This is a genomic window from Parafrankia irregularis (assembly GCF_001536285.1).
Lineage (GTDB): Bacteria > Actinomycetota > Actinomycetes > Frankiales > Frankiaceae > Parafrankia > Parafrankia irregularis.
This window is the reverse complement of sequence record NZ_FAOZ01000012.1, coordinates 57672-173014: the sequence shown is the minus strand read 5'-3', so window position 1 is coordinate 173014 and position 115343 is coordinate 57672. Positions and strand designations below refer to the sequence as shown.

Sequence of the window (115343 nt, the reverse complement as noted above, 5' to 3'; positions counted from 1 at the left end):
GGTCGACGCCGCCGTTGCCGACGCCGTGGCGGCGTTCGGATCGGTCGACGGGCTGGTGCACGTGGTCGGCGGCCAGCGGCCCCGGCACTGGCAGCCGCTCGACGACTTCCCGGTCACCGATCTCGACGAGGTCATCGACCTGAACCTGCGCTCGGCGCTGCTGACCAGCCAGGCCGCCGCCCGGGCGATGACGGCCTCGGCGCGTGGTGGCAGCATCGTCCACATCGCCTCGGTCGCCGGTCTCGTCGCGGCCCCTTTCAGCCTCGCCTACGGCGTGGGCAAGGCAGGACTTCTCTCCCTCACCCGGACGGCGGCCGCGGAGTGGGGCCCGCGGGGCATCCGGGTCAACGCGGTTGGCACCGGCACCATCCGCACCCCGCACAGCCGAGGGAACGACGCGGCAGACGCCGCCCGGGACGCCGTGCTGCCGCTGCGCCGCCGCGGCACCGTGGAGGAACTTGCCGGCGCGGTGATGTTCCTGCTCAGCGACCTCGCCGGCTTCGTCACCGGACAGACCCTCGTGGTGGACGGCGGTTCCACCATCCGCCCGTCGTACCTGGGGCCGGACGACATCCCGGTCTTCATGGAGGACGGAGAGCTCCGCCAGCGGTTGCTCCAGCGTTGACGGCGCGGTCCGGCCGCGGGTGACGCGGCCGGACCGGTGACACCGCCGACCGGGCCCAGGGCGGCGAGACGCCCGGCCCGGCCACGGGTCAGAGGGCGGGCTCGCCCTTGAGCATGCCGCCGGCGTCGACACGGATGTTCATACCGGTGATGAACTTCGAGTCGTCGGAGACGAGGAAGAACACCAGGTCGCTGACATCCTCCGGTTCGATGTAGGGGATCGGCATCGCCTGCATCGCGGGGAAGGCGACTTCCGCGTCCTCCCGGGTGGGGTTCTCAAGATCCGGGCGGAAGGTGCGGTAGAGCCGGTCGTTCTGCAGCAGGGGGGTGTTCACGTTGGTCGGGTGCACCGCGTTCAGCCGGATGCTGTGCGGCGCGAGTTGCAGCGCCAGCGTCTCGGTGTAGCGGAACACGGTCTGCTTCGCCCAGGAGTACGCCACCCCGCCGGACCCGATCCCCTCGACCGTGCCCTTCATCATCCCGGCCGTCGAACCGGTCAGGACGATCGAGGCACCCGCGCCCAGATGCGGCAGGCTCACCGCCACCGTGTTCATCACGCCGATGAGGTCCACGTCGGTTCCGTCGATGAACCCGCTGCACAGCGTCAGATCGTCCCACGGGCAGATCCCCGCGTTCGCGAGCACGATGTCGAGACGGCCGAACCGGGCCAGTCCCTGGTCCAGTGCCTCCCGTAGCTGTGAGCGTTCACGGACGTCCGCCTTCACCGTCACGATCCCGCGGCCGAGTCCCTCCACGGCCCTGGCGGTCTGCGCGAGATCCTCCGGCGTCGCCAGTGGGTACGGCACGCTCGGGATCTGCTCGCAGATGTCCACCGCGATGATGTCGGCGCCCGCGGCCGCCAGCCTCAGGGCGTGGCTCCGGCCCTGTCCCCGCGCCGCACCGGTGATGAAGGCGACCCGTCCCTCAAGCTTGCCCATGGAAACCTTTCTGTTCTGTTGTGACCTGGCCGCCAGGCCCACTCGAGCTGCTGATCGTCAAGGGGTTGCTTTTCCCGTCAGCGTGTCGACGGGGGACGGCGTCGGACGGCCGGCGGGGCGCGGGACAAGCGTCAGCGACGGCACCACGCTGCTGGCGCCGAAGCCGAGGGTGGCGTCCGTGACGTCGACGAGGTGCTCGACATCGATGAAATGGCCCGTCAGGTAGCCGAGGCGCTGCCACTCGTTGACTGCCCGTCCGATGTGCTCCGGGTCGTTGCCGGTGAGCGAGCCGGTCGCCGAGTCTCCCTCGCCGCCCAGGCAGTCGCCGATTGTCAGGCGGGTGAAGCCGACCGAGGGATGCTCGACGTTCCAGGCCTCGATCATCTTGTCCAGCGCGGCCTTGCTCACCGCATAGCCGCCGATGAACGGCCACGGAGGCCCCGCCGAGGCGCTGATCGACGACAGGTACACCGCCGACCCGTGGGACTCGGTGAGATGCGGCAGCGCCGCCGCGGTGATCAGCGAGGCGCCGGTGACATTGGTGGCGAAGAGCCTGCCCCAGGCTGCCGCATCCATCTTCTCGATGGGCATGATGGTGATCAGGCCGGTGGAGTACACGAGGCCGTCGATGCCACCCATCGCGTCGGCGGCTCGCGTGATCGCCTCCCGGCAGGACGACTCCACGGTGACATCGCAGGCGATCGCGACGGCGCCGTCACCTGCCTCCTCGGCCGCCGCCTCGAGCCGGCTGAGCCGGCGGGCGAGCATGGCGACCCGGTGGCCCCGCTCCGCGAGACCGAGGGCGATGCAGCGGCCCAGGCCGCTGGAGGCGCCAAGCACGACAATCCGTTTCATGCGGCGCTCACGGCTGCCACAGCACGGTCCCGGACCGGCTGCTCGTGGGCCGAGCCCGCGGCTGCCCGGGCGGGCGCCAACCGTCGCAGGCGCCGACAGCGGAAGGTCATCGCGCCACCTCCGTACTCGGGAGCCCGACAGCCACGGCGGCCGCGATCCCGCTCCCGCCACTGTTCTAACGCATCGACCTCTAAATATCTAGATATTAAATTCGGCGGGGGTCGCCTGCTGTCGCGCGGGACGGCTGCCGTCCACGGCCCCGGCGAGACGCGGCCAGATGGTGCGGCACAGCTCCGCCGGGGTGCCCGGGCAGTCGTGGCGGAGCCAGTCGAGGACGAGGCCGAGCAGCGCGCCGGCGTACAGCGCGGCGGTCGGGTCGTAGGGGATGTCGGCCGGGTCGTCGGCATGGGTGCCGGTGCCGGGGTGGGTGAGGTTGACGTGCAGCGAGATGGCGAGTCGCCGGTGCAGATGGTTGATCACTCGGGCGCTGCCGTCGTCGCCGAGCAGGGCGTAGTAGAGGCCGGCCTGCTCCTTGATGTGCGTCAGCACTCGGATCAGGGCATCCCGCTCGTCGAGCTGCCGGAAAGGGATGCGGCTCGGCGCGATCACCGGCGAGCTGGAGATCAGTTCGTCGAACATCATGGTGCAGGCGCTTGCCGCGAGGTCGTGCACGTCAGCGTAGTGCTCGTAGAAGGTCGTGCGGTTGACGTCGGCCCGCCTCGTCAGGTCGGCGACCGAGATCTGGGCCAGATCACGCTCGGTGATCAGCTCCAGCAGCGCGCGTTCCAGTGCGGAGCGGGTCCGTCGGGTCCGACGGTCGAGGGGTTGCGGCATGGGCGGTCCTCCGCCATAGTTGCCAGACAGATGTCCTCTAACGGACGATAGTCCTTTCGTCGAGGCCGCGCGCGGCGAGCGGCTGATCGTGCCGGAACCGCTGATGGCGCCGGAAACCACGGTGCCGCTACTCGTGATCTCCTCTCGGGCTGCCGAGGCGGACGGCATCCCCATGCCCGGCCGCGATCCTCCCGAGCTGGTCGGTGCTCCGCGAAAATGCCACCAAACAAAAGGGGCAGCATGCCGGACCTCGATGTTTCGAAGGCCAACATCATTCCGTATGTTCACCTGGCGGACGCGTCCCTCCAGGACTACTCGACGCAGGACAGACAGTTCCCCGGTCTGCACAACGACCTTCTGTTCCTGTGGGCCATGGTCGACACGGAAAACGGTAAGCGCTACGAGCTGATCCGGATGCTCTCGTCGGGCGGGACGTTCGACTTCATCGTTCATGAATGCTCGACCGACCTGTGGGCCCATCCGACGACGGTCCGTTTCCCGTACGAGAGCGACCTGTACTGGGGACCCATCATCTGGGCCGACTCCAAGGCCGGTAGGGCCGCGATTCCCGTCAACTTCAGCGCGAAGCACAGCCTTTCGATCTCGCTCGGGCCGACGGCGTACCTGTGGAAGGAGGACGACGGCCTCGTCGACGTCGTCCTGACCCCGCTGCCGATGAACGTGACGGCCATCTACGTCCCCGGCCTGCCCGACGACGTCGGCTACACGAGCTCGGGGTGCACTGTGGCGGGCAGCATCGCCGGGTCGAGGATCACCGGCGGTTACGGCGGCCTCGACCGGATGTACTGTCTGCCCGGCCTGAGCGCCTGGGTGTCGAAGATCGCCAAGCTGGAGCACTACTGGTTCGTCTGGGGATCGATCCTCGAGGACGGGCGCTGGGAGACCGGCAACGCGATGCTCGGCGCGGGCGACTACGCGACCGCGACCTTCCGTCGTGAGGGTGAGCCACCGGTCATCGCGACCAACGGCGACGTCAGCTCGAAGGTCGTCTGGGAGACGAAGGGTGAGGTGAGCCAGCCGAGGCTGGCCAGCCTCGGCTTCGGCGGCCGCACCTTCAACTTCGAGGGAACGCACAACGCGGCGGCGGCCGCGGTTTCCCTGGGAATCGCCTGGCTGCACGGGACCATGCAGGAGGAAGGCGGCCCCAGACCGGTGCGGAGCTGGTCCACGATGGAGATCATCAAATCCCGTGCGACACCGCGCGAATAGCTCCCCGCGCCAGCGGCGGCGGTCCCCGGCGACCGCCGAAGGAAATCATCGGAAGGCGTCAGAGGAGGATAGTTGAACCTGACAACGGAACTGGCCGGAAAAGTCGCGGTCGTCACGGGCGGCGGGGCGGGCCTCGGTGCCGCCCTGGCCCGGGTGTTCGCGCAGCAGGGCGCCGCGGTGGCCACTCTGGACATCGACGGCGCGGCCGCCGAGCGGACCGCGAAGACCATCACCGAGGAACTCGGTGTTCCGACAAGCTCGGCACGCGTCGACGTCGGAGACGGCGAAAGCCTCGCTGCGGCGGCGTGGCACGTGCAGGAGACGCTCGGCGGGTGCGACGTGTTATGCGCGAATGTCGGCGTGCAGCAGTTCGGGGCGATCGACCGGCTGACCGACCAGGACTGGGAATGGGTTCTGAACGTCAACGTGCTGGGCACGATCCGCACGGTACGGGAGTTCCTCCCGCTCATCCGCGAGCGCGCCGGCTGGCGTCGGATCGTACTGACCGCCTCGTCCAGCGTGCTGACTCCGGCTGTGCGGATGGGTGCCTACCAGACGAGCAAGTTCGCCGTCACCGGGTTCGGGGAGACCCTGCGCGAGGAACTGGCCCCCGAAGGCATCGGCGTGACTCTCCTCTTCCCCGGCGGGATGGCCACCGGGCATCTGGAGAGCAGCGTTCAGGCACGGCCGGCGGCGCTCGGCACGACGAGCGTCGACATGGACGACCTCACCGCCATGCTCGCGCACCGGCCGGTGGGCGAGGCGGACGTCGTGACACCGGAGCACGCCATCCGCAACCTGCTCACCGACCTGAACAGCGACGAGCCGTACTCCGTCACGCACGGCTCGTTCCGCCCGTTCTACGTCGCTCGGCGCGACGCGATGGACGCCGCTCTGAACCGGATGGAGGCATCGTGACCGACCAGGAGCCGACCCTGCTGCGCCGGCTTCTCGACATCGAGGAGCTCAAGCGGCTCAAGGCGAGCTACTTCCGGAACCTCGACACGAAGAACTGGGACGGTTTCGCCGGGGTGTTCGCGTCCGAGGCCGTGCTGGAGGTTCCTGAGGCCGAGATGGTCGTCAACGGCCGGGAGGCCATCGTGAAGTCGGTCAGCGAGGCACTGGCCGGTGCCCGGACAGTTCACCACGGCCACATGCCGGAGCTTGAGCTCACCGGGGCGGACACCGCCCGCGGCACGTGGGCGATGTTCGACTACGTCGAATGGCCCGCACCCGAATCGGGTGGCCGGGTCGGCCTGCAGGGCTACGGGCACTATGTCGAGGAGTACGTTCGCGAGGGCGGCAGGTGGCGGATCAGCCGCTCGAGGCTGGAGCGCCTGCGGGTGGACTCGCTCGCCTCCGACGTGCCTGCCGTCGCCGGGTAGCGCCGTTCGCCGTCGGCGGTCGGCGGTCGGCGGTCGGCATGACTCCTTTCCATAAGTCTAGATGTATCCGTCGCCGACGTCGTTTGATCGGCTGGCGCGAAGATTGGCGCCGCGCGGGTGAAGATCGTCCGATCTGGTGGTGTGGTGTACGTGGGCTGTGTGCGGATGCGGGCAAGCGTCCACTTTGCTCGACATCACCCAAACATCTAGATAGATTCAGTCGCTGGAGGTGGCCCCGTCGTCGGCGGTGCGCTCGACCACCCGCTCGGAACTGCTCGCCCCGACCCACGCGAGCGGTCCTTCCGGTTGGAGGTCCGGTGTCCCGACCCCGGGGCGGGGTTGGGACACCGCAGACGTTCCCGCCCCAGGAGGGGATTTCGTGATGGACTCGACGCTCGTCGAACGCAAGGACGGCCTGGTCACGGTGACGTTCAACCGCCCGGAGCGGAAGAACGCGCTCGACGCGGCCAGCTGGGCGGCCCTGGACCAGGTACTCACGGAGGTCGCCGGCAACCCCGAGGACCGTGCCCTGCTCCTCACGGGAGCGGGTGGCAACTTCTCGTCCGGCGCCGACCTGACCGGCAGCGGTAGTGGTGGTAGTTCGAGCGGGCTCACGGGCCGCGGCCGCCAGGCCATCCTGCACGAGATGCGACATGTCGGCGAGCTCATCAACCGGCTGCACCGGCTGCCGAAGCCGACGATCGCCGCGGTCGACGGGGTGGTCGTCGGGGTGTCGATGGGCCTCGCGCTCGCCTGCGACCTCATCGTCGCCAGCGACCGGGCGCGGTTCAGCTCCGTCTTCGTCCGGCGTGGCCTCGCCCTCGACGGCGGGACGTCCTGGAGCCTGCCGCGCCAGGTCGGCCTGCGCCGGGCGAAGCAGCTCGCCTTCCTCGGGGACTGGCTCGGCGCCGAGCAGGCCCTGGACTGGGGGCTCGTCAACGAGGTCGTGCCGGCCGAGGAGCTGGCCAAGACCGCGGCGGCTCTCGGTCAGCGGCTCGCGGCCGGCCCGACCACCGCGATCAGCCTGATCAAGCGGATGCTGGACGCCAGCGAGTCGCTCACCTTCGAGCAGGCGGTCGAGGAGGAGGCCCGGGCGCAGCACATCACCTACACCACCAAGGACATGCGAGAGGGCATCCAGGCGTTCATCGAGCGCCGCGAGCCGAAGTTCACCGGCGAATGAGCGTTCGGCTGCTGGCGGCGGCGACGGCCGAGCAGGGGATGCTCGTCGACACCACCGTCCGTTTCATCGAGGACACGCTGCCGCTGACCGGTGTCCGCGCGCTCGCCGAGAGCACCGAGCCGGTGGGTGCGGCCTACATCGCCGACGCGGCCTCCCTCGGCTGGTTCGGGATGCTGGTCGACGAGCGCCACGGTGGTGGCAGCGCGTCCGGTATCGGGCTTGTCGACGCGGCCGCCGTGGCCGCCGAGCGTGGCGCCACGCTTCAACCGGGTCCCTTCGTCGGGACGAACGTCGTCGCCCACGCACTGTCCGTCGCGGCGAGCCCGACCGGTGACCTGGTGTCAGCGGGTCAGATGTCAGCGGGCCCGGTGTCTGCGGACACTGTTTCCGGGGAGGCCGGGCCGCACACCGATCTGCTGGCGCGCCTCGTCGCCGGGCAGGCCGTCGCGACCTGGGTGGCAGGTGCGGTGGGCGGCCTGACGCCAGGAGCCGGCGAGGTCACCATCCGGTCTGCCACCGACGCGCCCGGCGGTGGCTCCGCTCTTGACGGCTACGTCCTGGATGGCGAGGTCCGCCACGTCCCCGACGCCCTCGGCTGCGACGTGCTGCTGGTCACCGGCAACGGCACGGACGGCCTGACGCAGGTCATCGTCGACACCACCGCACCGGGTGTCGAGATCCGCGCGCTGTCCGGCCTCGACATCACCCGGCGAACCTGCTCCGTTCGCCTGAGCGGTGTCCACGTTCCCGCCGGCGCGCTGGTCGGGACGCCCGGAACGGCCACCGAGGATCTGTTCGCCCGGCAGACACAGGTGGCCGCCGTGCTCGCCGCCGCCGAGTCGGTCGGCGCGATGCACCGGGACTTCGAACTGGCCGTCGAGTACGCCCGGGCCCGGATCGCCTTCGGCCGCCCGATCGGCTCGTTTCAGGCGATCAAGCACCTGCTCGCGGACACCAGCCTGTCGCTGGAGATGGCCAAGGGCCTGGTGACCGCCGCCGCCGAGGCACTCGGCGGGGGTGCGCCCGACGGCGCCGAACTCGCCCACGCCGCCAAGGCGTTCGTCGCGGAGCACGGCATCACCCTCACGCACGCGTGCTTCCAGGTCTTCGGCGGGATCGGCTACACCTGGGAGCACGACCACCACCTGTTCATGCGCCGGTTGGCGGCCGACGCGGTGACCTACGGATGCGCGCAGTGGCACCGGGCGCGGCTGGCCGAGCGGATCGGAGGAGTCGGCTGATGGGGGACACCGCCGTGAAGGGCACGGGGCAGACCGAGGTGCCGGCCGAGGCCTCGACCGAAACGCTCGAAACATCTGAAACGCTGACCCTCGACGAGTACCGGGCCAGGGCCCGGGTCTGGATCCGGGAGAACCTCAGGCCCGTTCCCGCCGCGGGGCCGGCCCCGGTGGGCATGCGCACGACGGAGACACCTCCGGAGGTCATCGCCGCCGGCCGCGCGCTGCAGCGAAAGCTGTTCGACGCGGGGTACGCCGGCATCACCTGGCCGCGGGAATACGGCGGCCAGGGGCTGGGCGGGGAATACGAGCGGGCCTTCCTGGAGGAGGCGCGCGGCTACCAGATGCCGAATCTCGGCATCGCCGGGGGCACGACGTTCGGTGTGTGCGCGATGACGATGCTCGCGCACGCGTCACCGGATTTCCTGCGGCGTCACATTCCGCGGATCCTCACCGCCGAGGAGCTGTTCGTGCAGTTCTTCTCGGAGCCGGAGGCGGGATCCGATCTCGCCGGCGTCCGGTCGCGGGCGGTCCGGGAGGGCGGTCGCTGGATCCTGAACGGCGCGAAGATCTGGAGCAGCGGCGCCTACTACGCCGACTGGGGCATGTGCCTGGCCCGCACCGACTGGGACGTCCCCAAGCATCGTGGCCTGACCTGGTTCGCGGTGCCGATCGGCGCCAAAGGCGTGACGGTCCGGCGGATCCGGCAGATCACCGGCGACGCCGAGTTCTGCGAGGAGTTCTTCGACAATGTCGAGCTGACCGACGACGACGTGATCGGCGACGTCAACGACGGCTGGACGGTCGCGCAGACCATGCTGATGTTCGAACGGGGCGGCGGGCTGAGCCACGGTGGCCCGGTACGCAAGGTCCCCCAGGGCATCGCGCCGGATCTGGTCGAGCTCGCCCGGTCCGTCGGCCGGATCGACGACCCGCAGGCCCGGGACCTGATCGTGCGGGCGCACGTCGACGATGTTGCCCGCCGTGCGCTGATGGCCCGGCTCGGCGGCCTCATGCGGGCCGAACCGGGCCGGGCCGCCCACCTGGCGTCGTACGCCAAGCTGGCCTCCGGTGTCCACGACCCCGTCCGGGCGAACCTCGCGATGGCGATCGGCGGCCCGGACGCGGTGGCCTGGGAGGAGAACGACGAGGCCGCCGGGCGCACCGCGATCGGCTTCCTCAACAGCCGCTTCATGTCGATCGCCGGCGGGACGAACGAGGTGCAGCGCAACGGCATAGGTGAGCGGGTGCTCGGTCTGCCCCGGGAGCCCTCGTTCGACAGCGGCAAGCCCTTCCGGGAGGTGCTGCGCGACGCCCGGAACTGGTCCGGCCGTGCTGGCTGAGCCGCGCGCCGGCCGCTCCCGCGACCGGCCGCTCCCGCGACCGGCCGCACCGACCTGACCCGCCCCGCACCGACCTGACATGCCCGGCCCGGCGACGGAATTTCCGGCATTCCCCGCAGGCGCGGAATGGGTATCGCTCACCGAGCGGAAACCGAGCGACGGCCTTAGGGTCCGTGGACAGGGGGAGGGAGAACCGAGGTCCACGTTCTCCGACTGTGTTCTCCGGTTGCCTTTCGCCGGGGATTTCCGCGCCGCGGATGACGGTCAGACGGGCCTGCGATCTCGGGAGCGCCCCGTAGTCGTCGGTGCGGTCGTTGGGGAGCGATGTGTCAGGTCCAGTCCGGCCCAGAAGGCGACCTCACGGTGCCGCGGTGAACGCGGTCCGCGGGGTTCTTTTCGTTGTCTCGCTGCTCGTGCCCACCACTGTCTCGGTATGCGCGGCCGACGCCGCCGCCGGTCGGCCGTTCGGTAACGACCGGGTTGTCGTCGCCAGCGGAACCGTTGGATTCACACTCGTCGTCGGTGGCGGTCCCGGCGGCGGCGACCACACCGGCGGGTACGGGGTCGGTGGTGGCGGATCCGGCGGTGCGGGTTGGGGTGAGACCGGCGGCTCCGGCTCCGGCAACCATGGTCCGCGACCAGCCGGTCCCACCGTGATCGGCGGCGTCGGCGCGGCGGCCGGGTCAGTGGGTCCCGGCGGCGCGGCGGGCCCGGTCGGCGCGGCTGGTACGGAGGACAAGGCGGGTGCGGAGGACAAGGCTGGTGCGGAGGACAGGGGCGGCGCGCCGGCCGAACCGACGGGTCGGCTGCCGTTCACCGGCACGGTCCCGCTCCTGCTGGTGGCGGTGGGCGCGCTGCTGGCCGGCGGTCTCGGGATCATCTTGATCTCTTCGGCGGTGCCGAGGCCGGTCACACCTGCGGCCCGCCGCCGTGGTGGCGGCGCGCGGCTCCGAAGGCGCCCGCGACGGCGGTGATCCCTTCGGATTGTTGGGTAGCCGGGTTCGAAGAGCGGGAATCGCCCGCCGGCTGGCGGGCGATTCCCGCCGTCTCGCATCTTTCGTGATCGCGCGCAGCAGGCCAGCATCAGGGATGTCGGCCGAGCTGGAACCTGCGGGAGCGAGAATGGCTGTGAGCGATGTGGATACCGGTGACGTGCGGGTCGGTCCACCACCGCCTTTCGACGTCGAGCTGGCGGCGGCCCTCGAGATGTTCGGGGCGCTTCTGCCGCAGCCGATGACGCTGGAAGTGATCCGGGAGCTTCGCGAGCGGATGGCGGGCATCGTCGTCTCGGATGAGCAGCTCGCCCGCGGCGGCGCGTTCACCGTGGAGACGGTCTCGTTACCGGTCGGGCTGGGCGGTCCGGGTGGGTTCGAGCTGCCGCTGGTCGTGTGCCGGCCGACGTCGACCAAAACCCCGGCGGCGGCCGTCTACTTCATGCACGGCGGCGGGATGGTCATCGGTGACGCGCGCACCGGTGTCTCCGAGGCGCTTGAGTGGGCCGAGGAGCTGGGCCTGGTGGTCGTTTCGCCGGACTACCGGCTCGCGCCGGAGAACCCGCATCCGACCCCTGTCGACGACTGTTACGCCGGCCTGCTCTGGACGGCGGACCGGCTGGCCGAGTTCGGTGTCGCCCCGGGCCGAACCATCGTGGCGGGCACCAGCGCGGGCGGCGGCCTGGCCGCGGCCGTGGCACTGATGGCCCGCGACCGCGGTGGCCCGGCCCTGGCCGGGCAGATGCTGCTGTGCCCGATGCTCGACGACCGCAACGACACCCCGTCGGCCTGGCAGATGGCCGGGCGTGGTGTCTGGGACCGCGCGTCGAACGAGACCGGCTGGACGGCACTGCTCGGCGATCAGCGCGGTGGCCCCGACGTCTCGCCGTACGCCGCCCCGGCCCGTGCCGGTGACCTCTCCGGCCTGCCTCCGGCCTTCATCGACGTCGGCTCGGCGGAGACCTTCCGGGACGAGGACGTGACCTACGCCAGCCGGATCTGGCAGGCGGGCGGCGCGGCCGAGCTGCATGTGTGGCCCGGCGGCTTCCACGGCTTCGACCTGATGGCACCGCAGGCTCCGGTCTCGCAGGCCGCGAAGGCCGCCCGGACGAACTGGCTTCGCCGCCTTCTCGCGCCGTAGCGGTCGCGGCCCTCCCGGTCGGCACGGCACTATTGCCCGGTGAAGGATGCCCGGTGAAGGAGCTCGCCGGCCGGCTCTCGGCGCTGGACCCCGACGCCGGCGCGGCCTTACGGGCCGTCATCTACTTCGACCGGCTCGTCGAGGGCCGGGCCGGGCTCGAGGCCATCGTGCGGGGTGCGGCGCTGCTGACCGGTGCGCCGGCCCGTCTCGTCGACGTCGGACGGGGCGTGCACGTCGAGGTCGACGTCGAGGGGCGCCGCCGGGCCGCCGCCACCGCGGCCGACGACACCTGGCCGGCAGTCGCGGTGGTGCCGGGAGGGCCGCCGACGCTGTGGCTGGAAAGACCAGGCCCCGTCGGCCCGCTGGACGCGGTCGTGCTCGAGCGGGCGGCGGCCGCCTGCCGAGCGTGTTTCGACCGGACGAGCGCCCGGCCGTCGGTGACCGCCGACGACGGGACCACCCGGGCCTCGATCGAGGTTCTCCTGGACGCGGCGGCGTCGCCACGGACTCGGCGGACGGTGGCCACCCAGCTCGGCCTCGACCCGGCGGGCCTGGCCCGCGCGCTCGCGCTGTCGGACGGCACCGCGCTGGTGGAGGCTGTGCCGGCGAGGCCCTGCCGGGAATCCGTCCCCGCCCGGGAACCCGTCGCCGCCGGCCAGCAGGTCGTCCCCGCGCAGGTCGCGGATCGGCGGACGGGCGTCGGACCAGCCGTGCCGGTGCTGGAGCTCCCGTCGTCCTGGCAGGCCGCCCGCACGGCGCTGCGTTTCACTGCCGGCGGCACCGCGATGGACCCGGGACCGCGGGTGGTGCACGCGGACCAGCTCGGCGGTCTGGCCGTGCTGGCCGCGGCGGTCGGCCCGGCCACGCCGCCCGACCCCGACGTCCAGGCCCTGGACCGGGCTGCCGCCGCGGCCCCCTGGATGCTCGCCACCCTGGAGGCCGTCACCACCAGCCCGAGTCTTCGCGCGGCGGCCGTGGGGCTCACCGTGCACCATTCGACCTTGCAGGAACGTCTCCACCAGGCGGAGCAGGTTCTCGGCTGGTCCGTCCACGACCCGAACGGCCGCCTGCGCCTGCATCTCGCGTTCGTGCTGCGGAGGCTGCACCGAGGAAACGCCTGACCGCCCATTTCCCGAGCTCCCACAGGATCAGGAGTGCGATCGCGGGGACAAGCGCCCAGGCGAACTCGTCGAGGCTGAGCTGGGTGGTGCCGAGCAGCCTTCGGAAGGCGTCCAGCTGGGTGACGAACACCGCGAGCACGAACTCTCCCAGCACTGTCCAGTTCATATGTTTGCTGTCGAATGTGGCTGTCGTCAGGATGGTGCCGGACTCGTCGCGGCATTCGAGCGCCCCGACGATCAGGCACAGCGCGAACGAGGTGAAGGCGATCGAGTTTCCGACCGAGTCGCTCCCGAAACGCGTCTCGCCGATCTTGATCATCGCCAGCAGGCCGACCGTCATGACCAGCCCGACCAGGCCGACCATGACGATCAGCCTGGTGGTCAGCAGTGACTCACCGCGTGGGCGTGGCCTCCTGCCCATGAGCCCCTGGCTTGCCCGGTCGAAGCCGAGAGCGAAGCCGAACGGCGCGTTGACGAGGAAGTGGATCCACAACACCTGGGCGGGGGTGAACGGTTCGCCGGCGGCGATATCGAACAGAGTGGCACCCAGGAAGGTCAGAACGAAGACGACCAGGAGGATCAGAACGAAGCGGATGTACTTGGCGAGGTTGTCGTAGATCTTGCGGCCACGCTCGACCGCGGACACGATCGTGGCGAAGTTGTCGTCGGACAGGATCATCCGGCTCGCGTTCTTCGCGACGTCCGTACCGGTACCCATCGCGATCCCGATGTCGGCGGCCTTGATGGCCGGTGCGTCGTTGACTCCGTCTCCGGTCATCGCCACCACGTCACCACGCTTCTTCAACGTGTCGGCGAGCAGCACCTTGTGCTCGGGGGCGACCCGTCCGACGACACCGATGTCGTCGATGACGGCCAGGCGCTCGGATTCCGGGAGCGCGGCGAAGTCCGCGCCGAGAATGGCCGCACCGTCGATACCGACCTGCGCGGCGATGGCGGCTCCGGTGACAACGTCGTCGCCGGTGACCATCCGGACCCGGATGTGGGCGTCGCGCGCACCGGCGATCGCCTCCGCGGATTCCGGCCGCGGCGGGTCGACCATCCCGACCAGGCTCGTCAGGTGAAGACCCGTGACGTAGGCGAGCAGGTCGCCGTCGGCCCGGAAGCCGGCCGGATCGAGATCCAGGGTGGCGGCGGCCATCACCCGCTTCCCCTCGCCTCCCATACGCTCGAGGTGAGCCTCGGCCCATTCGCGCAGGTGGGCGTCCCAGGAGACCGTTGCGCCGCCGGACCGCGCCGTCGCAACCCGGGACAGAACCGCGGGCGCCGCACCCTTCACGAAACACCGGACGACGGACCGCCCCGCGGTGTCGACGGCCGAATGGAACGTCGCCATCAGCTTGTAGTCCGGGTCGAACGGCAGCGTGGCGAGCCGGGGCAGCCGCTCGCGGGTGATGTCCACATCGAGCCCGGCCTTGTGACCGAGCACCAGCAGGGCGCACTCGGTGGGATCGCCGACGGGCTCCCCGTTCATCAGCGCCGCGTCGTTCGCGACCAGATAGGGCAGGATCGCCTCCTCGACGGCGGCGGATCCGCCGGCGGCGTGCCGGACCTGCCCCTGCAGAGCGCGGCCGGCACCGGAGACCGTGTACCGGGCGGTCGGTTCCACGACCTCGACCACGGTCATCTGGTTCATGGTCAGAGTCCCGGTCTTGTCCGAGTTGATCGCAGAGACGAATCCCAGGGTCTCGACCGACGGGAGATCCTTGACGATGGCGCTGCGCCTGGCGAGATCGACGCCGCCGAGGGAGAGGATCTCGCCGGGGCCGAGCGGGCCGGCCCGCAGGACGACCGCGTCCTTGGCGGCGGGGGTGCTCTCCCCGGTCAGCGCAGACTCGTCGATCTGCAGGGCGCTCGCTGCGACAACGCGCCCGTCGGCCGGTACCTCGTCACCCGCCGCGAGGATCACGACATCGCCCACCACCACCTGGTCGGCCGGAATCTCGGCCTCGGACCCGGCCCGCCGCACGCGGGCCGTCGCCTTCAGCATCGACCGCAGCGCGTTCATGGCGCTCTCGGCCTTGCCCTCCTGGCGCAGGCCCACCACGGCGTTCAGGACGGTGAGCAGCGCGAGCAGCACCGCGGTGCTCCACTCGGCAACCCCGACGGAAACGGCGGCCGCGCCGATGAGAATCAGCTGCATGTAGCTGCGGTACTGACTCAGGAAACGACGCCAGTCCGGCGTGGGCTTCTCCTCCGGAAGCACGTTCGGGCCATCGGTGGCCAGCAGTTCGGCCACCTGTGCGTCCGCCAGCCCAACGGCCGGATCGACCCGGAAGGCGGTCGCGACCTCCTCGGTCGAGCGCGCGAACCAGCTGTCGGTGCCGACCGCGCTCCGATCAACCTCGCTGTGCACGCTCATGCCGTTCCGTCTCCGATCGAAATCGGCGCCGCGTTCCCGCCTTCTCGGTCTTCCCGACCCTTTTGCCTTTCTGCGCCTTCTTCAGCTTTCCGTGGCCGGTCTCGGCGCTGGCGACCGACATGGCGTACGGGTCGGCCGGGGCGCCCTCGGGGGCCTCGCTCTCAAGCCGCCGTGCCACCGCTCCCAGTGCGCGTCGCTCCTCGGCGCTCACCGTGGGATACCGCGGGTCGATGTCGATCAGGGTGTGCGCGAGAACCGCACCGGCGCAGATCCGGGCGAACCACTTCCGGTCGGCAGGTATGACATACCAGGGTGCCCACCGTGTGCTGGTGGCCGACAGCATCTTCGAGAACGCGTGCTGGTACTCGTCCCAGTGCTCGCGCTCGCGCACGTCGGCAGCCGAGAACTTCCAGTTGTGCTCCGGCACGTCGATCCGTTTGAGGAACCGGGCCCGTTGCTCCTCCCGGGAGATGTTGAGGAACAGCTTGACCAGTCGGAAGCCGTTGTCGGTCAGGTGGCGCTCCCATTCGTTGATCTCGTGATACCGTCAGTTCCAGACGCCTTTTCTCTTCGCCTCGGCCGGGAGCTTCTGCCGATCGAGGTTTTCCGGATGTACACGGACTACGAGGACCTCCTCGTAGTGTGAACGATTGAATATTCCGATGTTCCCGCGGGCTGGCAACCGGCAGGCGTAGCGCCACAGATAGTCATGGTCGAGCTCCTCCGCCGACGGCACCTTGAAGCTGCTCACCTGCACGCCCTGCGGATTGACCCCGCTCATCACATGCCGAATTATGCCGTCCTTTCCGCCCGCATCCAGCGCCTGGAGGCAGACGAGCACCCCGTAGGTGTCCTGTGCGGCCAGGCGCCGTTGGTAGTCGGCCAGCAGCTCGATCCCGGTGCGTAGCATCGCTACGCCATCCTTCTTCTTCAGAAGGTGTGCTTTGTACCGCGGATCGAAGTCCGAGGGCAGGGTCACCGTGGTTCCCGGTTCGACACGCAGCGGTTTGATGAAATTCCTGATTCGCTCGGCTCTCGCATCCGCCATCAGCGGTCCGTCTCCTGTCCCAGACCAGGGCATCCGTCGGTGGGGTACGCGGTGCCAGCCGCGGCCGGCGGCAGATCAGGCCAGGATCTGCCGCTTCCCCTGCTCGAACTCCGCCTCGCTGATGTCGCCCTGGCGGCGGAGATCGGCCAGCTTCGCGAGCTCGTCCGCGGTCCCCTGGGTGGCCCGCACCGCGGAGGGGCTGAACCCCTGCTGCAGGGATTCGCGCCGCTGAGCCTCCTGGTACGTGCGCTCGCCCATCTCCTGGCCGTAGATGATCGTGTAGGTGAAGACACCCAGCAACGGCAGGAGGATCACGGCGGCGAGCCAGCCGGCCTTACCCCAGCCGGACAGGTCGCGCCGGCGGAAGACATCCGCGATCACGAAAACGAGGACACAGATCCACAGTGCGAAGGCGAAGAACCAGAGCATCGTCCAGAAGACGTTGAGAAGTGGATATTCCATGGGTGGTTCCTCCTCCGGCTCGCGGACCGTCACCGCGGGGTGAAGGGCCTGGGCCGGTAGATACCCCGCCAACCCGAAGATTCAACAGCCCGATAGCCGAAAAATGACGAGCAGGCCCTTGGCTGGGCGTTCGCCCGGCTGTGTTGGGTCGGTGGTTGCCGAGGTGGCACCTGGGCACCTTCGTCTCGGTGGCCTGAGGAGGGTGATATGTGCCGATGGCTGGGGTACTCCGGTGCGCCGATCTCCCCACGTGTCCTGCTCTATGAGCCGAAACGTTCGCTGATAGCCCAGAGCATCAGGCATGGAGCGGGCCTGTACGAACCGAACGGCGACGGGACGGGTATCGGCTGGTATGGGAGGCGCGAGTGTCCGGCCGTATTCCGTAGCGATTCGCCTGCCTGGGGGGACGAGAATCTTCGGGAACTCGCCGACGAGATCTGCTCGCCAATGTTTCTCGCGCACGTTCGAGCGAGCACTGGAACACCTGCCCAGAAGACGAACTCCCATCCGTTTCGCTACCGGCGATGGCTGTTCGTGCACAATGGCCATATCGAGGGCTTCGATTCTCTCCGGCGCGAGCTGCTGATGGCGGTCCGGGCGGACCTGTTCGCCAACATCAAGGGCTCGACCGACTCGGAGGTGATGTTCCACCTCGCGCTCACGTTCGGGCTCGAGGGTGATCCCCTGGGCGGGCTGGAGAGGATGGCCGGTTTCGTCGAGAGCGTCGGTGCTGCGGCGGGCATCGCCGAACCGCTGCAGATGACGGTCGGGCTGACCGACGGCCAGAGGATGTTCGCGGTCAGGTATGCGAGCGGGCCGGTCGCCAACACCCTCTACATGAACGAGGACGTCGACGCGCTCCGGATGCTCTACCCCGAGGACGGCCGCCTGAGCCGGGTGCCGCACAACGCGCGCGCCATCCTGTCGGAACCCCTGGACGAGCTACCCGGGGTGTGGCAGGAGGTACCGCCGTCGACGGCACTCGTCGTCAACGGCACACCGCACGAATGCCCCTTCCGCCCCCGGCTGCCGGCGTGAGCCGGCTCCGCGGTGGGGTCGGATCGCGTCCGCGGCGGACCGGTTGGCGCCTAGGTGGCAGTGTCCGTCCACTGCCGATCGGCGTAGTGGCCGGCGGCACATAGCGTTTGGCTGCCGAAGGCGTCCACGGCGAGCCCGCCGAGCACGAGGGCGCGGTGCCACGCGGGACGTCGCCGACCGGCCCGGAAACGCTCACCTGACGAAGGGGACCGATGTCATCCGAGCTGTGGCTTCTGGGCGGGACGCGCGCGCGGCGACCACGCGACCTCTCCCGCCGGTGACCCGGACGGGGCACACGACTGCATCACGACGGGTGACACAGATGGCCACAGATCTCCCTGCCCACACCGAGCCCAGCGAGCCCACCGAGGCTGCACAGGCCGCCGGCTACGGTGCCGCCGTGCGGTGCGCGCGTCCGCAGCCCGTCGGTGTGTTTCCGCTGCCCGCGGGCTTCCTGCTCATCCCCGGCGGGGACGAGACGGCCGCCGTTCGGCGGTCCCTGGCGGCTGGGATGCTGCCGACGGCGTGGCCGCCGCAGCTCGCGGCGATCGAGCTCGCCTACCAGGGGGACCTCGCCGGCGCCGTCGCGCTGCTGACCGGCGACGACCCGGTCACCCGCTACAACCGGTTCGTTCTGAGCCCTGCCGGTTCCGCGGCGCCGGCAGGGGCGGAGACGGAGGCGGCCACCGCGGCGGAAGACCCGCTCTCGCTGCGCACGGCGCTCGGTGACGAGCTGGGCATCCTGGTGGATGTCGTCCGCTTCGCCGGCGGCCAGCGGTCCGTGCCACCGATTCTCACCGGCGAGTCCGAGGAGATCGCCGCGCTGGTGTGGTCCGCGCACGCCGCGCACGCGACAGCAGCCGGCCGGATCGGTGACGCGGCCCGGATGCTCGGCCGCGCGATCGCGGCGGCACACAAGGCGGCCCCCGGGCTCGCCGCCCAGCTGATGGCGACCACCGCCGGGCTGCGCCGCGACGTCGAGGGGCCCACCAGCGAGGTCATCGCCGACCTGACGGCCGCGCTCAACACACTGGAGCCCACTGACCTGGTCGCCGTCCGGGCCGAGCTGCACCTGACGCTGGGCTCCGTCCACCATGAGCTGGCCGGCGCCGGCCAGACCGGCGAGGACCAGGCGGGCGAGGATCTGGCCGGTCTGCGTACCGCCGCCGAGCACTACCTCGCCGCGCTGCGGCTGATCACCATCGACACCGCGCCGGAGCTGTTCGCCTCGGCCCAGGTCAGCCTCGCTGCCGCCTACCTGGCGATGCCGATGAACTCGGCCTCCGACCAGCTTCGCATCGGGGTGGCGATGCAGGGCCTGCGGACCGCCCTCACCGTGTACACGCGCAAGACCCATCCCCAGCAGTGGGCCAGCACCCAGCTCAACCTGGCGAACGCGCTGGTGCATGCCCCGTCCTCGCACCGGCGGGACAATCTCGTCGAGGCGGTCGGCCGCTACCAGGAGGTCATCGCCAACAAGGTGGGCCTCGCCGACCCGCCCGCCTATGCCCGGGTGCTCACCAGCCAGGGCAACGCGCTCGCTCGCCTGGGCGCGTTCCCGCAGGCCACGGCGTTGCTCCACGAGGCCCGCACGATCTTTGAGAACAGCGGTGACGACGAGTCCGCGGCCACGGTCCGCCACCTGCTGGACGAGATCGCCCGCCACCGCGCGCTGATCAGCTCGACAGCCGGATCTTGACGTCTCACCCCTCGCCCGACGACGGCGCGACGACAACGTTCGCGGACGGCGGGGCGGCGCAGCCCGGCGGCAGCGCGGGCCGGGTTCGGTGGCGGGTGACCGCCGAAGGTGTCGTGCAGGGAGTCGGGTTCCGGCCCCATGTCTACCGGCTCGCGGTTGGACTGGGGCTGGCGGGCTTCGTCCGCAACGACGCGGGTGCGGTCGTCGTCGAGGTGGAGGGGGCGGCCCGCGCCGTCGCCGAGTTCCGGCGGCGGCTCATCGCCCCGCCCCCACCGCTTGCGCGGGTGCAGCGGATCACCGTCACCGAGATCGCGCGCGCCGGGAACACGGACGCGGCCCTGAACGCGAACGGCGCGGGCGCGAACCATGCGGACGCGAACGGTGCGGGCGCGAACGGTGCGGCCGCGGGCGGCGCGAACCTGGGCGGTGCGCGCGCTGCCGGGGCGGTCGCGGCCGCGGGCTTCCGCATTCTCGCCAGCGCACCGGCACCCGGCCCGCGCACCATGGTCCCGCCGGACACGGCCGTGTGTGACGACTGCCTGCGCGAGCTGGCCGACCCCGCGGACCGCCGCCACCGGCACCCGTTCATCACCTGCACGAACTGCGGTCCCCGCTTCACGATCATCGAGAGCCTGCCGTATGACCGCGCGTCGACCACGATGGCCCGGTTCCCGATGTGTCCAGAGTGCGCGCGCGAGTACGGCGACCCGGCGGACCGGCGCTTCCACGCCGAACCCATCTGCTGCCCGTCCTGCGGGCCGACGCTGTGGTTCGAACGAGCCACCGACCCGGGCACAAGCCAGGCCGACGGCGACCGCGACGGCGAGCGGGGCGGCGACCGCGACGGCGAGCGCGACGGCGAGCGCGGCGGTGACGGCGAGCGCGACGGCGAAGGCGACCGAGCCTGCGGCCCCGAGGCCGCGTCCGCGCGGAGGCTGTCGGACGTCGCGGATGTCGCGCTCGCGGCGGCGCAGCGAGCGCTGGTGGCGGGTGAGATCGTGGCGGTCAAGGGCGTCGGCGGCTATCACCTCGCCTGCGACGCAGGTGCCAGCGACGCCGTCGCGCTGCTGCGCGCACGTAAGGGACGTCCGGACAAGCCGCTGGCGGTCATGGTGGCGGACCTGGCGAGCGCTGCCAGGCTCGCCGACCTGTCCGCGGCCGAGCGGGAGCTGCTGGCCTCGCCCGCCGCGCCGATCGTCCTCGCCCGGCGGAAGACCACCGCGCCCGTCTCGGAGCTGGTGGCACCCGGTAGCCCTCTCATAGGACTGCTCCTGGCGTACACGCCGCTGCATCATCTTCTGTTCGCCCCGGTGCCCGGTGTGGACGCGGACCCACCCCAGGCACTGGTGATGACCAGCGGCAACCGCTCCGGCGAGCCGATCTGCATCGCGGACGACGAGGCCCGCGCCCGGCTGCGTGGCCTCGCGGACGCATTCCTGGCCCATGACCGGCCGATCGTCGCGCCGTGCGACGACTCGGTCGAGCGCTTCGACGGCGAACGGGTGCTGCCGGTGCGCCGTTCCCGTGGCTACGCCCCGCAGGCGGTCGACCTCGGACGTCCCGTCGGCTCCGTGCTGGCGGTGGGCGGCGACGGAAAGGCCACGGTGTGTCTCACCACCGGACGGCACGCGATCGTCTCGCAGCACCTCGGGGACATCGCCGGGCTCGACGCGCTGCGCACGTTCGAGGATTCCTGCGCCCGGATGACGCGGCTGTACGACGTCGCGCCGGCCACGTTCGCCGCCGACCGTCATCCCGGCTATCTCACCCGGGCCTGGGCGATCCGGCGACCCACCGGTGCCAGCCGAAGCCACGATGTCGGGCACCATCACGCGCACGTCGCCGCGCTGCTCGCCGAGCACGGCCGGCTCGGACGTCCCGGTACGCCTGGTGCTCCCGGCGGGTCCGGTGCTCCCGGCGGGGCCGGCGATCCGGTTGCCGGACCGGTCCTCGGGATGGCTTTCGACGGCACCGGGTTCGGGTCCGACGGGACCATCTGGGGTGGTGAGGCGCTGCTGGTCGGGGCCGATCTCACCAGCGTCGAACGGTTCGCGTACCTGCGCCCGGTGCCGCTGCCGGGCGGCGACGCGGCCGCCCGCGAGCCGTACCGCTGCGCCCTCGCGCATCTCGCGGCCGCCGGGCTGCCCTGGTCCGACGATCTTCCGCCGGTGCGGGCCGTGCCTCCGGCCGCGTTGACGGTGCTGCGGACGATCCTGGACCGCGGCGTGTCCTGCGTGCCGTGCAGCAGCATGGGCCGGCTGTTCGACGCGGTGGCCGCGCTGCTCGGTGTGCGGCAGCGCAGCACCTTCGAGGCGCAGGCCGCCACCGAGCTGGAAGCCGCGGCCGATCTGGCAGACGTCGAGGGGCTGGCTGACGTCGAGGGGCTGGCGTCTGCGCTCACGTTCGGGTTCGACCGCAGGCCCGGCGGGGGTGTGCTCGACCCCGCGCCGCTGATCTCCGGCCTGGTCGAGGGGATACGCGCCGGGGTCGCGATGCCGGTGCTGGCGCAGGCGTTTCACCTGGCTGTCGCCGAGGCGGTGGTGACGGTGGCCCGTGCGGCCCGTGACCTGCGTGGTGTCGGCGTGGTCGGGCTGACCGGCGGCGTGTTCGCGAACGTCGTCCTGGTGCGGGCCTGCCGCTCCCGGCTGGTCGCGGCCGGCTTCGAGGTGCTGACCCACCGAATCGTTCCACCCGGCGATGGCGGGCTCGCGCTCGGGCAGGCCGCGATCGCGGCCCTCGCCGGCCCATCCGACCGTCACGATCGAGATGATGAGGGCGAACGCCGATGAGGTATCTGCGGGAGTTCCGTGATCCCGTGCTCGCGGCCCGGCTCGTGGACGCGATCGCCACGGTCGCCACCCGCCGGTGGACGATCATGGAGGTCTGCGGTGGCCAGACCCACTCGATCATCCGTAACGGCCTCGACCAGCTGCTCGCCGAGCAGGTCGAGTTCGTCCACGGGCCGGGCTGCCCGGTGTGCGTCACCCCGCTGGAGACGATCGACCGGGCGCTGGCGATCGCCGCGCGGCCCGAGGTGATCCTCTGCTCGTTCGGTGACATGCTGCGGGTGCCCGGCAGTGACACGGACCTGTTCAGCGTCCGTGCGCGCGGCGGTGACGTCCGGGTGGTCTACTCACCGCTGGACGCGGTCCGCCTCGCCGAGGAGAACCCGCGCCGGGAGGTCGTGTTCCTCGGCATCGGCTTCGAGACGACCGCCCCGGCCAACGCCATGGCGGTGGTGGCGGCCCGGGCCCGCGGCCTGCGCAACTTCTCGATGCTGGTCAGCCACGTGCTGGTGCCACCGGCGATGGCCGCGGTGCTCGCGGCGCCGGAGAACCGGGTACGCGCCTTTCTCGCCGCCGGGCACGTGTGCGCCGTCATGGGGACGTCCCAGTACGAGCCGCTGGTGACGTCGCACCGGGTGCCGATCGTGGTCACCGGCTTCGAGCCGCTGGATCTGCTCGACGGGGTCCGCACCGCCGTCGAGCAGCTTGAGGCGGGGCGGGCCGAGCTGGCCAACGCCTACTCCCGGGCGGTGTGCGCCGACGGCAACGTGGTGGCCCAGCGCACCCTCGACCGGACGTTCACCGTGTGCGACCGGGCCTGGCGTGGCATCGGGGTCATCCCCGGTTCGGGCTGGCGGCTCGCGGACGAGTACGCCGAGTTCGACGCCGAGATCCGTTTCGACGTCACCGGCCTCACCGCCGAGGAGTCGTCCGAGTGCCACAGCGGTGACGTGTTGCGCGGCATGATCAAACCCCCGCAGTGCCCGGCGTTCGGCGGCCGGTGCACTCCGCGTACCCCGCTGGGAGCGACGATGGTGTCCACCGAGGGCGCGTGCGCCGCCTACTTCCAGTTCCGCAGGCTCGGTGCCGACCATGGCTGACGGTGGCTCGGCTGACACCAGCGCGGCCGACGCCGGCCTGACTGGCGGTGGCTCGGCTGACGCCGGCGCGGTGGATCCGTCCCGCTGGGTGTGCCCGCGCCCGCTGCGGGATCACAGCGCGGTGATGCTGGGGCACGGTGGCGGGGGCATCCTGTCCGGCGAGCTGATCGAGCACCTGTTCCTGCCCGCGTTCGGTGCGTCACCGGACCAGCCGATGGCCGATGCGGCGGTGCTGGAGGTGGGCGGCATCCGGCTCGCCTTCTCGACCGACTCGTATGTGGTCCGCCCGTTGTTCTTTCCGGGGGGCGGCATCGGCGAGCTGGCCGTCCACGGCACCATCAACGATCTCGCTTGCAGCGGCGCCGCCCCGATCGCGCTGTCCGCCGGCTTCATCCTGGAGGAGGGCCTGGAGCTGGGAGTTCTCGGTCGGGTGGCGCAGGCGATGGGGCAGGCCGCGGCCCGGGCCGGGGTGCGGCTGGTCACCGGCGACACCAAGGTCGTCGAGCGGGGGCTGGCGGACGGCCTCTACGTGAACACGAGTGGCATCGGTGTTGTGCCTCCGGGTGTCGACATCCGGCCGGAGCGGGCCCGGCCCGGTGACCGGGTGATCATCTCGGGGCCCGTCGGCGAGCACGGTGTGGCGGTGCTGAGCGTCCGTGAGAACCTGGAGTTCGGCGGGGACGTCCGATCGGACACCGCCGCCCTGCACGGGCTGGTCGCGGCGATGCTGGCGGTGGCGCCGGCCGGGGTGCACGCGCTGCGCGACCCGACCCGGGGAGGCCTCGCCACCAGCCTGTGCGAGATCGCCGCCGCCTCCGGCACCGGCGTCGAGTTCACCGAGGGAGCCGTGCCGGTCCCGCCGGTGGTGGAGGCGGCCTGCGCGTTCCTCGGCCTCGACCCGCTGCACGTCGCCAACGAGGGCAAGATCGTCGCATTCGTCGCACCCGAGGACGCCGACGCCGTGCTGGCGGCGATGCGAACTCATCCGGCCGGGAGCGAGGCGACGATCATCGGCACCGTGACCGCCGAGCATCCGGGGATGGTCGTCGGGCGCACCGCCTTCGGGACGACCCGCATCGTCGACCGCCCGCTCGGCGAGCAGCTGCCCCGCATCTGCTGATCGGCGGTCGCCGGGTGGCCGTCACGTGGCGGTGGCCGCCACCCGGCGGGGCGGTGGACGGGTCAGGCGGCGGGGGCGGTGAGGACGGCGCAGGACCAGGTGAACCCGGCTCCGGTGCTGAGTACCAGCGCGGTCTCGCCGGGGGCCAGGATCTTGCTCTCCAGCAGGTCGGCGATCCCCGCGGTGAGGTCGCCGGCGCCCAGATGCCCCGTCTCACGGCCGAAGTCGATCGGTTCGGCGCCGGTGACATCCACGACGATCGGGACGAAAACGGACTCCAGCGGGGCCCGGTGCACGCGCGGCAGGACCACACAGCGCGGGCGCGTTCCGCGGGGGAGCTCGGCCTCGGCCAGGGCCAGCCGCAGCAGCGTCTCCACCCGTTCCCGCTCGGCGGCCCGGTACCCGGAGCTGCCGTGGCGGCGCAGATAGGCCCGCTTCGTCCGGCGCGTGTCGACGGTCGGAGCGTTCGCGCGGGCCGCCGGGGAGAAGGTGTCGTTGCCCCGGTGCATGCCTTCCAGGCTCGGCGCGGAGACGGAGCTCATCGAGGTCAGGTGAAGCTGGGCTCCGCCGCCGCCGAGTACCGCACCGGCGATGGAGCCGGCAGCGGAGCCGCCGGTGGAGCCCGCGAGGTCGGCGCGGCTGACCAGGACGGCACTCGCGCCGTCCCCGTAGGCGACGCCGAAGTCACTGTTCCACCGGTCGAACCCGGGCGGGCAGAAGCGGTCCGCGGTGGTGACCAGCACCCGGGCCGTGGACGGATCGGCGAGCAGGTGCGTCGCGGCGGTCTGCAACGCGGCCGCGCCGCCGTTGCACATCTGCTGGATGCCGATCGGCTGCGCGGCCTGGGCGCCGAGCTGGTCGGCGATGTAGTGGGCTGGCGACCAGAAGTCGTGCCCCTGGTAGTAGCTCCAGGCGTGCAGGACGAGGTCCAGCTCCGCTCCGTCCCAGCCGGCCCGTTCCAGCGCCGTGCTCGCCGCCAGCACCGCCATCTCCGGAGCGGAGGGGCCGTCCGACACGGTCAGCGATGTGTAGCCGGGGTCGTCCGCGGAGTCGTCGGATTCGGCTGGAGCCTCGCTTCGAGGCGGGAGCCAGGCGGCGGCGGCACTGATGACGACAGCATCTGTCCTCACCCGGACGTGCTCCCTCCCACGAGTCAAGGGGCCCGGAGACATACCCGACGTGCTCGAGGGAGCTCGACGGCTGCCTACAAAGAATATGCGGATCTGTGGTGCGAGGCTCCAGTTATGCCGTCGAGGGCCTGCCGGGCGTGGCGTTGGCACCCGCGATGAGTTCCGGGAGTTCGCGTGGTCCAATCCCACATGCACGCAACGGACGCGACCAACCTCGCCGACCTCTACGACCTGCCGCCGGTGGACTGGGCGTTCATCCAGGGGCGCCTCGAGGGCGGGCTCACCCAGGCCCCGGGCTCCGGTGGGCCCGGCCGGCACACCTGCTGGCTGACGACGCTCAATGCGGACGGCTCGCCACATGTCACCGGCATCGGGGCCCTGTATGTGGAAGGCGGCCTCTGGTTCGAGACCGGCGAGCGCACTCGCAAGGCGCGCAACATCGCCCGCGATCCGCGCTGCGCGCTGAGCCTGGCCACGGCCGAGTTCGATCTCGTGGTCGAGGGGCGGGCCAGCCAGGTCACCGATCCGTCGGTCGTCGCGGCACTGGCTGCCCGCTGGGCGGGGGAGGGCTGGCCGGTGTCGGTGGACGAGTCCGGCCGGGCCCTGACCGCCGAGTTCAGCGCGCCATCCGCCGGTCCGCCGCCCTGGTTCGTCTACCGGATCGATCTGACCGCGGCGACGGCCGTGCGGACTGTCGATCCCGGCGGCGCCACCCGGTGGCGTTTCTGAGCCCGCCGGGTGTCAGCGCATCGGCAGCGCCTCGACGCGTGCCGTGCTCGCGGTCGGGGACGCGGGGCTCAGGTGGGGGCCGTGCACGGCACGCACGTAGTACTCGAACGTGTGCGCCGGATCCGGCAGGACGAACTTCCAGCTGTCGGCGGGCAGCGGCAGGTCGGATGGGGTGAACTCACGGCCGAGGGTGGCATCCCGTGAGTACAGGACGTAGCCGCCGGCGCCGAACGAATGCGACCAGCGCACCGTCACGATGCCGCCCTCCTTGACCGCGGTGATCGACTGCGGGGCCGACGGCATGGTCTCCGGGACGGTCTGCGGTATCGGTGTGAGGTAGGGCGGGAAGCCGAACGCGGTGGCCAGCGCGTCGGCGAACGCCCTGGCCACCCGGAACTCGCCCACGCCGCCCGGATGGACGCCGTCATACGTGTCGGTCGCCGCCTGGTAGGTCGCTCCCAGGCCGGCGAGCGCCACCGGGGACGAGGCCGTGCCCCAGCTCGGGAGCTCCCGGGCCAGCAACTCGTTGTACTCGGAGATCCTGGCGTTGAGGTCGGGTGACATGCCCGGCAGCGGCGTGGGATGGATGACGTCCGCCAGCACCACCTTGATCGACGGCCTGGCCGCGCGCGCTCTTGTGAGGAGAGTGTGCAGATCCGCGACGAGGCCGGCGGGCGTGTTGAGCGCATACGCCAGATCGTTGTAACCGAGCTCGACGAGCAGGATGTCCGGCTGGTACCGGGCGACGTCGCCGGCGATGGTTTGTTTGGCCTCCAGCGCGGTCCAGCCCCACTCGGCGTTGTTCTCCGTGGGAAAGTCGATGCCCGCCCGGTAGGCCCCGTCATGGGAGATCGGTGCGTCGACCTTCGGATACTCGTCCGGCTGGGCGGGCGGGATGACATAGGTGCCTGTCCAGGGGCCGACGAACCGTGCGTTCACACCGCCGGAGCGAAGGTGCTCCCACAGGCGATAGCGCCAGGTGAAGTCGCCCTCCCGGCCCTGGCTGATCGAGTCACCGGTGACCATCACCCGCAGGTGTCCGTCCTGCCTGTTCTTCCCGTCCTGCCTGTTCTTCCCGTCCTGCCCGGCCAGGTCGGTGCGGCGGGTTGGTTCCGGTCTGGCCCCAGCGGCTTCGGCTGGCCAGACCAGGGCCGCGACGGCCCCCGCGCAGGCGGCGGTCGCGACGAGTGCGGTCAGGGCCAGTGCCAGCGCGACCACGGCCCACATGGACCGCCTCTTCTTCCTCGAATGATTCGGCAAGATGGCGTCGATATTCCTGGTCGGTGCCCGGATGCGGGCAGGCTGGACCGGTGGAGGATTCCGAGGAATCCGGTGAACCGAGGTCGCAGGCTTGGGAACCGTCATTACCCGCGCAGGCGACGAGCCCGGGTTTCCCCGGGTAATCATTCGGAGGACTGGCCGAAGGTCGCCATCTCCGGCTGGACAAGATCTTCCGGGAAGATAGCCGCGAACGATGCGGATGCGCAAGCCGGTGTTGTCCTCTCGGGACAAGGTATTTGTTCCCGGCGTTCGCGACGCATGCTCATCGGGTCGCGGAAGAAAGTACTGAGCGTAGCGTCCGTTTCTACCGGGCCGAGCCTCGCATGGTCCCGTGGCAAGGCCCTGACGACGGCTTGCCGCTCTTTTGTTGAATGCCCCGCGCGGCCCGGGCCGATGAGGAATCTAACGGCGTGTGATTGCGCTGCTTTCGGTTCCTCGTCGTGCGTGACAGGTTCCTGTGGCAGTTGTCACATCGATCTGTCGGTGCTTCGGGCGACCGGCCCATGCGCGGGCCGATGCTCCGGCCGTCGGCCGCGATTACAGCGTGCAGGTCGGCGGGGCCTGGCCCTGCGCGGCGGGGCTTTCAGGTGCGGGTGCGGGTGCGGCCGCGGTGGCTGGCGCCGTGCCGGTGGTCGTGCCTGTCACGGTGGGGGTGACCACGCCGGTGTACTCGGAGCCCAGGATCAGGTGGATCCCGGTGATGGTCGGGTCGGCGCGGCTGATCGAGCCGGGTACGGCCGCCTGCACGGTCCACGCGGCCTCCTGCTGGCCGGGGCCGTACAGCACGCGGGGTGCCGTGTACTTCTTCGAGTCGGTGTTTCCCGCATTGGTCGCGTGGAAGCCCTGGCCCGTGAGCGCGGTCGTCGCCTTCGCCGCGAGGCCGGATGTGGTCGAACCGTTGTAGACCGAGACGGTGACCTGGTCCGCCGGGACCGTCACGGGCCCGGGTGTCGCTCCCGGGTCGGGCGTGCCGGCCGCACCGGGAGCGGCCGTGTCGTCGAGGTCGACGTCCTCGACGTGCCCGCCCAACGGTACGACGATCTTCGCGAGGTCGACCGGGTCGTAGAGCTGGACCGACCCATACGGAGGCAGCGTCCCGTCCTCGGGGTTTCCGCCGTCGGTGAGACCGGGGGAGCGCGTGGGCAACGTTGTCACGTTCATCCCGCCCGTCATGCCCTTCATGGACAGCGCCAGGTCCAGGAGCTCGTCGAGACTGGTGTCATCGTCGAGGGTCACCGCCCCGGTCGCCGCCCGCAGCAGGGCGGACGACTTGAGCGGGTTGGTGAGGACGTCACCGCTCATGGCCTTGTGGAACACGGCGCCGAGGAACTGCTGTTGGCGCTGGATCCGGGCGATGTCGCCGGCACGAAAACCGTGCCGTTGGCGGACGAACGCGAGTGCCTGATCGCCGTTGACATGCACCGTGCCCGGACCGCCAACCCAGCCGCTCATCGAGTCCTTGGTGTTGGTGCTCACCCGCGAGCGGCCGTTGTCGTCCTTGAAATGGTCCACGAAATCCGAGGGCAGCACGCAGACGTCGACCCCGCCGATCGCGTCGGTGATCTTCTTGAAACCGGCCAGGTCGACCGCCACATAGTGGTCGACCTGCATGCCGGTGAGGTTCTGGATCATGTTCACCAGCAGCTGGGGGCCACCGTCGTGCAGCGCCGAGTTGAACTTGCCCTTGTGTTCCCGGTGTTTCTTGCCAGCGTTGTCGGTGTAAGCGGGGATGGTGACGAGGGTGTCACGTGGAAAGGAGAGCATCGTGGTGGCGCCGTCGGCGGCGACATGCATCAGAATGGTGGTGTCCGAATGCTGGCCGGGCTCGTCGCCGTATTCGCCGTTGGTGCCCGCGCGGCTGTCGTTGCCGACGAGCAGGTAGTTGGCCACGTCATGCTTCGCGGACTTGTCGTCACCGCCCAGGTCGAGCCCGAGGCGCGTGACGTTGCGGTCCGAATAGGTGGCAACGGACCAGCCGCCCACGCTGAACAGCAGCACGGTCACGGAGCACAGGGCAAGCACCGACAGACCGAGGTGCCCGGCGAGCCCACGCCCACCCTGCGACCGCCCGAGCCCGCCACCCTCGTGCAGGCCCAGGTGCGAGGGAAGTCGCGTCCCGCCTGGCATGGTGTGCCCCCCGATAGTGCACCATGTGCCCGGATAATGCATGCGCCTGAATAGTGATGATGGCAGCGTAATGTGCCGGATCGGCAGGGTAGCTGCGGGGTCCGGAACCAGACTGTGTGGCCTGGCGGCCCTGCCAGCCGACGGCCCTCAGCACCCGATCTCGGCACCGATCTCAGCGCGGAACCCGGCGCGAAGCCTCAACGCGGAGCCTCAGCGCGAAGTCTTAGCGTGGAGCCGGCGTCACATCCGGGTCGAGGGCTGGCACGGTGCCCATCGGAGTGAGGCCGGCGATGGCGGGGGAGCGTCGCGTGCTCAGGAGCACGGTGGCGGCGGCGAGCACGGCGAACGCGGCGGCGATCAGGTAGCTGACGGCGAAGGGGCCCGGTTCCAGAGTGTCCGCGACCACGGCGGAGAGCAGGCTGGTGCCGACGACACCGCCGATTTGGCCCGCGGTCTGCTGTAGCGAGGTGACCAGCCCGAAGCTTCCGTCCGCGACGGCGTTGCTGGCGATGACGATCAGTGGCGGCTGCGCGTGCCCGAAGGCCAGACCGCTCACGATCAGCCCCACGATGACCAGCCACAGCAGGTCCGCGCGGGCGCCGAAGGCCAGGATGAGTAGCGCGACGACGTAGACACAGCTGGCGAGAGCGGCCAGCAGCCGGGGCCCGAACTTCGTCCCGAGCCAGCTCGCGGACGGAGCGGCAAGCGCGATCGACAGGGTGCGGCACATCGTCACGACCGAGGTGAGCGACACCGACAGCCCGAAGACGCCCTGCAGCAGCAGCGGCGTCACCAGGAAGTTCCCCAGGTGCGCGGAGCAGAGCAGGAACGACGTCCCTCCGGCGGCACGGACGTCCCGGGCCGCCAACAGCTCCAGCGGGACGACCGGCTCGGCGCTGCGTCGCTCGACCACGACAAGCAGCCAGAACAGGCCGGGTGCCGCGGCCAGCAGCACGCAGACGATCGGCTTCGGTCCCCACGCCGCCGCGCGGTTCACCCCGAAGGTGAGCGTGAACACCGCCAGAGCGAGGACCGCGGCACCCGCCTTGTCCAGCGCGGCCCGGCTCTCGCCGTGATCCCGGGGCAGCACCCGGACGGCGGCGACCAGCGGAACGATCGCGATGCCGGCCTGCAGGAAGAACACCGCACGCCAACCGATCGAATCGATGATCACGCCGCCGACGGCGAGACCGGTGACCGACGCGCCGGAGAGCACCCCGGAGGCCCAGGCGGACGGCCGCACCCGCTCCTGCGGCGGGAAGACGTTGAACAGCATCGCGAACGACGCCGGAATCGTCGCCGACCCCGCGAGCTGCGCCAGGATCCGGAACGTGATCAGGGACGTCGCGTCCCACGCCAGCGCGGTGGCGGCGGAGAAGACGACGGCGAACGCCGTGCCGGTGAGGAAGGTGCGGCGATGCCCGCGGATGTCGCCGATCCGGCCGAGGATCGGCATCGCCACCGCCAGGGCGAACAACGCTCCCGTGACCGACCAGGAGATCACCCCGACGCTGGAGTCGAGGTCCTCCGCGACGGTGCGCAGGGAGACGGTGAGCAGCGTCGCGGTGAAGGTGGTCGCGAACATCGCGGTGAGGCAGGTCAGCAGCACCCGACGGCGCGCCGCCGGATCGCCCGCGGTCGGCATCAGTGGTTGCTCCCCCCGCGCGGGCGCGGGCGGCACCGCCTTTGAAATCCTGCGCCCTGATTGTGCCCATAGGCAAGCGATGTCGCTTGCTGATCGTCAACGGCGGTGCCGGGATCAGTACCGGGAGCTGCGACAGGAGCGTCAGTGGCAGTGGCAGTGGCAGTGGCAGTGGCCGGACCGCCGGCCGCGAAGAGCGGCCGCACCTTCGGCCGGCAGGGCCTGATTCGTTCGGATTCCCTCTGGGGCAGGGGGGCGGATGAACCCGCGCCGGTGGATTCTGTCGCCTCCGTGACAGATCAAACGGGGTGTGCGGAGAATCATGGTCGAATGACAGGTGCTGTCTAAACCGGTTGTGGCCGCCGGGCTTGCTGTTGCTTTCCTGGCGGGCGCGGTGGCGTGTGATGTCGTACCGGCGCCGCTGGCGACCTGTGAGCTGCTGACACCGGAGGAAGTCACTCGCGCGGTCGGCGTGGAGTTCACCGAAGGCCAGCCCTTCCCCAGCGAGGGCGCCCCGGAGGTCATCGGCTGCCCGTATGGTTCGGCCAAGGGCTGGGTGCAGGTCTGGGCTACGCGAGACAATGCCGACCAGAAATACCGGAGGATGCGCGATCACCCGAACCTTCAGCCGGCAGAGGATGTTTCCGGGCGCGGGTACAAGGCATTCACCTACACCAGTGGCGGGAACATCCAGGATTTCTACGCGGTCAAGGGCGGGGTGTACGTCTATGTGACCGTCGGTGCCGGAGCGAAGTCGGGAACGGCGCGCGCCCTGGGGGAGATCGCGGTCACCCGGCTGCCCTGAGCGGGCGTCACCGGCCCTGGTCCGCTCTGGTCCGAGCTGGTCTGACGGAGGCGCGCCGCTGTGCCTGAATAGCATTGTCAGGGTGAACGTGCGCCGCATCGAGGCTGCCGACGCCGAGCGGCTGCGCGAGATACGCCTCGCCGCGCTCGCCGACGCACCCGGCTCGTTCTGGCAGACCCTGGCCGGTGAAGGCGCCCGGCCCTTCGCCGACTGGCAGGCCCGCGCGGCCCGCAACGCCACCGGCGACGCCCACGCCACCTTCCTTCTCGAACGCGCCCCGGGCCTGCCTGAACGCGCCCCGGGCCTGGCCGGGCCCGCCCCGGGACAGCTCGTCGGCATGGTCGACGTGCACCGTCCCTCGCACGCACCGGAGTTCCGCGAGCTCGCCGCGATGTGGGTGGCGCCGGCGGTGCGCGGCACCGGGGCGGCCGACCTGCTGCTCGGCGCCGCGCTGGGGTGGGCGCGGGAGGTCGGCGCGGTCGGTGTGCGCCTGTGGGTGGTGCCGACGAACCCGGCCGCCGTCGGCGTGTACCTGCGCCACGGCTTCCGCCCCGTCGGCACGGTCGAGGAGGCCGTCCCGGACGAGGCAGGAAAGGTCTACCTGCCGATGCTGCTGGCGTTGGACGACGACGCCGCCGCCGAACCTACGTTCCTCGAACGCGCGCAGGCACCCTGGACAGACGAGTCAGGTTAGGCCCCGCGGCGCCTGGCGGACAGTGTTCTCCCCGTCGGTGACCAGCGGGGGAAAGTTCGCCTCCCACACCTGCACCGGTGAGATGACCCCATGGTCGCGCAGGTGTACCCGATGCGCCGAGAACGTCACTCCGTCCGGGATCATGTCGTCGCTGGGAAGTGATCCCGCCATCACGACCCGGGGCAGCGTGCCGGCCGCGAGCCGTGCCTGCCGCAGCCGGACACCCACCGCCCACGCCACCCGCGTCTGCATCAGGGATGTGAAGCGGCGGTGCAGCACCACCAGGCCCACGGTGGCCAGTTGTGCCACGCCGATGCTCGCCCCGACCATCACATCCGCGTCGACCCGGATCAGGTCGCACAGCAGCATCTCCTGTGCCTCCCCGCCCGACTGGATCGACGCCGGCAGCAGGCCGACGATCAGGCTGTCGGACGGCTCCGGCCACAGGGCCCGTAGCCCACCGGAATCGAACTCCCAGCGGGTGGCCGCCGTAGCCGTCGACGGTGTCGTCTCCGCCGTCGATCCGCCCACCGAGTCTTGATCATCCCCGACCCCGGACGCGGCCATGCCCCGCAGCGCGGCGTCCGGTAATCCGGCGACGGAACTCGCGGCCCACGGGTAATCCAGCCACCTGAATTCTCCGGGTAGCCAGGGCCAGGGCGTGAACCAGTCGTCGTTATTCCACATCCACTCGTCGTCAGCGTCGATGTCCGTGCTGTCCCCATTCCTCATAGCCACCTCCCGAATCCGTCAGCGCCGCTGGCGATCGCGAGCGGAGTCATGCCGTGGGACAGGCTATGTTTCGCGCGTAACCAAACGTTCACACCTGCGAACCGATTTGGCTGGACGGGTCGCGTGGCGTTCACCGCCGTGAATGCGGGGTGTCTCATCGGGCGGGATAGGCTGGCGGCACCCGCCCGCGCTCCGTGAGACCGGGAGACGCTGTCATGAACGACGGATCGGAACTGCCGACAATCGGCATACGGATACGGTCCTGCCGGCGCTACCGCGGAATGAGCCTGGAGACCCTCTCGGGGCTCACCGGCCTGTCCAAGGGCTTCCTGTCGATGGTGGAGAACGGCCAGCGCCGCATGGACCGCCGATCACACCTCGAAACGGTGGCCGCCGCCCTTCAGGTGTCGATCACGGACCTGACCGGCCAGCCGTACGCGCCGACGAACCCGGCCCAGGCGCAGTCCCTGGCGGCGATTCCCGCCCTTCGCATCGCTATCCTGGGCACGGCCTTTCACGAGCGGCCGGAGCGGCCCGCCCGACCCGTCGCCGAACTCCAGCGGATCGCCGCCGAGGTCGGTGTCGCCTGGCAGGCATCGGAGCACGCCAGCTACGCCCCGCGCCTGCCGGAGCTGATCGAAGGGCTCCACAGCCACGCCGCCGACCCGCATGGGCCGGGCTCCCGGGCGGCCATCGCCACCCTCGTCGAGGTCTACCGTGCCGCGTTCGTCCTGGCCAAGGACCTCGGCTATGTCGACCTCGCGTGGATCGCCGCGGAACGTTGCGTGCAGGGGACGCAGCTGCTGGAAAGCCCGGAATGGGCCGCGCTCGGTGAGTTCTCCCGCGCGAACGGCCTGCTCACCGCCGGGGCCCGTGACCGTGCGCGCCGGGTGGCGCAGCACGCGGCGGACACCGCCGCCGCCAGTCTCGACCACCCGGACGTCATGCCCGTCTACGGCATTCTTCACCTGACCGCGGCCTTGGCCGCCGCCCCCGGCAGCGACCCCCGCGATATCGACGCCCATATCGCCGAGGCCGCGAACATCGCCCGGCGCACCGGGGAGACCAGCACCTTCCGCCTGCATTTCGGGCCGACGAATGTCGCCGTCTGGCAGGTGAGCATCGCCGTCGAACGAGGCGACGGCGGCAAGGCCGCGGAACTGGCGCAGGGAGTCGACCCGACGGTTCTTCCGTCGCGCCGCCGCCGCGCGCATTTCTACGCCGATCTCGGCCGCGGCCTCGCGCAGACCCGTGGAAAGGACCATGAGGCCCTCGCCATGTTCCGCGAAGCCGAGAAACTCGCACCCGAGCAGATCAGAACCAGCCCGCTCGTCCGGGAGACCGTCGCCGTCATGCTGCAGCGGGCCCGCAGCGCGGCCGGCGGCCGCGACCTGCGCGGACTCGCCTACCGCATGGGCGTCACCTGAGAACACGACCCCGCCGCGGGCCGGCCTCCTTACGGTGCGCCCATGCGGAAACGGCCGCGAGGTCAGGTCTCCAGGTCGGTGGGTGTTCCCAGGGGCAGCCAGCGGATGCGGTCGCGGACGTCGGGCGGGGCGTCCGCGAACTCGCGTTCGATGGTGGCCCGGGGCTGCTGGAAGTGCTGCCACCCCTCGTAGTGCACCGGGACGGCGGTGTGCGGCCGCACGGTGCCGAGCAGGTCGACCGCGTCGCGAGCGGTCATCGTGTACCGCAGCGGGCCGGTGACCGGGAAGCGCACACCGCCCAGGTGCAGCAGGGTGAGCCCGACGGTCAGCCGCTCGGCGACGTGGCGGACACCGCCGTAGAGCACGGTGTCCCCGGAGATCCACAGCACGCCGTGCCGCTGCCCGTCCCAGCGCAGGGCGAAGCCGACGACGTCCCCGACGATCGGGTGGCTCAGCGGCGGCCCGTGCCGGCACGGGGTGGCGGTGACCTCGATGGACGGTCGCCCCGGAGCTTCCAGCGTGGTCGACTGCCAGGGGCTCAGCCCCCGGGCGCCGGCACCGAGCCGGGCCGCCCCGGGCACCGTGGTGATGACCGTGCCCGCGGAGGGCAGCAGTGCGCGGCCGGCCTCGTCCAGGTTGTCGCCGTGGTGGTCGTGGGTGAGCAGCACCGCGTCGATGGGCCCGATTTCGCCGGCCGGGATGGCCGGGCCGGCGAGCTTGCGCGACGAGGTGCCCCAGCCGAACGCGTACCTGCGCCCGGCCGGGTCGAACGTCGGATCGGTCAGCAGCCGCCAGCCCGCGAACTCCAGCAGCGTGGTCGGCCCGCCGATGTGGGTGACGCGGACGGAGCTGGGGGCGGTGCCGGGGACCGGGGCGGTGCTCATGACTGTGCGTGCCGCAACGCCCAGTCGAGGGCGTAGTCGGCGATCTCCTCCCAGCCCTTCTGCGCGGGCAGCAGGTGCGCGTACCCCTCGTACTCCTTGACCTCGGTGATGGTGTTCGACTTGTAGTGCCTGGCGTTCGACTGCTGGATGGCCGGCGGCATGATGTGGTCCTCGCTGCCGGAGATGAACAGCAGCGGTGCGCGGTCGTCGTTGTGGTAGTTCACCCAGGTGTCCTGGTGGCCGGGCTGGAAGTTCGCCAGGACGCTGCCCCACAGGATCCCGCCGTTGGCGGGGATGTGGTAGCGCTCGTAGAGGGCCTCGGCCTCCTCGGCCGTGAACGTGTTCGTGAACGCGTACGTCCACTGCTCAAGTGAGAGACCGACGGCCTTGTGCCGGTTGGCCGGGCTCTTCAGCACCGGGAACGTGGACTTCACCTGGGACAACGGCACGACCTTGACACCCTCGGTGGGCGCCGAGTTCAGCGCGACACCGACCGCGCCGTAGCCGCGGTCGAGCAGGATCTGGGTGAACGCTCCGCCGGCCGAGTGGCCCATGATGATCGGCTTGCGGTCGAGGCCTTCGATGATCCCACCGATCTTCTCGATGATCGCGGGAACGGTGACATCCACGATGATCTGCGGGTCGGCCCGCAGCGCCTCCACCTCGACCTCGAAGCCCGGGTAGCCGGGGGCGATCACCCGGAAGCCCTTCGCCTCGTAGTAGCTGATCCAGTTCTCCCAGCTGCGGGGCGTCACCCAGAAGCCGTGGACGAGGACGATCGTGTCCGGTGCGGTCATCGAGACTCCTTGTGTTTGTCGAGGAAGGCGAGCAGGTCGTCGCAGAGCTGCTGCTTGTGGGTGTCGGTGATGCCGTGCGGCGCGCCCGGGTACACGACGAGCGCCGCGTCTCGGATCCGCGTGGCGGAGGCCTGGCCACCGACCTCGAACGGCACGACCTGGTCGTCGTCGCCGTGGATGACGAGGGTCGGGATGTCGAACGCGTCGAGATCGGGACGGAAGTCGGTGGCGGAGAAGGCCGCGATCGACTCGTAGGCGTTGCGGTGCCCGGACTGCAGGCCCTGGCGCCAGAACGCGTCGCGCACGCCCTGGGAGACGCTCGCCCCGGGCCGGTTGAGGCCGAAGAACGGGCCGTCGGCGAGGTCCCGGTACAGCTGCGACCGGTCGGCGAGCGAACCGGCGCGGATCGCGTCGAAGACATCCACCGGCAGGCCGCCCGGGTTGTCGTCGGTGCGCAGCATCAGCGGCGGCACGGCGGAGACCAGCACCGCCTGGGCGACCCTGGCCGTGCCGTGGCGGCCGATGTACCGGGCGACCTCCCCGCCGCCGGTGGAGAACCCGACCAGCGTGACGTCCCGCAGGTCGAGGGCCTCGATCAGGGCGGCCAGGTCGTCGGCGTAGGTGTTCATCTCGTTGCCGCCCCAGGTCTGGGTGGAACGGCCGTGCCCGCGGCGGTCGTGCGCGATGGCCCGGTAGCCGTGCTCGGCGAGGTGGAGCTGCTGCGCCTCCCAACTGTCGGAGTTGAGCGGCCAGCCGTGGCTGAGCACGACGGGCCGGCCTTCGCCCCAGTCCTTGTAGTAGATCTGCGTGCCATCAGTGGTACTGACGAACGGCATGGAAGCGCTCCCAGGGGGAGAGTGCCGAACTCCGGTCCCCACCATCGTGGGGCCGGGCGCACGGGCGCCGAATCCCGCGAAACACGTAGTCACGACAGCCGGGCCGTCCCGCGCGTGTGGTTCAGGCCCGACCCGGCGCGTCGGCCGTGTCGTCGGCGTCGTCGGCGTCGTCGGCGCCGTCGGGGTTGTCGGTGTCGTCGGGGTGCCGGCCCAGCTCGGCGGCGAGCACGGGCCCGAGCTGGCGGCGGGACGTCACACCGAGCTTCCGGAAGACCTTGCGCAGGTGGTAGTCCACGGTGTTCGCGCTGATGAACAACTGGGCCGCGATCTCGGTGTTCGTCGCACCGGCGGCGGCCAGCCGGGAGACGGCGAGTTCCTGAACGGTCAGGCCGGTGACCGTTTCCGCGTTCCGGGGGCGGCAGGTCTCGCCGGTCGCGGCGAGCTCCTGCGCGGCCCGGGCGGCGAATCCGGCCGCGCCGATCTCCTCGAACATCACCAACGCCGCACGCAGCTGGTCGCGGGCATCCCGGCGACGCCTGCGGCGGCGCAGCCACTCGCCGTAGAGGAGGTGAGCACGGGCGAGGTCCGTGCGGGCGCGGCTGGCGGAGAGCAGGGTGATCGCCTGCCGGTAGAGCGGCTCGGCGCGGTCGTCGGGGGCCAGCACGGCCTGGCAGCGTGCCAGCAGGCCGAGGGCCCACGAGCCTCCGGCCGCCGTCGCACGCTCGGACAGCGTGCGCAGCGTCGCGGTCGCGAGCACCCGGTCGCCGCTGCGCACCGCGGCCTCGACCAGGTTCGGCAGGACCCGCGAGTGCACACCGCGAGTATCGGAGGCGATCAGATGATGTGCCTCGGTGCGGGCCCATGCATAGTCGCCGCCACCGAGCGCGAGGATCACCCGCCCGATCCGGGCGATCGACTCGACGGCACCGTTGCCGAGCCAGGTCGCGGCGCGCATCGAATCGTCCAGGACCTTGGTCAGATCGTCCCCGTCGGCCCGCCACGCCAGCAGCTCCGGGTGGCGGTAGATCGCCCACACCTCATCCGTGGCGCCCATCGCCGCGCGGACCTGGTTGCCCTCGGCCATCAGCGTGTCAGCGGCCGCGAAGTCGCCGAGATTGGTCTCATGCATCACCGCGCAGTACAGGGCGGTGTCCAGCTGCCACAGCGCGCCGGCACGCCGGGAGACCTCGACGGCCCGGCGGATCACCGCGGTGTGCAACGGCTCGTCCCAGATCATCATGCTCATCCAGACCGCCGACAGGTAGCTGCGCAGGTAGTCCTCGTCGGAGGTGGACGGGCCGACCAGCACCTCGCAGGCGCGTCGCAGGTGGGGGACGGCGGCCACGTACCCGTCGAGGGCGAGCACGTCGAAGGCACGCAGGAGCAGGTCGGGCCCCGTCGCCAGCCTCGCGCCACCGGCGCCGGTGCTGCCCGGCGTTGCGTCGCGGTCGCCGTCGCCGTCGCCGGCGATGCCCAGGATCTCCCGGATCACGCGCGCGATGTCGGCGTGGGTGATGTCGAGCAGCAGGCCCTCCGCGCCGTTCGTGTATTCCACGGCCTTCAGCAGTGCGTCCCGGGCCCGTTCCGGCGAGTCCGGGCCGAACGCCGATGCCGCCCGCAGCGCCAGCGCCGGCGCCCGGGCGAACGCCCCCTCGGCCCCCAGCGTGAGCAGCGCTCCGGCACGGACCACCAGCGCCCTCCCGCGGCCGATGTCGTCCGTCGCCGACTCCTCGACGGAGTCCAGCAGCGCCTGCGCCTGCAGCGGGGCGCCGGCGAGGAACGCGGCCTCGGCGGCCGCCAGTCGCCGCTCGGCGCGGCCCGACGTCTCGGGTGTGAGTTCGGCGGCCCGGGCGAGGTAGGTGGCCCGGGCCGCGTACCCGCCGCGCGCGCCGGCATGGTCGGCCACCCGCTCCAGCTCGGCGGCGACATCGGCGTCGGTACCGGCGCAGGCGGCTGCCAGGTGCCAGGCCCGCCGGTCGGCGTCGGCGGGGCGGGACGTCGCCTCGGCCAGCGCGGCATGCGCACGGCGCCGCGCGACGCTGGTGGCACCGCCGTACACCGCGGACCGCACCAGCGGATGGCGGAACTCGACGGCTGCCCGCACCGCCACCAGCCGCGCCGCCTCGGCGGGGCCGGTCGCGTCCGGCCCGACCCCGAGCCGCGCGGCCGCGTCGCGGAGATAGTCGAGGTCGCCGGCCGGCTCCGCCGCCGCCAGCAACAACCACGTCCCCGTGGGCTCCGGCAGCACCGCCACCTGTCGCAGGTAGTGCTCCTCCAGCCGGCTCCCGACGGGCAGCGGCTCCGGCAGCGACACCCCACCGGCCAGCTGGGCGCTGGTCAGCTCCTGCCCCAGGTCGGTGAGGGCCAGCGGGTTGCCGCCGGTCGCGGCCACGATGCGGGCCCCGACCCGGGCGTCCAGCTTCCCCGGCACGGTCGAACGGAGCAGCTCCAGCGCGTGTCGCTCGTCCAGGCCGATGACGGGCTGGACCGGAATTCCGGCGAGCCCGTCACAGCGCCCCCGCACCGCGAGCAGCAGTCCTATGCCGTCGGCGTGCAGCCGGCGCCCGACGAACGCGAGCACGCCGAGCGACTCGGCGTCGATCCACTGGGCGTCGTCCACGCAGCACAGCACAGGCGTGGTGGTGGCGACCTCCGCGAGCAGCGTCAGCGTCGCGAGCCCGACCAGGAAGCGGTCGGGCGCCGGACCTTCGGCCAGCCCGCACGCCACCCGCACCGCCTGCTCCTGTGCCGGCGGCAGGCCGCGTGGCGCTCCGAGGAACGGGAGCAGCAGCCGGTGCAGCGCGGCGAAGGCGAAACCGGACTCGGACTCCACGCCGGCGACCCGGACGACCCGCACGCCCGCGCCCGCGGCGGCCTCGGCGGTGTGCTCCAGCAGGGCGGTCTTGCCGATGCCGGCGTCCCCCTGGAGCAGGAGAACGCCGCTGAGCCCGTCACGCACGGACGCGACCAGCCCCTCCAGGCGTGCACGTTCCTCAACCCGCCCACGCAGCACCGCTACCTCCTGATAAGACTCCGGAAGGAACGTTAGGGGGGTGGTGCGCCGACAGCAGGGCTGTGCGTGCACCGTTGTCGGCTCACCGTGCACACAGGGGCGGAGCGGATGGGATTCGTGCTGGACACGGCGGACCTGCCGCCGGGGGAGCGGATCGACGCCGTCCACGCGGCGATGATGGAGGCGTCCGTCCCGTCGCACGTGATCCACGAGAACCCGGGCGGTGACGTGCGCACCCGCCTCGAGGTCTGGGATCTCGGGGCGGCGAACGTGTTCGTCGCCCGCTCCTCGGGGCTGCGCCTGCTCCGCACGGCGAAGCAGGCCAGGCAGGACGCCGCGCCGGTGGTCGCGCTGTCCGTCCAGCTGCGCGCCGACGGCCGCCATGAGCAGCTCGGGCACCAGCAGACCGTGCCGCCCGGCGCGCTGATGATGGCCGACCTGTCGTCGCCGTACGACTTCTCCTGGTCCGGTGACGGCGCGGCTGGCTGCATCCAGATCCCGTTCCAGCAGGTCGGGCTCCCGATCGACGTGATCCGTCGCGCGGCGGTCAACCTGCGCGACAGCCCGCTGTACGGCCTGATGACCGACCATGTCGCCCACCTGGTCCGGGAGGCGCCCAGCCTCAGCGTCGACCCGGCCGCGCACCTGCTCGGACGGGGAAGCATCGAGCTGGCCCGCGCCCTGCTGGCGTCCGCCGCGCACGCCGAGCCGCGCGCCCGTGACGTGCTCGACGAAACACTGCTCACCCAGATCCGGGCCTACTGCCGCCGGCATCTCGTCGACCCCGACCTGCGGCCGGCCGTGATCGCGGCCGCCCACAACATCTCCGTCCGCCACCTGTACAAGATCTGCGCCCAGGCCGACGTCAGCCTCGAACAGTGGATCATCGGTGAGCGGCTGCGGGGCGCCCGCGAGGAACTACGCCGCCCGGAGCACCGGCACCGCACCATCGCGATGGTCGCCAGCCGCTGGGGCTTCAGTGACCCCACCCATTTCACCCGCCGCTTCCGCCGCCTGTACGGCGTCACCCCGCGCGAGTGGCAGCGGCAGTCCGCGGAGCAGCACCGCTCCGGTGAGCAGCACCGCTCCGGTGAGCAGCACCGCTCCGGTGAGCAGCACCGCTCCGGGGAACAGACAGCGCCCCGACCGTGAGGTCCCTGGGATTCGACTCCGCTGTTCGGTGGGCTTGAGGCCCGTTCCGGAAACGGGCGGCGGGAAATCGCGTAGCAGCCGATCCTTCGCCACCACGGCCCTACTATGTTGCCCTGCTTGTCTCTTCCTGCTCTCCTTCTCCTGCGGTGGCCTGCGGTGGAACGAACGTTGGAAACGGAGCCCCTGTGGACGTCGACCTGAGCGAGGCCGAGGAGATCCAGCAGCGTCTGCGCGCGCAGCACCGCGCACTGGGAGAGAAACCCCGGCAAGGTGCGGAGTACCAGGACGCGGTGAACGGTCTCCTGCGGACCACCGTCGAATTGCTGGACAGCAAGGATCGGGCGGAAAAGGCAGCCGAGGAACGGCGGCGGCTGGCGGCCGTCAGAACGATCCGGATGGTCAGTGCGGTGACCGCTGGTGTGGCGGCGCTCGTTCTCGTCTCGGCCGCGGCTGGCTGGGTCAGCCGATGGTGGCTCCTGATGGGCGTCTCCGGGCTGCTGGCCCTTGTGGACCTCGGTGCCGAGTCGCGTCGGCCACGTATTGGACAGGACCGTCGCCTTCTGCGAGCCGTGGCCCTCGCCGCCACCGCCGCGGCGGCGGTTCTGGTCGCCTTCGGAGCTCTCCCCGGCTGGTGTGCGGTCATCGTCGTCCTGGCGGTCCTCGGTGTCCTGCTGTCCGGCTGAGTCGACGCCGTGAGAGCGCCGGCCCCGCTGCTGGCTCCATGAAAGGGAGCGCCATGGCAACCGAGCAGGACCCGCCCCACCCCAGCCAGTCGGATTTCGACGATCTGGAAAGGGAGGTTCGCACTCTCAGAGTCGATCTTCGTAAGGCGACGAAGAAGTATGATGACGTCAAACGGCGGGTTGAGCTGCTGGACGATGGCCGCCTGGAGGAGGTGACGGCCGGCCTGGTCGGCCTCCGGGAAGAATTCGAGAAGATTTCGGCGGCGCTGGTCGTGGCACGGAATGATACGGAGGACCTGAAGCTCCGAGTGGACTTCATCGAGCAGGCCGTGCGGTCGACGGACGGGGCCCCCGTGGCCGATCTCGATGACTCGGACCATTTCACCAGGAACCTCATCGGGATAATCCGACGGGGCGACGAGGCGCGGGCAGCGGTGTTGGACGAATCCGACCGGGCCCACCACGTCCAGGTCGTCGAGCGCCATCGAAGTCTCGGCGACCAGTACGTTCGGCGCCGGTCCGAAGCGGTCAGGCACAGCGCCGTCCTCGCCGACGTGCCGCTGGGCGGCGCTCCACACGGCGAGGCGGCGGACGCCTTCCGTCAGGCCGTTCTTGACACGGACACTCTTGCGCGACAACTCGAGCAGGTCAGGCAGGAGGCGGCGGCGGCCTCCGCTCTCATCGCCGCCGACGACGACCAGCAGGCCGTGCACGGCTCCGCGATCACTGGCGGGGATGAGGCCCGTGCCCGGCTGTGTCAGCTGCTCCGGCGGCGGGTCGCCGCAGCGGTCAGCGAGTCGGCCCTGCTGCCGAAATGGCTGACCATCGCCCTCGGCTATGGCCCGCCATCCGGGCTGAAAGGCGGCGGCTGGCTGGACACAGCCGCGTCGTTGGCGGCGTACCGCATCACCTACGGGGTGACGGACCTGGTCGACGCCCTGGGCACACCACCGCGGGAAAGCCAGCGTGGGCCGTACGCCTGGTACGACGAGCTCCGCGCGCAGCTGCGTACCTACCAGCGATGAGCCGCTGGGCTGCCGACGGCGAGGCCTCGGCGGATCCGGAACCGCCGCGCGGCATCCGTATTTCCTCTCAAGAGGGGCAAAAGGGGTGCGGGTTCACCTGGCGTCCCGCAAGAAAGAAGGATTCTGGTCGTCCGAACGACCTAGATCGCTCACTCTTGCGACTCGCCAAACCGGGCTGCCGGGGCCTCTGCGGACTCCCCCTACCAGGGTCGAAGGCCCAGCAGCGCCGGTGGAGCACGAGCCAGAAGATCATGCGGCTGGCACTCCACCCGCACGCGCGAAAGACGAGCTCAGCGGGCAGTGAAGTCACAGTTCAGGCGCTTGACGCCGTTGATGAAACTGCTGGCCAGCCATTCGGGTTCGCCGACCGCGTGGATGTCCGGCATGCGGGCGAACAGCTCGCGCCAGATCACCGAGATCTCGCGGCGGGCCAGATGGGCGCCGAGGCAGAAGTGCGGGCCGTGGCCGCCGAACCCCAGATGCGGGTTGGGGTCGCGGCGGACGTCGAAGCGGTCGGGGCCGGTGAACACGGACTCGTCGCGGTTCGCCGACGAGTAGAACAGCAGCACCTTGTCGCCGGCCGTCAGCCGCTGACCGGCGACGTCCACCTCGCGGGTGACGGTGCGGCGCATCCAGCGCACCGGGCTCGCCCAGCGCACGATCTCCTCGACGGCGGTCGCGGTCGTCCCGTCGATGTCACGCTGCCAGATCTCCCGCTGGGCCGGGAACGCCGTCAACGCGAGCAGCGCATGGCTGATCGCGGTGCGCGTGGTCTCGTTGCCGGCGACCAGCAGCAGGATGAAGAACGAGGCAATCTCACCGTTGTCCAGCCGCTCGCCGTCGACCTCGGCGAGGGCGAGCGCGGTCGTGAGGTCATCCGCCGGGTTCGCCCGCCGCGCCGCCGCGGTCTCCTGCAGCAGCGCGGCGAGCTCCGCGCCCGCGCCGAGCAGGGCGGCGACGATGTCGGTGCCCTCGGGCACGTAGTCCGCGTCGGCGGAGCCGAGGATCACGTTCGTGCAGCGGAAGACGTCGGCGTAGCGCTCTCGCGGCAGGCCCATCATCCGGCAGATGACCTCCAGCGGGAGCCGGGCGGCGACCCGCTCGACGAACTCGCCCGGGCCGCCCGCGACCAGGTCGTCGACGACGGTGCGGGCGATCGCGGCGATGTCGGCCTCGGTCTGCGCGATGATGCGCGGCGTGAACGCCCGGGAGACGATGCGGCGCAGCCGGTGGTGCCGGGGTGCGTCCAGGTTGATCATTCCGCCGAAGAACTCCAGGAACTCCGCCGGCAGGTCGACGATGGTCGTGGCGCCCTGCGCCGACGAGAAGATCCCCGGCTCGGCGCTGATCCGCGCGATGTCGGCGTGGCGGGTGACGGCATAGTAGCCGGCGCCCGAGGGGATGGCGCCGTTGGCGAAGACCGGCTCCGGGTAGAACGGCAGCGGGCGCTCGGCCCGCAGCAGGGCGAACGCCGCGTCGATCTCGGCCCGCGGCCGGACCCAGAAGGACATGTCGGACAGGTCGACGTCGTCGACCGTGCGTAGCGGCGTCGAACCGGCGGCCACTGTCATCGCGGCGCATTCCTCCCGGGTCAGAGCTGGCTGGTCTGGCCGGCCTGGTCCTGCTGGCTGGCCTGGTCTACTGGCTGGCCTGGTCGTACTGGCTGGCCTGGTTGTTCCTGCTGTACTGGTCTACAAGTAGCCGCTTGTAGAGCTTGCCGGTGGGATGCCGGGGCAGCTCGGTCACGATATCGATGTCCCTCGGCCGCTTCGGGCCGACGAGGTGCTCACGGCAGTAGCGCATCAGCTCGTCGACCAGCTCGTCCTGCGCCGCTGCGATGGCGGTGTCGGTGATGGCCGCGGCAGGACCCGCGGTGGCGGCTCCGGTGATGCTCTCGACGACGGCCGGCACGGGCTGCACGACGGCCTGCACGCGCTGACCCAGATCCGGGTCGGGTACGCCGAACACGGCGGCGTCGAGGACGTCCGGATGCCCCACCAGCAGATCCTCGATCTCCTGCGGGTAGACGTTCACCCCACCGGTGATGATCGTGTAGGACCTGCGGTCGGTGAGGTAGAGGAAGCCCTCCTCGTCCAGATAGCCGATGTCGCCGAGGGTCGACCAGCCGCGGGCATCGTGCGACTCGGCAGTCTTCACCGGATCATGGTGGTAGCTGAACTCGGGACCCCCGGAGAACCAGACCGTGCCGATCTGGCCGGGGCCGAGCTCGACGCCGTCGTCGTCGGTGATGTGCGGGACACCGAGCAGCGCCCGGCCGACCGAACCGGGATGCGCCAGCCAGTCCTGCGGTGAGCAGGCCACATAACAGTTACCTTCCGAGCCCGCGTAGTACTCGTGGACGATCGGCCCCAGCCAGTCGAGGACGGCCTGCTTGACCTGGCGCGGGCACGGCGCCGCCGCGTGGATCACATACCGCAGGCTGGACGTGTCGTAGGCGAGGCGCTGCTCCTCGGGCATCTTCAACAGCCGAACGAACATCGTCGGCACCACCTGGGCGTGGGTGGCCCGGTACTCGCTGACCGCGCCGAGGAACGCCGCGGGGTCGAACCGCTCCATCACGACGACGGTGCCGCCGAGCCGGGTCGCGGTCACGCAGTACCGCAGCGGGGCCGCGTGGTAGAGCGGTGCCGGCGACAGGTAGACCGTGTCCGGCCCGAACCCGTAGAGCTGCCGCAGCAGCGCGGGCAACGGCCCGCCCTCACCGATCGGCGCCGGCTCGGCGATCGACGACCGGATGCCCTTCGGACGCCCGGTCGTCCCCGAGCTGTAAAGCATGTCCCCGCCCTCCAGCTCGGTGTCGAGCGGACACGCCGGGAAGGTCGCGACGGCCTCCTCGTAGCGCTCGTGGCCGGGCAGGTCGGCGCCGACCGCCAGCCGGACGCGCACCGACGGTGTGCGGTCGAGCAGCGTGAGCGCCGACTGCTCGGTGGCGGCGGAGACGACCAGGGCCCTGGCCCCGCTGTCGTCCACCATGTAGGCCAGCTCATCGGGAGTCAGGCGGTAGTTGGCGGCGGTGTACAACAGGCCGGAGCGCTGCGCCGCCCAGACCACCTCGAGGTAGCGGGCGTTGTTCTCCATGCAGACGGCGACCACGTCGCCGGGTCGCAGCCCGCGGCTCCACCACAGCTGGGCGAGCCGGTTGGAACGCTCGTCGAGCTCGCGGTAGGTGACCGGCTCCCGCACCTGGCCGGCCTCAGTTCCGTCGATGACCAGGTAGGCGATCTTGTCTGGCACCTCGCGGGCGACCGATCCCAGGTACACGTGTCTCCTCCGATCCTCATCCACCGCCGACGCGGTGTGAGCGCAGCCTGAGTCTCGACAAATGTGACCTGGATCGCAGTGCATGTCAGCCCGAAACGACGTAGGGGTTTGTTGTGAGATCTCATAACGGCGACGCGAGCCCGCCGGCCGAGCCGGGCCCGCAGCCGGCGCAGCGGCAGCCGCAGCCGGTGCGGCCGCAGCCGCAGCCGCCGCGCTCGATCTGTGACCGGCTCGACCGCGCGCTCGGCGTGATCGCCGGCCGGATGGTCTCCGCCGTGATCGCGGAACTTCCGCCCGCTCAGGTCGTCCCGGAGCTGGGGCACGGTGAGCTGTCCGGGCTCGCCTTCGCCGGCGTGGAGCTGTTCGCCCGCTGCCTGCGTGAGGACCGCCTGCCGACACCCGCGGAGCTCGCCCTGCTGAAGCCGTCGGTGGCGCTGTCCGCGCCGGACGAGGTGGCGTCCGAGGCCATGCTGATGGCGCACCACATCGGCGCGCGGATCACCCTGGAGGAGGTCGCCCGGCTCGCCGGCCCCGGCGAGGAGGACGACGTGATCGCCGTCGCCGTGTTCCTCCAGCGCTTCCTGCCCATGCTCATCCCCGGCGTCGGCGCCGTCGCCGCCACGAACACCGGTCACGCCGCGCAGCGTGAGCTGCTGCGCGAGCTGGTGGGAGCACTGCTCGCCGGTGCGCCCGCGGAAGTCCTCGCCGACCGTGCGGGGGTCGTGCTCGGCGCCGCCCACGTCGTGGCGGTGCTCCGTGCGCGCCAGCCCGGCGCCCCGGACCGGACGGGCCGCTACGCCCGGCGGCTCCACGAGGCGTTCGGTACCTGCTTCGGGCCGGCGGTCCCGGTCGCCGTGGACGACGACGGCCGCGGCGCGACGGCCCTGCTCCCGGTCGATGACGACGACAGTGCCGCCGTCATCGACCGGATACCGGCCCTGCTCGCCGCGGCCGCCGAGGCGCTCGACGGCGCCCTGGTGGATGTCGCGGTCGCGGCGGCGGATCGCCGGGCCCGATTACCCGAAGCCCACGAGCAGGCCACCGAACTGCTGCGGCTGGCCCGGGCGCTCGAACGCGCCCCGGGCCTGTTCCAGCTTGACGACCTGCTGGTCGAGTACCAGCTCACCCGGCCCAGCGTCGCGCTGCCGGCGATCGAGCACCTGCTCGACGGCCTCGAGGACAAGCCCGATCTTCAGCGCACACTGCGGACGTACCTGGCCCTCGACCTGCGCCGCCAGGAGGCGGCCACGGCGCTGCACATCCACCCGAACACCCTCGACTACCGGCTGCGCCGGATCGCCGAGCTGACCGGTGCCGACCCGACGACCGCCCGCGGCCTGCACCTGCTCTCCGCGGGCCTGACCGCCCGCGCGGCCCGCAGGGACCCCTGACGAACGAAGCTTCCCCAGGTGGGCGGGGCGGGTTCCCTGGACTCGAGATGGGATGCCTGCGGGCGGATCATCCCGATGGGCACGGTGAGGATTCATCTGGCCACGGTTGGTTAGAATACTGATGATCGGTGTTGGCGATGCGGCATCCGGACGGTCGTCCGGCCGGGGCGAGCCGATCGGGGATGTGACGTATGCCGATGGATGAGTCCGGTGGGCGGGTCAGCCGGCTGTGGCCGGCGGCGTTCGGGTGCTGGGCTTGCTGGGCTTTTGCCCTGCTTGCCACGATCTGCGTGGTCCTGTTGCCGGCCCCCCATGATCTTCAGGCTGTCGATATGGCCTGCACGGCGGCGACGCTGGTGGCCACCGTGGTGCTGCTGTCCACCGCGCGGCGCGCCGGTGCGAACGACCGGCGATGGCGCCTGCTGGTCGCCCTGACCACGTTCGGCGGCTTCCTGATCGCGTCGGCGAACTCCTGGCACGGCATCGTCCACGGCGCCGATGTCTACAACGAGATCCAGCTCGTCCATGCCACGTTCCTGCTCGCCTACCTGCCTGCGCTCGCCGGGCTGCTGCTCCTGCCGTCGGAGCTGGTGCTCGCCCGGGCGGGCCCGCGCAGCCTGCCGCGGCCGCATGGCCGGCACTGGTATGTGATCACCGTGCTCGACAGTGCGCTGATCGTCGGTTCCGGCGCACTCGTCGCCTGGTCGACGCTGCTGGCGCCGGTCGTCCACCGAACCACGCTGAGCAGGCCGGCCCTGGCGATCGTCTTCAGCTCCATCGCGATCGGACTGGTTCTCGTCGTGGTGGCGGCACTGCTGGCCACGGCCCGCCGGCCCCGGTCGCTGCCGACGCTGATACTGCTCGCGGCGGGCATGGCCGTCATGTCGGTGACGATGGGCGTCTACCTGTACCTGGCCGCGGCCACGAACGGAGTGGTGCCGGCGGCGGTTCACCTCGGCTACCTCGTCTCCTGGCTGCTCATGATCAGTGCGGCGCTGGTCCCGCCCCCGCCCGGACCGCTGCCGTCGGAGCCGAGCCCGCAGACCGGTACCTGGGTGTTCAGCGTGCGCGCCGTCCTGCCGTATCTCGCGTTCGGCGCGGCCGGAGCGGTCACCCTCACCCGGCTCGCCACCGGCGCGCGGGCCGATGAGCTCGACTTCTTCGGCCTGATCGGCCTGCTGGTGTTCCTCGTCTGCCGGCAGCTGGCGACGATCGGCGAGAACGCCCGCCTGCTCTCCCTGGTGGACAGCAGCCGACGCGAACTGCACCATCAGGCGTTCCACGATCCCCTCACCGGAGTGGCGAACCGGGCGCTGTTCGCCGTGCGGCTGGAACAGGCCGTCGCCGCCCACGTCCGAGACCACCGACGACTCGCGGTGCTGTACTGCGACATCGACGACTTCAAACAGATCAACGACAACCTCGGGCACTCCGTGGGCGACGCGCTGCTGCAGGTTGTCGCCGGCCGGCTCCAGCACGGGACCCGTGACACGGACACGGTCGCCCGCCTCGGCGGAGACGAGTTCGCCGTCGTCCTCGGCGGTGCGGGTGGTGATCCGGAGCCGGTGGCCCGCCGGCTCGGGAACATCATGCGGGCCCCCTTCCACCTGGGGGAGCACAGCTACCCCGTCGGGATCAGCCTCGGCCTCGTCGTCAGCGAGCTGTCCCCCGGAGCGGGCGACCACGGGGCGACAACCGTCACGGCCGACAGCCTGCTGCGGGATGCCGACATCGCCATGTACGCGGCCAAACGTGCGAAGCGGGGTGGGCTCGTCGTCAGGAGGGCCGGCAGGCCTGCCTCGGACTCCCCGATACAGCTCGGTGGTCAGCTCGCGGCGGCGTTGCGCGGCGAGCCCGGCAACGGGACGTTGGACGTCGTCTACCGCGATGTCGTGGACCTCAGGGACGGTCGCGTCGTCGCCTTCGACGCCGGACCATGCTGGAACCACCCGGAGATCGGCCGCGTCGATGCCGGTCGGCTGTACCGCCTGGCCGGCCGCGGCGGGCTCGCTCGGGCGATCGACACGTTCCTGCTCCAGCGTTGTTGCGAGGATCTCGGCCATGACACGGCGTACGCCAGCTGCGCCGGTGTGGATGCGGATGTCGACCGCCCCGCCGTGCTCGTCCCGATCTCCGCGGGCCGTGCCGCCGAGCCGTCGATGGCCACCGAGATCCTCGAGGCACTCGCCGAGCGGGGGCTCCCGCCGCGCGTGGTCGTTCCCGCGTTCAGCGCCGGGGCGGCCGAGGTCGGTGACCTCGTCGCGGCCCGGAACGTGCTCGGCCAGCTGCGCCGCAGCGGTGTCCGGTGCGCCCTCACCGAAGCGGCCGGCGACGCCGCCACACTGCGCCTGCTGCGTCTGCTGCCCATCGACATCATCCGCCTCGACGCGGCCCTCACCAGCGTGGACGGTGAGGTACCCGCCAATCGTGACGCCGGCGAAGCAGCGGCCGGCGCGGGAGCCGGAAGCCGGGGCGGTGGCGAAGGCGACCCGACGCTGGCGGACACGATCCGGTCCGCCCTGGTAGGCGCCGCCATCCGGCGTGGTCTCACCGTGATCGCCCCCGCCGTCCGCGGCGAGCGGCAGGAACACCGACTCGCCGCCGACGGCTGCCAGCTCGGGGAAGGCCCGCTCTACGACCGTGCAAGGCAAGGACGTCGAAGACACGGCCCGGCGCTCGTATAACTCGTATAGCCCGCATACGTGTCTCAGCACGGAACTTCCGGACGGCGCCGAGCCGCCGGACGCAGGCGCCTGACCACCGGGATGGGCGCTATCCGAAGGTCAGCTCCCGGGCGTTCTCGGCCATGATCCTGCGCTGGTCCGCGGCCGAGAAGTCGGTGACGTTGGCGAGGAAGTCCTTCGGCTCGGCGACGCCCTCGGCATGCGGCCAGTCCGACCCGAAGATGATTCGCTCCACCGGCACCGACCGGGCCAGTTCGGCGACCGTCTCCTCGACGAACGGGGAGACCCACACGTTCTCGTGGAACTGGTCGACCGGGCTGCGGGAGAACATGCCCGGGTTCTGGCTGTGCAGGCGCTGCAGGACCCGCAGCAGCGACGGAACCCACGTGCCGCCGTTCTCGATGGAGGCGAAGCGGACACCTGGATGCCGCTCGAACAGGCCGTGGCAGACCAGCGCGGCGAGGAAGTCGTGGATGCGGCGCTCGTGCATGAGGGCGTCCACGAAAGGCTCGTAGAACGCGAGCGACGACACCTTTCCCACCCGCCGCCGGCTCGGATAGCCCCAGGTGTGCGCGATCGCGTCCTCGACCTCGCGGTGCCCCTCGTCGAAGCCGGCGTGCGCCGTCACCACCAGCCGGGCCTCGGCGACACGTGCCCAGAACGGGTCGAAAACCGGGTCGGCGGGCGACTTCGTCCCGTCGGCGGTGAAGACCGGCCCAGGCCGGATCGTGACGATGCGCGCGCCGCGCCCGATCGCCCATTCGAGTTCCCGGATCGCGCTGTCCAGGTCGGACAGGGTCAGGTAGGGAACGCCGAAGATCCGGTTCTGGTAGGCGAAGCCCCAGTCGTCGTCCAGCCAGCGGTTGAAGGCACGGAAGATGTCCACCGCAGCCTCGATGTCAGGCTGCATCGGGCCTTCCATGCACACGCCCTGGGAGGGGAACAGCCAGATCGCCTCCAGGCCCTGCTCGTCCATGACCCGCAGGCGGGCGTCCCGGTTGTACCACTCCGGATGATCGGCCGGCTGTTCACAGGTGAGCATGTGCGCCACATCGGCCTTGGCGCCCCGGCCGGCGAAGTACTCGTACAGCGCGCCGGGCCGCGGCCGCGGGTTGACATCACCGGGGCCGGGAATCCAGGGATGCGGCTCGTCGCCGACGACGTAGCGCATCCGCCCGTCGATCTCCTTCACCAGTACGCCGCGCTCGGCGTACTTCGGGTCGCGGTGGCGGGTGAAGGCGTCGCTCGTCTCCCAGTAGTGGTTGTCGGCGTCGAAGATCGTTGGCAGTTCCGGACTGATGCTGATCACGCTCATCGACCTTTCCGCACGTTCGGAACCGACCGATGCCGCCCGGCGACGGCTCCCTCGGTATCGATATCGATCTCGACATTAGAAATGGCACTGATGAGTGTCAAGATGCTGGTCGGCCCCTGCCGCGGACTCGCGCCGACGGTCTCATGCGTCGATCAGCAGCTGCTCGCGTGCGATGTCGAACATCTGCCGTTGGATCGCCAGCTTCTCGGTTGTGGCCGCGGTGTCGAAGAGCAGCTGGTAGACCTGGCCTGCCTGGCCCGCCACGAACAGCTCGACCCGCTTGCGCGGCTCGGCCTGGCCGACCCAGTGGTAGTCCATCTCCAGCCAGAGGGCGTCCTTGCCGCCCTGCCGGATCGGGTGGCTGCCGGCGTTGAGATCGGCCATGGAGGACTCGGCCGTGTTGCGGTACCAGGCGAGCTGCCCGGCGGCGGCGCTCTCGGGTGTCGACCCGTGCGTGGTGTCCCGCTTGACGCTCATGGCGTGGACCTCGTCCGGGGAATGCCAGGTGCTCTGGAGCTCGTTCCTGGTCACCCGGTTCCAGCCGTCCGGCACGGCGAACCTGACAGTGAGGTCGGGTTCGGTGACCCGGTGCCAGCCGGCCGGCAGTGCGGGCGGCGCCGCGGCCTGGGAGCCGGCCGGTGCGGCCGACCCGAACGAGGTCGGCACGACGGCCGCCGCCGCGGAATCGGGATCGGCCGGCGTCTCGAAAACCGGAGTCCTTGAGACGGCCGGCGCCCCGGAAGCGGTCGGCGTCGCGGAAACAGCCGAGGTCGAAGGGGCGTCGGCACCATAGGCGAGGGACCGGCCAGGTGATGAGGCGCCGGTGAGCTGCCCCCCGAACACCGCTAACAGAAGACCAAGCACGGCGACGATCGCCGAGACCAGCGCGGCGATCTCCCCGACACCCATCCGCCGCCCCGTGGGCGTCCCGTTACCCGGACTGCTCATCTGGCTCCCACGCCCCCCGAATCGCCTGTGCCATAGGCACATTCAACCGTGCGGCGCGCTCGTGGACCGCCGTCCGGGAAGGACCGCTCGGCGCGTTTCGTCCCGACTGTCCCCGGCGGTCCCCGGCTATCCCTCGTGGGGCCGCAGGTCGCCGGTCGGCGGCACGGCGAAGAACACGCTGACCTGCTCCTGCGACACCTCGGCCAGGGTCGGCGGGTTCCAGCGGGGGCTGCGGTCCTTGTCGATGATCTGGGCGCGGATGCCTTCGCGCAGGTCGTGGGAGCGCAGGCTGGCACTGGAGACGCGGAACTCGGTGACCAGCGCCGACCACAGGTCCGGCAGCCCGGCCGCGGCGCGCAGCGCCCGCAGTGTGACCGTGAGCGCGGTCGGTGACTTCCCCTCGATCTCGGTGGCGGCAGCCGCGGCGGCGGGATCGCCGTGTTCACGCAACCGGGCCAGGATCGCCTCGACGGTCGGGGCGCCGTAACAGGCGTCGATCCAGTCCGCGTCCGCTTCCAGGGCGCTGGGCGGCGGGGCTGCGGTGAACTCCTCGACGATCTTCGCCGGGTTGCCGGCGTCGGCCGTCGCGGTGAGCGCGTCGATGAGCGCGGGCAGCCGCTCGCTGGGCACATAGTGGTCGGCGAGGCCCGCGTACAGCGCGTCCGCGCCGGAGAGGTGGCCCGCGGTCAGCGCGGCGTGGGTGCCCGACTCGCCGGGCATCCGGGCGAGCAGCCAGGTGCCACCGACATCCGGCACCAGGCCGATGCCGACCTCGGGCATGGCGAGCCTGGTGCGCTCGGTGACGACCCTGACGCCGCCATGCGCGGAGATCCCGACGCCGCCGCCCATGACGATGCCGTCCATGAGCGCGATGTAGGGCTTCGGGTAGCTGCTGATCCGGTGGTTGAGGCGGTACTCGTCGGCCCAGAAGCCGAGCGACCCGGTGCCGCCGGAGCAGGCGTCCGCGTGGAAGGAGCGGATGTCGCCGCCGGCGCACAGCCCGCGCTCACCGGCACCGTCGACGAGGACGGCGTCCACCTGGTCGTCGTGCTCCCAGTCGCGCAGCGCGGCGTCCATCGCGTTGACCATGGGATGGCTCAGGGCGTTGATCGCCTTCGGCCGGTTGAGCGTCAGCCGCCCGACCCGCCCCTGCACCGACGACACGATCTCGGATGTCCCCCTGGGCTCAGGTGCTCCGGGCGTTCGGCCCGTTCCGGGAGCTCCGGGGGTGGGTGTGTCGGACGTGTCGGGGGGCGGGGTCACCGGGCTTCCTCCAGCCATGAGCGCGGGATGTGATGTCCCGCGTTGTCTTGTTCGTCCTTCCAAGGATCTGGTGCGACCGCCGCTCGCGCACGGCCTTCTCGGGGCCTGCCGTCCGCGGGCTCACCGGCCGGCGGAACAGGTGGCCGGGTAGCGCCAAAGTCGCCGAAAGCTGACGTCCCGCCCCGACATGCGGGGCTAACGTCGCGTCTCCTGACATTGCGGGCCGGGCGGTCGTGACGGGCCTGTGGGCACAGCTGGGGCGGCAGGGTTGAGCGAGGGCACGTCGCACGAGGGCAGGGCGCACGCGGACCTGGCGTTCGTGCGTACGAAAAAGGACTTCGGCAACGCGCTGACGCGGCTGCGTGAGGCCGCCGGGTTGTCCGTGCGGGATCTGGCGCGCAGGGGAGCCGTCCCGGCGGGGACGGTGGGCGGCTGGTGCACGGGCCGCCATCTCCCGACGGTGTCGCAGCAGGAGCTGTTTCTCGGCCTGCTGGAAGCGTGCGGGGTCTCCGGGACCGGTCAGCAGGAGTGGATCGACTGCTGGCAGCGGTTGCGTCGGCCGCTCGGACGGCCGGCGGGCCCGACTCCCTATCGTGGCCTGGAGTCGTTCCAGCCTGAGCATGCCGACTGGTTCTTCGGCCGCGCCGGGCTGACCGCCACGCTGGTGGAAAGGGTCGCGGGCCCGAACCCGCCGGATGGTCCGCTGATGGTGGTCGGCCCCTCGGGCTCGGGTAAGTCCTCGGTCCTGCGAGCGGGGCTGATAGCCACGCTGTGCGCCCCGAACACCTCGAACAGCCCGCACGGACAGCCATGGCGGTATCTCCTGATGACGCCGGGGGCGCATCCCGTCGCCGGGATCGCGGCGGAGCTCGCGCTGCTCGGCGAGGCTACAGCGGCGACACCGGAATCTGTCGAGGCGGAGCTGAGGACCCAGCCGGAGGCCTACGCCGAACGGCTCAGCGGCACCCTGCCCAACTCGCTGCTGATCGTGGTGGACCAGTTCGAGCAGCTGTTCGCCGCCGGGGACGGCGAGCGCGGTGCTGACGGCGAGCGCGGTGCTGACGAGGAGCGCGGCACCTTCGTCTCGATCCTGCAGGCCTTGGCGTCCTGCTCACCACGAGCGGAGGAGCGGGCCGGGGGCGCGTCGATCCGCGTGGTGATCGGAATGCGGGCGGACTTCTACCCGACCGCGCTGCGTTGGCCCGAGTTGGCGCTCGCCCTGCAACGGGATCAGGTGGTGGTCGGCCCGCTCGGTGACGACGACCTGCGGAAGGCCATCACCGAGCCAGCCCGGCTGGCCGGCCTGGTCCCCGAGGACGGGCTCGTCCACCTGCTGCTGCGCGAGCTGGCACCGGCCGCGGGCAGGTCCGGCCTGGCCGGCAGCGCGCACGACGTGGGCACGTTGCCGCTGCTGTCCCATGCGTTGCTGGCGACCTGGGAACACGGCCGGCGAGGCACCATGACCGTGGAGGACTACGCGGCGACGGGAGGGATCCGAGGCGCCGTCGCCCAGACCGCGGACTCCCTTTACACCCAGCTGACGGACCCGGAGAAGGACCTGGCGCGGCGCCTCTTCCGGCGGCTCGTCCAGGTTGGCGAGGACACCCCTGACACCCGTCGGCGGGTGCGGCTGGAGGAGTTGATCGGCACCCCCGACGATCCGCTGCACGTGGCGAGCAGTGGCGTCCTGCGGCGGTATGTCGAGCAACGGCTGGTCACCGCGGACGCCGAGGGCGTGGAGATCAGTCACGAGGCCCTGTTGTGGGCTTGGCCGCGCCTGCGGCAGTGGATCGACACCGACCGCGCCGGCCAGCGGATCCACCGGCAGCTCACCGAAGCCGCCGCGGGCTGGCAGGCGACGAGCCACGATCCGGGCGCGCTGTACCGGGGCGTGCGGCTCGCGGCCGCCGTCGAGTGGGCCGACAGACTCGGCCGCCGCGGCGAGCTCAACCAGTCCGAGCAGCGGTTCCTGGACGCCAGCGTGGAAGCCGGCCAGGCCGAGCGCCGGCTCGAGCGCCGCCGTGCCCGGCGGCTGCGGCGGCTGGCGGCGGCTCTTGCGGTGCTGGTGCTGGTGACCGGGGCCACCACGGTCTACTCGGTCCAGCAGCGCGCGGTCGCCGAGCGGTCCCGCAACCTGGCGATCTCGCGGCAGATCGCCGGAACCGCGGACCGGCTGCGCGCCAGCGACCCCGCGATGGCGGCGCAGCTGGCGGTCGCCGCCTACCGGATCGCGCGCACGGTGGAGGCACGTTCCAGCCTGATCGCCTCGTCGGGCCTGCCCGCCGTCACCCGGATGGTTCGCCCGAGCGGGCTGCTGCAGGCGCTCGCCGTCAACGGCGAGGGCACCCTGCTCGCGGCGGCCGGCGCGGCCAGAGCCGACACCGACGTCCTGCTGTGGGATCTGCGTGACCCCGGCAGACCGGTTCGGCTGGGCGCCCGGCTGGTCGGGCACACCGCCCCGATCTATGCGGTGGGGTTCTCCCCGGATGGCAACACGTTGGCGACCGGCTCCGGCGACCACACGGTGCGGCTGTGGGACGTCACGGATCCGGCCCGACCCGCACCGCTGGGCAAGCCGCTGACCGGCCCGGCCGACCGGGTGCTGGCCGTCGAGTTCAGCCCCGATGGCACGACGCTGGCCGCCGGCAGCCGCGACAGGACCATCACCCTCTGGGACATCAGCGAACGGGAACACCCCACCACCCTGGGGCCCGCGCTCACCGGGGCGGGCGGGAGCGTGCAGTCCCTCGCCTTCCACCCTGGCGGGAAGCTGCTGGCGGCCGCTGACGCGGACAACGCGGTCCGGCTGTGGGATCTCACGGATCGGCGGCACCCCCGCCCAGTGGGTGGGGCGCTGCCGGCGCCGAGCCGGGTGAATGCCGTCGCCTTCGCTCCCGACGGGGCCACACTCGCCGCAGGAGTGAACGACGGCGCGGTGTACCTGTGGACGACGATGGATCCCGTTCACCCGGTGCCAGCCGGAAAACTCGACGGAACGGGATGGATCAACGCGGTCGCGTTCAGCTCCGATGGAAGGCAGCTCGCCGCCGCCGGCACCGAGACCGGAGTGCAGATCTGGGATGTCTCCAGCAAACAGGTCGTGCTCTCGCTGCCGCACCCGGAACCCGCGACCGCGGTCGCGTTCCGTGACCACGACCGGGTGCTGATGACCAACAGCGCCGACGCCATCGCCCGTCGGTGGGTGGTGCCGGGGGCCGTCATCCCCACGGCGGGCCGGAAGGTCACCTCGCTGGAATTCCATTCCGGCCGTCCGCTGCTCGCCGACGGTGGCGTCGACCTGCGCCTGTGGGACGTCAGTGATCCGAACCGGCCGACACCGGCTGGAGAGCCGCTGGCCGCCCCGCCCGACATCGACCGCATGGGAGGTTCCGTCGCGGTCAGCCCCGACGGCCGTAGCCTCGCGGCCAACACCCACGAGGGCAACAACATCCTGCTGTGGGACATCTCCGCTCCGGCTCGGCCCGTCCTCACCCGGAGCTTCGCTTCCGGCCACGCCGAGCAGATCGAGGACCTCGCATTCAGCCCTGACGGGCGAACGCTCGCCAGCACGGGGCAGGACGGCACGGTGCGCCTGTGGGACGCGACCGCTGCCGGAGAATCGCGACCGCGGGCGACGATCAGCCCGGACGCCGGGACCATCCGCAAGATCGCGTTCACCCCGGACAGTCGCGTTCTGGCCACCGCGAACTCCAACGGCACCGTAACCATGTGGAATGTCCGGGATCCGCGCCACCCTGTTCGGCTCGGCGTACCAGTCAAAGTGTCGAACGACTACACGTACTCGGTGGCCACCAGTTCCGACGGGAAAACGCTCGCGGCCGGGAGCGCGGACGGCACCGCCAGGCTCTGGGACATCACCGACCCCGGCAGTCCGTCGCCACTCGGCCCCGCGATCACCGGGCCGGACGGGTACCTGCAGACGCTGGCGTTCAGCCCGGACACCCGGACTCTGGTCGCGGGGACCAGCGCGGGCCAGATCTGGATGTGGGACGTCAGTAAAAGACGGCAGCCGCGGACCCTGGTCATCATGCAGCCGCAGAACGAGACCATCTGGAACGCGCAGTTCAGCGGCGATGGACAAATTCTGGCCGCCGCCGCCGGGAGCGCCCTCTACCTGTGGGGAGAAATCGACGCCGACCGCCTGGCCGACCGGATCTGCGCGGCCGCCGGAGATCTGATCAACGAGGCTGAATGGCGAAAGTACGCGCCGGGGGTCTCCTACCGGCACATCTGCTCCTGATAGTCGGGGCACCCGGAGCCCGGCGGCTTCCACCGCTGTCGCCGCAGCGCCGTGCCCGTGTGTGTTGGCCCTGCCTGCCTGCCCTCATGCCTGCCACCTGGGACGACACCGGCCACAAGCAGGCCAGATGTCGTGATGGTGATGATCGCCGCGGTGTACGGACTCGTACGGAACCCGCCCCAGGCCTGGTTGACCGGCCTCGGCCTGCGGCAACGTCGGTGTCCATCGTCCAGGAGGGGGACCTGCATGCGTCAGAATCCGCACCGCCGCCGACGTGACCGGCAGCGGTTACCCGGCACCTGCCGAAGGCCGCTCCGTCAGCTGCTGACCGCCACGCTGATTCTCGGGCTGTTCGGCGGTGGCGCGCTCGCTGTCGCCGGCACGGCGCAGGCCGCGTCCAACGGGCAGCAGATAAGGTTCTGCTCGCGCGATTCCGCGGTCAGTGGCCGGCCCGGCGGTTCCGCGGTGGCAGTGGGAATCGATGACAGAGATCAGCCGCGAACCACCCGGCCTGTCTACCTGCGCGGCGGAGGAGAATGCGAGGAGCTGCGGAACCTGTGGTTCAAGGGAATCGTCCGCATCGAATGGCGTGATGCCGCTGGAAAGCTTGTCAAGACCACCAGATGTGCTGTGCCTGTCAACAAGATCAGCCCGTGGATCAACTGTGACGACATCCCCGTTCACACACAGCTGTTGAACTGGATGTCGGCGGAGGTCGCGAAAAACCTGAGGAGTTCGGTTTTCCAGGAGATTCAGCGCAGCTATCCCGCGCTGGCGACCCCGAAGTCCCTGCAGCTGTGGGCTCTTCAGGTGCGGCCTGGAGGTCCGTGGGACCACAAACCCTTTATTGAAAGAGATTTCCTGGGCTCAAGCTATTCACGGGAGAACGGTCGTCTCTACTTCCAGTGGTACGACCGTCCCTACCTGCTGTCCCACGACTTCTGGTCCAACTTCCACTACGGCTACGTCGGCCGCGCCGCCGGTTTCAAGGCGGACGTCCTGCGGTACGCACACCAGCTTCCCGGAACCGGCGGAACGGACAGCGGCGACAAACTCGCGGTTGATATCGGTATCGCCTACTTCAACAAGTTCGGCAAAATCGGTGTGTACCCCGCCACTCTGGACTCCTTTCTGAGCTCGTACCTGGGCAAGCTGTTGGGTACTGGCGTGGCAAGGGCGATCCCCTACCTGGGCGAGGCCCCGGTCCCCGGCACGCCAGGCCCGACCAAGCCCGCTCCGGACGCGCCGCAGCCAGGGAACAACGCGCTCACCACCTGGGTGAGCGTGCTGACGCCGAGCGGGGGCGTCGGTCCCAAGGTGCTCGACGTGAAGGACGGCGCCCTGACGGACGGGGCGCGGGTCCAGCTGTGGCAGCGCAACGGGAACTCGCAGCAGTACTGGACCATCGAGCGGAAGGGCACCCACCAGGGTCATCCCTACTACCGGCTCGTGAACCGGAACTCCGGCAAGTGCCTGGACATGGCGACAGACGTGCCGGCGGGCAACGGTGTCCGTGTGCAGCAGTGGCGGTGCAACGGCACTCCCAACCAGTACTGGGTCGCCGTCCCGGTCGAGTCGTCGGGCAGCCGCGCGAAGTGGGTTGAGCTCGTCAACCTGCAGAGCGGGCGCTGCCTCGACGTCACGGGCGTCAACCACGGCGACGGCGCGCTGCTGCAGGTCTGGGACTGCCGCGGTGGCTGGAACCAGCGCTTCAACATCTACTAGCGGGGCTGCCGGCCGGGTCGTCAGCCACGGCCGGTAAAGCCGCTTTCCGTCCGGTGGGCCCATCCAGAGAAGGGGCGGGCGCACCGGCGGAACCGTTAGCTCCTGCCAATAGCTCCTTCCAGCCAAATGGCGAGCCTGTCTGCTCTTCGGCAACGTCACCACCGTCGGCAGGGTGTGAGCGCCGGCTCTGGTGACGATCCGCCATGAGCCATGTGTGTGGGGTATCGGCGGGTTGATCAGGACAAGGGGGCGTGGTGTGCTGGCACCGCTGAGGGATGCCGATCCCGTAACGCTGGCCGGTTACCGGCTGGAGGGACGGCTCGGCAGCGGCGGTATGGGAACCGTCTACCGTGCAACCGGCGCGGACGACCAGCCGGTGGCACTCAAGGTCATCCGGCCGGACCTGGCCGCGGACCCGGAGTTCCGGATGCGGTTTCGCCGGGAGGTCGCCGCGGCGCGGCGGGTGCGTGGCAGCTTCGTCGCGGAGGTGCGGGCGGCTGACGCCGAGGCGGAGCCGCCCTGGATGGCCACCGAGTACGTGGATGGCGTCGACCTCGCCCGCGCCGTGCCGGTGCGGGGCGGCCTCGACCCAGACCAGACGGTCAGCCTCGCCGCGGGCCTGGCGAGCGCGCTCGTCGCGGTGCACACAGCGGAGCTCGTCCACCGTGACCTCAAGCCCGCGAACATCCTCCTCGCCTCGGGCGGCCCGAAGGTCATCGACTTCGGTATCGCCCGTGCCCTCGACGACACGGGGCTGACCGACACCGGGCAGGTCATCGGCACCGCAGCCTGGATGGCCCCGGAGCAGCTCCTCGGCGAGCGCGTGGGCCCGACGGCGGACGTGTTCGCGTGGGCCCTGTGCGTCGGCTTCGCCGCGACCGGGCGTCAGCCGTTCGCCGGCGGGCCGTCGGACGGACCCGTCGCCTCCGCACTGCGTAGGCTGCGCGCCGAACCCGACCTCGACGGCGTTCCCGACACCCTCCGACCGCTGCTGCGGCGTGCCCTGGCACGGCAGCCCGACGATCGGCCGCGTGCGATCGAGCTGGTTTCCGCGATCCTCGGACGGGAGATCGTGGACCTGACGGACGCCGAGACGGCCGTCCGCGCGATCACCGGCGGATGGATTCCGCCCGCGGGACCCCCGCCGGGAGCGCTGCCAGCACCTCCGGCACCCTCCGCACCTCCGGCACCCTCCGCGCCTCCGGCACCCTCCGCGCCGCCGGAGCCCGCGGATCGCCTTCCGGATGTCGCCTCGAACCCGGCGCTGGCGCCGGCCACGGATCCAGCGACGGATTCCAGCAGCGATTCCAGCAGCGATTCCGGCAATGATTCCAGCGAGGGATCCGAGCGGAATCCGGACGCGGATGTCGACACGGATGTCTCCGATGATCGGCCGGTGTGGCCGCTCATGCTCATCCGAGGTCGTCCACGCCGAGTACTGGTCGTGGCGGCCGCCCTGGTGCTCCTGATGGCCGCGGGTGTCTTGGGGCTGGTGGTGATCCCGGGGCTGGGTCCCGGGGGCGCCCCGGCGGCGGACGCGGCGGACCTTCGCGTCGACCCCGAATCCCTGGCCACGTCGATCATCACCGCAGCCACGGCCACCGCGACGCCGGCCACACCGAGTACGCCGCCTTCCGGCTCAACGACGTCGGGGGAGGGGCCTGCCGCCGGAGACAACGGAAGCGATGCACCAGATGGCTCCGATGGAGGTGACGGATCGGGTGGCACCGCGGAACAGGGGAAGCCGTCATCCGGCGTCGGGTCTGACGCGCCGGTCCCCGAGGCACCGCGAGTGATGCCGACCCAGGCCGCGCCGGCCCCGGCTCCGGTGCCACCCGCGCCGACCCAGGTACAGCCGGCGCCGACGACCTCCCGACCGGCGCCCGATCCGGACGGCGGGACGAGCAGTCAGCTCGTCTATCACGGTGCCGGCGGCGAAGCCGGCTGGATCTGGTTCAACAGTGGAACGGCCAACCTGGAGAAGGGGCGCAACTCCTTCACGGTCAAGGACCTCGCCTGCGGCGACGACTGGAGTATCTACGTCCAGTACTCCTACCGTGATTCTCAGGGAAACCCGAAGGAGGGAACCAGGTACCTTTCCGGGGACTGCGAACCGGTCGAATGGTCGGGTTCCGTCGCTGGTGCCCAGTCGGAGATCATCTCCTTTCGCTGGCGGGGCTGCAAATGGGACACCAACCGCCAAAGCGCCGACACCTGCGAACCCTGGATGACCTCAACCCTGCGCTGAGATCGCGGCCCAGGCAGGCCACCCACCTCGCGGACCGTCCCGCGGCCGACCCCGACACCGCTGTCTGCGTCCGCGGGCTCCGGGCAGTGCCACCCAGCAGCGGCCGTCGACCGGGATCCAGTCCCCGCCGACGGCCGCGCCGCACTCGCCCGTCAGGCGAAGCCGGAATCAGCGGAGGGTCAGGATGTGGTGACCTTGAAGTCGTCCACGGCCCAGTACCAGTTGTTGGTGCCGGTGTAGCGCAGCAGGAACTGAGCGTTCGTCGCTCCGGCGGGGACGGTGGCGGTGACCGTGCGCAGGCCGTTCTCGCTGGTGGTCGTCAGGGCCGCGAGCTGGGTCGCGGTGCCGCCGTTGAAGCGCACCGAGACGCGGCCGGTCTGGCTGCCCTCCGCGCGGAAGTCGGAGAAGAAGCTCAGCTTCACCGTCTGCCCGGCGGTGACCGGGTACTGCGGGGTGAGCAGCGTCGAGTCGAACGCGCCGGAGCCGTGCGAGACGTCGTCCCACTCGTCGGAGTCGGCGACGGCGAAGACGTCCCGGACGAGCAGTGCGTTCTCGCGGGCCTGGCTGGCCTGGGCGCGCGACCAGAAGTCCTGCGTGGTGAACGTCCAGCCCTTCCACTCCTCCATTCCGCCCGTCGGCATCGCGGAGTTGTCGACGCTCCAGCCGGCCGGCGGGGTGTGCGTGTAGCCCTTGACCGTGGTGGGGATGCCGGTCTCGCCGCTGCGGGTGAGCAGGGACGGGCGCAGGCCGTCGAACACGTCGGCGGCGTGGCTGCCCACCGGCACACCGTCCAGGCCCCAGGACGGGTTGATCGTGATCCCCATCCGGGACAGCGCGGTGGCGCCGGCGTCGGCGAGCTGGATGTCGTTGCGGTAGCCGGCGGGGACGCCGTCACCGGCGACGATCACGTACGTGCTCCGCTCGGGGATGGTCGCCCCGCCGTGGCCGCCGGTCGGCTTGTGGCCGTGGTCGGCGGTGACGATGATCGTCCACTGCTCGCTCGCCCGGGTGGCGCGGGCGTTGATGGCGGTGAGCAGCTGGCCGAGCCGGGCGTCGGCGGTCTCGATCGCCTGGGTGAACTGGGTGCTGTTCGCGCCGTAGCTGTGGCCCGCGGCATCCACGTCGTCGAGGGCGACGAAGACGACGTCGGTCGCCGGGTCGGCCAGTGCGTTGACGCCGGCCTGGGCGGTGGTGGCGTCCGGGCCGCCGGCGAGAGAGGTGTCGGCGTGCAGGATCGTTCCGCCCGCGGTGACGTTCGTGACCAGCGGTGACCAGGTCGCGAAGGCCGCTGTGCGCAGGCTGGGGCTGACCTGCTCGATGCGGTCGATGAAGCTCGGGTACGTCGCGTACTGCTTGCCGGAGAACGTGTTGTCGACGACGTGGTGCTTCGCGGGCCAGACCCCGGTCAGCATCGTCGACCAGCCGGGACCCGACAGCGTCTGCGCGCCCTTCTGCCCCCAGTCCGAGTCGCTCGCCGACGAGTAGAGCAGGGTGCTGCCCCAGGTGCCCTGGGCGCGCAGCGCGTCGAGGTTCGGCGCGTTCGCGGCGTCGACCCGGGCGATCTCACCCGCGCCGTCGATACCGACGAACAGGAGCTTCGGGGTCAGGGCTGCCGCCTGCGCGGGTGCCGTGCCCGCGGCGACGCCGGCGAGCCCGAGACCGGCGGTGAGGACCCCGGCCGCCATTCCCGCGGCGACGCGACGCGCCGGGCGTCTGAAGAAGCTGGCCATCATGGATACAACTCCGATCAGATTCTGATGGTGAGGGCTGCCGCCCTCCGGCGATTACCTTCGCGGGCCCACGGCTGCGCCAAGGGAAAACATGGATGTGTACACGAAACATTCAGACGGGCACGGGCACGCGTTTGGCCGCTGCTTCCTGGCAAGAGGTGAGGATTGTGGCTGCTGCAGGGGCGACAATCCGCACTTCTTGCGGATTGTCAAGTCGCTGCCTGCGCGATCGCGGATCGTCAACCTGTATAGTCAGGTTCCCATCCGCGGCTACCGCGATCACCGGGCACATCCGCGAGGTCGACCTGTTGGTCATCGCCCGCGGTGGGGTCTACCTCATCGAGATCAAGAGCCTCGTCGGGCTGCTGACCGCGTCCGGGTCGACCTGGGCCCAGCACCGGGCGTCCGGGTCCACCCGCATCTTCGACAACCCGCTGCACCTGGCGAACCAGAAGTCCAAGGAGCTGCGGTCCCTGCTGCCATCGGCAACATCCAACTCAACGAAACATCCAACTCAACATCGCCTGACCACACCACCCCGCCGATGCTCAGTTCCCCGCGTAGCCCTGTCTGCGAGGCCGGGCACGGCCTATGATCATGGATCATGAGCTTCCTCGCGCCTGACTACCGGGCGGGTTCGCTCGCTGACGTGATGCCGTCCGTGCTGGCCGGGATGGACGTGCCGGGCATGGCCAACGTCCTGGGGCTGCCGGCGGCGTCCAGGGTGTGCGTGCTGCTGGTGGACGGGCTGGGCTGGCAGCTGCTGCGGGCGCACGCCGACCAGGCACCGTTCCTGACCTCGCTGGCGGCCGGCCGGGATCCGATCACCGCGGGTTTCCCGGCGACGACGGCGACGAGCGTCTCCGCGATCGGTACCGGAATGCCGCCCGGCGAGCACGGCATCGTCGGCTACTCGTTCGCCGTCGGCCCCGACGAGGTGCTCAACGCGCTCGGCTGGCGCAGCCAGGGCAATGGTGTCGGCGGCGGCGACGGTGACTCGTCGGTTGACCTGCGGGACAGGATCGTTCCCGAGCAGTTCCAGCCCCGCCCGACCGCGTTCGAGCGGGCCGTCGCCGCCGGGGTGGCCGTGCGGCTCGTCGGCCCGGCGCACCATGACGGCAGCGGCCTGAACCGCGCGGCACTGCGCGGCGGGCGGCACCGCGCGGCCCACGCCCTGGGCGATCTCACCAGCGGGGTGCGCGACGAGCTGCGCGGCCCCGGCCCCGTCCTCTGCTACGCCTACCACGGCGATCTCGACCTGCTGGGGCACCGGTACGGGCCGGGCAGCGATCCGTGGCGGGAGCAGCTGGCCGTCGTCGACCAGCTCGCCGCCAGGATCGCCGCGGGCCTCCCACCGGGCGGCCTGCTGGTGGTCACCGCCGATCACGGCATGGTCGCGGTCGCCGAGCAGGACCGGGTGGACGTCGACACCGAACCGTCGCTGCTCGACGGCGTCCGTCTGTTCGGCGGCGAGGCGCGCATCCGGCACCTCTACACCCACCCGGGCGCGGCCGACGACGTGTGGCGTGCCTGGGGCGAGATCCTCGGTGAGCGGGCGCTGGTGCTGCGTCGCCACGAGGCGATCGAGGCGGGCTGGTTCGGCCCGCGGGTCGCCGAGCACGTCCGGCCCCGCATCGGCGACGTCGTCGTCGCCGCGCAGGGAACTCTGGTCATGATCCGTTCGGGTGTTGAGCCCCGGTCCAGCCGCTTCGCCGGCCACCACGGCTCACTCACCGACAGCGAACAGCTCATCCCGCTGCTGACGGCCTCGAACTCGCGCTGACATCCAGCCCCCCGGATGTGGACGGTGACGCTGTGGCTACGGTTACCGCATGCCGCCGCCGTCGCTCCGCCCACCGGCACAACGGGTCATGCAGGCCACCGCCGCCGCCGGTGAGCGGGAAACCCTGGAGGCCTTCCTCGACTTCTACCGGGATGTGCTCGTCCACAAGGTGCGTGGTGTCGGTGACCGGGACGCCCGGCGCAGGCTGCTGCCCTCGCTCACCACACTCGCCGGCCTCGTCAAACACCTGACCGTGGTGGAACGGGACTGGTTCCACCGCATGGTCGGCGGCGGTCCCGAAGCGACCGCGGATGGCGAGGGGGGCACCAGCTGGGCGCTCGCCGAAACCGACACCGTCGAGTCGCTGCTGGCGGAGTACGACCGTGCCTGCGCGCGGTCCCGAGAGATCGCGGCCGGGTACGCGCTCGATGACGTCTTCGCTCACCCCAGCGCCCCGCAGGTGTCCCTGCGGTGGATCTACATCCACATGATCGAGGAGACGGCCCGGCACACCGGCCACGCGGACATCGTCCGCGAACTGACCGACGGCGAGACCGGCGTGCTGGGATAGCAGGCCAACCGGGCCCTGCCGCGTGGACAATCGGGGCGCGCTGATCAGGCTCAGGCGCCGCGGCCCGGTCAGGCCGTGTGGCCGGCCGTCGGGGTGGTCGCCTCCTGGCCGGTCGCGGTGAGGTCGGTTGCGGCGAGGTCGGGGCGCATGCGGCGCATCAGCTCGGCGAGCTCCTGCATGGTCGGGACTGGTGGTGCGGTGACGCCGGACGGCACGAGGGGGAAGATCTGACCGAACGAGTCCGTGGTGACCCACAGGCAGGTGGGTATCGCGACGGGAGCGTTCGATGACGCCTGGGGAGAACAGGCCGCCTGGCCGCCACCGGGGCCGGGAATGACGTCGACGGTCGTGTGGCCGTAATACGCCGCGCCGTCGCGGAATGCCGTCAGGAGACGAGCGGGGTCGGGGGTCTTTCCCCAGAAGACAAAGAGATCGTTGTCGGGCGCCCGGTACACCGCGGAAAGCACGCTCGCGGAATCGACCGTGCCCGCGGGGAGCTGCCCAAGAGTTCGCGTCGCGAGACCTCTGGTCGCCGCTTCCGTCTCGTGGTTCCGTGGCAGCCCGCCGGCGATCTCAGGAGCACCGCCCGCGCCTCCCGGCCCGGCTGGCCCGGCTGGCGCGGGGGCCGAGGCCGCCGGCCCGGGAGTGGACGTCACGGGCGGGTCGCCGATCTCGGAAAGGTCCTGGGCTGTGCCGCTGTCGACCCCGACGCCGCAGCTGATTCTCCCGGTCGACGCGAGCAGGACTCCCACCACGATCACGGTGGTTCCCACAACCCGGCGGAACCAGGATCGTGGGCGTTCCTCGACCGGGTCGTCCATGACCGTGCCTCACCTCACCAGCCATGCCGGCGTGCGCTCCCGTGCCACGGTGAGGCAGCCCGCCGGTGGCCTCTGATGTGTGATCCCAGCGCCTGTCGTCGGCACCAGAATATTCCTGTCTGCCGATTCCCGTGCGGTTTTCTGTGTAGTCGTCGGACGGGTTCTCGGCGTATCGACCTGGTCATTTCGCCAACATCTGCCGGGAAGTCGTGATCCAGGTGCGCGGAAAGGAAGACGGAAGCAGCATTCCGGGCCGAACGGGGGTATCCCGGCCCCCGTCCGGCGGGCAGGCAGGACTTTCCGAGCCGGCCGATGCGCGCACTGTGGGCGGGTTCCGGGCTCTTGCCCCTTCCTCGGCCCGACCGCCGCGCTGGCGGCGGGGCGCTCGCCCTGCTCCTCGCTGCCGGCGCGGCCATCACCCTCGCGGGCCGCCAGGCCACGGCGCCCGCCGCCGAGACGGAGTCGTCGCGAGCGGAGCCGTGACCGGTCGGGTGCCTCCGCTCCTCTGACAGGCCGGACGACCGTCATCGGCCTCAGCATTGCTGCCACGGGTAACGGCCGGTCGACGCGGCCCGGCGCAACACCGTCGCCTGGTCACCGTTGTCGGGTCACAGGTCCCTGGCCTGGAGCGGGCAGCCCGATCCTGGAGCGACCGCTCCCTGAGCTTGAGCGCGGGTCTCCCCGACATGCGGTTCGTCCAAGGTTCCGTTGCTTTGGCGTCCAAAAGTTCCTATATTGACGTCGATGTTGCATATAACGCGGAGCAGTGAGTGCGATCCGTATCGTGAAGATGTCGATGCGTATCGGGCGGCCCTCGAGGCATGGCTGGCCACCCGGCCGCCCGTGTTCGAGGCCGCGGCGCGCCCCATCGCGTCCTACGAACAGCGGGTGGCGGTGAGCTGCGCGCTCATGCAGGTGCTGTTCGACCAGGAATGGGCCCGCTACGGCTGGCCCGAGCACCTCGGCGGGCTCGGCGGGGACATCCGCCACCGGGCGGCGATGTGGGAGGTACTGGCGCGCCACGGGCTGCCCGCGATGGCCCTGTTCGAGCACCTGGAGATCCTGGCTCCGACGCTGGTCGCCCTGGGCGACCCGGGCCTCATGGGTCAGCTGCTGCCCCGGTTCCTGCGTGGCGAGCAGCTGTGGTCGCAGGGCTTCTCCGAGCCGGAGGCGGGCTCCGACCTCGCCAGCGCCCGCACGCGCGCGGTGGCCGTCGACGGCGGTCACGTCATCACCGGGCGGAAGATCTGGACGAGCTGGGCGCGCTACGCGAGATGGTGCCTCGTCCTCGCGCGCACCGGGACGCCACAGGAGCGCCACCGCGGGCTGAGCGCGTTCGTCGTCGACCTGGAGCACCCGGGTGTCGAGGTCCGGCCGATCGAGCAGGCCAACGGCACCGACGAGCTCGCGGAGGTCACGTTCGACGAGGTCCCCGTCGGGCCGGAGCGGCTGGTGGGCGAGCTGGGCGGCGGCTGGCGGGTGGCGATGCACATCCTGGCCCATGAGCGGGGCACCTTCGGCTGGTACCGGCACAGCTTCCTGAACCGGCAGCTGCTCGAGAACCGGGACCAGGGCACACCGGCCGGCGACGCGCTGCTCGGCAACGCGCTGCTCGACCTGGCGGCCGTCCGGGCCGCCAGCGGTGCGGCGGTGCGGGCCCATGCCGCCGGCGGCACGCTCGGCCCGCGAGCCGCGTTCGTGAAGCTGATGCTCGCCGCCAGCGAGCAGGCGGTCAACGACTGGACACTGGCGAGCGTCCCCGACCTCGCCGTCGCGCCGAACGATGATCACACCGCGGTGTGCCGGCAGGACTACCTGTTCTCCCGCATCGTCACCGTCTACGGAGGATCTCAGCAGATGCAGCTCGACACCATCGCCAAGCAGATCCTCCAGCTGCCATGACCGGCGGCGGTGACGTCGGGGACCTGCAGGAACAGGCCGACCAGGAGTTCCTCGACGCGGCCTGCCTGGCCCTGCGCGCCCAGGCCGACGCCAGCCCGGACGGCGCCGGCGTGGTTGACGGCGGTCCGGGCACCCGCAATGACCCGCTGCGGGAGCTGGGGTGGTTCGACCTGTTGCCCGAGCTGGACGACCGTGACGCCCGCGTCGCCGCGCTGACGCTCTTCCGCGCCCAGGGCCGGGAGCTGGCCGGCACCCGTGCGCTCGGTGCCCTGCTGGCCCAGCCGTTCCTCGCTGCGGCTGGCCTGCCCCCCGACGCCGCCGTCGCGACGATCAGCCGTACCTCGGCCCGTCGGGGCGAGCGGCTGATGGTCGTGGGGGATGTCGCGGACCCGGCCGGCGCGATCGGCATGGCTGGCACGGCGCTGCTCATCGACCGGCCCGGGCACGGGGCCGCGGTGGTCCCGGCCGACGAGGTCGAACTGTGGCCGGTGGCCGTGAGCGGGCGCCTCGAGCTCCATGAGGTGATCCACGGGCCGGCGCACTGGGTTCCCACGGTCGACGAGGAGCACGCCGCCGTCGCCAGGGCCCGCGCCCGGTTCCTCGGACGTCTCGCGGCCGCCCTGGAGATCCTGGGCGCGGCCGAGGGCGCGCTCGCGCTCGCCGTGGCCTACGCCCGCACCCGCGAGCAGTTCGGCCGGCCGATCGGCACCTTCCAGGCCGTGCGCCATCTGCTGGCCTGGGCGCAGACCGACTGCGTCGCCCTGGAGAAGGTCACCACCGCCGCGGCGGCCCTCGACGGGGTGGAGGCGGCGCCGCCCCGCCACGACGAGGTCGTCAAGGCGCTGGCGGGCCGCAACGGCCGGCGGGTCTGCGAGCGGGCGCTGCAGGTGCTGGGCGGGATCGGGTTCACCAGCGAGCACACCCACCACCATTTCCACAGTCGGGTGCTTGCCCTCGACGCGCTGCTGGGCACGTCGGCCGAGCTGACCCACGGCCTCGGAGCCTGGCTGCGTGAGGCGGACGACGACACGACCGCGGCGGCGCTGTGGACCGCGCCGCGACTGCCGCAGCCGCTGCTGCCGAGCACGAGCTGAGGATCCCGGTCGTCGGCACAGCCAAAATCCTCAGCTCCTCTGGGCTGTGGCTTCGAGTTTTCCCGCTGCCGAGCAAGAGTGAAGGATTTTGGTCGCCGGCACGACCAGAATCCTTCACTCTTCGGGCGGGCCGGGCCGGGCCGGGCGGGCCGGCCGGGCCGGGTCGGGTCGGGCCGGGTCGGGCCGGGCGGGTGCCGGTTGGGGGAGCGGGCGCGTCAGTCGCTCGCGCGGACTCCGAGCGCGTTCGCCCACAGGATCGTGAGCTGCTCGACCGCGTTGTCGAGGGTGAAGCCGGCGCTGTTGTCGGTGTTGAACAGCAGGTCGGCGAAGTAGGCGACCATGCCGCCGAGGGCCTGCGCGGCGTAGGCGGGGTCGACGGTGCGGTCCGCGATGCCGGCGTCCTGCATGGAGGCGACCCGGCGTTCGATGGAGCGGGCGAAGACCTCGTGACGCTGCAGGCGGATCTTGTGGACGTCCTCGTCGAAGGTCGCGACCTGCTGGATGACGTGCATGATCTTGGCGCTGGTCGCGTACGTCTCGAGGTAGTGCCGGTTCGCGGCGCGGATCCGCTCGACCGGGTCGGCCGTCGAGGTGGAGGGCTCGGGACTGAGCAGGTCGAGTTCCACGGAGTCGACGACCTCGCGGAAGATCTCTTCCTTGGACACGAAGTACGTGTAGAAGGAGCCGTGCGAGAAGCCGGCCAGGTCGCAGATGTCGGCGACCCGGGCGTGCAGGAAGCCGTCGCGCTCGAACACGGTGCGGGCGGCGTCGACGAGCTGGCTGCGGGTCTGGCGGCCGCGGCGGGTGCGGCCGGTGCCGCGCCGCTTGCCGACCTCCTGGTCGTCGCGGGCCGGGCGGGGGGCGATGGGGGTGGCGGTCCCGTGTTGCGTGTGCTCCGGCACGGCGGCTCCTCGTGGCGTATGTCAACCGGCTCGGCCGGCGGTGCCGGAACCTGGTGACCAGTGACGGGTCAGGGAGGCCCGGCCTCGGTGGCCGGATCGCACCAGTCCCCTCCCGGGACGTCCGTGTCATGGTGCACGAACATTCAGTTCGACGTCGATATTGTAGATGTGGCGTTGGCAACGGTTGACGCGGCGATGATCGTAACTTTCGGCGTGTCGCCGGCGGGCCCGGACGGCCCGGCCGGCGTCAGCCCCGCTGTCCCAGCCCGCTGTCCCAGTCCTGCTGTGCTCAGCGCGGGTGGTCGTGCAGCCGTTCCGCGAGATCGCCGGGGTGTGCCGCCGCGTCGCGGGCGAGGGTGGAGCGCACGATCTTTCCCGAGGCGGTCCGGGGGAGTGGTCCGTCCCAGCGGACCAGCTGCTCAGGCAGCTTGCGGGTGGCGAGACCACCGGCGCGCAGATGCGTCAGGACGTCGTCCAGCGTGACGGTGGCACCGTCCGCCACGACGACCGCGACCGCGAGCCGCTCGCCGGTCGTGGCGTCGGGAAGCCCGAAGGACGCGAACTCGGTCACCCCCGCCAGGCCCTGCACGGCGGCGTCGATCTCGCTGAGCGCGATCTTCAGGCCGTTGCGGTTCACGACCTCCTTGAGCCGCCCGACGATGGTGAGCCGGCCGGAGTCGGTGTCGATCTGGTCGCCGCTGCGGTACCAGTCGCCCTCGAAGGCGGCCTCGTCGTCGGCCGGGTCGAGGTAGCCGAGGAAGACGCTCGGCCCTCGCAGCAGGCCTTCCCGGGGGTGGGCGGCGGACCCGACGCGTACCTCGCCGCCGGGCATGAGCGCGCCGTCGTCCGCCAGCCGGCGCTCCAGTTCGTCGGAGGGCAGGCTCCCGGAGAAGTTCGGCGCCTCGGAGGAGCCGTAGACCCGGGCGATCTCGATGCCGAACGTGCGCGACGCCAGCTCGAGCAGCGGGCGCGGCAGCATCGAGCCACCCAGCGCGAGCGTCCGCAGGCCGATACCGACGCCGTCACCGGAGTCGGCCTCGGCGTCACCCCCGGTGTCGCCGTCAGTACCGGTGCCGCCGTCAGTACCGGAGCCACTGGCGGTACCGGAGCCGCTGGCGGTGTCGGTGCTCGGCTTCGCGCGGGTCGCGGCGGCGAGCAGCCGTTCGGCGATGACCGGCGCACCACCGAGCAGCGTCGCGCCGACGTCGTTCAGCCGCCGCAGGGTCGCCGCCGGCTCGAACCGGTCCTCCAGCACGAGCGCACCGCCCTGGTCGGCCGCGAGATGCAGCTGCATCAGGCCGGTGATGCTGGTCAGCGGGCTGACGAGGAACACGACGGCGCTGTCGTCGGCGGAGGTGATGCGCGCCATGTTCGCGGCACCGGCGGTGAGGGTGTTGAGCGAGTGGAGCACGCCCTTCGGTCGGCCGGTGGTGCCCGAGCTGAACAGGATCACCGCCGGCCGGTCCCGGTCCGGCTCGGCCCACCGCACCGCCGGCGGGTCGCCGGCCGTGGCAGGCCCGTCGAAGAGGTCGAGGGCCAGGACGTCGGCGGTGGCCAGGGCCTCGCCGAGGCGGTCCCGTTCCCCGGTGGGCACGATGACGAAGGGCCGGGACGGCAGCACGGCCAGCGCGTGGCGCACCTCCGCGGCCCCGCAGCGCCGGTCGAGCACGACCACGGTGGCCCCGGCCCGCAGCAGCGCGTGGTAGGCGATCACCCCGTGGCGGGTGTTGCCGCTGACGAGCACGACGCCGTCACCGGCCCGCATTCCGTGCTCGGCGAGCAGGTCCACCCCGGCGGCGACGGCCGCGGCGAGCTGGGCGCCGGTCAGCGCTCGCTCGTTGTCCGCGAGCGCCAGCGCGCCCGGTCGCCGGGCCGCGGTTGCCTCGACACCGTCGGCCAGGCCGCGGCCGTCCCACTGGCCATCCGCCCGGTAGCGCGCCGCCAGCTCCGGCGGCACCCGTCTCGGCGACGCCACTCCCGGCGACGCCACTCCCGGCGACGCCAGTTCCGTCGATGCCAGCCCCGGCGACACCGGCCCCGGCCCGCCGAGGGCCGGCTGGGCGGACGGGTCGCGCGGCTGGTCCGGTCCGGGCTTGTTCCCCACGGCCGTCCCCATGTCAGGCCGATCCGGTCCGGCTCAGCATCCGGGCCAGGTTGCGCTGGAACGCGGGCTCGTCGAAGGACGCGGTCTCGCTGTCGAGCGCGGTGGTCAGCAGCCCCTCGACGGCCCGCCGGATGCCGTCGTTGAGCAGCGCCTTGCTCGCGATGACAGCCTGCGGCGGCAGCGCGGCGATGCGGTCCGCGAGCTCCAGTGCGGTCGACAGGGCGGTGCCCTTCGCCACGACCCGGTTCGCCAGCCCCAGTGCCAGTGCCTCCTGTGCCGGGATCCGGTCGCCGAGCAGGATGAACTCCTTGGCGCGCAGCAGGCTGGTGAGCTGTGGCCACATCAGCGCACCGCCGTCGGCGGCGACCAGGCCCAGCATGACGTGCGGGTCGGCGAAGTACGCCTGCTCCTCGACGACGACGAGGTCGCTCATGGAGGCCAGGCTGCAGCCGAGCCCCACCGCGGGGCCGTTGACGGCGCTGACGATGGGAACCCGCACGGAGGTCATCCCACGGACGATGTCGGCGGCCTCCGCCATCACGTCGGCCCGCAGCCGCGGATCGCGGACCATGCGGTCGAGCAGGCCGAGGTCGCCCCCGGCGGAGAAGGCGCCACCGGCGCCGGTGAGGACGACGGCGCGGATGTCCGGGTCCGCGGCGAGCGCCGGCCACAGCTCGGCGAGCGCGCGGTGCAGGCTCTCGTCGGCGGCGTTGTAGGCGTCGGGGCGGTTCAGCGTCACGACTCGCACCGCACCGCGGGCCTCGACGATCAGCGGACTGCTCGGTTCCTCGCGCTCGCTCACGTCACTCCCTGGAGATCACACGAATGTCGACGTTGCTTCGAGGTTGGCAGTTTCCTATATTGACGTCAACATTGCATATAGCTTACTGGTATCGGCTGCGGCCCGTTGCGTGACGGTGTGTACGCGCTGCTACCGCCACCGTGACCACGACCGCGACGAACCACCGCCTCGGGCCGGCAGATCAGCAGATCAGCCGGCCGGTGAGCCGGCGGACCAGCCAGGGAAGGATCTCCATGCCGTCGAGTGTGTCCCCGTATCCGATTTTCGATGCGGACAACCACATGTACGAGACCGAAGAGGCGTTCACCAAGTTCCTGCCCGAGCGGTACCGGTCGGCGATCCGCTACGTGCAGGTCGACGGCCGGACCAAGATCGCCGTCAAGGGGCAGATCAGCGACTACATCCCCAACCCCACGTTCGAGGTCGTCGCGCGGCCGGGGGCGCAGGAGGACTACTTCCGCAACGGCAACCCGGAGGGCAAGTCGTACCGGGAGATCATCGGCAAGCCGATGCGGTCCATCCCGGCCTTCCGGGAGCCGGTGTCGCGACTGGCCCTGCTCGACGAGCAGGGCATCGAGCGCTCGCTGATGTTCCCGACCCTGGCGAGCCTGCTCGAGGAGCGCATGCGGGACGACGTCGAGCTGACCCACGTCGTCATCCACGCGCTCAACGAGTGGATGTACGAGACCTGGCAGTTCAACTACGAGAACCGGATCTTCTCCACTCCGGTCATCACCCTGCCGATCGTCGAGAAGGCGATCGAGGAGCTCGAGTGGGTGCTGGAGCGCGGAGCGCGCGCGATCCTCATCCGGCCCGCGCCGGTGCCCGGCCCCGGCGGCTCCCGCTCCCCTGGGCTGCCCGAGTTCGACCCGTTCTGGAAGCGGGTCGAGGAGTCCGGCGTGCTGGTCGCGTTCCACTCGTCCGACAGCGGCTACAACCGCTACACCCAGGACTGGGAGGGCGCCAACCGCGAGTACCTGCCCTTCCAGCCCGACGCCTTCCGGATGATCAGCCAGTGGCGCCCGATCGAGGACACCGTCTCCGCGCTGATCTGCCACGGTGCGCTGTCCCGGTTCCCGAGGCTGAAGGTGGCCATCGTCGAGAACGGCGCGGACTGGGTCGCCCCGCTGATCAAGTCGCTGAAGAACGCCTACAAGAAGCACCCGCACCTGTTCCCCGAGGAGCCGGTGTCGGTGCTGCGGCGCAACATCCACGTCAGCCCGTTCTGGGAGGAGAACATGGCCGAGCTCGCCGGCCTGCTCGGCGTGGAGCGCGTCCTGTTCGGCTCCGACTACCCGCACCCGGAGGGCCTGGCCGACCCGGCCGGCTTCTTCAGTGAGCTGACCGACCTCACCGAGGAGGAGAAGGCCCTCATCCTCGGCGGCAACCTCTCCCGGCTGATCCAGGTATGACGAGTTCCGGGTCGGGCCTGGGGGAGAGCGACCTCGCCGAGGTGCTCGCCGCCGTCCGCGCGTTCGTGCGGGAGCGGGTGGTGCCCGCCGAGGCCGAGATCGAACAGACCGACGCCATCCCGGCCGAGCTGCGGGCCGAGGCGGCGCGGATGGGCCTGTTCGGCTTCGCCATCCCGGCGGAGTACGGGGGCCTGGGCCTGTCGATGAGCGAGGAGGTCCGCCTCGTCGCCGAGCTCGGGTACACCACGCCGTCGTTCCGGTCGATGTTCGGGACGAACAACGGCATCGCCGGGCACGTCCTGCTGGAAGGCGCCACCGAGGAGCAGAAGCAGACCTACCTGCCGAAGATCGCCTCCGGGGAGTGGACGGCGTCCTTCGCGCTCACCGAGGAGGGCGCCGGCTCCGACCCGGCGGGCCTGGCCACCACCGCCGTGCGCAAGGACGACGGCTGGGTCATCAACGGCTCCAAGCGGTACATCACCAACGCGCCGAGCGCCGATGTCCTGATGGTCTTCGCCCGCACCGACCCGGCGGCGACCGGCGGCGACGGCATCAGCGTCTTCATGGTCGAACGCGCCACCCCCGGGGTGAGCGTGGCACCCAAGGACGTCAAGATGGGCCAGGCCGGGTCGCTGACGGCCGACGTCCACTTCGACGACGTCCGGGTCGGGTCGGAAACCCTCGTCGGTGGCGAGGCCGGGGAAGGCCGCGGCTACCGCACGGCGATGCGCTGCCTCGCGCACGGTCGGATCCACATCGCCGCGCTGTGCGTCGGCATGGCGCAGCGCCTCGTCGACGAATCCGTCGCCTACGCGGCCAGCCGGTCGCAGGGCGGGCAGGTCATCGGCGCCTACCAGCTCATCCAGGGGCTGCTCGCCGACTCGGCCACCGACCTGTACGCCGCCCGGGCCCTGGTGACGCAGACCGCCGCCGCCTTCGACGACGGCAGCGACACGCGGATCGGCCCGTCCTGCGCGAAGTACTTCGCCTCGGAGGCGGTCGGGCGCATCGCCGACCGCGCGGTGCAGATCCACGGCGGCGCGGGCTACATGCGCGGAGTTCCGGTAGAACGGTTCTACCGGGACGCGCGATTGTTCCGCATCTACGAGGGAACCAGTCAGATCCAGCAGCTCGTCATCGCCCGCCAGCTGCTGCGGGACGCGGCGGCACCGGGAGCGGCGGGCGTGAGGGGAGCGTCCTGATGAAGACCGAGGACATGGTGTTGGTGAGCATCGACGACCACGTCGTCGAGCCACCCGACATGTTCGTCCGGCACGTGCCGGCGAAGTGGGCCGACCAGGCGCCCAAGGTCGTGACGACCGAGGAGGGCTTCCAGTCCTGGGAGTTCAACGGCAACCGCACCGGCACACTGTCGCTCAACGCGGTCGTGTCGTGGCCGGCGGAGGAGTGGGGCCTCGACCCCGCCGGCTACCCGGAGATGCGCCCGGGCGCGTACGACATCCATGAGCGGGTCCGCGACATGGACCGCAACGGGATCTTCGGGTCGATGTGCTTCCCGACCTTCCCCGGGTTCAGCGCCGGCAACCTCGGCCGTGGCCGCAACGAGCTCGCCCACGTGATGGTCCAGGCGTACAACGACTGGCACATCGACGAATGGGCGGCGGCCTACCCGGGCCGGTTCATCCCGCTCGCGCTGCTGCCCACCTGGGACACGCAGCTGATGGTCGCCGAGATCCGGCGGATCTCGGCGAAGGGCTGCCCGGCGGTCTCGATGCCCGAGCTGCCGCACATCGAGGGCCTGCCCAGCTACCACGACCTCGACCACTGGGGCCCGGTGTTCGCGGCCCTGGCCGAGACCGGCACGGTCATGTGTCTGCACATCGGGCAGGGCTTCGGCGCGCTCAAGCAGCCCTCCGACGCCCCGATCGACAACTTCATCATCCTGGCGACGCAGGTCTCCACCCTCGCCGCCCAGGACCTGCTGTGGGGCCCCGCGATGCGGGACTACCCGGCGCTGAAGATCGCCTGGTCGGAGGCCGGGATCGGCTGGATCCCGTTCTACCTGAGCCGCTGCGACCGCCACTACACCAACCAGAAGTGGCTGCGCCGTGACTTCGGCGGCAAGCTGCCCAGCGAGGTGTTCCGTGAGCACTCGCTGGCCTGTTACGTGACCGACCCGGTGGCCCTCAAGGTGCGCCACGACATCGGCATCGACATCATCGCCTGGGAGTGCGACTACCCGCACTCCGACTCGATCTGGCCGGACGCTCCCGAGCAGGTCATGGCCGAGATGGTCGGCGCCGGCGCCTCCGACGAGGACATCGACAAGATCACCTGGCAGAACTCCTGCCGGTTCTTCGACTGGGACCCGTTCCGCGGCCTGCCGCGGGAGCAGGTGACGGTCGGTGCCCTGCGGGCCAAGGCCACCGACGTCGACACCGCCGTGCGCCCCCGCAAGGAATGGGCGGAGCTCTACAGGCAGCGCCACGCGACCGCCGCGGGCTGATCCCGCGACGCTGCCATCCGCGCTGCGTGGTCCGACCACACGCGGGGCTCAGGCCCGGCCGCCATCCCGGCGGCCGGGCCTTTCCGCATTCCGAGCGGTGGTTCACGGCATGGTGTGGTCGGGCGGCCCGCCGTCGTGCAGGTAGGCGGTGTCGCCGAGACGGCGTGCCCGGATCGCGGCATGGACGCGACGTGCCAGGCGCGGGACGAGGAGGTCGTCGCATTCCGCCGCGGTGCACAGGCGCCACGCACGGAGCTCGCTCTCCTGGAGCCTCAGGCCGCGCTCCTGCGATGGGGAGAACGATCCCCCGTCGAAGACGAAGTGGACCAGAGCGGGGCGGCCGTCGGGCTGCGGGGGCACCCAGTCGACGACCAGGAGGCGGCCTGGCTGGACGTCGATGCCGAGTTCCTCCCGGATTTCGCGCTGGGCGGTCTGCAGTGGGTATTCACCGTCGTCCATGCCCCCGCCGGGGATCTCCCAGGTGTCGTCCCGGTAGGTGGGCTGGACCAGCAGGACCCGGTCGGTGGCATCGCAGAAGACCGCTCCAGCGGCGGCGATCACTTTGGGTAGGCGCGCGTAGTAGGCGGCGGCGGGCAGGGGCGGCATGGGCATGCGCCATGACACCAGGTGTCGCCGGAGCGCGACCGAGAACTGCGACCTCGGCCCGTTTGCCAGAGCTGTCTTCGTCGACTGGTCCGCGTATGTCCGCACCCCCGCCTTGCCCGGGCCAGGCCGGGCAAGGCGGGGGTGTGCCAGGTCTACTTCTTCGTCGCGTGCCTCCGCCGCTACTTCTTGATGAGGGTTCCGCAGGCGAGGTCGGTGATGATGTCGTACTTGCTTCCGTTGAGCTGCACGATGGAGGCGCAGGGCGCGCCGATGACGTGGTTGACCGGGAAGCGGGTCTCCGGCAGTGCGCCGTCGACGTAGTTGACGTAGTCGCCGCTGTTGAGCAGCTTGAGCAGGCTGTCGACGGTGAGTTCCCTGCCGGCCTCGGTCGCCGCTCGGACGAACATGTCGGCGGCCCAGTAGCCGGCCATTGTCGGCAGGCTCAGGGAGGCCTGCGGCGCGTACGTGGCGATGTCGTCGGCGAGCTGTTTGACGGCGGGCACGCTGGTGTCCGAGCCGGGCTGCCACTGCAGGATCGTGTAGGACTGCTGCAGGCCCTCGAAGCTGGTCGCGGCGAGGCGGGGGTCGTAGCCGACGGGGTTGAGGTTCTTGCCCTGGTATCCGGCGGCGGCGAGCGCTTCGGTGAGTTTGATGACCGAGTTGAAGTCGGCGATGTAGAGCACGACATCCGGCGGGGCGCCGTTGTCGGACGCCATGATCGCGTTCACGACCGGTGTGGTGTCGGCGAGGCCGGCGACTGGGATCGGGTTCTCCTGGTAGACCACGTCGATCCCGACCGAGCGGATCTGGCGGGCCAGTTCGCTGACTCCGGTTCGGGCGGAGTCGGCGTCGACTCCGACCAGCGCGGTGGTGCGGCCCTTGGCGTCACCGCCGAACATGGCCTGGATCATCAGGCCGTAGGTGGTCGAGGTGGCGCCGGTCTGGCTGTTGGGGACCTGGCAGCCGGTGATCCCGAAGCCGATCGTGGTGCCGCAGTAGCCCGCGTTGGTGCCCCAGCCGAAGAAGGGGACGGTTTCGGAGCAGAAGGTGTCCAGGTAGTTGGCGCTGCTGGTCATCACCGGTACGGCGGCGAAGATCTTCTTCTGGTCCACCAGTGTTTTGGCCTGGGCGCCGTTACGGGCTGGGTCGTTGCCGTCGTCGAGGGTCCCGATGTAGTTGATCTTCCGGCCGTTGATGCCGCCCTCGGCGTTGGCCCGGTCGAAGCGGGCCTGGGCGCCCAGGTCGACGCCGGCCATCGAGCTGCCGTTGGGGCTGGTCAGGTAGGCCAGTCCGCCGATGGTGATCTCGTCATCGGTGATGCCACGAGTTGGATCGGCGGCGGTCTGCCCGCAGCGCAGGCTGGCCGGGTCCGGTGCGAACCCGCCGTCACTCCAGCCCGACGGTGGGCCGGCCTTCACCTCGTCCGCGGCGACGACTGGTGCCGCAGTGGCGTCCTCGGTGTCGTCGGAACACGCGGCCAGGCCGGTGGCGAGCACGGTCGCCGCAACCAGGGCAGCCACTAATGGGGTGTTTCGCATCAATGGTCTCCTCCGAGGGATGCCGGCTGCGCCGGTCCAGGGATGTGTCGGTGAACTGGCGGGAGCAACGGCGGCTGCCGGGCGCCGGCCGCGCTCGACGAGAACGCGCCCTGTGCACGGTGGAGGGCCGGCCGTCGTGGCCGTCGTTCGCGGTCGAGCGGGCAGGGGTAGGGGTGTTCGTCGACGTCCTGACTGGCCTACTGCCTCGATATCCGGACCTTCGATATACGATTCGATATGCATCGTATAGATAACCAGGTCCGCGATATCCCCGCAACCTGGCTCGATGTGCGGTCCTGGGCTTGCGGGCCGGGTTGGGGAGGCCGGATTCGGATATGGTTCGTCTCGTATCGTTATGGTGTGCGGGAGGTTGCGGTGAGTGGTGGGTCGTCCCGGGGTCGGCCGCGGGATCCGCAGGTCGAGGGTGTTGTGCAGACCGCGACGCGCGAGCTCCTGGAGCAAAGGGGGTTCGAGCAGACGACGATTCAGGCGGTTGCCCGTCATGCCGGTGTCGGCGCGTCGACGATCTACCGGCGGTGGCCGTCGCGGATCGAGCTGATCGAGTCGGCGATCTTTCCGGGGCTCGGGGCGCTCGTCGTCGCCCCCACGGGCGATGTGCGGGAGGATCTGCGCCGGTATGTCGCGGCTTATCGTCAGCTGTTCGGCTCGCCGGCCGCGCGGGCGGGTATCCCCGGGCTGCTCGCCGCCTACCAGGCTGAGCCGCAGCGACACGGCACGCTGGTGGAGCGGGTCGGGCAGGACGTGCGCCCCGCGTTCCGCGCAACGCTCGCCGCGGCCGCTCCGGGCACGATCGACCCGGCGGTGGATCCGGATGGTGTCATGGACCTGTTGATCGGCGCCGCCTTGTACCAGTCGTTCATCCGCCCTTTCGCCGGCCGGGCCGACGAGGCGGATGAGGCGGACGATCACTACCAGGACGACCGCGTGTGCGACCTTTTGCTGCGGGCACTGCGGCCGGACACCGGCGAACCCGCCGGTGGCCGGGCTTCCGCGACGTCGCCGAAGCCGAAGCCGAAGGCGAAAACGGAGCCGTGACCGAAGCCGAGGCTCGTCAACGCACGTAGGCGAGGCCGCCGTCTACAGGCAGGGTGATGCCGGTGATGTAGCTGGCTTCCGAGCTGGCCAGGAACACGGCGGCAGCCCCGATGTCGAGGCGCGGGTCTCCGATCCGGCGGAGCGGGACGCTGGCCGCGAGGGTGGCGGCATACTCCGGCTCGCCGGCCAGGAAACCTTCCAGCGCCGTGCTTCGGGCGAACGGCATGATGCTGTTCACGCGGATGCCGTCGGGGCCCCACTCGTTCGCGGCCGTCCGGGAGATCGCGTTCAGCGCGGCCTTCGCCGCGGCATAGGCCCCCCGCTCCGACGTGGCGGCCGCGATCGAGGCCCCGGACGAGATGTTGATGATCGACCCGCCGTTCCGCAGGTGCGGGTGGCAGAGGCGCATCAGCCGCAGCGCCGCGAGCGGCCCCGTGCGCAGCGCGAGGTCGACATCGGCGTCGTCGATCTCCAGCAGGCTGCCGTGCGGTACGAACGCGGCGTTGTTGACCAGAATGTCCAGCCGGCCGTACCCGGCGAGGGTGACCTCGACCAGGCGGTCGAGGTCATCCGGATCTCCGACGTCGCATCGTGCCACGAGCGCCTGGCTGCCCAGCGCGACGACCTCACGCCGGCACTCCTCGAGTGGGGCCACCGTCCGCCCGGCGAGGACCAGCGCAGCGCCCTCGGCCGCGAACGCCTGGGCTATGCCCCGGCCGATCCCCGCCCCCGCCCCGGTGATGATCGCGACTTTGCCGTCCAGCCTCATGAGGTCAGCGGCATCGGGCCGTGGTGGGCGACGTAGGCGAGCACGCCGGGGTCGGCACCTTCCTCGGCGGCGGTGGCGAGGGCGGCGGCGACGTCCTTGCGGAGGTACTTCGCCCCGAGCTCGGTGTAGCGGTCGAGGGAGCCGACATCGGTCATGGTGGCGATGGCGCGGGTGGCACTGCTGCAGTGCAGCAGCGCCTCGAACAGCGCGTCGGTGGCGATGCCGAGCTGCCGGCCGAGCTCTGCGGCGGCCGCGGCGGTCTGTACGTTGACGGTGAACAGCAGGTTGTTGACGAGCTTGACGCTGCTGGCGGTGCCCATGCCGCCGGTCGGCAGCACGAGCCCGTAGGTGCTCAGTGCGGGTGTCGCGCGGGCGGCGGCGGCCGGTTCGCCGCCGAGCAGGATGGTCAGCCGCCCGGCGAGGATGTCGTCCGGTGCGCCGCTGACCGGAGCGTCGAGCAGGGTCGCTCCGCGGGCGGTGGTGGCCTCGTCGAGGCGGGCGAGGAGCTTCAACCCGATGGTGGTGTGTGAGACGAGCACACTGCCCGGCTCCAACAGGGTGACCAGGCCATCCGTGCCGAGCAGCACCTCCTCGACCTGCTGCTCGTTGAACAGGCAGGAGACGACGACGGTCGCGCCTCGCACGGCGTCCGCGAGGGAGCTGGTCGTGCGCGCGCCGAGGGCGGCGAACGACTCGCGCACCTCGGGCCTGCGGGCGTGCAGGGTGACCTCGACGCCCGCGCCGAGGAGGCGCTGGACCATCGGGGCGCCCATCTGCCCGGCGCCGACGAAGGTGACCGGCCCGGCCGGCTGCCGGTCCTCGTCCGCTGGTTTGCCGTTCACGATGGAGGCGTCGGCCATCATGCTCACCTGTCTTCTCGGGGTCGGGCGGATGCCCCGCTGTCGGTGCTGGGGCGGAACAGAGCGCGGGCCTCCTCGGTGCCATCGAGGCTGCGGTTGGTGCGGTGGGTGACCTGCCAGCCGGCCGGGCCGCGGCGCAGGTGCCAGAGGTTCGCCGAGACCCGGGCCACCCAGAAGCGGTCCTGGCCGGCGTCCCAGCGGATGTTCATCGCGTAGTTCCACGCGCGTGCCTCGTCACCGTCGACCGAGACGAGTGGGGCGGTCAGCACGTGCCCGCAGCCGTTCGCGATCAGTTCCTGGTGTCCGGCGCCGTCGACCATGCCGGCGATCTGGGCGTGCCCGGTCCACACCGCGTACGGCGGCACCTCGAAGACGCCGTCGTCGGCCCAGAGCGCGGCGGCGGCCGCGGCGGATCCGCTGTCGACCGCGGGCCCGTACCGGGCGATGACCTGGCTGATCGCGACTTGGTCCTCCAGCATGCCGAGCCGGGTGGCCAGTCCTGCCACCGTCGCCCGCAGCCGCGCGAGCTCCGCGCCCTCGCCGGCGAGGCCGCTCACCGGGCCGCTGCCGGCAGCGCCGTGTCCCCGGTGGGACGGATCATGATCCGGGCTGGGCCGTTGCCGACGCGGGCGAGGTCCAGGGCTCCCGGAACTCCGTCGAGGTCGACGGCCATGCCGATCACCGGGCTCACGTCGAGGCTGCCGGCGCAGATCGCATCCAGCGTGCCGTACCAGTCCTCGGGAGCAGGGCCGCCACCGAACTGGATGCTCACGCCTTTGCGCTTGGCCACCATCGAGGAGATCCGGTCGCCTTCCGGCGGCCCGCCCGCGGACAGGATCCGGGTGCCCTGCTCGCACTGCTGGATGATCCCGTCCAGCACACCGGGGTGGCCGACGAACTCGAACGCCACGCAGTTCGGTGTCGACGGGTCGGAACCGCCGAAGGCCACCCGGCGGGCCCGGCCGCCCAGCGCCACCTCCCGCCACACCTCGTAGGGGGACTGCCGGGCCGGGTTGACCAGGTGGGTGGCTCCGAGCTCCCGCGCGGTCTCCAACCGGCCGTCGTTGTAGTCGGAGACGATGATCGTCTCGACGTCGCGGCGGCGCAGCGCCGCCACGGCGGACAGGCCGATCGCTCCGGCCCCGATGATCAGCGGAACGTCGCTCGGCGCGAGCGCGGCGCGGCGGACGTAGTACTCGCCGACGGCGAACGCGTCGGCGAGCGCCGCCTGGTCGAACGGGACGTTCTCGGGGACCGCGCGGATCAGGCTCTCGGTGAGCAGCATCAGCTCCCCGAACCCGCCGGGAGCCTCCGGGGCGCAGCCGATGATCCGCGCCGGGCCGGCCCCGAGCAGGACCGGGAGGCTGGTCACCCGGGTGCCCACGGCCAGCGTGCGCTCGGTCTCCGGCCCGTAGGCGACGATCTCGGCGACGAACTCGTGGCCCATCACGATGTCCTGGTCGGCGCGGTAGTCCCACAGCCCGCTGTCGTCGGCGGCCACCCCGTCGGGGTTGTCCATGAAGTGCAGGTCGGAGGCGCAGATCGCGCAGGACAGCACCCGCCCGAGGACCTGTCCCGGCCCCGGCACCGGATCAGCCGTCTCCCGCACCTCGATCCGGCCCCCGTACAGAACCGCCGCTCGCATACCCGCTCCTCCGCGCCTCGTCCGCCGTGCCGACCTAAATTACGATGCACATCGAATCGTAAGGAAGCAAGTGTTCGACCGATCTACCGCCCGGAGGCCGTGGAGTCCTGCTCGGTGGTCACGGCCCCCTGGACGTCCGTCGCCCCGGGCGAGGTCGGAGATCAGAAGATGGCGCGGACGTCCTGGGAGACGATGCCGGACATGCGAGCTTCCACGGAGGTGGCCCTTCGGGGCGGGTACGCGCCGTGGTCCCGTCGAGCGAAGGCATATCGCTCGTGACTCCCGGACGGGCGCTCAGCGCCTCGTCTCGTACCTGGTCAGGACCACGCCGCCGGGAAACGTCCGCGTCTCCACCAGGTTCAGGTTCACCCAGCTGTCCAAAGCGGTGAAGAACGGCGTGCCCCCGCCCGTCAGGACCGGGTAGGTGGCCAGCGCGTACTCGTCGATCAGCCCGGCCCGCATGGCCGCCCCGGCGAGCGTCGCACCGCCGATGCTCATCGGGCCGCCGTCCTCGGCCTTGAGCCGGGTGATCTCGGCGATCGCGTCGCCGGTGACCAGGCGGGTGTTCCAGTCGACCTTGTCGATCGTCGAGGAGAACACCATTTTCGGCGTGTCCCGCCAGTTCCGCGCGAACTCGATCTCCGCCGGGGTGGCGCCCGGCAACTGGTCGCCGGTCGGCCAGTAGGAGCTCATCGTCTCCCACAGCTTGCGCCCGTACAGCGCCAGGCCGCTCGCCCGGTCCTGGTCAAGCCACCACTGGAACAGCTCGTCGCTCGGCGGCCCGCCCCAGCTGATGTCGTCGCCGGCCGCCGCGATGTAGCCGTCCAGGGTCAGGTTCATGCCGTAGATCAGTTTCCGCATGGTGCCAGCCTTCCGTGAGTCGGTCCCAGACATACAGACCGGCGCGCCGCGGGAAACTCATCGGCGCGCGAGCCAGGCCCGCAGGTATTCCCCGTGCTCGGGGAAGCCGCGGCGATCGCTCGCTCGGATGCTCACCTAGGGGGCCTAGGATATTCCTAGGCCCCCTAGGCGGCGGGAGGATGCATGGTGCGAGCCGGGCTCACGGTGGTGCGGGTGACGGTCGCGGGCGCCGATCTGGCGGACGAGGTCGGGCTCGGCCAGGTGACCATGTCGCAGGTGGCTCGGCGTCTCGGGGTGAGAGACGCGAGCCTCTACACACATGTCCGCGGCCTGAAGGATCTACAGGGGCGGATCGCGCTCCTGGCGGCGGACGAGAAGTCCATCCAGATCGCGGAGGCGACCGCCGGACGGGCAGGCAGGGATGCGCTGGTCGCGTTCGCGAACGCCTGGCGGGCGTACGCGCACCGGCATCCGGGTCGCTACCTGGCCACGCAGACCCCGATCGAGATCGCCCCCGAGCTCGCCGCGCAGGCGCCTGGCCCCCGGCGCGCGGTCGCGCTGACCTACGGCATGCTGCGCGGCTACGGCCTGGCCGAACCCGACCTGACCGACGCGGTCCGGCTGCTGCGCAGCACGTTCCACGGGTTCGTCGCCCTGGAGGCCGCGGGTGGGTTCACGCACGAGCGTTCGCCCCAGCAGTCCTGGGTCCGCACCCTCGATGCCCTGCACGCCCTGCTGGAGCACTGGCCGGCGGCGACGGAAGGACACTCCTCATGACCGAACCGACCATGGGAAGCCTGCGTGTGCGCGGTGCGACCCTGCACTACGAAACACGAGGTCAGGGCCCGCTCCTGCTGCTGATTCCCGGCGGGACGGGCGGTGCCGCCGCCTTCGACGCCATCGCGGACAACCTGGCTGCCGAATACACCGTCGCCACCTACGATCCGCGCGGCATGTCCCGTAGCGTGCTGGACGACCCCGAGGCGCAGCAGCGCGTCGCCGAGCACGCCGACGACGCTTTCCGTGTGCTGCAACTGCTGTCGCCCGCGGAGCCGGTCAGGGTGTTCGGCGCCAGCTCAGGCGCCATCGTCGCCCTTGATCTGCTCTCCACTCATCCGGAGCGCATCGAGCGTGTCGTGGCACACGAGCCACCGGTCGTGGAACTCCTGCCGGACGCCGCCGAACACCGCGCTCTGATCGCCCGAGTGCAGGAAACGTTCCGGAGGCAGGGTCTCATGCCAGCGATGGCGGTGTTCGCCGCGGGACTGGAGCGGGACGGCGGCGCCGCACCGAAGGCCGAGATCGAGCTTCCGCCCCAGGCGGCGGCGCGAGCCGAGCGGACAATCGCCAACCTGCCCTATTTCGTCGGACGCATCGTGCCCAGCTTCATGTCCTATTCGCCGGACGTCCAGCGGCTGGAGTCGCTTTCCGAGCGCCTCGTGCTCGCCTGCGGCCGGGACTCCTACGGCGAGCTTCCGTATCGTGCGGCCGCCTTCCTGGCCGAGCGGCTCGGCGCGGAGCCGTGGCACTTTCCCGGCGGGCACGTCGGCCTGACCACGCACCCCGCCGAGTTCAGCGAACTACTGCGGAAGGCTCTCGTGCCCAGGTGATTTCGGCTTCTGTCTGACTGTTGTTGGCGAATCGAAATCGCTGGTCTTCCCCACCCGTTTCAGACCAGGCGGTGGCCGCCGTCGATGTGCAGCACGGAACCGGTCATGAACTCGTTGCACAGAACGGCGAGGTAGGCCTGCGCGAGGTCCGCCGGGGTGCCGATTCGTCCGGCCGGGAGGCGGTGCGCCATCGCCGCGAGCGCGGCTGACCGGTCGACACCGGCGAGTGTGTCCCAGACCGGGGTGTCGACCCAGCCGGGGGAGACCACGTTGACGCGGATCGGCGCGAGTTCGAGGGCGAGCGCGTAGGCGAGGGATTCCAGTGCCCCGTTCGCGGCGGCGACGACCGAGCCACTGACCGACGGCCGGTAGGCGGCGATGCCGGAGGTGAAGGTGAGGGAGCCGCCTGGGAGCAGGTACGGAGCGCAGTGTTTGGCCACCAGCCAGGGGCCGAGCACCTTCGTACCGAGAAAGCCCTGAGCGCCCTCGACGCCGATCGTGGCGATCGGCCCGCTGGCGCCCGTCCCGTCGGCGGCGGTTGTGATGACGTGCTGGACGGGCCCCGCTTCCTGGAAAAGCCGCTCGACGTCGCTCTCCCGGGAGATGTCCGCCGCAGCGGTGCGGACAAGTGCTCCCGAATGGTCGAGGGCGCCCAGCCTGCGGGAGGCGGCAGCCAGCCGGCTGCCGGAACGCGACACCACGGTCACCTCGGTGCCCGCGCGTACCAGTGCCTGCGCGAGCCCAAGCCCGATCCCGGAGCTACCTCCGATGATCAACACCGGTCCGTGAGGCGTGGGCGTGGGCTGGCTGGATGGGGCCGGGTTGGCGGGCGGGGTCGGGGCGGAGGCCGAAGTCGTCATGACGCCCAGACTGGCGACCGACCGCCGGCCCGACGAGACCGTGCTGAACCCGGTGATGCCGTTCCAGGGTGTGACAGGGCCAGGTAACGGGCCCGGCCGGCAGGCCGTGGGCTGACACAATCGATCGATGACCGACGACCACGGGATGGGAGCCTTCCTGCGGGATCGGCGGGCCCGGGTCCAGCCGACCGACGTCGGGCTTCCCGGCGGGCCGGGCCGTCGGCGCACCCGCGGTCTTCGGCGGGAGGAGTTGGCGGCGCTGGCCGGGGTGAGTGTCGACTACTACACCCGGATCGAGCAGGGCCGTGAGACCGCGCCGAGCGACGCGGTGATCGAATCGCTCGCCCGTGCACTGCGCCTCGACGACCACGAGCGGGCGTACCTGTTCACCCTGGCCGACAACGCGGCCCACCGGGCACCCCGGCAGCCGGTGACGCCCAGCAGCGTCGTCCGGCCCGGCCTGGCTCAGCTGCTGGAGTCGGTGCGGACGAACCCGGCGTTCGTCCTCAGCCAGCTCAACGACGTCCTGGCCGCGAACCCGGAGGGCCTGGCCCTGCTGGCCGGGATCGAACGGTGGCCGGTGGGGCGGCGCAACCTCATCCGCTACGTCTTCGGGGACCCGAATGCCAGGACGGTCTTCGTCGACTGGGAGCGGACCGCCCGCAACACCGTCGCCCACCTGCGCGCGGTCAGCGCCACGAGCCTGTACGCGGCGGACCTGACCGCGCTGGTGGAGGAGCTATCCGCCAGCAGCGCGGAGTTCGCCGAGTTGTGGCGGACCTATGACGTGCGGGTCAAGACGGGTTCCGAGATCCGGTTCCGGCATCCGGCCGTCGGCGAGTTCAGCCTCCGCTCGGAGATCCTTGGGCCCGGCCCGGACGGTCAGCGTTTCGTCGTCTACCAGGCTTCGCCCGGCAGCCGCGACCAGGACGCTCTCGTCCTGCTGGCCATGACGATCGACGGCGGCAGCGGCGAGCGCGTCACCAGCTGAGACCGGACCTGTGTCGGGTCAGTGGACGAGCCCCTGGTACCCCCAGCGGGGGGTGGCGCCGGGATCGCCCAGGTCGGTTCCGACGGGATCCTGGGAAACCTCCTGGGCGATGGCGGTGCCCCACTCGAAGTACTCCATGAGTGTCGTGGCCAGCTCCGGCCGGGCGGGTAGAACCTCGCCGATCGCGTCGGCCATCAGGTCCAGCCAGCGTTGGCGGTGCTCGTCGCGGATGCCGAGGCCGAGATGGCTGCGCAGCAGTGCCTGATGCCCGCCGAGGTGGGCGGAGAAGTCCGCCGGGCCCCCGAAGACCTCTCCCAGCCAGACGGCGACATGGTCGAGGTGGGTGGGTGTGAAGTGCGCGAACACGGGTGCGAGCACCTCGTCCGCGAGCACCCGGTCGTAGAACGCCCCGGACAGTCGCCGTAGGCCGTCGAGTCCGCCGACGTCGTCGTAAAGCGAGGAGCTCATTGTTTCCTCCAGAGGGACGGCTGTTGCCAGCCTCCCGGAAGTCCTGACGGACCGGAACGACTTTCGCCGGTCGCGGATTCGCCGCGGGCGAACGACCACGGGCCCAGCGGTTGTTCCGGGTTCGGCCGATGAGCCGATAAGCCGATGAGCCGATCTGATCAGCTGATTAGCTGATGACGAGACAACCTGTTGAGGAGGTCCGGTGGCCGACGAGGCGCTGGTCGATGTCGACGGCAACGTCATGGTCATAACGCTGAACCGGCCGGCGGTGCGCAACGCGTTCAACCGCGCGGCCAGCCAGGCGGCGGCGGACGCGTTCCGGGAGTTCGACGCCCGCCCCGATCTGAGAGTGGCCGTGCTGACCGGCGCGGGCGGCACCTTCTCCTCCGGCCAGGACCTCAGGGCATTCGCCGACGGCGAGGCCGCCGAGGTCGAAGGTGGGCTGGCCGGCATCACCGACTCGCCTCCGCGCAAGCCGGTGATCGCGGCCGTCGAGGGCTATGCCCTGGCCGGCGGTTTCGAGGTCGCGCTCGCCTGCGATCTGATCACGGCGGCATCCGACGCGGTTTTCGGCCTGCCCGAGGTGCGCCGTGGCCTGGTCTCCGGAGCCGGCGGTCTGCTGCGGCTGTCCAGACGCATCCCGTACCACACCGCGATGCGTCTCGCCCTCACCGGCGCGACGCTGCCCGCCCCGCAGGCCTATGAGTACGGCCTGGTCAGCACCCTCACCGAGCCGGGTGAGGCACTGGAGGCTGCGCTGGACCTCGCTGCCGAGATCGCGGCCAACGCTCCGCTGGCCGTCATCGGCAGCAAGGAGGTCGTCGCCGGATCAGCGCAGTGGAGCGCCGACGAGGCCTGGCAGAGGCAGCGGACGATCATGAAGCGGGCCGCCCGGTCCGCCGACGCCCGTGAAGGCGCGATCGCCTTCACGCAGAAGCGCCCGCCGATCTGGCGCGGCGAATAGCAGGCGCTGTGACGTCCCGGACGGCCGGTGTTTCGTCGAATCAGAAGATGGTTCCGACGTCCTGGGTGACGATGCGGGACATGCTGTGTTCGGCGAGGGCGGCGATGGTCATGGACGGGTTGCATGCGCCGGTGGAGCCGGGGATGCGGGCGCCGTCGAGGACGTAGAGGCCGCGGTGGCCGACGACGCGGCCGGTCAGGTCGACGGCTGATCCCATGGGGACGCCGCCAAGGGCGTGCCAGGTCGAGTTCTCGGTCAGGTTGGTGTCGATCATGACGCCGCCGCCGGTGAGGGCGAGGCCGGTCATGCGCGCGGAGATCAGGGTCTGTAGTGCGGTGTCGGCGCCGACGGGCCAGGTCAGGACGGCGTCGTCCGTGGCCGTGTCGTAGGCCCAGGTGCCGACGGCGGGGACGATGCCGAAGCCGACGACGGTCATCAGCCGCTGGATTCCGGCGATCAGGGGTGGCGCCCCGGCGTGGATGATCTTCAGGGGGATCGGGCTGGTCGTGTCGGTGGCGCCGACGCAGGCCGGGCCGCCCTGGACGGCGCCGGGGTCCTGCCACATCCCGATCCATTCGTAGATGCGGTCGCCGTTGTTGCCCCACTGGGTGCCGACGGAGTCCGGCAGGTTCGGGATGAGGTTCTTGGCCTTTCGCCTTGACGAGCAGCCGGGTCGTGCCGGGGGAGCCGGCGTTGAGGAAGACCGCGCCCGCGGTGATGATCTTGCGTTCCTGGACGGTGCCGGTGGTGTCGATCCGGTCGACGGTCAGGGTCCATTTGTTGTTGGCGGCGAGGGCGATGTCGCGGACGATGTGCAGTGGTTGCACGGTCACCTTGCCGGTGGCTTCGGCGGCGGCGAGGTAGGTGACGTCGATGGAGTGTTTTCCGCCGTTGTTCACGCCGAAGGCGATGTCGCTGTTGGTGTAGGCGGGGTTGTAGGTGCCGTTGAGCTCGCCGCGTACGTAGTTCCAGTCGACGGGCAGCGGTACTTTGAAGGTTTTCAGTCCGAGGTTGCGGGGGGCGACGTCCAGGAAGATTCTGGAGGATTTGTAGGGTGCCGCGTTGAGGACGTCGTCGGGGACGGTGGAGACTCCGAGCATTGATGCGACGGTGGGGTACCATTTGCTGTTGAGTTCGTCGTACAGGCCGGCGGCCATGGGCATGGAGCGGGTGAAGTCGGATCTGGATGGCTGCAGCGTCATGCCGTGGTACATGAGTGAGCCGCCGCCGACCGCGGCGCCGCAGTTGACGACCATGTTGTTGCCTTTGATGACCTCGAGTACGCCGGTGTAGAGGGGCCAGGTCTGGTTGGCGCCGCCGGTGAGGCTCGCGATGCTCGGCAGTGGGGGTGTGGGGGAGAGCCAGGCCGACCGGTTGTCGAGGTTCGCGAGGGTGGCGAAGGTGTTCGAGTTCGGTCCGGTCGGCCATCGCAGGCCGCGTTCGAGGACGAGTGTGGGTACCCCGGCCTTGGCGAGGCGCAGTGCGGTCACCCCGCCGCCGAAGCCGGTGCCTACGACCACCGCCCGTGCGCTGACCTCGGTTGTCGTCACCGCTCGTGCCGGTGACGCGCTGGCGACCAGGCCGCCGAACGCGGCCGTGCCGACACCTACGGCCGCGGCCCCGACGAACTTCCGCCGGCTGAGGCCGGTGGAGTCACCCGGAACGGTGGTCTCGGGTAACTGTGCTGCTGTGCTGGGCATTTTGCTCTCCGTGTGCATAGAGTTGTTGCGTTCCGTCGCCGTGTGGGCGGAACGTAAGGTACCTTTTGTTGCGAGCTCGTTCGTACGATGAGTGCTGTTCTCGTGTCGACGTCCGAGGATGGGTGTCGACGCACGAGAAAGGCGGGATGCGCCTCGGTGCTCCTGCTCGCTCAATGCGGCAGGTATTCTTCGCGGGTCGTCGCCGATATGCGATGGGACGTATCGGAGAGTTGTCGGATCGTGCGCGCTCGGAATGGGCGGCCAGGTCTGGCGGGCAGTGCCAGGTGGGCGCCGCCCCGGGGCCGGTGGTGGTGGCAGTCGGCAGTCAATGAGCCCGGTCTGTCTCAGGCCTCGCAATCAGGGGCGTCGCAATCAGGGGCGTCGCGAGTTGACGTTGACGAAGGAAAATGGCTCGTTCGCGACCCGATCGTGGCCAGGCCCGTCGGTCAACTTGTCCATTATGTATAGAAGATTCGCATGCGGGAGATTTTTAACACGCGATCAGGATGATAGACAAGTGTCCTCGTTGGAGACGCTCGAGAATCGGTAAACCGGTTTTCTTATCGCATATATTGGATAATTTCTGGGCGTCAAGGGGGTGTAGCAATATCGCGAAAGGCGGCGGGGCCCGGGCCACCGGCATCGGCCGGGTGGCCCGTGTCCATTCGCCGCCTGGCTACCCCCAGGGATCCGGCACCGTCCCGCCGTGTCTGCAATTCACTCGAGAAAATTGCTTGACGCTCGGCAAGGGCGGAGGATTTTGGCTGTCCGAACGACCAAAAGCCTCCACTCTTGCTTGGCGGCAACCATCCGCAGTCCGAACGGTGCAGTCCGTGACGGCGTGGTCAGGGTGTGCCGGCAGCAGGACCGGCCGCGGCGGCCAGACCGGCCTCGGCCAGGAGGGCGCCCCACCGGGTGCGCACAGCCGCGGAGATCTCGGCGGCGTCACGTCCGCTGCCGGTGGCGAGCAGCCGGCCCCCGGAGTCGGCCATGGCGTCGCCCAGCGGGGCGAGCTCGTCGAGGTGGCCCTGCAGCACCTCCCGGTTGGCCTCGTCGGCGAGCAGAAACCTGGTCAGCGCGGCGGTCCACCGCCAGCCGCGCTGGGCGTCGATCCACAGGTTCTCCAGGATCAGCGCGTCCAGCCGGGCACCGGCCTCGGCGCACTGCCTGCCGAGCTCGCTCAGCGTCAGCAGGTCGGCGACCGGTTTCACGACGAGGTTGGTGACGACGAAGGCACGGTCCCAGTCGAACTCGACAAGTGCGAGCTCGACCGCACGGCGGATCGGCTGCCAGTCGTCGGCGCCCTCCCAGGCCTGGCGCTCCCCGGTCGCGAACCCGGCCCGCGGATGGGCCGACCGCAGCTGGGTCGTGCGACAGGCGGTGAGCTGCACGCGGCGCAGCTGGTCCGCGGTCTGGAACGCGGCGCAGTTCGCGACATAGCTGCTGGACGCGAGCTGCTGCAGGTAGGCGGAGAGCATCTGCTGGCCGTGCGCCAGGTAGCGGCTCGGCGCCAGGGCCCGCCGTAGCAGGGCGACGGCCTCGGAGCCGAGCGCCGCGTCGTGCTCCTCCCGCTCGAACTGCTCCAGCAGGCCTTCGACGTAGGTCTCCTGATCGTCCTGCTGCGCGACGTACTTGCCGTAGGTCATCGCGTCCGGGTCGCGGAAGGCGTCCCAGTCGGCGCAGCGCAGCCTCGTCGCGTCCCGGTGCTCGCGCAGCCACACGTTGCCATGGACGTCCGGGCCCATCTCCAGCGGCACGGGGCGCCCGGTGGTGTGGTTGAGGCCGTGGGTGAGGATCTCGTACTCGGTCGGGCGCCGGCCGAGGTTCCCGAACGCGCTCCAGGTCTTCAGCGCGCGCTGGCGCGAGCGTGGGGTGGCCTGGGGATTCGTCATCGCTGATCTCCTGGGGTGGCGGCGCCGCGCTGGTTGTAGAACCACAGGTACTCGTCGTCGCGGGTCTTCAGCCTTCCCCGGAACGACGGCATGTCGATCTCGAGCTCGGCGAGCCGGCAGGGCTGGCCGAGGCATGCCTGCAGGCTCGCCTGGGTCAGCCGGCAGGTGCCGAGCGTGTGGACCCGGACGTAGTCGTCGCGGTCGAGGACGAGGACGTCCGAGCCGGGATTGTCGAGGGCGACCGCCTCGATGACCGCCTCGGCGAGGTTGCCGGCCCGGATCACCGGGCCGACGAGGTCCGGCGAGGCTTCGGCGTCGGGCGTCATCTCGAGTATCGCCATCTGGGTGCCAATCCTTCTGTCGGACGGAGCGTGTGCGGGCTGTGGGGCAGGGCGAGCATGCGGCCGGCGGTCGGCTAGCGGGCCTGTGCGGGTTCCGTCGGGGCTGGCTGCGCGCCGGAACGGGTGCGGGAGCAGAGCCGGACCTGGATCACGCCGGACTCGTCGATCCGCACGTCATGACGGGTCAGGCGGCTTCCCCGGGGGTTGATGCTCTCGCCGGTGCGCGCGTCGAACTGCCACTCGTGGGCGCTGCAGGTCAGCACGCCGCCGGCCAGCTCCCCGTCGACGAGGGAGATGCTCTGGTGCGGGCAGGCGCCGTCGTAAGCGCGGATCTCCCCGTCGACCCTGAGTAGGAGCACCTCGTCGGCGCCGACGTCGAACGCCTCCATCTCGCCGTCCCAGAGGCTGTCGGTGTCGACCAGGTCGACGAAGCCGTCGCCCGGCTCAGGCATGGACGGCGCCCGGCTCGGCGGTGGGGAGCTTCGACTCCCGGAACCGGACGTCGATCCACTGCAGCGGCAGGATCTGGTGCTCGACGATGACCTGGCCGAAGGTCGCGGCCGGGTCGAGGACCCGGCCGTCGAGCAGAACCTCGTACCCGGGCTCGGTGGCGGGCCGGGCGACGCGGCGCCCGACGCTGTGGACCGCCACCTTCGCGGCCACCTCGTCCAGGGTGTCCTCGGTGTCGACGGCGACGAGATGCGGGACGAAGTCGCCGACGAACCGGCCGGTGATCGGAAACGCTGCCATGCGGACATCCCTTCGGATTTCTGGCGTTCGGCCTGGAGGTCGGCCTGGCGTTCGGCCTGGAGGTCGACCATCCTGGCCGGTTTTCCGGGGAGATCCCGGTCAGTCGGATTCGGTGCCGGCGTAGTCCTTCGCCCAGGCGTAGTTGTAGACGTCCTCGCCCATCACCTCGGGGGTGATGCCCATGTACGCCAGCCCACCGGTGAGGTCGGGTGGCAGGATCTGGCCGTCGATGAACCGGTCGACGATGTTCTGATGGCCGGCGTAACGTTCCGGGTCCTGCTCGAAGCACCATTTCGAGACCGCGTGGTCGAAATGGTAAAGACGGCCCCGGTAGACCAGCTGGTGCGGGGCCAGGTCATGCCGGGACGCGGCGGAGCCGAGCGGCAGCTGGGTCAGGTTGCACAGTGACGGCAGGGTCTCGGGAAGGGTCTGTTCCATCGAGCCGTCGTTGACATTCCTGATGATCTCGTCCCACAGGACGCCCCAGTTCTCCTCCCACGTGGGATATTTCTCGTTCAGCCAGGCCCGCTCGTCCTTGGAGACCCCGGCATTGGGCCGCCAGAACAGCGTCGGGCGCCAGAACCAGGTCCCGATGTGCATGGCGTGGTGGCCGTTCTCCAGCGAGTGCAGGAAATCATCCCAGTACCACGGCTTCTTCAGCCCGTAGTCCTCCAGAACCCGCTCGTGGTGGTTCACGATCCACTCGAGCATGAACTCCTTGAACGACATCTTGCGCTGGTCGAGCGGCGTGTAGTAGTCCATCGCGGGGCCGGTCAGGGTCTGGAACAGCCGGGTCGACCGCCAGAAGGCGACGTCGAGTGCCTTCTGGGCCCGCTCGGGGTCGTGCTCCATGAGCACGGCCAGCGTCGGGAAGCCCTGCTGTGCGTGCCGGGCCTCGTCGGTCTGGATCGAGGACAGCAGGTTCGACCAGTTGATGTCGCCGGCCGCCATCGCGTCGGCGGCCAGGGCGACGAACTGGATGTTGGTGAATCCGTGTTCGACGGTGAGGCTGGTCGCGAGTGCGGCTTCGACGCAGTCCGCGTTGAGCATCACGTCGTCGAAGAAGTTCTTCACGGCCAGTACGCCCCACTCGTTGGTGTGGAACGCCTTCTGGGTCCAGTCGAACCGCTGGTCGTGCCGGAGCAGGTTGTGTGCGAAGCGCATGTCCAGCTGGGTGTGCCGGGTTTCGTCGAGCATGCCGAAGACGCCGAGGTTGCGCCACCGGGGCGTGGGTGCGAACCGGCAGAACCGGCTCTGCATGGTGACCGCCATGTGCTCCACCATGCAGGTCGTGCCCATGTGCAGCTGGGAGGCGGCGACGTGGGCCGGGTCGAGCTTCTCGTAGGTGGCGGATCGCAGCAGCGCATTGCTGACCGCCTTGACGCCCGCCTCCTTCTCGCGCTGGATCCGGACGTAGTCGCGGTAGGAGACCCGGAACGGCTCGTCCCACGCCTGCCAGGCCTCGGCCGGAATGCCCTGGGCGCCTGACCACCGGGTCGGGAACGCCACCTCGGGGTCGACATAGGACAGGGTCCACTCCAGGTCGCGAGAGGTGTCGTACCAGTCGTCACGATTCAGCGGCATCGGCGCGATTCCTCCAGGTGGACGACATCCAGGCCGCCCGGCGCGCGCGGCCTTCCCGGGCGCATGGCTACCGCTTGCTCCACAGCACGAAGACGCCCGGTTCAGCCGGGCGGGCCGTGCGGTGAATGCGCCTGGACGAGCGGATCTTAGACGCGCGGTCCGGCCGCTGGCCGGCATTTGCCGAATCCGCCGGACGGATACTCGCTCAGTACATCTCGAACCGAGAACTCGGCGACCGTTTTGGCCGTTTCAGGTTGTGGGCCCAGGTAATCCCCTCCCTGGTCGGAGGTGTCGGGGTGTCTGGTGTCTGGTGTCTGGTGTCCGGTGTCTGGCGGCGGCCGGTTCGACCGCGGATGTTGACGTCGATCTCGATATCGAGAACGATGTCGGCCTGCGGTGCTGACAGGAGATCCAGGTGGGAGGCAGCGTGACCGACGCCGACGACGCCGCCGCGATCATGGCGGTGCAGAACTCCTATGCGATCGCCATCGACCGCCGGGACTGGGTGGCGCTGCGTGCCTGCTTCGCGCCCGACGCCACGATCAGCTTCGGCATGCGGCTCCAGGTGGGAACCCTGGACGAGTTCATGGCCTGGGCCGCCGACTTCCACGACCCTCTCGGCCCGACACTGCATCAGATCTCCACGCACCATGTGGAGTTCCAGGCATCAGCCGCGGTCGCCGCGGCGTCGTGCTACCTGCACGCGGTCCTGGTGGACGCGGCGCGCGGTTCAGCCACCTCCGTATTCGGCCGGTACGACGACGAGTTCGTCCGGAGGCACGATCACTGGGAGATACGGCGGCGGCGCTTCCGCCCGACCTGGCTCTCGACGTCCGTCGCGGCGGGAGGCCCGCGGGCATGACGCATGGGTCGGTTCGGCCGGGCCACGGGCCTGTTCGGCTGGGAGTGGTGCTCCCACAGGCGGAGATCCGTCCGAGCGACCCGCGTGCGGTACGACGTTTCGTCGAGCACGTCGAAGAGCTCGGATTCGATCATCTGATCGCCTACGACCACGTGCTCGGCGCGGACTCGCAGAGCCGCCCGGGCTGGACCGGCCACTACGACCACCGGACGCCGTTCCTCGAGCCGCTGACCCTGTTCGCGTATCTCGGCGCCACCAGCTCCCTCGAGCTCGTCACCGGGGTCCTCGTCCTGCCACAGCGGCAGACGGCGCTCGTGGCCAAGCAGGCGGCGACCGTCGACCTGCTTCTCGACGGCCGGCTGCGTCTCGGCGTCGGCATCGGGTGGAACGAGGTGGAGTACGAAGGCCTCGGCGTGTCGTTCCGTTCGCGCGCCGCCCGTCTGGAGGAGCAGATCGGTCTGCTGCGCCAGCTGTGGACCCAGCCCGTGGTGGATCACCGGGGTCGGTTCGACATCATCGACCGCGCCGGCGTCGAGCCCCTGCCGGTCCAGCGACCGATTCCGATCTGGATCGGATGTGGTGACGCGCCCACCGCACTTGAACGGGTGGGCCGGGTCGCCGACGGCTGGATGCCCCATCCCGCGCTCGGCGGCGGCAGCCGGCTCGCCGCGGCGTGGACGGCGGTGCGCGCCGCGGCGGAACGGGCCGGCCGAGACCCGGCAACCCTCGGTCTGCAGGGGCAGGTACGGCTGACCCCCGGCAGCCTGAACGACGTGACGCCCAGGATCGACCGCTGGATCGAACTGGGCGCCACCCACGTGGCCCTCAACACCCTGGAGGCGGGGCTCACCTGGCCGGCCGACCACCACGACCTCTACACGCGGATCGCGCAAACCTGGCAGGCCCGGTAGCACCGGTCAGGGCCGGTAGCACCCGTCAGGGCCGTGCGACCCCGGCACGGCGGTCGGCCGCGGTGAACTCGACATGCAGCGCCTTCAGGCCGCGGAAAAGGCTGGTCGGGTCGTAGTCGTACCGGCGGGCGCCGGCGGGGCCGTGCTCGACGGTGGAGATCCTGATGTCGGCCATCCGGTCGAGGATGTGTTCCAGGCCGATGCGGGCCTCCGCGCGGGCGAGCGGCTGGCCGAGGCAGGTGTGGACGCCCCGCGCGAAGGTGACGTGTTCGTAGCTGTTGCGGCGGTCGAGGCTGAACTCGTCCGGCGCGTCGAAGCGGCGCGGATCGCGGTTGACGGCACCGATCATCATCATCACGGTGGTTCCGGCGGGTATCGACACACCGCCGAGCGTGGTGGCCTTCCGCGCCAGCCGGAAATGATCCTGGACCGGGCTCTCCAGCCGGAGGATCTCCTCGACGAAGCCCGGGACACGGTCCCGGTGCTCGCGGAGGAACTCCTGCGTCCGGGGATGCTCCGCCAGGTACTGCACGGCGAAGGCCAGGGTTCGCGCGGTGGTCTCCTGCCCGGCGGCGAACAGGAAGGCGGCCTCGTTCGCCAGCACGGTGGTCGTGGGTGTCGAACCGTCGGGGAAGGTGACCTGCGCCAGATGGGTGAGAACATCCTCCCGTGGCCGCCGCCGACGGTCCTCCAGGTAGCTGGTGAAGGCGTCCTCGAAGGATGACAGGACGTTCAGGTCCTCGACCTGGACCCTTCCCTGACCGGCGGTGTTGCGGGCCTGCTGGGCGTCGAACCAGGCCCGAAAACGCGGCAGGTCCTCCTGCGGCACGCCGAGGAGGGTGGCGATCACCAGCATGGTGTACGGCACCGCGAACTGGTAGATGAGCTCGCAGGCTCCGCGTTCGAGGAACTCGTCGATCTGGCGCTCGGCGAGCTGCCCCATGAAGGCCTCGGTCGCCGCGAGCCGCCGTGGTGTGAACAGCCCGGTGAGCAGGGAACGGTACGCGGTGTGCTCGGGCGGGTCCCAGGTGGCCATGTACCCGTGCAACGGCATGTCCGCGCGGTGTTGCTCGACCAGTGCGCTGACGTCGTCGACCTCGGGGCTGGCGGGGAATCCCGAGAACGGCCCGGAGGGCGCGTTGCACGACGAGAAGGTCTCGTGATCTCGGTAGACGGTGAGGGCCTCCTCATACCCGGTGACCATCGCCATGCCGTGGACGGGCTCGATCCAGACCGGGCCACGCCGCTCGTGCAGGAACTGGTAGTACGGGTACGGATCCCGGATGATTGTTCCGTCGGTCAGGAAGTCGAGTGACTCGTACCTGTCGGTCGTTTCTTGCGATGCCTCGTGCATCGTCCACCTCCGCTTGGCGGGGACCTACCGGGGTTCCAGGCCGCGCAGCACCGTGGTGGCGAACTGGTCGAGCGCGCCAGCCCGTGCCGCGTTGTTCTCCTGCGTGAGCAGCAGTGCGTAGAGCCCGAGAAGGAAAACCGTCGCGCTGTTCGAGGGGTCGGCCCCCGCATCGATCTCGCCGCGGTCCCGAGCGGACCCGACCTCGCCGATGACGCGGGCGACGACCGGATGCTCCGGCCACAGCCGAAGCTCGGGGCGTGACGGCGAGAAATAGAGCGCGAGAAGTTCTCTGAAAAGAAGTGTGCCGATGCGCTCCTCGAGCGACACCGCCATCGCGGTGACGACCGCGAAAAGCTCCGTCAGGCCCCGGGGAGCCGCCAGGAAGTCATCGAGCTCGGCGGCCATCCGGACCTCTTCGCGCTGGCCCAGCTCGGCGACGACGTGTTCCTTCGTCGGGAAATGGGAGAAGAACGTGCCATGGGCCACGCCGGCCGCCCGGACGATCGCGCCCACATCGGCTGCCGCCGCACCCGTCCGCTCGAACTCCGCCACCGCGGCGGCGAAAAGCCGCTCATGGGTCGCGCGTCGCTGCGCCTCCCGGCCTCCAGCCTTCGCGCCCGCCGCCACATCCGGAAAGCTAGCGAGTTCGATGACTTGAGTCAATGACTTGAGTCATCGCCGTGGATCGGAACCAGGTGCCCGACTAGGTGCGGTCGGGTGACAGGCTGTCCTTGTCGTTCGGGTGGCCGAAGGCGATCCTCTCGAGGCCCGCCAGGTCGAGAAGGGCGACACGGCGGTAGCCGACGTCCACCACGCCCATGCTTCGCAGTTCGGCGAGTGCCCGGTTGACCGAGCGCTCGTCGGCGGCGACCAGAGCCGCGAGCTCGGGCTGGCTCAGACCCACCGCGAGCTGCACGCCGCGGGCGGCTGGCCGGCCCCACAGCGTGGCCAGCTCGATGAGGACCCGGGCCAGCCGGCCGCGTACCGGGCCGTCGACATGCTCCACCCTGTGCCGGATGGAGTCGCGGAGCTTCTTCGCCACCATCTCGGCGACCGCGAAGGCCGCCGGCGGATTCTGCTCGACGAACGAGCGAAAGGCCACCGCGCTCATCGCCCGGCCCACCACAGGCCCGGCCGCCGTCGCGGTTCCGGTGTGGGTGTCCTGCTCCATCGCGCTGATCTCACCCAGCACGTCACCCCGCGACCGGATGACCAGGAAGGCGAGCCGGTTCTCCTCGCCGATCGCGGTGATCTTCACGAAGCCGTCCAGGATCAGGATGACCTCGTCGTACGGCTCAGCCTCCCGCATCAGGATCTCGCCGTGCGGGTAGTGGCGGATGCCGCCGAGGGAGAGAAGCTGCTGGCGCAGCACCGGGTTCAGGCGTGCCGGCAGGCTGCCCGGCGGAAAGGGCGAGGACGTCTCGGACGAAGAGAATTTTCCCGGGAGTTTGACCCTGTCGACGTCCGTGTTCTCGCGTGGCTGCGTGGGCGTGTGGGTTCGGAGGGTGGTGGAGAGGGTGTCTGGGGCGTGGTCCTGGATCTGGCGGCTGATGGGGTCACCGAGGGAGGAGTCGGCCAGGAGTTGATGGATGTCGACCGGGTCGGGGTCGGTCATGGCTGGGTTCCTCCTTTCAGCGCTCCGCGGTGGCGGTGGAGCAGGCCTTCGACGGCTCGGCTGGTGGTGTTCTCTCCGAGGATGCGCGCGATCTGGGCGTGGGTGTAGCCCGCTGCGTTGAGAAGGACTGCGGTGAGTGCCCGTCCCGGCGGGGGTAACGCGTCTTTGAGGGTCTGACGAAGGACGATCAGGTCGGCCGGGTCAATGCTGGCTGACGGGGCTGACAGGGCGGTCGGGTCATGCGGGGCGTGACGGTCGTGGTCACGTTCCCAGCGCCGGTAGACGTCGCCGAAGGCGAACAGACAGCCGCTGATGAAGTAGGTGCGTAGCGCCGCCCCTCCCTGTGGGGACCAGCCGCGGCGCTCACGGCCGGCGCGGGCGAACCGGTCCAGCGCGGTGATGAGGGTGTCCTGGACGAGGTCGTCGATGTCGTGATGGTTCAGAGTGATCTTGTCGGCGGCGAGGCGGTGGATGCCGTGGACGCCCTTGTGGGCGCATTCCTGCACGATCTGCCCGCTGGCCAGCCAGGCATACAGGATCGGGTACGCGTAGCGGGCGAGCGTGTCGGCGACCGCCTGATAGTCGGGCCCGGCGAACCCGACTTTGACCAGGTGGGCGTACAACGCCTCGTCACCCGAGGCTCGTGACGACGGCTCGGGATACGGAGCGTCGTCCAGTCCAACTACCTCAGCCATACCCCCGCAGGCCTGTCCTTGGGTTGTTCTATGGCCGCCGGCTGGGCGATCCCACGCCTGCCGGCGTCGGGATTGCTCACATCGTGGCGGAGTGGGAACAGCCTGCCACAGCGTCTAGGAGCTGGTCATCACAACCCGACCGGAAGAAGGCGACATGGATGACCACTGCCACCCCACGCGTACCGCCTCTCTCCTCGGATGGCTCGCTCTGACAGCCCTCGCCTCCGTGGCTGTCACCATCGGCCTGGTGACGGCGGGGGACCTGTTCGCCGCCGTCTGGGGCGGTGTCGCAATGACGCATGCCGACGGGCCGCTGCGCGGCTTCCTCACCAACGCCAGACCCGGGTCCGAGGCGGACCGGGACATCCCACCAGCGGACCCTGAGAACCCCGGATCGGAACGGCGGGCCTGAAACGAGTGGTGTCGTCTCATGCGGCCGCGAGTGCAGATGGGTTCGTCACGCGCCGCCGAAGGCCGGGGTGATCGCGTCGAAGGCGACAGCGAGAGGGCCTGGCGGCAGTGGCGGGCGGCGGGTGAGGTCCGCGACGAGGTCCGCGAGATAGTCGCGGACGGTTCGGACCTCCGTTCCGAAAGTGTCCCGGCGGCTGTACAGGTGGCGCAGCCCCCGTTCCCGGTAGCGCCGGAACTCGGCGCCGTTCGGAGCGAACTGGACGGCGGGGAAGGGCGGCTTCGCGAGCCGGTCGGCGTAGTTCGCGGGGTTGTCCCAGAGCACCGGGAGGATCGAGTCCGCCGGCCTGCCGGTCGCCCGTTCGAACTCGTCCTGACGTTGGGTGAAGTAGGCCCATTCACGGCCGCAGCCACGGCTGCTCATCAGGCTCACGCTGTAGAAGGGCATGAGAACCCGGCAGCCTGAGAGGGCCTCGACGAGCTCCGGTGACCATTCGATGCCCACGCTCAGGCTGGTGTCGACGTAGAGGGCCCGGGCCGGGCTTACGCCGGTGACGCGAACAATCGCGGCCCGCAGATCGTCGACGAACAACCCGAACTGGTCGTCGTCGTCCGCCGCGTGGCCGTAGCTGACGAACACGACTGGCGGGTCGTCGCCCGAGGCAGCTGGTGCCGCGGCGGCCGTTCTACTCCCAGGCGTCGTCGCGGCGGCGAGCGCGGCCTCGGGCCGGACCCGCGGTCCACTGGCCGGCTTCGGACCAGCCGTCAGGTAGGGCTGCGCCCACTCCCGCAGCTGTCGGTTCCCACTGGTTGCGAAGGCGGCCTTCACAAGGTCGAGCAGCCAGCCTTCAGCGGTCGCCGATTCGACTACCCGGAGCGTGATATCCCGCAGGTCGGAGGCCTCGGGCGCGTAGTCGGCCAGGTGGCGATCAAGCTGGAACAGCAACAGCCGCTCCCAGTCGGCACGGGCCGGAAACGCCCTCCGCAGGACCTCGCCGAGCGTGCCCCGCTCCGGACCGGTCAGACCTCCGATCCGATCGTCATCGAACAAACTCATCTGTTCCTGTCCCTACTGGAGCCGGACGATGCCGTGGCGCTACCGTTATATCGGACGAAAACGAGCACCGCTGACGGGTGCCGGGCGTTCGGGCAGCGCTTCGCGTGTACGGGGCCTCGCGAGCGTCGGGCGCCGCTGGGCTACACCCGCCAGAATCGGCCGAGGCCCGGAAACGGCGGACGTCGCCGTGGCATTAGGATGTCGCGACACGGCGATGGTGAGCGGGCGGGGGGCATCGGCGTTGGCTGGGGTGCGTTATTGATGGACCTTGACGTCGACCGGCTCGAGAAGCTGACCTTTCCACAGCTCCGGCCCTTCTTCGAGGGGTTGAAGGACGCGTATCCCGGGCGTCCGCAGTTGGATCGATTCCTCCGCTTCAACCTGGACAAGCGTGTCGGGGACTATGCGGGTGACAGCGTCCCGGACATCCTGATGGCTGTGTTGGTGGAGGCCAAGGCAAAGGGCTGGTTGTCGCGGCTCGTGGCAGAAGCGAGCCAGGAGGCGCCGGACGACAGGCATCCGTTACGGATCTTCGCGCGACAGTTCGAACGTCACCCGCAGGCGCCGGAGAGTCCCCGCATGGGCGGCGGTGCAGATTCCGGCGGGCGGGCGTTCGTCCCGGCCATCGATCGCCACTTCAACAGCACCTTCTTCGACCTCGCCTCGGTGGACGACGTCGTGCTGACCGCTGTGGATACCGGGGCACCGGTTCTCGCCTTCGCCAGCACATACGCCGAGGACATGTACCTGGACAAGCTCCAGGTGCGGATCGAGGGCCTGGTCAGTAACGAAGTCGCCCGGAAGACCCCGATCAACCTGCGTGAGGACATCCGGCCGCCCGAACTGTGGGCGGATGAGCTGTGCGGGCATCGTGACGAGCTGACCTGGCGAGACCTGTCGTTCCGGGTCCACGTCGACGGGGTCGAGCGGGGGCGCGGCGACCGGATTCCGGCGGCGATCGAGGTGTTCTGGGATCGCGTACGGAGCGATTTCGTCGCCGGGCCCAGGCAACTGGTGCTGCTGTTCGTCAGCCGGGTCGGTATGGCTCTGCCGGACGACATCATCGTTCTCGACCCACCCCGCTTCACCTCGTCGGACGTCCGGAAATGGGCGCACGACGCGGTGTCGCGGCTGGCGGAGACCCACGGCTGGCCACTGGCGCTGCGCTGGGCCTGGCAGGAGCACCTCTGCCGGCGCGCCGCGCTCGGCCTCCCGGACAGCGACGTTCTCGACGTCCGGGCTCTGTACTCGGCGATCGACCAGAGCGTCGATGAGCTGCATCGCGATCAGGCCGCGTTCCGCGGCTGGTTGGAGGGAACCGGCTGATGCGTACCCGCCATCGGGTCGACACGTCCACGCAGTTCGACCCGGCCGCAGCCCTCCCGGAACGTCGGCGCATCGAGCGGGCCGACCTGGAACCGGTGCCGGCCACCGTCACCGACACGGTGGAGGTTGGCCGAGAGCCCTACATCGCCGGCCCCCGACTGGCCGAGGCGGTCAACGTCGCCGTCGCCCTGGGGCGGCCGCTGCTGCTCCAGGGCGACCCCGGCGCGGGCAAGACGCGGCTGGCCCATGCCGTGGCCTACGCGCTGGGCCTGCCGCTGGAGGAGATGTACGTCAAGTCGACGACCCGGGCCCAGGACCTGCTCTACACCTATGACGCAGTCCGCCGGCTGTATGACGCCCAGCTCCCGGCGGGAACAGCCGGAGACCCGGGGAACGTCGGCGACTACGTCCGGCTGGGGCCGCTCGGGCGGGCCATCGCCCGGGCCGAACAGGGGCGGCGCTCCGTCCTGCTGATCGACGAGATCGACAAGGCCGACATCGACTTCCCGAACGACCTGCTGCGCGAGCTGGACCAGCTCGCCTTCGACGTCGCCGAGCAGCCCGGCCGCCGTCACGCCGTCCCGGAGGACCGACCGGACCTGCGGCCGATCATCTTCGTGACAAACAACGAGGAGAAGGTGCTGCCGAGCGCGTTCCTGCGGCGGTGCGTCTTCCATTTCGTGGAGTTCCCGCGTGACGTCGGGCTGCTGGACGAGATCCTGGCCGCGCACGAGGTGCCTGAAGCGGCGCTGCGCGAGGGCGCGATCGACGTCCTGGTCCGGCTGCGGTCGCTGAACCTGACCAAGCGGCCGGGCCTGTCCGAGCTGCTTGACTGGGTCGGCTACCTGCGGGCTGTCCAGACACCGGTCGTCGAACTGGACCTCCTGCCCTACATCGGCGCGCTGCTGAAGGTGCGCTCCGACGTCGCCTTGGCTGAGACCATGCCGGCACCGGGCGCTGCCTCGCCGTCCGGCCGAGCCATCGGGGATCGCCTGCCGCGCGGGCTGCCGGGTGGTGACGGCGGATGACCCCCGGCCCTCCGACGTTCGTCACCGATCTGATCGACCAGCTGCGGCGGCGAGCGTTCATGCTCGGCCCCGAAGACGTCGCCGCGCTGCGCCAGGCTCTCGCCGCCGGCTTCGGCTGGTCCTCCCGCGCGGCACTGGAGGACCTGTGCGTCACGCTGTGGGCCAAGTCGGACCGCGAGGCCGACGTCGTGCGGGCCGCGTTCCTGCGGGTGGACGTGCCGGACCTCGACCCGCCGGCTGTCGGCGAGGACGACTCGGCGGAGGACGACGCCGCTGGAGGCCCGACCGTCGGCAGGCCCGATGCCGGGCCGGATTCCGCTGGTTCACTCGGTGCTGGGGAGGTCCGCGCCGACCCGATGGGCGGTCTGCCGGCGCTTCCGGCCCCGTCCTTCGCCGATGTGGACCGCCGGCTGGTGCTGGTTCCGCGGTACCCGGTGAGCGACCGGGAGATCGCGCAGGCCTGGCGGCGGGTCCGCCGCCCGGTGCGGGTCGGCCCCGCCGTCGAGGTCGACGTGGACGCATCCCTGCGCCGGCGCTGCGCCAGCGGCGTGGCGACGGCGCCGGTCCTTGTCGCCCGGCGGCGCAACGCCGCCCGCATGCTGGTCCTCATCGACGCGGGCGGGTCGATGGCCCCGTACGCGGACTATGTCGAACACGTCCGGGCCGCGCTGACGGAGACCGCCCGCTCCGAGACGACCACTGTTCGATATTTCCACAACGTGCCGGCCCCGAGCCCCGACCGGCGGCTGCTGGACACGTTGTCCGACCCGTTCGCCGGCCACCTCGACGAGATCCTGCGCCGGATCTCGCCGCTGCCGAACGGCGCTGTCTACGCCGACCCGGCGCTGACCCGGGCCGAGCGGCTGGCCGACCTGCTCGACCTCGACGACGCGACGGCGGCCGGCGGCCCGACGGGAGCGGTGGTGATCGGGGACGCGGGGGCCGCCCGCGGCCGCTACGACCCGGTGCGGCTTCTCGACACGATCGCCCTTCTGAAGGCATTACGGGAACGGTGCGGTCGCCTGGTCTGGCTGAACCCGACGCCGGCCGGCCGCTGGGCCGGCTCGACCGCCGGCCGGGTCGGCCGGCATGTGCCGATGTTCCCGCTGGCCACCAAGGCCGGCCTCGACGCGGCGGTGGAGGCTCTGCGCGGCCGGTCGGTCCTGGTGGAGGCGCCGCTGTGAACGCCGACACCGACCCAGCCGCCGCCGCGCGCCGCCGCCCGGACCTGCTGGCCGAGCTGAGTGATGGACCACTGGGGCTGGCCAGCCATGCCGCCGTGCCGGTGGTCGTCGACGCCCGTCTGTTGCACCTGCTGCGGGTGAACTTCTTCCTGGACGACGAGCCGCTGGACTACGTGGTCGAGGCCGAGTTGCTGCTCTCGCCGGTGTTCCGCGACATCGGTGACGGCCTGTTCGAGATCGAGCCGGAGCTTCGCCGGTTCCTGCTCACCTCGCTGCGCGCGCGGTACGGGATGGACCGGGTGCTCGCCGTCGCCAACCTGCTCTGGCAGTACGCCGAGCAGACCGGCACCTGGCGGCATCGCCCCGAGCTGGAGAAGGCCCAACAGCTCACCGCGCTGCACCTGCTCGACCCGGAGGCGGCCGAACGCTGGCTCGCCGAGTCCGAGTCGACCGCGGGCACCGAGCACTCACTGGCCCCCGGCTGGTTCGCGGCGATGCGCTACCAGTTCGCCCACCAGCCCGACCTCAGCCGCATCCCGGACGTGGAAGCGGCTGTGCCCAGGATCGACGAGTCGAAGATCGCGGCGATGGACGGAGCGCAGAGACGTGCGGTACGGGATGCCCTCCTCGCCGTCTGTCCCACCCGGGGGCGGCTCGCGGAGCTACTCGACACGCTCGACCGGCCTTTAGCCGACTACGTGCCCGAACTCGGCACCGTGGCGGAGGCTGTGTTCAGGGTCGTCAGGGACGCGCAGGCCGGGGGTTGGCTGGCCCAGCTGCTCACCGAAGCCTTTAGGGCCTACCCCGCCAACCGCCAGCTCGCCAGCGTGGTCAGCCAGTTCGAAAGCACCAATCTCGGCGCCGACGGTGCCGAGACGCTGGTCCATTCGTTGGCTGAGGCGGAGGTGCTGGCCCTCGCGGCCGTCTATTCCGAGCGGATTTCCGCTGGTCAGCTCCTACGGCAGGCCGGCCTGGCGTCAGCGAGGCTCCCCCAGGGGACGTCGACCGCGATCGAGTACTGGCATGCGGTCAACGCCAGGCTCGTCCAGGGCGTGCTCCCCAACGCCCGCCGCAGGATTCTCACCATCGCGGCCCGAGACTTCCCCACCAACCAGGCGTTTGAGACGGGGCTGGCCGCCGCATTCGTGCGTGGCCTTCCCTGGGGCGCCGGCCAGGTGCCGCGCGCGGATGGTGAGCTACCCATGAACGGCACCGTCGTCGCCTTCGACGCCGTCGGCTACAGCGACCTCGAAATGCTGGATCAGAGGCAGCGGCGCGATGGGCTGCGAGGAATCATCGAGGGTGCGCTAGTCGAGGCGAGAATACCCCCAGCTCTTCTGCAGCAGGACCGGGGTGACGGCTATCTCATGGTGTTCCCGGCCGACATCCCGAAGGCGCGGATCGTCGCCGACTTCATCCGCGAGCTCGGTATCTCGCTGAATGAATACAATGCGATCCGTAACGAGCTCGGCCGTATCCGGCTGCGGGTCTCGATCCACGACGGCGACATTCTCGCGCATGGCACCAGCTGGGCTGGTGACGCCGTGGTGACCGGTGTGCGGCTGGCCGACGCGGCGCCCGTCCGGGATGCGCTGGCACACGACCAGGACGCGGACCTGGCGCTGATCCTTTCGTCCGAGGTCTTCGATTCCGTCGTTCTCCCGCGGCTGCGGGGGCTCTCTCCGGGCGACTTCCGCGAGGTCGACGCGACGGTGAAGAAGTTCTCCGCCAAGGCCTGGCTGACGCTTCCCGGCCGCCCGCTGCCCGCGGTGCACGCCGCGCCTGCCGGTCGCCCGCCGGGCATGGCGGGCACGGAACCCCCGTCCGCTTCGCCGAGCACGATAGCCCCGGACAACCGGAATACTCCATCCAGCCCGGGCGATCCGGACGGTCTGAATGCCCCGGTTCGGTCGGACGGTACCAAGTGGGACTTCTTCGTCTCCGCGCTCAACACCGACGAGGCGTGGGGCGCCTGGACCGCGGGGTTCCTGCAGGAGAACGGTTACCTGGTCCGCTACGACGCCTGGCGTCCCGTGGGCATCAACGACTACTGGGCACTCGACGAAGGCCTGAGGTTCTCGAGACGCATGATCGTCGTGCTGTCGCAGGCCTATCTGACGTCGGACATGGTCCAGGCCTCCTGGAGAACCGCGTTCAACCGAGACCGCGGTGGCCTGGACCGCAGACTGATCCCTGTCAGGGTCGAAGAATGCGAACCCGATGGCCTGCTCGGCGGGATCCGCTACATCGACCTGGTGCCGTTCAAGAAGGACGTCGAGGGCGCCCGAAGCTACCTGGCCCAGCAGATCGATCGGTCGGTCAAAGGCGGGTATCGCCCCTCCGAGCCGCCGCCTTTCCCTAATTGACCGACCATGGAATCCGAAGTTGCGCTCGCTTCGTAACTGACACCCAACCCGGCGTCTTTCGCTGGGGTGAGGGGGATCCGTACGGGGCGGAAAGACGCCCAGCCGCCCGGTTTCGGGTCAGATCACAGGGCGGCGCCGGCGTCCTGGTTTGTGATCTTGAGTGGGCTGCGTTCGGCTGAGACGACGATGATGATGGATGGGTCTGCAGGCAGCGTTCTCCTCGCTACGATCCTCGGACCGGGCCCGACGGTGACGCCTTGGCCACCGGAGGGGTCTGATCGGCGTTCGGGGGTAGGGGGAGCGGTCCCGGGGGTGCGAGGTAGTGGCCCTGGGCCTGGTGAACGCCGGCGCCGATCAGCACGTCGAGCTCCGCGGCGGTCTCGACACCTTCGGCGAGGACCAGCCCGTCGGTCTCCCGCGCGAAGCTCACGAGCGCGGTCGCGAGTGCGCGTCGGGCCGGATCGACGTCGATGTGCTGGGTGAGGCAGCGGTCCATCTTGATGAAGTCCGGCCGCAGGTGTACGAGGTGACGCAGGCCCGCGGAGCCGCGGCCGACGTCGTCCACGGCGACCCGGACACCCTCCCGGCGCAGGACATCGAGAGCGCGGTCCATCGCCGGGTAGTCGTCGATGCGGTCGTGCTCGGTGATCTCGAGAACGAGGCGCTCGGCGGGGACGTCGGCGATCACCTTGGCGATCTCCCCGGAGACGACCGTGGTCGGAGACGCGTTGATGCCGAGGCCGAACTCGGGTGCGAGCCGTGGCAGGGCGCGCAGCGCCACCCTGATCGCGGACACCTCGAGAGCGAGGTCCAGACCCAGCTCGGCGGCCTCCGCGAAGCAACGCTCAGGGCCACCGAAATCCGGGGGGAACCGCGCCAGCGCCTCCGCTCCCATGCAGTCCATCGACGGCAGCTCGAAGACCGGCTGGAACGTCATCCGGGGACCGCCGTTGTCGATCAGCTGCCGGAACCGCCCGCGCCGTGCCTCCAGGTCCGGCCGCTGGCAGGAAAGCGACTCGGCGAGCACGCCGGCGAGCAGGATCAGGGACCGCGCCTGGCGGCCACGTGCGGTGAGGGCGCGGTCGTGGCTCAGGCAGCACAGCATCCCGTACGGTCGCCCGTCCGCCAGCACCACCGGGACCCCGAGGTACGAACCCGCTCCGAGCCGCCCGGAGACCTGACCCTCGGCAACCGTCGTGCCTGTGCCTGTGCTCGGCCCCGTCTGACCGGCCGGTGCGGGCCGGTGGCCGGTGTGCCCGCGCGAGTGCCGCCGGTCGCCGTAGCGGACGGTCGAGCCGGGGCGAACGCCGAACGAGGCCGCGTCCCCACTGCAGGCCTCGATCACCTGGGTCCCGCCGATCAGCCGGGACAGCCAGCAGACATCCACTTCGAGGCAGCCGCGGGCAGTCGCCAGTAACCCGGCCACGGCCGCCGGCACCGGTTCCAGCTCGGTCACAGGTTCCAGGCCAGGCCAACGCTCCGGGTCCGGCTCCGGTTTCGAGTCCAGCTCGGGACGAACCGAGCACGGCGGTGCCCCCGTGCCACCGCGATCCCCGTACTCCGCCACGGCCCTCTCCTCCGCGCAGCTCCTCCCTCGGATGCTTCCCGGATACCCCGCGGGCACACAGCCGGGCGTGCAGGCACGGCCGCGTGCCGAGTGGCCGTGCCCGCTGGGACGTGCGGGTCAAAGATCGGGATCGTTGTGGAGCATGCCGTGCACCCGGTTGAAGCGCTCCCGAAGCTCGTCCCAGTGGACCGTTCTCGTCGGAGCGATCCCTCTGGAGACGTAGAAGCTGTCCAGAAAGCGCGTGAGGTATGCGATGTCCAGGCTCAGGTCGCGGGCCATCGCCTCCCGCGCCGCGGCCTCCTCGATACCGGCGATCACGTGTTCCCGCCGCAGGATCAGCAACTCGACCGTGTCGGCCAGCTCGCACACCTCGTCGGCGCGGGAGCGGGCGGGATGGTCTGCTCCCAGGTCCTCCCTCCACTCCCGCACCAGCCGGACGGCGTCCGCCGCTCCCAGCGGGTGCGGCTGCGGAGGAGGGGGCGGCGGCTGCGGGCCGCGTCGGGTAGCCGTGATCAGGACGAGGGCCGCCGTCACCGGCCCGGCCACACCGGCCAGCCACGGCCACGGCCCGACCAGCCCGGCCACGAACGCGCCGAGTCCGAGCACGACGGCCTCGCCGACCCCGACCGGATCCTGGAACCGCTGTGGAAGCGCCACCGTTCAGCCGAAGTTCCGGAAGACCCGGACGAAAGCCGCGTCGATGTCCAGCGGGTTGCGGGCGTCGTACTGGGCCGCCCGGGTCAGGCGCGCGATCTCCGCGAGCGTGCCGACGTCGGCGTTGTCGGCCCGGCCGTAGGGGACGGTGAAGATCCGGACGGGCGTGTCCGAGGTGCCCGGGTCCAGGGCGGCCAGCAGCGCCTTCGCGTCACCGGGGTATCGCTCGGTGTTCTGCCCGTCGCTGAGCAGCACGATGGCGTTGATGCGCTCCGGGTCCGCGTTCGCCGTCATCATCTCGCTGGCCCGCTGGGTGGCCTCGAACAGGGCGGTGTCCCCGCGTGCCCGCAGTCCCCGCAGCCGCTCCTGCAGCGCGGCGCGGACCGTGCCGACCGGTGACACCGGCACGACCTCGGTGTAGGCCGGGCCTGAGGAGAACGTCCACAGGCCCACCTCGTCATCGTCGTCGAGCAGCTTGAGCGCACGTTCGGCGGCTGGGATCATCAGCTGCAGCTTCGTCGCGTCGACGGCCTTGTCCGGGTCGTCGACAGGTTCGTTCATCGAGCCCGACACATCGAGCAGCAGCAGCACCCGGGCCTTGCGCCGTACCCGGTCCCAGTTCTCGAGCATTGCCGCGAGCAGCTTGCCGTCGGGGACCGGCACGAGCGCCGGCGCCTGATCCGCCGGTATGCCGAGCGTCCGTACGAGCTGCTCGGTCGGCCGGGTGGCCGTGGACTGCCCATCGTGCTCGTCGGGCTTGTCGTGCTCGTCGTTCTCGGTGGAGCTGGCGGGCAGCGGGCGGAAACCGACGTCGGCGAACAGCCGCTGCTGGTCGTCCTCGACCAGGAAACGGTAGAAGTCCTCCGCGACGCGGCGCTGCGTCGGCGTCGCCGAGGCCAGCACGACGAACGGGTGATCGAGCTCGAGCGTGCCGTCCTGCGGATACACCACCCGAAGCGGACGGCGTGGCTGGCGCTCATCGCTCATCTGGGCCGGATCGCCGCCGGGCGCGCCTCGGTTGTACAGGTAGACCATCTGCTCCTGGATGACTATCGCGTCGACATACGGCCGGTAGGCGGCATCGTCCTGTTTTTGCTCGGCGTCGTAGATCTGCTGCATGAACAGCACCGCCTCGTCGCCGTACCGCGAAACCGACGACTCGATTCCGTGCACGAAACCGACGACGTCCGGATCGTTGAGCCAGTCGGAGGTGGGTGTGGTCGCGGTTCCGGTCGCGTGGGCGGCGGCGAGATAGGTGGCGACCGTGGCGGCCAGCCCTGAGGTCGACGTCTCCGCGTTGTCCCGGCCGAGCACGAACTTCCCCCATTCCGATCGGCCGTAGGCGGACCAGCCCTTCTGCGCCAGGTCGAGCACGTCCTTCCAGGTGGCGAGCGGGGCGCCGTGCTGCGCCAGCGTCTCGGCCACCGGTTGTGGCATCGCGATGACGAGCATGCTCCGGGTCACCGACCGGTGCGCGGGCTCGGGCACCAGGAGGTCGCCGTGCCCCTCCTGCGCGAGCAGGCTCGTCCACATCGACGACGTCGGCAGCCACACCTGCGGTGGGTCCTTCATGCCTTCGGCGAGGTCGTTCTTCGTCGCCCCGGAGGTGCGGGCGCTGAGCTGGACGTGCCCGCACAGGCCGGCCACGGCGCGCCCCGCGTCGTTGTACCGGTCGACGAGCTGCGCCATGACGCCGGCCTTCTCCGTGGACGAGGTGACCCGGATCGTCTCCGTGCGGTCGCAGTCGGCCGGGCCGTGGCCGCCGACCGCGACGCGCGGCGCCACCGCGGTCGCCGCGACGAGGACGACGCCGACCAGACCGCCGAGTGCGTGACGGCGGCGGAAGAACCGGTGTGCCCGTCCGCCGAACACGGTCGCCTCCTGATGGTCAGCGGGGCTCGGTCAGATCCCAGGTCTCGAAACTGAACCGCGCCGTCGTTCCCGCCCAGCGCCGGTAGGTGGGAAGACTACTGTGTACGGAATTCCCGTCTCCCAGCAGAGCCAGCAGACGCGCCCAGATGTCGTGTACCCGCCAGGGCTGTTCGCGGCGGGACAGCTCCTCGATCAGCTCGTGGATACCGGTCCCGTCGACTTGTCCGTGTAGCGCCTTTATCAGGGTCCGGCCGCCTTCCGGATCGGCCACGAGTACCGCGAGCAGTACGAGCACCGCCTGGTAGGGGCCGTTTTCGTCGATGCCGATGAAGTCGTCGAGCTCGTTGTCGGGAATTCCCGCGCGCACCAGGCGGTACAGGTTGACGAACCGTTTCAGCGCGCGCGGTGTCTCCAGCATCGGGCGTAGCCGCTGGACGAACCGCAGCTCCTGGGGGCGCAGCCGCAGCTGGTCCGGCTGGGGCGGCATCCCGCCGGGTGTGGCCGCCCGCCCGGTGCGTCCCGGCCCGGGCCGGTCGGGCTCCCCGGAACCGGGGCGCGGCCTGGCCTCAGGCGGTTCGGCTTCCCGGCGCCGGGGGCGTTCGTTCTCGGCGGCCGTCGGCACGAGCCACTCCACGTAGCGGTCGGCCTCGGCCCCCATCGGCCGCAGCGCGAAGACCACCTGGAAGATCTTGTCCAGGTAGTCGAACGGTGTCGCGCCGCCGGCGGCGTCCGCGTTCCCGGCGAAGATCTCGGCGTAGTACTGCTCGAGGCAGCGCCGAAGCCACCGGGGATCCACGGCGACCACCACGACGAACAGCGGAAGCGCCAGCAGCATGTGCACCGCGGCGAGAACGTCGACCACCCTGCGAGGCGAACAGCGGTCGAGGTCGTCGATGTAGAGGATGACCCGCTCCAACGGAGGCCTGCCCCGGGAGCCGGCCCTCGTCCACTCGGCGAAGGCCCGCCGCGCGCTGTCGCTGAGCTGGCGCAGGTCGGCGTGGACCTGGCCGAGCAGCCCGCGATACTGGTCGTAGGCGCCCGACCGGGCCTGCTCGATCACGACCGCCAGCCGCTGCGCGGCGTCGAGCGTGGCCAGCTGCATCCGGGTGTCCCGCGCCTGTTGCTCCAGTTCGTTGACACGCCGCTGGTCGAGCCCGCTGACCGCCTGCCAGGCCGCCACGAGCCAGCCGACGATGGGAAACCCGGCCAGCACGGCGACGACGCCACCGACCGCCACCACCGGGGCCGGGCCCCACAGCACGCCGACCAGACCGATGCACACTCCCAGCACCAGCACCGCCCCCGCCAGGACGAACCGGCCACGCCACCGCGCGAGGTCGACCCGCCACAGCCGGGCCCGGGCCCGCAGTCGCTGTGCCCAGCTGGTGTCCTCGGCGGCCAGGTCCTCGAAGGCGCGCAGCCTGTCGCGCAGGACCTCCCGCCTCGCGCGGATCTGCTCGGTGTCCGACGGCTCCGGCTCGACGAGGCCGGCGAAGAGGTGCTCGGCCATGCCCACCCACAGGTGGTCGTCGTTGTAGTGCCAGGCGTCGAAGCGCACCTGGCGGATGTTGGTCGCGAAGATGCTGCGCGCCGCGCTGCGGCTGGACTGCTCGGCCAGCGCGGCCACCCGGTCGTGGAGCTGGCGGGCGAAGCTCGACTTGCCGGAGCCCCACCGGCCGAGCAGCGCGATCGCCAGCGGCGGCTCGGTCGAGCGGTCCGCGAGGAGCGCGGCCATGCTCTCGACGTCCGTGGCGAACCCGAGCAGGTCGA

At 70.8% G+C, this 115343-nt stretch carries 94 protein-coding genes and 3 pseudogenes (2 of these 97 cut by a window edge); 48 read left to right on the top strand and 49 right to left on the bottom strand.

The window, feature by feature from the left end:
• A protein-coding gene (locus tag AWX74_RS19955; RefSeq protein WP_165615698.1) for an SDR family NAD(P)-dependent oxidoreductase crosses the window boundary here: on the top strand, positions 1-625 show its 3' portion. The gene continues 248 nt to the left of window position 1, outside the view; the window shows 625 of its 873 coding nt (coding positions 249-873); its start codon lies beyond the left edge, outside the window; the stop codon is at positions 623-625.
• An 88-nt stretch (positions 626-713) separates the two neighbouring features.
• Here AWX74_RS19955 and AWX74_RS19950 read toward each other — a convergent pair whose 3' ends face one another.
• The 3 genes from AWX74_RS19950 to AWX74_RS19940 form a co-directional block, all read right to left on the bottom strand.
• Positions 714-1562, bottom strand: coding sequence for a mycofactocin-coupled SDR family oxidoreductase (locus tag AWX74_RS19950; protein WP_091278972.1), 849 nt, complete (start codon positions 1560-1562; stop codon positions 714-716).
• Between the two features lie 57 nt (positions 1563-1619).
• The gene (locus tag AWX74_RS19945; RefSeq protein WP_091278968.1) at positions 1620-2417 is read right to left on the bottom strand and encodes an SDR family oxidoreductase; all 798 of its coding nucleotides are present in this window, start codon (positions 2415-2417) and stop codon (positions 1620-1622) included.
• Positions 2418-2615: 198 nt separating this feature from the next.
• Positions 2616-3251 (bottom strand): TetR/AcrR family transcriptional regulator, encoded by a 636-nt coding sequence (locus AWX74_RS19940; protein ID WP_091278964.1) that lies wholly within the window; start codon positions 3249-3251, stop codon positions 2616-2618.
• Positions 3252-3491: 240 nt separating this feature from the next.
• Between AWX74_RS19940 and AWX74_RS19935 the strand changes: the two genes are divergently transcribed.
• The 9 genes and pseudogenes from AWX74_RS19935 to AWX74_RS42295 all read left to right on the top strand — a co-directional run.
• Positions 3492-4481, top strand: coding sequence for a hypothetical protein (locus AWX74_RS19935; protein WP_091278961.1), 990 nt, complete (start codon positions 3492-3494; stop codon positions 4479-4481).
• Positions 4482-4553: 72 nt separating this feature from the next.
• A complete protein-coding gene (locus AWX74_RS19930; protein ID WP_091278958.1) occupies positions 4554-5399 on the top strand; it encodes an SDR family NAD(P)-dependent oxidoreductase in 846 nt (281 codons plus the stop codon).
• Positions 5396-5866 carry a nuclear transport factor 2 family protein gene (locus AWX74_RS19925; RefSeq protein ID WP_165615697.1) on the top strand — a complete coding sequence of 157 codons (471 nt, stop codon included), beginning with the start codon at positions 5396-5398 and terminating at the stop codon, positions 5864-5866. Before AWX74_RS19930 ends, AWX74_RS19925 begins: the two co-directional genes overlap by 4 nt.
• A gap of 382 nt (positions 5867-6248) precedes the next feature.
• Positions 6249-7049: an enoyl-CoA hydratase/isomerase family protein gene (locus AWX74_RS19920; protein ID WP_091278954.1), complete on the top strand. Its 801-nt coding sequence runs from the start codon at positions 6249-6251 to the stop codon at positions 7047-7049.
• On the top strand, positions 7046-8290 hold the full coding sequence (locus AWX74_RS19915) for an acyl-CoA dehydrogenase family protein (RefSeq protein ID WP_091278950.1): 1245 nt from the start codon (positions 7046-7048) through the stop codon (positions 8288-8290). Before AWX74_RS19920 ends, AWX74_RS19915 begins: the two co-directional genes overlap by 4 nt.
• The gene (locus tag AWX74_RS19910; protein ID WP_226930944.1) at positions 8290-9630 is read left to right on the top strand and encodes an acyl-CoA dehydrogenase family protein; all 1341 of its coding nucleotides are present in this window, start codon (positions 8290-8292) and stop codon (positions 9628-9630) included. Before AWX74_RS19915 ends, AWX74_RS19910 begins: the two co-directional genes overlap by 1 nt.
• A gap of 371 nt (positions 9631-10001) precedes the next feature.
• Positions 10002-10604, top strand: a complete 603-nt coding sequence (locus AWX74_RS40100; RefSeq protein ID WP_165615696.1) for a hypothetical protein — start codon at positions 10002-10004, stop codon at positions 10602-10604.
• A gap of 148 nt (positions 10605-10752) precedes the next feature.
• Positions 10753-11763 (top strand): alpha/beta hydrolase, encoded by a 1011-nt coding sequence (locus AWX74_RS19900; RefSeq protein ID WP_091278948.1) that lies wholly within the window; start codon positions 10753-10755, stop codon positions 11761-11763.
• Between the two features lie 785 nt (positions 11764-12548).
• Positions 12549-12791, top strand: a pseudogene (locus AWX74_RS42295) (helix-turn-helix domain-containing protein); the annotation flags it as partial.
• On the opposite strand, the gene AWX74_RS19890 reads toward AWX74_RS42295, so the two are convergent.
• From AWX74_RS19890 to AWX74_RS19880, 3 genes and pseudogenes are all read right to left on the bottom strand, one after another.
• Positions 12745-15264 (bottom strand): cation-translocating P-type ATPase, encoded by a 2520-nt coding sequence (locus AWX74_RS19890; protein ID WP_091278943.1) that lies wholly within the window; start codon positions 15262-15264, stop codon positions 12745-12747. The pseudogene AWX74_RS42295 and the gene AWX74_RS19890 sit on opposite strands and share 47 nt — an antisense overlap.
• Positions 15242-16312: pseudogene (locus tag AWX74_RS41390) on the bottom strand (polyphosphate kinase 2 family protein). The gene AWX74_RS19890 and the pseudogene AWX74_RS41390 overlap by 23 nt, the downstream one beginning before the upstream one ends.
• 75 nt (positions 16313-16387) lie before the next feature.
• Positions 16388-16774 carry an SHOCT domain-containing protein gene (locus AWX74_RS19880; protein ID WP_091278940.1) on the bottom strand — a complete coding sequence of 129 codons (387 nt, stop codon included), beginning with the start codon at positions 16772-16774 and terminating at the stop codon, positions 16388-16390.
• Positions 16775-16981: 207 nt separating this feature from the next.
• Between AWX74_RS19880 and AWX74_RS19875 the strand changes: the two genes are divergently transcribed.
• The 5 genes from AWX74_RS19875 to hypE all read left to right on the top strand — a co-directional run bounded on the left by AWX74_RS19875 (position 16982) and on the right by hypE (position 24517).
• The gene (locus tag AWX74_RS19875) at positions 16982-17812 is read left to right on the top strand and encodes a class II glutamine amidotransferase (protein WP_091278938.1); all 831 of its coding nucleotides are present in this window, start codon (positions 16982-16984) and stop codon (positions 17810-17812) included.
• Positions 17813-18134: 322 nt separating this feature from the next.
• Positions 18135-19511, top strand: coding sequence for a hypothetical protein (locus tag AWX74_RS19870; RefSeq protein WP_091278935.1), 1377 nt, complete (start codon positions 18135-18137; stop codon positions 19509-19511).
• Positions 19508-22300 (top strand): carbamoyltransferase HypF, encoded by a 2793-nt coding sequence (locus AWX74_RS19865; protein ID WP_091278930.1) that lies wholly within the window; start codon positions 19508-19510, stop codon positions 22298-22300. Before AWX74_RS19870 ends, AWX74_RS19865 begins: the two co-directional genes overlap by 4 nt.
• Positions 22297-23397, top strand: coding sequence for a hydrogenase formation protein HypD (gene hypD, locus AWX74_RS19860; RefSeq protein WP_091278927.1), 1101 nt, complete (start codon positions 22297-22299; stop codon positions 23395-23397). The genes AWX74_RS19865 and hypD overlap by 4 nt, the downstream gene beginning before the upstream one ends.
• Positions 23390-24517 (top strand): hydrogenase expression/formation protein HypE, encoded by a 1128-nt coding sequence (gene hypE, locus AWX74_RS19855; protein WP_278184643.1) that lies wholly within the window; start codon positions 23390-23392, stop codon positions 24515-24517. The genes hypD and hypE overlap by 8 nt, the downstream gene beginning before the upstream one ends.
• 62 nt (positions 24518-24579) lie before the next feature.
• Here hypE and AWX74_RS19850 read toward each other — a convergent pair whose 3' ends face one another.
• On the bottom strand, positions 24580-25647 hold the full coding sequence (locus AWX74_RS19850) for a ketoacyl-ACP synthase III family protein (RefSeq protein ID WP_091278923.1): 1068 nt from the start codon (positions 25645-25647) through the stop codon (positions 24580-24582).
• Positions 25648-25836: 189 nt separating this feature from the next.
• Between AWX74_RS19850 and AWX74_RS19845 the strand changes: the two genes are divergently transcribed.
• Positions 25837-26376, top strand: a complete 540-nt coding sequence (locus AWX74_RS19845; RefSeq protein ID WP_091278919.1) for a pyridoxamine 5'-phosphate oxidase family protein — start codon at positions 25837-25839, stop codon at positions 26374-26376.
• Positions 26377-26388: 12 nt separating this feature from the next.
• Here the strand turns inward: AWX74_RS19845 and AWX74_RS19840 are convergent, their stop codons facing one another.
• The 3 genes from AWX74_RS19840 to AWX74_RS19830 all read right to left on the bottom strand — a co-directional run bounded on the left by AWX74_RS19840 (position 26389) and on the right by AWX74_RS19830 (position 31429).
• Positions 26389-27603: a GDSL-type esterase/lipase family protein gene (locus tag AWX74_RS19840; RefSeq protein ID WP_091278917.1), complete on the bottom strand. Its 1215-nt coding sequence runs from the start codon at positions 27601-27603 to the stop codon at positions 26389-26391.
• Between the two features lie 591 nt (positions 27604-28194).
• Complete coding sequence (locus AWX74_RS19835; RefSeq protein ID WP_091278914.1) at positions 28195-29784, bottom strand: LCP family protein; 1590 nt, start codon at positions 29782-29784, stop codon at positions 28195-28197.
• Positions 29785-30007: 223 nt separating this feature from the next.
• Positions 30008-31429, bottom strand: a complete 1422-nt coding sequence (locus tag AWX74_RS19830; protein ID WP_091278911.1) for an MFS transporter — start codon at positions 31427-31429, stop codon at positions 30008-30010.
• A gap of 352 nt (positions 31430-31781) precedes the next feature.
• Here AWX74_RS19830 and AWX74_RS19825 point away from each other — a divergent pair, with 352 nt between their 5' ends.
• Together AWX74_RS19825 and AWX74_RS19820 are read left to right on the top strand one after the other, a co-directional pair.
• Entirely contained in the window at positions 31782-32231 is a 450-nt protein-coding gene (locus AWX74_RS19825; protein WP_091278908.1) for a hypothetical protein, read from the top strand.
• 88 nt (positions 32232-32319) lie between these two features.
• The gene (locus tag AWX74_RS19820; protein WP_091279056.1) at positions 32320-32925 is read left to right on the top strand and encodes a GNAT family N-acetyltransferase; all 606 of its coding nucleotides are present in this window, start codon (positions 32320-32322) and stop codon (positions 32923-32925) included.
• Here AWX74_RS19820 and AWX74_RS19815 read toward each other — a convergent pair.
• Positions 32917-33657, bottom strand: coding sequence for a hypothetical protein (locus AWX74_RS19815; protein WP_226930942.1), 741 nt, complete (start codon positions 33655-33657; stop codon positions 32917-32919). The genes AWX74_RS19820 and AWX74_RS19815 overlap by 9 nt on opposite strands.
• A 215-nt stretch (positions 33658-33872) precedes the next feature.
• On the opposite strand from AWX74_RS19815, the gene AWX74_RS19810 reads away from it, so the two are divergent.
• Positions 33873-35084: a helix-turn-helix domain-containing protein gene (locus AWX74_RS19810; protein WP_091278905.1), complete on the top strand. Its 1212-nt coding sequence runs from the start codon at positions 33873-33875 to the stop codon at positions 35082-35084.
• 62 nt (positions 35085-35146) lie between these two features.
• Here the strand turns inward: AWX74_RS19810 and AWX74_RS19805 are convergent, their stop codons facing one another.
• The 4 genes from AWX74_RS19805 to AWX74_RS19790 all read right to left on the bottom strand — a co-directional run bounded on the left by AWX74_RS19805 (position 35147) and on the right by AWX74_RS19790 (position 40614).
• Entirely contained in the window at positions 35147-35968 is an 822-nt protein-coding gene (locus AWX74_RS19805) for an MBL fold metallo-hydrolase (RefSeq protein WP_091278902.1), read from the bottom strand.
• Positions 35965-36765 (bottom strand): alpha/beta hydrolase, encoded by an 801-nt coding sequence (locus AWX74_RS19800; protein ID WP_091278899.1) that lies wholly within the window; start codon positions 36763-36765, stop codon positions 35965-35967. Before AWX74_RS19800 ends, AWX74_RS19805 begins: the two co-directional genes overlap by 4 nt.
• A complete protein-coding gene (locus AWX74_RS19795) occupies positions 36762-37601 on the bottom strand; it encodes an alpha/beta fold hydrolase (protein WP_091278896.1) in 840 nt (279 codons plus the stop codon). Before AWX74_RS19795 ends, AWX74_RS19800 begins: the two co-directional genes overlap by 4 nt.
• A 121-nt stretch (positions 37602-37722) precedes the next feature.
• Positions 37723-40614, bottom strand: a complete 2892-nt coding sequence (locus tag AWX74_RS19790; protein WP_242666323.1) for a helix-turn-helix transcriptional regulator — start codon at positions 40612-40614, stop codon at positions 37723-37725.
• A gap of 108 nt (positions 40615-40722) precedes the next feature.
• On the opposite strand from AWX74_RS19790, the gene AWX74_RS19785 reads away from it, so the two are divergent.
• The 3 genes from AWX74_RS19785 to AWX74_RS19775 all read left to right on the top strand — a co-directional run bounded on the left by AWX74_RS19785 (position 40723) and on the right by AWX74_RS19775 (position 43474).
• Positions 40723-41766, top strand: coding sequence for a helix-turn-helix domain-containing protein (locus tag AWX74_RS19785; protein ID WP_226930941.1), 1044 nt, complete (start codon positions 40723-40725; stop codon positions 41764-41766).
• Between the two features lie 185 nt (positions 41767-41951).
• Positions 41952-42449 carry a hypothetical protein gene (locus tag AWX74_RS19780; protein WP_091278893.1) on the top strand — a complete coding sequence of 166 codons (498 nt, stop codon included), beginning with the start codon at positions 41952-41954 and terminating at the stop codon, positions 42447-42449.
• Positions 42450-42502: 53 nt separating this feature from the next.
• Positions 42503-43474 carry a hypothetical protein gene (locus AWX74_RS19775; RefSeq protein WP_091278890.1) on the top strand — a complete coding sequence of 324 codons (972 nt, stop codon included), beginning with the start codon at positions 42503-42505 and terminating at the stop codon, positions 43472-43474.
• Between the two features lie 290 nt (positions 43475-43764).
• Here the strand turns inward: AWX74_RS19775 and AWX74_RS19770 are convergent, their stop codons facing one another.
• Both AWX74_RS19770 and AWX74_RS19765 read right to left on the bottom strand, forming a co-directional pair.
• On the bottom strand, positions 43765-45045 hold the full coding sequence (locus AWX74_RS19770; RefSeq protein WP_091278888.1) for a cytochrome P450: 1281 nt from the start codon (positions 45043-45045) through the stop codon (positions 43765-43767).
• 67 nt (positions 45046-45112) lie between these two features.
• Positions 45113-46756, bottom strand: coding sequence for an AMP-binding protein (locus AWX74_RS19765; protein ID WP_091278885.1), 1644 nt, complete (start codon positions 46754-46756; stop codon positions 45113-45115).
• Between the two features lie 113 nt (positions 46757-46869).
• Here AWX74_RS19765 and AWX74_RS19760 point away from each other — a divergent pair, with 113 nt between their 5' ends.
• Both AWX74_RS19760 and AWX74_RS19755 read left to right on the top strand, forming a co-directional pair.
• Positions 46870-48147, top strand: a complete 1278-nt coding sequence (locus AWX74_RS19760; RefSeq protein WP_091278883.1) for a PucR family transcriptional regulator — start codon at positions 46870-46872, stop codon at positions 48145-48147.
• Positions 48148-48338: 191 nt separating this feature from the next.
• Positions 48339-50831, top strand: a complete 2493-nt coding sequence (locus AWX74_RS19755) for a GGDEF domain-containing protein (protein WP_091278880.1) — start codon at positions 48339-48341, stop codon at positions 50829-50831.
• Between the two features lie 88 nt (positions 50832-50919).
• On the opposite strand, the gene AWX74_RS19750 is transcribed toward AWX74_RS19755, so the two are convergent.
• The 3 genes from AWX74_RS19750 to AWX74_RS19740 form a co-directional block, all read right to left on the bottom strand.
• Positions 50920-52146, bottom strand: a complete 1227-nt coding sequence (locus AWX74_RS19750) for an amidohydrolase family protein (RefSeq protein WP_091278876.1) — start codon at positions 52144-52146, stop codon at positions 50920-50922.
• Positions 52147-52287: 141 nt separating this feature from the next.
• Complete coding sequence (locus AWX74_RS19745; RefSeq protein WP_207550377.1) at positions 52288-53094, bottom strand: hypothetical protein; 807 nt, start codon at positions 53092-53094, stop codon at positions 52288-52290.
• A gap of 126 nt (positions 53095-53220) precedes the next feature.
• Entirely contained in the window at positions 53221-54357 is a 1137-nt protein-coding gene (locus AWX74_RS19740; RefSeq protein WP_207550375.1) for an enoyl-CoA hydratase/isomerase family protein, read from the bottom strand.
• Between the two features lie 268 nt (positions 54358-54625).
• Between AWX74_RS19740 and AWX74_RS19735 the strand changes: the two genes are divergently transcribed.
• From AWX74_RS19735 to AWX74_RS19725, 3 genes are all read left to right on the top strand, one after another.
• Complete coding sequence (locus AWX74_RS19735) at positions 54626-58618, top strand: nSTAND1 domain-containing NTPase (protein WP_165615694.1); 3993 nt, start codon at positions 54626-54628, stop codon at positions 58616-58618.
• 246 nt (positions 58619-58864) lie between these two features.
• Complete coding sequence (locus AWX74_RS19730; RefSeq protein ID WP_165615693.1) at positions 58865-60343, top strand: RICIN domain-containing protein; 1479 nt, start codon at positions 58865-58867, stop codon at positions 60341-60343.
• Between the two features lie 256 nt (positions 60344-60599).
• On the top strand, positions 60600-62591 hold the full coding sequence (locus AWX74_RS19725; RefSeq protein WP_091278862.1) for a serine/threonine-protein kinase: 1992 nt from the start codon (positions 60600-60602) through the stop codon (positions 62589-62591).
• 179 nt (positions 62592-62770) lie between these two features.
• On the opposite strand, the gene AWX74_RS19720 is transcribed toward AWX74_RS19725, so the two are convergent.
• Positions 62771-64324 (bottom strand): alkaline phosphatase family protein, encoded by a 1554-nt coding sequence (locus AWX74_RS19720; RefSeq protein ID WP_091278858.1) that lies wholly within the window; start codon positions 64322-64324, stop codon positions 62771-62773.
• A gap of 92 nt (positions 64325-64416) precedes the next feature.
• Here AWX74_RS19720 and AWX74_RS19715 point away from each other — a divergent pair, with 92 nt between their 5' ends.
• From AWX74_RS19715 to AWX74_RS19705, 3 genes are read left to right on the top strand one after another with little or no spacing between them, the layout of a single operon-like run.
• A complete protein-coding gene (locus AWX74_RS19715; RefSeq protein WP_226930940.1) occupies positions 64417-64929 on the top strand; it encodes a nuclease-related domain-containing protein in 513 nt (170 codons plus the stop codon).
• A complete protein-coding gene (locus tag AWX74_RS19710) occupies positions 64926-66104 on the top strand; it encodes an alkaline phosphatase family protein (protein ID WP_091278854.1) in 1179 nt (392 codons plus the stop codon). The genes AWX74_RS19715 and AWX74_RS19710 overlap by 4 nt, the downstream gene beginning before the upstream one ends.
• 49 nt (positions 66105-66153) lie before the next feature.
• Positions 66154-66675 carry a DinB family protein gene (locus AWX74_RS19705; RefSeq protein ID WP_226930939.1) on the top strand — a complete coding sequence of 174 codons (522 nt, stop codon included), beginning with the start codon at positions 66154-66156 and terminating at the stop codon, positions 66673-66675.
• A 68-nt stretch (positions 66676-66743) separates the two neighbouring features.
• Here the strand turns inward: AWX74_RS19705 and AWX74_RS19700 are convergent, their stop codons facing one another.
• Positions 66744-67496, bottom strand: coding sequence for a hypothetical protein (locus tag AWX74_RS19700; protein WP_091278850.1), 753 nt, complete (start codon positions 67494-67496; stop codon positions 66744-66746).
• Positions 67497-67838: 342 nt separating this feature from the next.
• On the opposite strand from AWX74_RS19700, the gene AWX74_RS40095 reads away from it, so the two are divergent.
• The 3 genes from AWX74_RS40095 (at position 67839) to AWX74_RS19690 (ending at position 70492) form a co-directional block, all read left to right on the top strand.
• Positions 67839-67979 carry a hypothetical protein gene (locus tag AWX74_RS40095; protein WP_165615689.1) on the top strand — a complete coding sequence of 47 codons (141 nt, stop codon included), beginning with the start codon at positions 67839-67841 and terminating at the stop codon, positions 67977-67979.
• A gap of 261 nt (positions 67980-68240) precedes the next feature.
• Positions 68241-69398 (top strand): acyl-CoA dehydrogenase family protein, encoded by a 1158-nt coding sequence (locus tag AWX74_RS19695; RefSeq protein ID WP_091278847.1) that lies wholly within the window; start codon positions 68241-68243, stop codon positions 69396-69398.
• A complete protein-coding gene (locus tag AWX74_RS19690) occupies positions 69395-70492 on the top strand; it encodes an acyl-CoA dehydrogenase family protein (RefSeq protein WP_091278844.1) in 1098 nt (365 codons plus the stop codon). Before AWX74_RS19695 ends, AWX74_RS19690 begins: the two co-directional genes overlap by 4 nt.
• Positions 70493-70707: 215 nt before the next feature.
• On the opposite strand, the gene AWX74_RS19685 is transcribed toward AWX74_RS19690, so the two are convergent.
• From AWX74_RS19685 to AWX74_RS19675, 3 genes are all read right to left on the bottom strand, one after another.
• Positions 70708-71394 (bottom strand): TetR/AcrR family transcriptional regulator, encoded by a 687-nt coding sequence (locus AWX74_RS19685; protein WP_054566223.1) that lies wholly within the window; start codon positions 71392-71394, stop codon positions 70708-70710.
• Positions 71395-71683: 289 nt separating this feature from the next.
• Complete coding sequence (locus AWX74_RS19680; protein WP_091278839.1) at positions 71684-73510, bottom strand: class I adenylate-forming enzyme family protein; 1827 nt, start codon at positions 73508-73510, stop codon at positions 71684-71686.
• Position 73511: 1 nt separating this feature from the next.
• Entirely contained in the window at positions 73512-74300 is a 789-nt protein-coding gene (locus AWX74_RS19675) for an enoyl-CoA hydratase/isomerase family protein (RefSeq protein ID WP_006541931.1), read from the bottom strand.
• Between the two features lie 233 nt (positions 74301-74533).
• Between AWX74_RS19675 and AWX74_RS19670 the strand changes: the two genes are divergently transcribed.
• From AWX74_RS19670 to AWX74_RS19660, 3 genes are read left to right on the top strand one after another with little or no spacing between them, the layout of a single operon-like run.
• Positions 74534-75712, top strand: coding sequence for an amidohydrolase family protein (locus AWX74_RS19670; RefSeq protein ID WP_091279045.1), 1179 nt, complete (start codon positions 74534-74536; stop codon positions 75710-75712).
• Positions 75709-76914, top strand: a complete 1206-nt coding sequence (locus AWX74_RS19665) for an acyl-CoA dehydrogenase family protein (protein ID WP_397311305.1) — start codon at positions 75709-75711, stop codon at positions 76912-76914. The genes AWX74_RS19670 and AWX74_RS19665 overlap by 4 nt, the downstream gene beginning before the upstream one ends.
• Entirely contained in the window at positions 76914-78179 is a 1266-nt protein-coding gene (locus AWX74_RS19660) for an amidohydrolase family protein (protein ID WP_091278837.1), read from the top strand. Before AWX74_RS19665 ends, AWX74_RS19660 begins: the two co-directional genes overlap by 1 nt.
• A gap of 102 nt (positions 78180-78281) precedes the next feature.
• On the opposite strand, the gene AWX74_RS19655 is transcribed toward AWX74_RS19660, so the two are convergent.
• The gene (locus tag AWX74_RS19655; RefSeq protein WP_091278835.1) at positions 78282-78791 is read right to left on the bottom strand and encodes an NUDIX domain-containing protein; all 510 of its coding nucleotides are present in this window, start codon (positions 78789-78791) and stop codon (positions 78282-78284) included.
• Between the two features lie 173 nt (positions 78792-78964).
• Positions 78965-80323: an ABC transporter substrate-binding protein gene (locus AWX74_RS19650; RefSeq protein WP_091278832.1), complete on the bottom strand. Its 1359-nt coding sequence runs from the start codon at positions 80321-80323 to the stop codon at positions 78965-78967.
• Positions 80324-80752: 429 nt separating this feature from the next.
• Between AWX74_RS19650 and AWX74_RS19645 the strand changes: the two genes are divergently transcribed.
• Positions 80753-81379, top strand: a complete 627-nt coding sequence (locus AWX74_RS19645) for a TetR/AcrR family transcriptional regulator (RefSeq protein WP_242666322.1) — start codon at positions 80753-80755, stop codon at positions 81377-81379.
• A 16-nt stretch (positions 81380-81395) separates the two neighbouring features.
• On the opposite strand, the gene AWX74_RS19640 is transcribed toward AWX74_RS19645, so the two are convergent.
• The 5 genes from AWX74_RS19640 to AWX74_RS19615 all read right to left on the bottom strand — a co-directional run bounded on the left by AWX74_RS19640 (position 81396) and on the right by AWX74_RS19615 (position 85514).
• A complete protein-coding gene (locus AWX74_RS19640) occupies positions 81396-82148 on the bottom strand; it encodes an SDR family NAD(P)-dependent oxidoreductase (RefSeq protein WP_091278826.1) in 753 nt (250 codons plus the stop codon).
• A complete protein-coding gene (locus AWX74_RS19635; protein WP_091278823.1) occupies positions 82145-83011 on the bottom strand; it encodes an NAD(P)-dependent oxidoreductase in 867 nt (288 codons plus the stop codon). Before AWX74_RS19635 ends, AWX74_RS19640 begins: the two co-directional genes overlap by 4 nt.
• Before the next feature lie 2 nt (positions 83012-83013).
• Positions 83014-83565: a nuclear transport factor 2 family protein gene (locus AWX74_RS19630; protein ID WP_242666321.1), complete on the bottom strand. Its 552-nt coding sequence runs from the start codon at positions 83563-83565 to the stop codon at positions 83014-83016.
• Positions 83562-84653: a zinc-binding dehydrogenase gene (locus AWX74_RS19625; protein WP_091278819.1), complete on the bottom strand. Its 1092-nt coding sequence runs from the start codon at positions 84651-84653 to the stop codon at positions 83562-83564. Before AWX74_RS19625 ends, AWX74_RS19630 begins: the two co-directional genes overlap by 4 nt.
• Positions 84654-84947: 294 nt before the next feature.
• Positions 84948-85514, bottom strand: a complete 567-nt coding sequence (locus AWX74_RS19615; RefSeq protein ID WP_091278813.1) for a dihydrofolate reductase family protein — start codon at positions 85512-85514, stop codon at positions 84948-84950.
• A gap of 183 nt (positions 85515-85697) precedes the next feature.
• On the opposite strand from AWX74_RS19615, the gene AWX74_RS19610 reads away from it, so the two are divergent.
• Positions 85698-86291 carry a TetR/AcrR family transcriptional regulator gene (locus AWX74_RS19610; protein WP_091278810.1) on the top strand — a complete coding sequence of 198 codons (594 nt, stop codon included), beginning with the start codon at positions 85698-85700 and terminating at the stop codon, positions 86289-86291.
• Positions 86288-87124 carry an alpha/beta fold hydrolase gene (locus AWX74_RS19605; RefSeq protein WP_091278806.1) on the top strand — a complete coding sequence of 279 codons (837 nt, stop codon included), beginning with the start codon at positions 86288-86290 and terminating at the stop codon, positions 87122-87124. Before AWX74_RS19610 ends, AWX74_RS19605 begins: the two co-directional genes overlap by 4 nt.
• A 59-nt stretch (positions 87125-87183) precedes the next feature.
• On the opposite strand, the gene AWX74_RS19600 is transcribed toward AWX74_RS19605, so the two are convergent.
• A complete protein-coding gene (locus AWX74_RS19600; RefSeq protein ID WP_242666320.1) occupies positions 87184-87903 on the bottom strand; it encodes an SDR family oxidoreductase in 720 nt (239 codons plus the stop codon).
• Between the two features lie 208 nt (positions 87904-88111).
• On the opposite strand from AWX74_RS19600, the gene AWX74_RS19595 reads away from it, so the two are divergent.
• Positions 88112-88975, top strand: a complete 864-nt coding sequence (locus AWX74_RS19595) for a helix-turn-helix transcriptional regulator (protein WP_091278803.1) — start codon at positions 88112-88114, stop codon at positions 88973-88975.
• 18 nt (positions 88976-88993) lie between these two features.
• Here AWX74_RS19595 and AWX74_RS19590 read toward each other — a convergent pair whose 3' ends face one another.
• Positions 88994-89443 carry a group II truncated hemoglobin gene (locus AWX74_RS19590; protein WP_091278799.1) on the bottom strand — a complete coding sequence of 150 codons (450 nt, stop codon included), beginning with the start codon at positions 89441-89443 and terminating at the stop codon, positions 88994-88996.
• A 202-nt stretch (positions 89444-89645) separates the two neighbouring features.
• On the opposite strand from AWX74_RS19590, the gene AWX74_RS19585 reads away from it, so the two are divergent.
• Positions 89646-90407 (top strand): crotonase/enoyl-CoA hydratase family protein, encoded by a 762-nt coding sequence (locus AWX74_RS19585; protein ID WP_091278796.1) that lies wholly within the window; start codon positions 89646-89648, stop codon positions 90405-90407.
• Between the two features lie 40 nt (positions 90408-90447).
• On the opposite strand, the pseudogene AWX74_RS19580 reads toward AWX74_RS19585, so the two are convergent.
• The 6 genes and pseudogenes from AWX74_RS19580 to isoA all read right to left on the bottom strand — a co-directional run bounded on the left by AWX74_RS19580 (position 90448) and on the right by isoA (position 96674).
• A pseudogene (locus AWX74_RS19580) lies at positions 90448-92107 on the bottom strand (GMC oxidoreductase).
• Positions 92108-92952: 845 nt separating this feature from the next.
• Positions 92953-93999, bottom strand: a complete 1047-nt coding sequence (locus AWX74_RS19575; RefSeq protein WP_114476399.1) for a ferritin family protein — start codon at positions 93997-93999, stop codon at positions 92953-92955.
• On the bottom strand, positions 93996-94340 hold the full coding sequence (locus AWX74_RS19570) for an MmoB/DmpM family protein (protein ID WP_083749887.1): 345 nt from the start codon (positions 94338-94340) through the stop codon (positions 93996-93998). The genes AWX74_RS19575 and AWX74_RS19570 overlap by 4 nt, the downstream gene beginning before the upstream one ends.
• 74 nt (positions 94341-94414) lie before the next feature.
• Positions 94415-94792 (bottom strand): Rieske 2Fe-2S domain-containing protein, encoded by a 378-nt coding sequence (locus AWX74_RS19565; RefSeq protein WP_091278794.1) that lies wholly within the window; start codon positions 94790-94792, stop codon positions 94415-94417.
• The gene (locus AWX74_RS19560) at positions 94785-95090 is read right to left on the bottom strand and encodes a toluene-4-monooxygenase system B family protein (protein WP_091278791.1); all 306 of its coding nucleotides are present in this window, start codon (positions 95088-95090) and stop codon (positions 94785-94787) included. The genes AWX74_RS19565 and AWX74_RS19560 overlap by 8 nt, the downstream gene beginning before the upstream one ends.
• Positions 95091-95189: 99 nt before the next feature.
• Positions 95190-96674, bottom strand: a complete 1485-nt coding sequence (gene isoA, locus AWX74_RS19555; RefSeq protein WP_091278788.1) for an isoprene monooxygenase oxygenase subunit alpha — start codon at positions 96672-96674, stop codon at positions 95190-95192.
• A gap of 415 nt (positions 96675-97089) precedes the next feature.
• Between isoA and AWX74_RS19550 the strand changes: the two genes are divergently transcribed.
• On the top strand, positions 97090-97536 hold the full coding sequence (locus AWX74_RS19550; RefSeq protein ID WP_114476398.1) for a nuclear transport factor 2 family protein: 447 nt from the start codon (positions 97090-97092) through the stop codon (positions 97534-97536).
• Positions 97533-98447 (top strand): LLM class F420-dependent oxidoreductase, encoded by a 915-nt coding sequence (locus tag AWX74_RS19545; RefSeq protein WP_091278785.1) that lies wholly within the window; start codon positions 97533-97535, stop codon positions 98445-98447. The genes AWX74_RS19550 and AWX74_RS19545 overlap by 4 nt, the downstream gene beginning before the upstream one ends.
• A 25-nt stretch (positions 98448-98472) precedes the next feature.
• Here AWX74_RS19545 and AWX74_RS19540 read toward each other — a convergent pair whose 3' ends face one another.
• From AWX74_RS19540 to AWX74_RS19525, 4 genes are read right to left on the bottom strand one after another with little or no spacing between them, the layout of a single operon-like run.
• A complete protein-coding gene (locus AWX74_RS19540; protein WP_091278781.1) occupies positions 98473-99801 on the bottom strand; it encodes a cytochrome P450 in 1329 nt (442 codons plus the stop codon).
• A gap of 24 nt (positions 99802-99825) precedes the next feature.
• Positions 99826-100464 carry a TetR/AcrR family transcriptional regulator gene (locus AWX74_RS19535; protein WP_226930937.1) on the bottom strand — a complete coding sequence of 213 codons (639 nt, stop codon included), beginning with the start codon at positions 100462-100464 and terminating at the stop codon, positions 99826-99828.
• A 40-nt stretch (positions 100465-100504) separates the two neighbouring features.
• Positions 100505-101416, bottom strand: coding sequence for a Crp/Fnr family transcriptional regulator (locus AWX74_RS19530; protein WP_226930936.1), 912 nt, complete (start codon positions 101414-101416; stop codon positions 100505-100507).
• Entirely contained in the window at positions 101413-102111 is a 699-nt protein-coding gene (locus tag AWX74_RS19525) for an RNA polymerase sigma factor (protein ID WP_131799501.1), read from the bottom strand. The genes AWX74_RS19530 and AWX74_RS19525 overlap by 4 nt, the downstream gene beginning before the upstream one ends.
• Before the next feature lie 154 nt (positions 102112-102265).
• Between AWX74_RS19525 and AWX74_RS19520 the strand changes: the two genes are divergently transcribed.
• On the top strand, positions 102266-102523 hold the full coding sequence (locus AWX74_RS19520) for a hypothetical protein (protein ID WP_091278773.1): 258 nt from the start codon (positions 102266-102268) through the stop codon (positions 102521-102523).
• A gap of 45 nt (positions 102524-102568) precedes the next feature.
• Here AWX74_RS19520 and AWX74_RS19515 read toward each other — a convergent pair whose 3' ends face one another.
• The gene (locus AWX74_RS19515) at positions 102569-103507 is read right to left on the bottom strand and encodes an effector-associated domain EAD1-containing protein (RefSeq protein ID WP_242666326.1); all 939 of its coding nucleotides are present in this window, start codon (positions 103505-103507) and stop codon (positions 102569-102571) included.
• Here AWX74_RS19515 and AWX74_RS19510 point away from each other — a divergent pair.
• Genes AWX74_RS19510 through AWX74_RS19495 form a run of 4 tightly spaced genes read left to right on the top strand, consistent with a single transcriptional unit; the run spans position 103442 to position 109480 of the window.
• Positions 103442-104902, top strand: coding sequence for an effector-associated domain EAD1-containing protein (locus AWX74_RS19510; protein WP_131799499.1), 1461 nt, complete (start codon positions 103442-103444; stop codon positions 104900-104902). The two genes, AWX74_RS19515 and AWX74_RS19510, sit on opposite strands and share 66 nt — an antisense overlap.
• Positions 104902-105930, top strand: a complete 1029-nt coding sequence (locus tag AWX74_RS19505) for an AAA family ATPase (RefSeq protein WP_091278767.1) — start codon at positions 104902-104904, stop codon at positions 105928-105930. The genes AWX74_RS19510 and AWX74_RS19505 overlap by 1 nt, the downstream gene beginning before the upstream one ends.
• A complete protein-coding gene (locus AWX74_RS19500; RefSeq protein WP_091278765.1) occupies positions 105927-107114 on the top strand; it encodes a VWA domain-containing protein in 1188 nt (395 codons plus the stop codon). Before AWX74_RS19505 ends, AWX74_RS19500 begins: the two co-directional genes overlap by 4 nt.
• Complete coding sequence (locus AWX74_RS19495; RefSeq protein ID WP_091278763.1) at positions 107111-109480, top strand: effector-associated domain EAD1-containing protein; 2370 nt, start codon at positions 107111-107113, stop codon at positions 109478-109480. Before AWX74_RS19500 ends, AWX74_RS19495 begins: the two co-directional genes overlap by 4 nt.
• A 223-nt stretch (positions 109481-109703) precedes the next feature.
• Here AWX74_RS19495 and AWX74_RS19490 read toward each other — a convergent pair whose 3' ends face one another.
• The 4 genes from AWX74_RS19490 to AWX74_RS19475 all read right to left on the bottom strand — a co-directional run.
• Entirely contained in the window at positions 109704-111047 is a 1344-nt protein-coding gene (locus AWX74_RS19490; RefSeq protein WP_091278761.1) for an EAL domain-containing protein, read from the bottom strand.
• Positions 111048-111164: 117 nt separating this feature from the next.
• Positions 111165-111704: a hypothetical protein gene (locus tag AWX74_RS19485; protein ID WP_091278759.1), complete on the bottom strand. Its 540-nt coding sequence runs from the start codon at positions 111702-111704 to the stop codon at positions 111165-111167.
• Between the two features lie 3 nt (positions 111705-111707).
• Entirely contained in the window at positions 111708-113573 is a 1866-nt protein-coding gene (locus tag AWX74_RS19480; RefSeq protein WP_091278757.1) for a vWA domain-containing protein, read from the bottom strand.
• Between the two features lie 16 nt (positions 113574-113589).
• On the bottom strand, positions 113590-115343 hold the 3' portion of the coding sequence (locus AWX74_RS19475; protein WP_131799498.1) for a P-loop NTPase fold protein. It continues 937 nt past the right edge of the window; 1754 of the gene's 2691 nt are visible here — the last part of the coding sequence; the start codon falls outside the window, past its right edge; its stop codon occupies positions 113590-113592.

What these genes read in the sequence shown, in the direction of transcription:
- AWX74_RS19595 (WP_091278803.1), top strand. Translation starts at nt 88,112, where the DNA reads ATGACCGACGACCACGGGATGGGAGCCTTCCTGCGGGATCGGCGGGCC.
- AWX74_RS19815 (WP_226930942.1), bottom strand. Translation starts at nt 33,657, where the DNA reads ATGAGGAATGGGGACAGCACGGACATCGACGCTGACGACGAGTGGATG.
- AWX74_RS19810 (WP_091278905.1), top strand. Translation starts at nt 33,873, where the DNA reads ATGAACGACGGATCGGAACTGCCGACAATCGGCATACGGATACGGTCC.
- AWX74_RS19870 (WP_091278935.1), top strand. Translation starts at nt 18,135, where the DNA reads ATGGCCACAGATCTCCCTGCCCACACCGAGCCCAGCGAGCCCACCGAG.
- AWX74_RS19915 (WP_091278950.1), top strand. Translation starts at nt 7,046, where the DNA reads ATGAGCGTTCGGCTGCTGGCGGCGGCGACGGCCGAGCAGGGGATGCTC.
- AWX74_RS19770 (WP_091278888.1), bottom strand. Translation starts at nt 45,045, where the DNA reads ATGACAGTGGCCGCCGGTTCGACGCCGCTACGCACGGTCGACGACGTC.
- AWX74_RS19635 (WP_091278823.1), bottom strand. Translation starts at nt 83,011, where the DNA reads ATGATGGCCGACGCCTCCATCGTGAACGGCAAACCAGCGGACGAGGAC.
- AWX74_RS19800 (WP_091278899.1), bottom strand. Translation starts at nt 36,765, where the DNA reads ATGACCGCACCGGACACGATCGTCCTCGTCCACGGCTTCTGGGTGACG.
- AWX74_RS19890 (WP_091278943.1), bottom strand. Translation starts at nt 15,264, where the DNA reads ATGAGCGTGCACAGCGAGGTTGATCGGAGCGCGGTCGGCACCGACAGC.
- AWX74_RS19525 (WP_131799501.1), bottom strand. Translation starts at nt 102,111, where the DNA reads ATGGCTGAGGTAGTTGGACTGGACGACGCTCCGTATCCCGAGCCGTCG.
- AWX74_RS19560 (WP_091278791.1), bottom strand. Translation starts at nt 95,090, where the DNA reads ATGGCAGCGTTTCCGATCACCGGCCGGTTCGTCGGCGACTTCGTCCCG.
- AWX74_RS19545 (WP_091278785.1), top strand. Translation starts at nt 97,533, where the DNA reads ATGACGCATGGGTCGGTTCGGCCGGGCCACGGGCCTGTTCGGCTGGGA.
- AWX74_RS19530 (WP_226930936.1), bottom strand. Translation starts at nt 101,416, where the DNA reads ATGACCGACCCCGACCCGGTCGACATCCATCAACTCCTGGCCGACTCC.
- hypD (WP_091278927.1), top strand. Translation starts at nt 22,297, where the DNA reads ATGAGGTATCTGCGGGAGTTCCGTGATCCCGTGCTCGCGGCCCGGCTC.
- AWX74_RS19570 (WP_083749887.1), bottom strand. Translation starts at nt 94,340, where the DNA reads ATGGCGATACTCGAGATGACGCCCGACGCCGAAGCCTCGCCGGACCTC.
- AWX74_RS19520 (WP_091278773.1), top strand. Translation starts at nt 102,266, where the DNA reads ATGGATGACCACTGCCACCCCACGCGTACCGCCTCTCTCCTCGGATGG.
- AWX74_RS19610 (WP_091278810.1), top strand. Translation starts at nt 85,698, where the DNA reads ATGGTGCGAGCCGGGCTCACGGTGGTGCGGGTGACGGTCGCGGGCGCC.
- AWX74_RS19750 (WP_091278876.1), bottom strand. Translation starts at nt 52,146, where the DNA reads ATGAGCGTGATCAGCATCAGTCCGGAACTGCCAACGATCTTCGACGCC.
- AWX74_RS19795 (WP_091278896.1), bottom strand. Translation starts at nt 37,601, where the DNA reads ATGCCGTTCGTCAGTACCACTGATGGCACGCAGATCTACTACAAGGAC.
- AWX74_RS19590 (WP_091278799.1), bottom strand. Translation starts at nt 89,443, where the DNA reads ATGAGCTCCTCGCTTTACGACGACGTCGGCGGACTCGACGGCCTACGG.
- AWX74_RS19700 (WP_091278850.1), bottom strand. Translation starts at nt 67,496, where the DNA reads ATGGACGACCCGGTCGAGGAACGCCCACGATCCTGGTTCCGCCGGGTT.
- AWX74_RS19875 (WP_091278938.1), top strand. Translation starts at nt 16,982, where the DNA reads ATGTGCCGATGGCTGGGGTACTCCGGTGCGCCGATCTCCCCACGTGTC.
- AWX74_RS19625 (WP_091278819.1), bottom strand. Translation starts at nt 84,653, where the DNA reads ATGCGAGCGGCGGTTCTGTACGGGGGCCGGATCGAGGTGCGGGAGACG.
- AWX74_RS19650 (WP_091278832.1), bottom strand. Translation starts at nt 80,323, where the DNA reads ATGCGAAACACCCCATTAGTGGCTGCCCTGGTTGCGGCGACCGTGCTC.
- AWX74_RS19565 (WP_091278794.1), bottom strand. Translation starts at nt 94,792, where the DNA reads ATGCCTGAGCCGGGCGACGGCTTCGTCGACCTGGTCGACACCGACAGC.
- isoA (WP_091278788.1), bottom strand. Translation starts at nt 96,674, where the DNA reads ATGCCGCTGAATCGTGACGACTGGTACGACACCTCTCGCGACCTGGAG.
- AWX74_RS19775 (WP_091278890.1), top strand. Translation starts at nt 42,503, where the DNA reads ATGGCAACCGAGCAGGACCCGCCCCACCCCAGCCAGTCGGATTTCGAC.
- AWX74_RS19575 (WP_114476399.1), bottom strand. Translation starts at nt 93,999, where the DNA reads ATGACGAATCCCCAGGCCACCCCACGCTCGCGCCAGCGCGCGCTGAAG.
- AWX74_RS19505 (WP_091278767.1), top strand. Translation starts at nt 104,902, where the DNA reads ATGCGTACCCGCCATCGGGTCGACACGTCCACGCAGTTCGACCCGGCC.
- AWX74_RS19540 (WP_091278781.1), bottom strand. Translation starts at nt 99,801, where the DNA reads ATGCACGAGGCATCGCAAGAAACGACCGACAGGTACGAGTCACTCGAC.
- AWX74_RS19705 (WP_226930939.1), top strand. Translation starts at nt 66,154, where the DNA reads ATGCCGCCGCCGTCGCTCCGCCCACCGGCACAACGGGTCATGCAGGCC.
- AWX74_RS19695 (WP_091278847.1), top strand. Translation starts at nt 68,241, where the DNA reads ATGTTGCATATAACGCGGAGCAGTGAGTGCGATCCGTATCGTGAAGAT.
- AWX74_RS19670 (WP_091279045.1), top strand. Translation starts at nt 74,534, where the DNA reads ATGCCGTCGAGTGTGTCCCCGTATCCGATTTTCGATGCGGACAACCAC.
- AWX74_RS19730 (WP_165615693.1), top strand. Translation starts at nt 58,865, where the DNA reads ATGCGTCAGAATCCGCACCGCCGCCGACGTGACCGGCAGCGGTTACCC.
- AWX74_RS19945 (WP_091278968.1), bottom strand. Translation starts at nt 2,417, where the DNA reads ATGAAACGGATTGTCGTGCTTGGCGCCTCCAGCGGCCTGGGCCGCTGC.
- AWX74_RS19755 (WP_091278880.1), top strand. Translation starts at nt 48,339, where the DNA reads ATGCCGATGGATGAGTCCGGTGGGCGGGTCAGCCGGCTGTGGCCGGCG.
- AWX74_RS19920 (WP_091278954.1), top strand. Translation starts at nt 6,249, where the DNA reads ATGGACTCGACGCTCGTCGAACGCAAGGACGGCCTGGTCACGGTGACG.
- AWX74_RS19910 (WP_226930944.1), top strand. Translation starts at nt 8,290, where the DNA reads ATGGGGGACACCGCCGTGAAGGGCACGGGGCAGACCGAGGTGCCGGCC.
- AWX74_RS19640 (WP_091278826.1), bottom strand. Translation starts at nt 82,148, where the DNA reads ATGAGGCTGGACGGCAAAGTCGCGATCATCACCGGGGCGGGGGCGGGG.
- AWX74_RS19940 (WP_091278964.1), bottom strand. Translation starts at nt 3,251, where the DNA reads ATGCCGCAACCCCTCGACCGTCGGACCCGACGGACCCGCTCCGCACTG.
- AWX74_RS19660 (WP_091278837.1), top strand. Translation starts at nt 76,914, where the DNA reads ATGAAGACCGAGGACATGGTGTTGGTGAGCATCGACGACCACGTCGTC.
- AWX74_RS19880 (WP_091278940.1), bottom strand. Translation starts at nt 16,774, where the DNA reads ATGGAATATCCACTTCTCAACGTCTTCTGGACGATGCTCTGGTTCTTC.
- AWX74_RS19680 (WP_091278839.1), bottom strand. Translation starts at nt 73,510, where the DNA reads ATGGGGACGGCCGTGGGGAACAAGCCCGGACCGGACCAGCCGCGCGAC.
- AWX74_RS19615 (WP_091278813.1), bottom strand. Translation starts at nt 85,514, where the DNA reads ATGCGGAAACTGATCTACGGCATGAACCTGACCCTGGACGGCTACATC.
- AWX74_RS19715 (WP_226930940.1), top strand. Translation starts at nt 64,417, where the DNA reads ATGTGTACACGAAACATTCAGACGGGCACGGGCACGCGTTTGGCCGCT.
- AWX74_RS19845 (WP_091278919.1), top strand. Translation starts at nt 25,837, where the DNA reads ATGCACGCAACGGACGCGACCAACCTCGCCGACCTCTACGACCTGCCG.
- AWX74_RS19785 (WP_226930941.1), top strand. Translation starts at nt 40,723, where the DNA reads ATGGGATTCGTGCTGGACACGGCGGACCTGCCGCCGGGGGAGCGGATC.
- AWX74_RS19665 (WP_397311305.1), top strand. Translation starts at nt 75,709, where the DNA reads ATGACGAGTTCCGGGTCGGGCCTGGGGGAGAGCGACCTCGCCGAGGTG.
- AWX74_RS19720 (WP_091278858.1), bottom strand. Translation starts at nt 64,324, where the DNA reads ATGATGGCCAGCTTCTTCAGACGCCCGGCGCGTCGCGTCGCCGCGGGA.
- AWX74_RS19950 (WP_091278972.1), bottom strand. Translation starts at nt 1,562, where the DNA reads ATGGGCAAGCTTGAGGGACGGGTCGCCTTCATCACCGGTGCGGCGCGG.
- AWX74_RS19900 (WP_091278948.1), top strand. Translation starts at nt 10,753, where the DNA reads ATGGCTGTGAGCGATGTGGATACCGGTGACGTGCGGGTCGGTCCACCA.
- AWX74_RS19805 (WP_091278902.1), bottom strand. Translation starts at nt 35,968, where the DNA reads ATGAGCACCGCCCCGGTCCCCGGCACCGCCCCCAGCTCCGTCCGCGTC.
- AWX74_RS19830 (WP_091278911.1), bottom strand. Translation starts at nt 31,429, where the DNA reads ATGCCGACCGCGGGCGATCCGGCGGCGCGCCGTCGGGTGCTGCTGACC.
- AWX74_RS19655 (WP_091278835.1), bottom strand. Translation starts at nt 78,791, where the DNA reads ATGCCCATGCCGCCCCTGCCCGCCGCCGCCTACTACGCGCGCCTACCC.
- AWX74_RS19935 (WP_091278961.1), top strand. Translation starts at nt 3,492, where the DNA reads ATGCCGGACCTCGATGTTTCGAAGGCCAACATCATTCCGTATGTTCAC.
- AWX74_RS19745 (WP_207550377.1), bottom strand. Translation starts at nt 53,094, where the DNA reads ATGAGCAGTCCGGGTAACGGGACGCCCACGGGGCGGCGGATGGGTGTC.
- AWX74_RS19690 (WP_091278844.1), top strand. Translation starts at nt 69,395, where the DNA reads ATGACCGGCGGCGGTGACGTCGGGGACCTGCAGGAACAGGCCGACCAG.
- AWX74_RS19710 (WP_091278854.1), top strand. Translation starts at nt 64,926, where the DNA reads ATGAGCTTCCTCGCGCCTGACTACCGGGCGGGTTCGCTCGCTGACGTG.
- AWX74_RS19840 (WP_091278917.1), bottom strand. Translation starts at nt 27,603, where the DNA reads ATGTGGGCCGTGGTCGCGCTGGCACTGGCCCTGACCGCACTCGTCGCG.
- AWX74_RS19500 (WP_091278765.1), top strand. Translation starts at nt 105,927, where the DNA reads ATGACCCCCGGCCCTCCGACGTTCGTCACCGATCTGATCGACCAGCTG.
- AWX74_RS19835 (WP_091278914.1), bottom strand. Translation starts at nt 29,784, where the DNA reads ATGCCAGGCGGGACGCGACTTCCCTCGCACCTGGGCCTGCACGAGGGT.
- hypE (WP_278184643.1), top strand. Translation starts at nt 23,390, where the DNA reads ATGGCTGACGGTGGCTCGGCTGACACCAGCGCGGCCGACGCCGGCCTG.
- AWX74_RS19605 (WP_091278806.1), top strand. Translation starts at nt 86,288, where the DNA reads ATGACCGAACCGACCATGGGAAGCCTGCGTGTGCGCGGTGCGACCCTG.